This window comes from Cohnella baijiui (assembly GCF_020731285.1).
GTDB lineage: Bacteria > Bacillota > Bacilli > Paenibacillales > Paenibacillaceae > Cohnella.
Window position 1 is genome coordinate 57672 of the sequence record NZ_JAJFOW010000005.1, and the last position, 115343, is coordinate 173014.

General features: G+C 61.2%; 101 protein-coding genes and 3 tRNA genes (1 of these 104 only partly in view). 93 read left to right on the plus strand and 11 right to left on the minus strand.

The window, feature by feature from the left end:
• Positions 1 to 653: 653 nt before the first annotated feature.
• Together LKX83_RS07025 and LKX83_RS07030 are read left to right on the plus strand one after the other, a co-directional pair.
• Positions 654 to 1883: a GTP-binding protein gene (locus LKX83_RS07025; RefSeq protein ID WP_227881465.1), complete on the plus strand. Its 1230-nt coding sequence runs from the start codon at positions 654 to 656 to the stop codon at positions 1881 to 1883.
• A 118-nt stretch (positions 1884 to 2001) separates the two neighbouring features.
• The gene (locus tag LKX83_RS07030; protein ID WP_227881466.1) at positions 2002 to 3234 is read left to right on the plus strand and encodes an aminopeptidase; all 1233 of its coding nucleotides are present in this window, start codon (positions 2002 to 2004) and stop codon (positions 3232 to 3234) included.
• Between the two features lie 76 nt (positions 3235 to 3310).
• On the opposite strand, the gene LKX83_RS07035 is transcribed toward LKX83_RS07030, so the two are convergent.
• The 3 genes from LKX83_RS07035 to LKX83_RS07045 form a co-directional block, all read right to left on the minus strand.
• Positions 3311 to 3763 carry a disulfide oxidoreductase gene (locus tag LKX83_RS07035; protein ID WP_370639046.1) on the minus strand — a complete coding sequence of 151 codons (453 nt, stop codon included), beginning with the start codon at positions 3761 to 3763 and terminating at the stop codon, positions 3311 to 3313.
• A 27-nt stretch (positions 3764 to 3790) separates the two neighbouring features.
• Positions 3791 to 4507, minus strand: a complete 717-nt coding sequence (locus LKX83_RS07040; RefSeq protein ID WP_227881468.1) for a DsbA family protein — start codon at positions 4505 to 4507, stop codon at positions 3791 to 3793.
• Between the two features lie 186 nt (positions 4508 to 4693).
• A complete protein-coding gene (locus LKX83_RS07045) occupies positions 4694 to 6727 on the minus strand; it encodes a S8 family peptidase (RefSeq protein WP_227881469.1) in 2034 nt (677 codons plus the stop codon).
• A gap of 225 nt (positions 6728 to 6952) precedes the next feature.
• Between LKX83_RS07045 and LKX83_RS07050 the strand changes: the two genes are divergently transcribed.
• The 5 genes from LKX83_RS07050 to thiI all read left to right on the plus strand — a co-directional run bounded on the left by LKX83_RS07050 (position 6953) and on the right by thiI (position 11151).
• Positions 6953 to 7447: a DUF3907 family protein gene (locus LKX83_RS07050; RefSeq protein WP_227881470.1), complete on the plus strand. Its 495-nt coding sequence runs from the start codon at positions 6953 to 6955 to the stop codon at positions 7445 to 7447.
• 102 nt (positions 7448 to 7549) lie between these two features.
• On the plus strand, positions 7550 to 7774 hold the full coding sequence (locus tag LKX83_RS07055) for a DUF1540 domain-containing protein (protein WP_227881471.1): 225 nt from the start codon (positions 7550 to 7552) through the stop codon (positions 7772 to 7774).
• Positions 7775 to 7854: 80 nt separating this feature from the next.
• On the plus strand, positions 7855 to 8637 hold the full coding sequence (locus tag LKX83_RS34115; protein ID WP_304518302.1) for a lytic transglycosylase domain-containing protein: 783 nt from the start codon (positions 7855 to 7857) through the stop codon (positions 8635 to 8637).
• A gap of 130 nt (positions 8638 to 8767) precedes the next feature.
• Entirely contained in the window at positions 8768 to 9925 is a 1158-nt protein-coding gene (locus tag LKX83_RS07065; protein ID WP_227881472.1) for a cysteine desulfurase family protein, read from the plus strand.
• 5 nt (positions 9926 to 9930) lie between these two features.
• Positions 9931 to 11151 carry a tRNA uracil 4-sulfurtransferase ThiI gene (gene thiI, locus LKX83_RS07070; protein ID WP_227881473.1) on the plus strand — a complete coding sequence of 407 codons (1221 nt, stop codon included), beginning with the start codon at positions 9931 to 9933 and terminating at the stop codon, positions 11149 to 11151.
• An 801-nt stretch (positions 11152 to 11952) separates the two neighbouring features.
• On the opposite strand, the gene LKX83_RS07075 is transcribed toward thiI, so the two are convergent.
• Positions 11953 to 12663, minus strand: a complete 711-nt coding sequence (locus LKX83_RS07075) for a TerC family protein (RefSeq protein ID WP_227881474.1) — start codon at positions 12661 to 12663, stop codon at positions 11953 to 11955.
• A gap of 132 nt (positions 12664 to 12795) precedes the next feature.
• Here LKX83_RS07075 and LKX83_RS07080 point away from each other — a divergent pair, with 132 nt between their 5' ends.
• The 7 genes from LKX83_RS07080 (at position 12796) to LKX83_RS07110 (ending at position 18258) form a co-directional block, all read left to right on the plus strand.
• The gene (locus LKX83_RS07080) at positions 12796 to 13458 is read left to right on the plus strand and encodes a TerC family protein (RefSeq protein WP_227881475.1); all 663 of its coding nucleotides are present in this window, start codon (positions 12796 to 12798) and stop codon (positions 13456 to 13458) included.
• A gap of 178 nt (positions 13459 to 13636) precedes the next feature.
• The gene (locus LKX83_RS07085; protein WP_227881476.1) at positions 13637 to 14122 is read left to right on the plus strand and encodes a hypothetical protein; all 486 of its coding nucleotides are present in this window, start codon (positions 13637 to 13639) and stop codon (positions 14120 to 14122) included.
• A gap of 195 nt (positions 14123 to 14317) precedes the next feature.
• Positions 14318 to 16159 (plus strand): translational GTPase TypA, encoded by a 1842-nt coding sequence (typA, locus tag LKX83_RS07090; protein WP_227881477.1) that lies wholly within the window; start codon positions 14318 to 14320, stop codon positions 16157 to 16159.
• A gap of 45 nt (positions 16160 to 16204) precedes the next feature.
• On the plus strand, positions 16205 to 16510 hold the full coding sequence (locus tag LKX83_RS07095) for a YlaH-like family protein (protein WP_227881478.1): 306 nt from the start codon (positions 16205 to 16207) through the stop codon (positions 16508 to 16510).
• Positions 16511 to 16544: 34 nt separating this feature from the next.
• The gene (locus tag LKX83_RS07100) at positions 16545 to 16853 is read left to right on the plus strand and encodes a hypothetical protein (RefSeq protein WP_227881479.1); all 309 of its coding nucleotides are present in this window, start codon (positions 16545 to 16547) and stop codon (positions 16851 to 16853) included.
• The gene (locus tag LKX83_RS07105) at positions 16854 to 17963 is read left to right on the plus strand and encodes an LCP family protein (protein ID WP_227881480.1); all 1110 of its coding nucleotides are present in this window, start codon (positions 16854 to 16856) and stop codon (positions 17961 to 17963) included.
• A gap of 142 nt (positions 17964 to 18105) precedes the next feature.
• Positions 18106 to 18258 carry a hypothetical protein gene (locus LKX83_RS07110; protein WP_227881481.1) on the plus strand — a complete coding sequence of 51 codons (153 nt, stop codon included), beginning with the start codon at positions 18106 to 18108 and terminating at the stop codon, positions 18256 to 18258.
• A gap of 58 nt (positions 18259 to 18316) precedes the next feature.
• On the opposite strand, the gene LKX83_RS07115 is transcribed toward LKX83_RS07110, so the two are convergent.
• Positions 18317 to 18907 (minus strand): YhcN/YlaJ family sporulation lipoprotein, encoded by a 591-nt coding sequence (locus LKX83_RS07115; protein WP_227881482.1) that lies wholly within the window; start codon positions 18905 to 18907, stop codon positions 18317 to 18319.
• Between the two features lie 167 nt (positions 18908 to 19074).
• On the opposite strand from LKX83_RS07115, the gene LKX83_RS07120 reads away from it, so the two are divergent.
• Positions 19075 to 20409, plus strand: a complete 1335-nt coding sequence (locus LKX83_RS07120) for a PhoH family protein (protein ID WP_227881483.1) — start codon at positions 19075 to 19077, stop codon at positions 20407 to 20409.
• 27 nt (positions 20410 to 20436) lie between these two features.
• Here the strand turns inward: LKX83_RS07120 and LKX83_RS07125 are convergent, their stop codons facing one another.
• On the minus strand, positions 20437 to 20934 hold the full coding sequence (locus LKX83_RS07125; protein WP_227881484.1) for a hypothetical protein: 498 nt from the start codon (positions 20932 to 20934) through the stop codon (positions 20437 to 20439).
• Between the two features lie 146 nt (positions 20935 to 21080).
• Here LKX83_RS07125 and LKX83_RS07130 point away from each other — a divergent pair, with 146 nt between their 5' ends.
• On the plus strand, positions 21081 to 22403 hold the full coding sequence (locus LKX83_RS07130) for an extracellular solute-binding protein (protein ID WP_227881485.1): 1323 nt from the start codon (positions 21081 to 21083) through the stop codon (positions 22401 to 22403).
• Here the strand turns inward: LKX83_RS07130 and LKX83_RS07135 are convergent.
• Positions 22374 to 23459, minus strand: coding sequence for a coiled-coil domain-containing protein (locus LKX83_RS07135; RefSeq protein ID WP_227881486.1), 1086 nt, complete (start codon positions 23457 to 23459; stop codon positions 22374 to 22376). The two genes, LKX83_RS07130 and LKX83_RS07135, sit on opposite strands and share 30 nt — an antisense overlap.
• 126 nt (positions 23460 to 23585) lie before the next feature.
• On the opposite strand from LKX83_RS07135, the gene LKX83_RS07140 reads away from it, so the two are divergent.
• Positions 23586 to 24755 (plus strand): class I SAM-dependent methyltransferase, encoded by a 1170-nt coding sequence (locus tag LKX83_RS07140; RefSeq protein ID WP_227881487.1) that lies wholly within the window; start codon positions 23586 to 23588, stop codon positions 24753 to 24755.
• A gap of 133 nt (positions 24756 to 24888) precedes the next feature.
• On the opposite strand, the gene LKX83_RS07145 is transcribed toward LKX83_RS07140, so the two are convergent.
• On the minus strand, positions 24889 to 25125 hold the full coding sequence (locus tag LKX83_RS07145) for a DUF2626 domain-containing protein (RefSeq protein WP_227881488.1): 237 nt from the start codon (positions 25123 to 25125) through the stop codon (positions 24889 to 24891).
• Between the two features lie 356 nt (positions 25126 to 25481).
• On the opposite strand from LKX83_RS07145, the gene LKX83_RS07150 reads away from it, so the two are divergent.
• From LKX83_RS07150 to LKX83_RS07320, 35 genes are all read left to right on the plus strand, one after another.
• On the plus strand, positions 25482 to 26132 hold the full coding sequence (locus LKX83_RS07150; protein WP_227881489.1) for an RsfA family transcriptional regulator: 651 nt from the start codon (positions 25482 to 25484) through the stop codon (positions 26130 to 26132).
• Between the two features lie 140 nt (positions 26133 to 26272).
• The gene (locus LKX83_RS07155; protein ID WP_227881490.1) at positions 26273 to 27241 is read left to right on the plus strand and encodes a ketopantoate reductase family protein; all 969 of its coding nucleotides are present in this window, start codon (positions 26273 to 26275) and stop codon (positions 27239 to 27241) included.
• On the plus strand, positions 27242 to 27643 hold the full coding sequence (locus tag LKX83_RS07160; protein ID WP_227881491.1) for a DUF3397 domain-containing protein: 402 nt from the start codon (positions 27242 to 27244) through the stop codon (positions 27641 to 27643).
• A gap of 277 nt (positions 27644 to 27920) precedes the next feature.
• The gene (gene bshC / locus LKX83_RS07165) at positions 27921 to 29573 is read left to right on the plus strand and encodes a bacillithiol biosynthesis cysteine-adding enzyme BshC (RefSeq protein ID WP_227881492.1); all 1653 of its coding nucleotides are present in this window, start codon (positions 27921 to 27923) and stop codon (positions 29571 to 29573) included.
• 42 nt (positions 29574 to 29615) lie between these two features.
• Entirely contained in the window at positions 29616 to 30878 is a 1263-nt protein-coding gene (locus LKX83_RS07170) for an adenosylhomocysteinase (protein ID WP_227881493.1), read from the plus strand.
• A gap of 406 nt (positions 30879 to 31284) precedes the next feature.
• Positions 31285 to 32577 (plus strand): DUF4349 domain-containing protein, encoded by a 1293-nt coding sequence (locus LKX83_RS07175; RefSeq protein ID WP_227881494.1) that lies wholly within the window; start codon positions 31285 to 31287, stop codon positions 32575 to 32577.
• A gap of 126 nt (positions 32578 to 32703) precedes the next feature.
• Complete coding sequence (mraZ, locus tag LKX83_RS07180) at positions 32704 to 33141, plus strand: division/cell wall cluster transcriptional repressor MraZ (RefSeq protein ID WP_227881495.1); 438 nt, start codon at positions 32704 to 32706, stop codon at positions 33139 to 33141.
• A 93-nt stretch (positions 33142 to 33234) separates the two neighbouring features.
• Positions 33235 to 34188, plus strand: coding sequence for a 16S rRNA (cytosine(1402)-N(4))-methyltransferase RsmH (gene rsmH / locus LKX83_RS07185; RefSeq protein ID WP_227881496.1), 954 nt, complete (start codon positions 33235 to 33237; stop codon positions 34186 to 34188).
• A gap of 83 nt (positions 34189 to 34271) precedes the next feature.
• Positions 34272 to 34685: an FtsL-like putative cell division protein gene (locus tag LKX83_RS07190; RefSeq protein ID WP_227881497.1), complete on the plus strand. Its 414-nt coding sequence runs from the start codon at positions 34272 to 34274 to the stop codon at positions 34683 to 34685.
• 23 nt (positions 34686 to 34708) lie between these two features.
• Positions 34709 to 36991, plus strand: coding sequence for a penicillin-binding transpeptidase domain-containing protein (locus tag LKX83_RS07195; RefSeq protein ID WP_227881498.1), 2283 nt, complete (start codon positions 34709 to 34711; stop codon positions 36989 to 36991).
• 124 nt (positions 36992 to 37115) lie between these two features.
• A complete protein-coding gene (locus tag LKX83_RS07200) occupies positions 37116 to 39068 on the plus strand; it encodes a stage V sporulation protein D (RefSeq protein WP_227881499.1) in 1953 nt (650 codons plus the stop codon).
• 196 nt (positions 39069 to 39264) lie between these two features.
• Positions 39265 to 40752, plus strand: coding sequence for a UDP-N-acetylmuramoyl-L-alanyl-D-glutamate--2,6-diaminopimelate ligase (locus LKX83_RS07205; RefSeq protein ID WP_227881500.1), 1488 nt, complete (start codon positions 39265 to 39267; stop codon positions 40750 to 40752).
• Positions 40749 to 42167 (plus strand): UDP-N-acetylmuramoyl-tripeptide--D-alanyl-D-alanine ligase, encoded by a 1419-nt coding sequence (locus LKX83_RS07210; RefSeq protein ID WP_227881501.1) that lies wholly within the window; start codon positions 40749 to 40751, stop codon positions 42165 to 42167. Before LKX83_RS07205 ends, LKX83_RS07210 begins: the two co-directional genes overlap by 4 nt.
• A gap of 1 nt (position 42168) precedes the next feature.
• Positions 42169 to 43131 carry a phospho-N-acetylmuramoyl-pentapeptide-transferase gene (mraY, locus tag LKX83_RS07215; RefSeq protein WP_227881502.1) on the plus strand — a complete coding sequence of 321 codons (963 nt, stop codon included), beginning with the start codon at positions 42169 to 42171 and terminating at the stop codon, positions 43129 to 43131.
• A 3-nt stretch (positions 43132 to 43134) separates the two neighbouring features.
• Complete coding sequence (gene murD, locus LKX83_RS07220) at positions 43135 to 44571, plus strand: UDP-N-acetylmuramoyl-L-alanine--D-glutamate ligase (RefSeq protein WP_227881503.1); 1437 nt, start codon at positions 43135 to 43137, stop codon at positions 44569 to 44571.
• A 45-nt stretch (positions 44572 to 44616) separates the two neighbouring features.
• Entirely contained in the window at positions 44617 to 45714 is a 1098-nt protein-coding gene (gene spoVE, locus LKX83_RS07225; protein ID WP_227881504.1) for a stage V sporulation protein E, read from the plus strand.
• Positions 45715 to 45720: 6 nt separating this feature from the next.
• Positions 45721 to 46830, plus strand: a complete 1110-nt coding sequence (gene murG / locus LKX83_RS07230; protein ID WP_227881505.1) for an undecaprenyldiphospho-muramoylpentapeptide beta-N-acetylglucosaminyltransferase — start codon at positions 45721 to 45723, stop codon at positions 46828 to 46830.
• A 227-nt stretch (positions 46831 to 47057) separates the two neighbouring features.
• The gene (gene murB / locus LKX83_RS07235; protein WP_227881506.1) at positions 47058 to 47963 is read left to right on the plus strand and encodes a UDP-N-acetylmuramate dehydrogenase; all 906 of its coding nucleotides are present in this window, start codon (positions 47058 to 47060) and stop codon (positions 47961 to 47963) included.
• Between the two features lie 17 nt (positions 47964 to 47980).
• Positions 47981 to 49264, plus strand: coding sequence for a UDP-N-acetylglucosamine 1-carboxyvinyltransferase (gene murA, locus LKX83_RS07240; RefSeq protein ID WP_227881507.1), 1284 nt, complete (start codon positions 47981 to 47983; stop codon positions 49262 to 49264).
• 113 nt (positions 49265 to 49377) lie between these two features.
• Positions 49378 to 50121 (plus strand): cell division protein FtsQ/DivIB, encoded by a 744-nt coding sequence (locus tag LKX83_RS07245; RefSeq protein WP_227881508.1) that lies wholly within the window; start codon positions 49378 to 49380, stop codon positions 50119 to 50121.
• 282 nt (positions 50122 to 50403) lie between these two features.
• The gene (gene ftsA / locus LKX83_RS07250) at positions 50404 to 51648 is read left to right on the plus strand and encodes a cell division protein FtsA (protein WP_227881509.1); all 1245 of its coding nucleotides are present in this window, start codon (positions 50404 to 50406) and stop codon (positions 51646 to 51648) included.
• Positions 51649 to 51698: 50 nt separating this feature from the next.
• Positions 51699 to 52838: a cell division protein FtsZ gene (ftsZ, locus tag LKX83_RS07255; RefSeq protein ID WP_227881510.1), complete on the plus strand. Its 1140-nt coding sequence runs from the start codon at positions 51699 to 51701 to the stop codon at positions 52836 to 52838.
• A gap of 199 nt (positions 52839 to 53037) precedes the next feature.
• On the plus strand, positions 53038 to 54447 hold the full coding sequence (locus LKX83_RS07260) for an HD-GYP domain-containing protein (RefSeq protein WP_227881511.1): 1410 nt from the start codon (positions 53038 to 53040) through the stop codon (positions 54445 to 54447).
• 331 nt (positions 54448 to 54778) lie between these two features.
• The gene (gene spoIIGA, locus LKX83_RS07265) at positions 54779 to 55741 is read left to right on the plus strand and encodes a sigma-E processing peptidase SpoIIGA (RefSeq protein ID WP_227881512.1); all 963 of its coding nucleotides are present in this window, start codon (positions 54779 to 54781) and stop codon (positions 55739 to 55741) included.
• Positions 55742 to 55756: 15 nt separating this feature from the next.
• Positions 55757 to 56479 (plus strand): RNA polymerase sporulation sigma factor SigE, encoded by a 723-nt coding sequence (sigE, locus tag LKX83_RS07270; protein WP_227881513.1) that lies wholly within the window; start codon positions 55757 to 55759, stop codon positions 56477 to 56479.
• 87 nt (positions 56480 to 56566) lie between these two features.
• Positions 56567 to 57349 (plus strand): RNA polymerase sporulation sigma factor SigG, encoded by a 783-nt coding sequence (gene sigG / locus LKX83_RS07275; RefSeq protein ID WP_227881514.1) that lies wholly within the window; start codon positions 56567 to 56569, stop codon positions 57347 to 57349.
• Between the two features lie 247 nt (positions 57350 to 57596).
• Entirely contained in the window at positions 57597 to 57872 is a 276-nt protein-coding gene (locus tag LKX83_RS07280; protein ID WP_227881515.1) for a YlmC/YmxH family sporulation protein, read from the plus strand.
• A 106-nt stretch (positions 57873 to 57978) separates the two neighbouring features.
• Positions 57979 to 58818 (plus strand): peptidoglycan editing factor PgeF, encoded by an 840-nt coding sequence (gene pgeF / locus LKX83_RS07285; protein ID WP_227881516.1) that lies wholly within the window; start codon positions 57979 to 57981, stop codon positions 58816 to 58818.
• A 31-nt stretch (positions 58819 to 58849) separates the two neighbouring features.
• On the plus strand, positions 58850 to 59542 hold the full coding sequence (locus LKX83_RS07290; protein WP_255654388.1) for a YggS family pyridoxal phosphate-dependent enzyme: 693 nt from the start codon (positions 58850 to 58852) through the stop codon (positions 59540 to 59542).
• Positions 59539 to 59991 (plus strand): cell division protein SepF, encoded by a 453-nt coding sequence (locus LKX83_RS07295; RefSeq protein ID WP_227881518.1) that lies wholly within the window; start codon positions 59539 to 59541, stop codon positions 59989 to 59991. The genes LKX83_RS07290 and LKX83_RS07295 overlap by 4 nt, the downstream gene beginning before the upstream one ends.
• An 8-nt stretch (positions 59992 to 59999) precedes the next feature.
• Positions 60000 to 60272 (plus strand): YggT family protein, encoded by a 273-nt coding sequence (locus LKX83_RS07300; RefSeq protein WP_227881519.1) that lies wholly within the window; start codon positions 60000 to 60002, stop codon positions 60270 to 60272.
• 18 nt (positions 60273 to 60290) lie between these two features.
• Positions 60291 to 61076 (plus strand): YlmH family RNA-binding protein, encoded by a 786-nt coding sequence (locus LKX83_RS07305; RefSeq protein ID WP_227881520.1) that lies wholly within the window; start codon positions 60291 to 60293, stop codon positions 61074 to 61076.
• 86 nt (positions 61077 to 61162) lie between these two features.
• A complete protein-coding gene (locus LKX83_RS07310; RefSeq protein ID WP_227881521.1) occupies positions 61163 to 61651 on the plus strand; it encodes a DivIVA domain-containing protein in 489 nt (162 codons plus the stop codon).
• Between the two features lie 445 nt (positions 61652 to 62096).
• Positions 62097 to 65186, plus strand: a complete 3090-nt coding sequence (gene ileS, locus LKX83_RS07315) for an isoleucine--tRNA ligase (RefSeq protein WP_227881522.1) — start codon at positions 62097 to 62099, stop codon at positions 65184 to 65186.
• A 161-nt stretch (positions 65187 to 65347) separates the two neighbouring features.
• Complete coding sequence (locus LKX83_RS07320; protein WP_370639040.1) at positions 65348 to 65722, plus strand: DUF5665 domain-containing protein; 375 nt, start codon at positions 65348 to 65350, stop codon at positions 65720 to 65722.
• A 6-nt stretch (positions 65723 to 65728) separates the two neighbouring features.
• On the opposite strand, the gene LKX83_RS07325 is transcribed toward LKX83_RS07320, so the two are convergent.
• Positions 65729 to 66460 carry a TraR/DksA C4-type zinc finger protein gene (locus LKX83_RS07325; RefSeq protein ID WP_227881523.1) on the minus strand — a complete coding sequence of 244 codons (732 nt, stop codon included), beginning with the start codon at positions 66458 to 66460 and terminating at the stop codon, positions 65729 to 65731.
• Positions 66461 to 66685: 225 nt separating this feature from the next.
• On the opposite strand from LKX83_RS07325, the gene lspA reads away from it, so the two are divergent.
• The 20 genes from lspA to LKX83_RS07425 all read left to right on the plus strand — a co-directional run bounded on the left by lspA (position 66686) and on the right by LKX83_RS07425 (position 88931).
• A complete protein-coding gene (gene lspA, locus LKX83_RS07330) occupies positions 66686 to 67213 on the plus strand; it encodes a signal peptidase II (RefSeq protein WP_227881524.1) in 528 nt (175 codons plus the stop codon).
• Positions 67197 to 68189: an RluA family pseudouridine synthase gene (locus tag LKX83_RS07335; protein ID WP_370639047.1), complete on the plus strand. Its 993-nt coding sequence runs from the start codon at positions 67197 to 67199 to the stop codon at positions 68187 to 68189. The genes lspA and LKX83_RS07335 overlap by 17 nt, the downstream gene beginning before the upstream one ends.
• Positions 68190 to 68432: 243 nt before the next feature.
• Positions 68433 to 69686: an LL-diaminopimelate aminotransferase gene (locus LKX83_RS07340; RefSeq protein WP_227881526.1), complete on the plus strand. Its 1254-nt coding sequence runs from the start codon at positions 68433 to 68435 to the stop codon at positions 69684 to 69686.
• A gap of 254 nt (positions 69687 to 69940) precedes the next feature.
• Complete coding sequence (gene pyrR, locus LKX83_RS07345; protein WP_227881527.1) at positions 69941 to 70516, plus strand: bifunctional pyr operon transcriptional regulator/uracil phosphoribosyltransferase PyrR; 576 nt, start codon at positions 69941 to 69943, stop codon at positions 70514 to 70516.
• Positions 70517 to 70579: 63 nt separating this feature from the next.
• The gene (locus LKX83_RS07350; RefSeq protein WP_227881528.1) at positions 70580 to 71881 is read left to right on the plus strand and encodes a dihydroorotase; all 1302 of its coding nucleotides are present in this window, start codon (positions 70580 to 70582) and stop codon (positions 71879 to 71881) included.
• A 19-nt stretch (positions 71882 to 71900) separates the two neighbouring features.
• Positions 71901 to 73046 (plus strand): carbamoyl phosphate synthase small subunit, encoded by a 1146-nt coding sequence (locus LKX83_RS07355; protein ID WP_227881529.1) that lies wholly within the window; start codon positions 71901 to 71903, stop codon positions 73044 to 73046.
• Positions 73033 to 76254 carry a carbamoyl-phosphate synthase large subunit gene (gene carB / locus LKX83_RS07360; protein ID WP_227881530.1) on the plus strand — a complete coding sequence of 1074 codons (3222 nt, stop codon included), beginning with the start codon at positions 73033 to 73035 and terminating at the stop codon, positions 76252 to 76254. Before LKX83_RS07355 ends, carB begins: the two co-directional genes overlap by 14 nt.
• A gap of 96 nt (positions 76255 to 76350) precedes the next feature.
• Positions 76351 to 77088 (plus strand): orotidine-5'-phosphate decarboxylase, encoded by a 738-nt coding sequence (gene pyrF, locus LKX83_RS07365; RefSeq protein WP_227881531.1) that lies wholly within the window; start codon positions 76351 to 76353, stop codon positions 77086 to 77088.
• Positions 77085 to 77732 (plus strand): orotate phosphoribosyltransferase, encoded by a 648-nt coding sequence (gene pyrE / locus LKX83_RS07370; protein ID WP_304518303.1) that lies wholly within the window; start codon positions 77085 to 77087, stop codon positions 77730 to 77732. Before pyrF ends, pyrE begins: the two co-directional genes overlap by 4 nt.
• Before the next feature lie 154 nt (positions 77733 to 77886).
• A complete protein-coding gene (locus tag LKX83_RS07375) occupies positions 77887 to 78132 on the plus strand; it encodes a hypothetical protein (RefSeq protein ID WP_227881532.1) in 246 nt (81 codons plus the stop codon).
• Positions 78133 to 78393: 261 nt separating this feature from the next.
• On the plus strand, positions 78394 to 79401 hold the full coding sequence (locus tag LKX83_RS07380) for an ABC transporter ATP-binding protein (protein WP_227881533.1): 1008 nt from the start codon (positions 78394 to 78396) through the stop codon (positions 79399 to 79401).
• Entirely contained in the window at positions 79398 to 80225 is an 828-nt protein-coding gene (locus LKX83_RS07385; RefSeq protein ID WP_227881534.1) for an ABC transporter permease, read from the plus strand. Before LKX83_RS07380 ends, LKX83_RS07385 begins: the two co-directional genes overlap by 4 nt.
• On the plus strand, positions 80209 to 81015 hold the full coding sequence (locus LKX83_RS07390) for an ABC transporter permease (protein ID WP_227881535.1): 807 nt from the start codon (positions 80209 to 80211) through the stop codon (positions 81013 to 81015). The genes LKX83_RS07385 and LKX83_RS07390 overlap by 17 nt, the downstream gene beginning before the upstream one ends.
• A 688-nt stretch (positions 81016 to 81703) precedes the next feature.
• Complete coding sequence (locus tag LKX83_RS07395; protein ID WP_227881536.1) at positions 81704 to 82378, plus strand: response regulator transcription factor; 675 nt, start codon at positions 81704 to 81706, stop codon at positions 82376 to 82378.
• Positions 82375 to 84201, plus strand: coding sequence for a sensor histidine kinase (locus tag LKX83_RS07400; RefSeq protein WP_227881537.1), 1827 nt, complete (start codon positions 82375 to 82377; stop codon positions 84199 to 84201). Before LKX83_RS07395 ends, LKX83_RS07400 begins: the two co-directional genes overlap by 4 nt.
• 176 nt (positions 84202 to 84377) lie before the next feature.
• The gene (locus tag LKX83_RS07405) at positions 84378 to 85139 is read left to right on the plus strand and encodes an N-acetylmuramoyl-L-alanine amidase family protein (protein WP_227881538.1); all 762 of its coding nucleotides are present in this window, start codon (positions 84378 to 84380) and stop codon (positions 85137 to 85139) included.
• A gap of 15 nt (positions 85140 to 85154) precedes the next feature.
• The gene (locus LKX83_RS07410) at positions 85155 to 85814 is read left to right on the plus strand and encodes a GDSL-type esterase/lipase family protein (RefSeq protein WP_370639041.1); all 660 of its coding nucleotides are present in this window, start codon (positions 85155 to 85157) and stop codon (positions 85812 to 85814) included.
• A 34-nt stretch (positions 85815 to 85848) separates the two neighbouring features.
• The gene (locus tag LKX83_RS07415; protein ID WP_227881540.1) at positions 85849 to 87255 is read left to right on the plus strand and encodes an MBOAT family O-acyltransferase; all 1407 of its coding nucleotides are present in this window, start codon (positions 85849 to 85851) and stop codon (positions 87253 to 87255) included.
• Positions 87256 to 87270: 15 nt separating this feature from the next.
• Positions 87271 to 88464, plus strand: a complete 1194-nt coding sequence (locus LKX83_RS07420) for a DHHW family protein (RefSeq protein WP_227881541.1) — start codon at positions 87271 to 87273, stop codon at positions 88462 to 88464.
• The gene (locus LKX83_RS07425; protein ID WP_227881542.1) at positions 88443 to 88931 is read left to right on the plus strand and encodes a DUF4358 domain-containing protein; all 489 of its coding nucleotides are present in this window, start codon (positions 88443 to 88445) and stop codon (positions 88929 to 88931) included. Before LKX83_RS07420 ends, LKX83_RS07425 begins: the two co-directional genes overlap by 22 nt.
• Positions 88932 to 89011: 80 nt before the next feature.
• Here the strand turns inward: LKX83_RS07425 and nagZ are convergent, their stop codons facing one another.
• Both nagZ and LKX83_RS07435 read right to left on the minus strand, forming a co-directional pair.
• Entirely contained in the window at positions 89012 to 90358 is a 1347-nt protein-coding gene (gene nagZ, locus LKX83_RS07430; RefSeq protein WP_227881543.1) for a beta-N-acetylhexosaminidase, read from the minus strand.
• Between the two features lie 107 nt (positions 90359 to 90465).
• A complete protein-coding gene (locus tag LKX83_RS07435) occupies positions 90466 to 92163 on the minus strand; it encodes a glutamine--tRNA ligase/YqeY domain fusion protein (RefSeq protein ID WP_227881544.1) in 1698 nt (565 codons plus the stop codon).
• Positions 92164 to 92377: 214 nt separating this feature from the next.
• Between LKX83_RS07435 and LKX83_RS07440 the strand changes: the two genes are divergently transcribed.
• The 21 genes from LKX83_RS07440 to LKX83_RS07540 form a co-directional block, all read left to right on the plus strand.
• Positions 92378 to 93070, plus strand: a complete 693-nt coding sequence (locus tag LKX83_RS07440) for an ABC transporter ATP-binding protein (protein ID WP_227881545.1) — start codon at positions 92378 to 92380, stop codon at positions 93068 to 93070.
• Entirely contained in the window at positions 93030 to 94136 is a 1107-nt protein-coding gene (locus LKX83_RS07445) for an efflux RND transporter periplasmic adaptor subunit (protein ID WP_227881546.1), read from the plus strand. Before LKX83_RS07440 ends, LKX83_RS07445 begins: the two co-directional genes overlap by 41 nt.
• A gap of 4 nt (positions 94137 to 94140) precedes the next feature.
• A complete protein-coding gene (locus tag LKX83_RS07450; RefSeq protein ID WP_227881547.1) occupies positions 94141 to 97008 on the plus strand; it encodes an ABC transporter permease in 2868 nt (955 codons plus the stop codon).
• A 4-nt stretch (positions 97009 to 97012) separates the two neighbouring features.
• Positions 97013 to 97900 carry an ABC transporter ATP-binding protein gene (locus tag LKX83_RS07455; protein WP_227881548.1) on the plus strand — a complete coding sequence of 296 codons (888 nt, stop codon included), beginning with the start codon at positions 97013 to 97015 and terminating at the stop codon, positions 97898 to 97900.
• Positions 97897 to 99444: an ABC transporter substrate-binding protein gene (locus LKX83_RS07460; RefSeq protein ID WP_227881549.1), complete on the plus strand. Its 1548-nt coding sequence runs from the start codon at positions 97897 to 97899 to the stop codon at positions 99442 to 99444. The genes LKX83_RS07455 and LKX83_RS07460 overlap by 4 nt, the downstream gene beginning before the upstream one ends.
• 131 nt (positions 99445 to 99575) lie before the next feature.
• Positions 99576 to 101126: an ABC transporter substrate-binding protein gene (locus tag LKX83_RS07465; RefSeq protein ID WP_227881550.1), complete on the plus strand. Its 1551-nt coding sequence runs from the start codon at positions 99576 to 99578 to the stop codon at positions 101124 to 101126.
• Positions 101127 to 101177: 51 nt separating this feature from the next.
• Positions 101178 to 102728: an ABC transporter substrate-binding protein gene (locus tag LKX83_RS07470; RefSeq protein WP_227881551.1), complete on the plus strand. Its 1551-nt coding sequence runs from the start codon at positions 101178 to 101180 to the stop codon at positions 102726 to 102728.
• A gap of 72 nt (positions 102729 to 102800) precedes the next feature.
• On the plus strand, positions 102801 to 102965 hold the full coding sequence (locus LKX83_RS07475; RefSeq protein ID WP_227881552.1) for a hypothetical protein: 165 nt from the start codon (positions 102801 to 102803) through the stop codon (positions 102963 to 102965).
• 105 nt (positions 102966 to 103070) lie between these two features.
• A complete protein-coding gene (locus LKX83_RS07480) occupies positions 103071 to 103259 on the plus strand; it encodes a YycC family protein (protein WP_227881553.1) in 189 nt (62 codons plus the stop codon).
• Between the two features lie 93 nt (positions 103260 to 103352).
• A tRNA-Met gene (locus tag LKX83_RS07485) sits at positions 103353 to 103429 on the plus strand.
• 28 nt (positions 103430 to 103457) lie between these two features.
• Positions 103458 to 103534: transfer RNA gene (locus LKX83_RS07490), tRNA-Ile, on the plus strand.
• A gap of 253 nt (positions 103535 to 103787) precedes the next feature.
• Positions 103788 to 103870 (plus strand) — tRNA-Leu (locus LKX83_RS07495).
• 151 nt (positions 103871 to 104021) lie between these two features.
• On the plus strand, positions 104022 to 105848 hold the full coding sequence (locus LKX83_RS07500; RefSeq protein ID WP_227881554.1) for a sensor histidine kinase: 1827 nt from the start codon (positions 104022 to 104024) through the stop codon (positions 105846 to 105848).
• Positions 105845 to 106981 (plus strand): response regulator transcription factor, encoded by a 1137-nt coding sequence (locus LKX83_RS07505; protein WP_227881555.1) that lies wholly within the window; start codon positions 105845 to 105847, stop codon positions 106979 to 106981. Before LKX83_RS07500 ends, LKX83_RS07505 begins: the two co-directional genes overlap by 4 nt.
• Positions 106982 to 107180: 199 nt before the next feature.
• Positions 107181 to 108257, plus strand: coding sequence for an S-layer homology domain-containing protein (locus tag LKX83_RS07510; RefSeq protein WP_227881556.1), 1077 nt, complete (start codon positions 107181 to 107183; stop codon positions 108255 to 108257).
• Between the two features lie 28 nt (positions 108258 to 108285).
• A complete protein-coding gene (locus tag LKX83_RS07515) occupies positions 108286 to 110673 on the plus strand; it encodes a hypothetical protein (protein WP_227881557.1) in 2388 nt (795 codons plus the stop codon).
• A 34-nt stretch (positions 110674 to 110707) separates the two neighbouring features.
• Entirely contained in the window at positions 110708 to 112039 is a 1332-nt protein-coding gene (locus LKX83_RS07520; protein WP_227881558.1) for an ABC transporter substrate-binding protein, read from the plus strand.
• A 72-nt stretch (positions 112040 to 112111) separates the two neighbouring features.
• A complete protein-coding gene (locus LKX83_RS07525; protein ID WP_227881559.1) occupies positions 112112 to 112984 on the plus strand; it encodes a carbohydrate ABC transporter permease in 873 nt (290 codons plus the stop codon).
• Positions 112985 to 112999: 15 nt separating this feature from the next.
• The gene (locus LKX83_RS07530) at positions 113000 to 113830 is read left to right on the plus strand and encodes a carbohydrate ABC transporter permease (RefSeq protein ID WP_227881560.1); all 831 of its coding nucleotides are present in this window, start codon (positions 113000 to 113002) and stop codon (positions 113828 to 113830) included.
• Positions 113831 to 113845: 15 nt separating this feature from the next.
• Positions 113846 to 115069, plus strand: coding sequence for a Gfo/Idh/MocA family protein (locus LKX83_RS07535; RefSeq protein ID WP_227881561.1), 1224 nt, complete (start codon positions 113846 to 113848; stop codon positions 115067 to 115069).
• A protein-coding gene (locus LKX83_RS07540) for a GNAT family N-acetyltransferase (RefSeq protein WP_227881562.1) crosses the window boundary here: on the plus strand, positions 115066 to 115343 show its 5' portion. Its footprint extends 1105 nt past the window's final position; the window shows 278 of its 1383 coding nt (coding positions 1-278); it begins with the start codon at positions 115066 to 115068; its stop codon lies beyond the right edge, outside the window. The genes LKX83_RS07535 and LKX83_RS07540 overlap by 4 nt, the downstream gene beginning before the upstream one ends.

Below are 115343 nucleotides of genomic sequence, written 5' to 3' on the forward strand. Positions count from 1 at the left end.
ATTAGTTGCATTCGTACATCTATTTAGGGTCATTTCGGGAGGGTGGAGCGGTTTACTTGTAAAAGTACATCTAAATTTAGCGTAAATCCGCCCTATACACAGAAAACGACGATTTAGTTGTACTTTTGCAACTAAGTGACCGTTAAGCAGGGAATATAGCAAAATTAGATGTACATTTGCTTCTAATCGTTGGATGCGGGATAGGCAACTCGGAAAGCGGATTCCGGCGTTTGCTGCTTCGCGTCTTGCCGAAGGTAAGCTTGGAGGTCGGATGGCTTTCGCTTGCCCATCATTTGTTGAAGAAGGAAGCAGTGGATCGAAAGCGAGAAACGGCGGTGCGGTTTTAGCCCAATCCTTTCCGTATGACCTCCGATAAAAACGTGCCGCCATCTTCCTTGAAGACGGCGGAGCCGGGTTTACTTGTGGGTGTTGACGCGGTGGGGCATTCCTTGCTATGATCACAAATAGTAATAATTACGGATTGGATGATTGGTTTGGACGTGCCTCTCTTCCCTTCGGGAGGCGGATGCGCTTCCGCACGAATTTATATAGTAATTATTACAATTAAAATCCCTCGTTACGTACCGAACGGACGAATCGGACCCCCATTCCGATCATCGGACCGGGTGCCCCAACGGGAAGGAGCCAACGACATGTCGACGAACAAACTGCCTGTGACCGTCCTGAGCGGCTATCTCGGCGCGGGAAAAACCACGATTTTGAAACACGTCTTGAACAACCGAAGCGGCTTGAGGGTCGCCGTTATCGTCAACGATCTGAGCGAAGTGAACATCGATGCGACGCTCGTCCGGGAAGGCAGCGAGCTGTCGCGCACGAACGAGCAGCTCGTGGAAATGTCGAACGGCTGTATTTGCTGCACGCTGCGGGAGGATCTGCTCCGCGAGGTGGAGCGGCTGGCCAAGGAAGACCGGTTCGATTATCTGCTCATCGAATCGACCGGCATCGGCGAGCCCATGCCGGTCGCCCAGACGTTCAGCTATATCGACCAAACGCTCGATATCGACCTGACGCGCTACTGTCGCCTGGATACGATGGTGACCGTCGTGGACGCCTACCGCTTTTGGCACGACTATGCGTCTGGCGAAACGCTGCTCGAGCGCAGCCAGGCGGTCGGGGAGGACGATACGCGGCACGTCGTCGACCTGCTCGTCGATCAGATCGAATGCTGCGACGTGCTCGTGCTGAATAAATGCGACCTGGTCGACGCGGAAAGCCTCGACGAGCTCGAGCGGGTCCTTCGCACGCTGCAGCCCGCCGCGCGCTTCATCCGTACGGAGCGCGGAGAGATCGATCCGGCCGCCATTTTGAACACGGGACTGTTCGACTTCGAGCGGGCGAGCAGCTCCGCCGGCTGGCAGCGGGAGCTTGAGAAGGACGCGCACACGCCGGAGACGGAGGAATACGGCATCTCCTCGTTCGTATACCGGCGGGCACGTCCGTTCCACCCGTCCCGGCTCATGGCCTGGATGTCCGACTGGCCGGCCGAAGTCGTTCGCGCCAAAGGCTTCCTCTGGCTCGCGACCCGGCAGCGGACGGCGGTGAGCGTCAGCCAGGCCGGTCCATCGATCCAGATGGGACCCGCGGGTCTCTGGGCGGCGGCGCTTCCAGAAGCGGAGCGGGAGGCGCTCCTTAGGGAGGAGCCGGAATGGCTGCAAACGTGGCATCCGATCTATGGCGACCGCCAAAACCAGCTCGTCCTGATCGGCATAGAGATGGATCGGCGGCGGCTCGAAGCCGAGCTGGACGCCTGCCTGCTATCGGATGTCGAGCTGGCCGGAGACTGGGACGATCTGGACGATTCGTTCCCCGGGGCCGAGTTCGAGCACGATGCGTTCGTGCAGGAAGCCGGCGCCGATCGCTAAGGCCAGAGGCAGGGCGAACCGCGGCATCGAGGCGGGCTCCACCCCCAGAATGAGGACATCCGGGCCCGGATACGCTACAATGGGTAATGGACTGTCTAGAGAGGTGGAGCGTGTTGAAATGAGCGTATCCGAACAACAATTGCAGCGTTACGCAAAGCTGATCGTGCAGGTGGGCGTTAACGTCCAATCCGGGCAGGAAGTGTTCCTCAGCTGCCAGATCGAAAATGCGCCGCTGGGCCGCGCAATCGTCGCGGAAGCTTATGCGGCCGGAGCGTCGAACGTACACGTCGATTGGCTGGACGATGCCGTGACGCGCTTAAGATACGAGCGGGCGGCGGACGATGTGTTCAAGTCGTTCCCGGCGTGGGAGACGGCCAAGCGCAATGCGTTCGTCGAAAAGGAAGCGTGCTTTATTTCGGTCGTGTCCTCGAATCCGGATCTGCTAAAAGGCATCGATCCGACCCGGATCGGCAACAACCAGAAGTCGGCCGGCGCCGGGCTCGCGGAATTCCGCAGAGCGACCCAAGCCGACCAGGTGAGCTGGTCGGTCGTCGCAGCACCGTCCCAGGCTTGGGCCGCCAAGGTGTTCCCGGACGTCCCGGTGGACGAAGCGGTGGATCGGCTTTGGCAGGCGATCTTCGACGCGGTGCGGCTGCAAGCGGAGGATCCGGTCGAGGCGTGGGGCCGGCACAACGATGCGCTGCATGCCAAGGTCAAGCTGTTGAACGGCAAGCGATTCAAGCAGCTCCGGTACCGGGCGCCGGGCACGGATCTGACGATCGGGCTGAACGAGAAGCACGTCTGGGTCGGCGCCTCCAGCGAGCGGCCGAACGGACTCCCGTTCCTGGCGAACCTGCCCACCGAGGAAGTGTTCACGGTGCCGCAGAAGGACGCCGTGGACGGCTACGTTTCGAGCACGAAGCCGCTCAGCTACGGCGGCAATCTGATCGACGGCTTCAAGATCACGTTCGAAAAAGGCCGGATCGTCCGGGTCGAAGCCCGGCAAGGGCAGGAGATTCTGGAGCAGCTCGTCCAAGTCGACGAGGGCGCGCGGTATTTGGGCGAAGTCGCGCTCGTTCCGCACGAATCGCCGATATCCCGGTCGAACATCTTGTTCTACCATACGCTGTTCGACGAGAACGCTTCGAATCATCTGGCCATCGGCAGCGGCTACGCCTTTAACATCGAAGGCGGCAAGACGATGTCTCGCGAGGAACTCGGGGCGCACGGGGTCAACGAAAGCGTCACTCACGTCGACTTTATGATCGGATCCGCCGACATGGACATCGATGGGATCGCACAAGACGGATCCGTCGTGCCGATTTTCCGCCAAGGCAACTGGGCGGTCTGAGCCCCTTCTAAAAAACGCCGCCGTCCCCGAAGGGGCGGCGGCGTTTTTTTGGCTTTAATGCGGTATCGGCGGGCGATCAGTCCTCGATCACCCCGGCCGGCGCTGCCTGGCTCCAGCGGCGGCCGAAGATCAGCAACAGCGAGATTAGCACGAAGGCGACCAACGCCAGGAGCGGAATCGTGACGACGCCGAACCAGTCCAGGTAATCCTCGTTGCAGGGAACCCCGACGGTGCACGGCAGGAGATTGGCCATTCCCGGCACCTTCTGTTCGCCGTAATGGTACAGCGAGAACAAGCCGCCGATGACGGCCAGCGGAAGCGCGTAGCCGACAATGCCGCGGTCGTCCTTGATCGCGGCGCGACCGAGCAGCAGCACGAGCGGGTACATGAAGATCCGCTGCAGCCAGCACAGCTTGCAGGGCGCATAGTTCATCACTTCGCTCAGGAACAAACTGCCGCCGGTGGCGACCAGCGAAACGACCCAAGCGAGATAGAGATAGTTGGAGCGAATGAAAACACGCACGCGAATTCCTCCGTCAGCGGATGGGATCGAATTCTACTTGGCCTCGTTCAGCGCTTTTTCGATTTCTTTTTTCAAGTTGTCGTATTTCAGCGCCTGGTCGTCCGTCAGCTTCTTGCCGTTGATAAAGACGCTCGGCGTGCCGTTCAGCTTCAGCTTGTTCAGCGCCAGCTTGTACTGCGCGTCGACTTCGTCCTTGTACGTCTGATTGTCGATGTCCTGCTTCATTTTGTCGAAGTCGAGCTTCAAGCCTTTGTCCTTGGCGAGCTGGACCAGATAGTCGGAGGTCGCCCAAGGGACCTTTTCGTCGCCTTGATTCGCATAAACGGCTTCGTAGAACTTCCAGAACTCGTCGTTATTTTGATGATAGACGGCTTGTCCTGCCAATGCGGCCGTATAGGAGTCCGGCGCGATGATCGTGAAGTTCATAAACGAGAGAGAGGCTTTTCCCGTATCGATAAAGTCTTTTTTGAGCTGCGGCTCGATCTGCTGGGCGAAAAATTGGCATGTCGTGCACTTGTAGTCTCCGAACTCGACGATCTTGACCTTCGCTTCGGTGTTGCCCTGCGTCGGCAGGCGATCGTACTCGAAGGAGACGGGCTTCGCCTCGGGTTTGAAAATGACGACCAGCACGATGAGGGCGATGAAGGCGACGACGGTCGACCACACCCAGATCCGCGTCTGTTTCTGCTTGCGCTGCGCCGCGGCTTGTTTTTTGATTCGTTCTTCGGTTTTTCGGTGCGATTTTTGCAAGGCCTTTGTTCCCCCTGATTCTCTAAGGAATGCGCTGCGCTTTCGGTTTGTTGCGCTTTCAACTCTCTAACTATTGTAAAGGGAATAAAGAAAAATTGCATGGGATTCCAGGCGGAAATGGTGACAAAAAACCAAAATAGCCTCCGGAAGCCCGTTCCGGAGGCCATGATCCTAATATGCGCGACGTCAGCGCCGGCCGAAAAAAGAGGTGAGCAGCTGCTGCAAGCGGTCGAGCAGCCGTTCGGTGAGCACCAGCGTTCCGGTGCCGGCGGACGTATTCGTCTCCGGCGCCGCGGGCGAAGCCGCGGCCGGCGATCCGCTCTGTCCGCCGACTGCGGCGACGGCGGCCAGCACATCGATCTGCCCGTAGCCGAAATCGTTGTCCTTGCCCGCGGCTCCCAGATCCTTGGCTGTCTTCCGCATCACGTCCACGACGTCGGCATTGCTCATTTGCGGATTCGCAGCCCGGATGAGGGAGACGAGCGCCGACACGTGGGGGCTCGCCATCGACGTGCCCGACAGCGCCGCATACCGGCTGCCGGGATACGTACTGGCGATTTGCGTTCCCGGGGCCGTGACGTCGATGTAGTCCCCGTAGTTGGAATAGCTGGCCCGCCGCTCGTCCGGATCGGTCGCGCCGACGGCGATCACTTCGGGATAGGCGGCGGGATATCCCGGCCGGTCGGTGTTGTCGTTGCCGCTGGCCGCGACGACGACGACGCCTTTGTCGTACGCGTACTTGATCGCGTCGTGAAGAAACTGCGCCTGGGCGTAGTTGCCGAGGCTGAGATTGATGACTTGCGCGCCATGGTCGGCCGCCCAGATGATGCCTTCGGCCACGGAGTAGGTCGTGCCCGCGCCGGTGCTGTCCAGCGCCTTGACGGGCATGATCTTCGTGTACCACGTCATGCCGGCCACGCCTTCGTGGTTATTCACCTCGGCCGCGATAATGCCCGCCACGTGCGTACCGTGGCCGACGTCGTCTTCCGGCGGAGCGGACGGATCGACGATGTTCGTTCCGTTGACGAGCCTTCCCTTCAAGTCGGGGTGATCGAGCTGCACGCCGGTATCGACGACGGCCACGACGATGTCGCGGTTTCCTTTCGTGAAGCGCCAGCCCTGCTCTGTGGCGATCTCGGGCAGGTTCCACTGGTATTTGCTGTACAGCGTATCGTTCGGGATCAGATCGGCGGGCACGCTCGCCGCAGCTTGCGTGCGGGGGGCGGCCGCCGGCTTCGAGTCGTTGGTCAAGTACAGATAGTGCGGCTCCGCGAACACCGGCTTCCATTTGTTGCGGAAGTAGACAATCAGCTGTTCCGTCTTGTACCGCTTGGAGCGGAACAAGTAGGTGTTGCCGCGGTGCTTGCGGACGACGGTCAGCTGAAGCTCTTTGCGCAGCCGCAGCAGCTCGCTCGGCGTGAGCGACCGCCGGAATTTGACGACGACTTCGTCGATCGCGTAATGGCTGGCATCGCCGTTGTCCTCGCCGCGGGAGACGGTCGTGTCCTGCAGCGTGTTCGGCCGAACCGACTCGATGCGGTAGCGGCCTTCGGCGGGATAGGGCACCAGGCGCAAATTGCGCAGCTGATGCTTCTCGACCTGGCGGACGATGTCCTCGCGAATGAGCGCGGCGATCCCTTCGCCGGGCCGGTCGCCCGGCTCGGCCAGGACGAAGACACGCTCTCCGCCGAGCTCGAATGACGGGGATTCGTAGCGGTCGCCCCGCTTCAGCGCTTCGCGCCCCTGCGCCCAAGCGCCGCCGGCTTTTGCTCTCAAGGCTGAAGGCACCGCGCCGGCCGAGACCGTGCGGTTGCCCTCGCGCCATTCCAGCGCCTGAAAATGAGGGTGCTCCCGCACCATTTGCCGCAGCGTCCGGCTCCGCTCGTCGTTCCCCGACGCGGACAGTTGGTGCGCCTTTGATACGAGCTCGCCGATGTCGCGCTTGCATTCGATTCGGCATAGCTGGGCGGTCGCCTCCATGTCGCCTTTCAAGCGGAGCCGTTTGCCGCGCTCCTCGTGTTCGGCGGACATCGCGCGAGGCGCCGGCGCTCCCGGTTCCAGCGCACCAGGCGCGGGCATACCGGGAGCGGGCACTCCCGGCGCGGCGAACGGGGCGGGCGCGGCTTGCGGCGCCCGCCTGGATTGCGGAACGATCAGCGGAAAGACCATCAACGTAACGGCAATGGTAAATACCAGTCCTATCAGCGCATATCGGCGCATAGCGGATTCGGCCTCCTTCAGTCGTCGGTTAATACGGGACGATCGTCTTCATTAGGGTGAGGCGCGGAGGGAAAATTATACGGAAGAAATGCCCCGGTGCCAGTACCGTTTCCAGCCGTTTTATGGTACGATGGGTCTGTCGCGTACCTATGGCCAAGTGTCGCCAGCCGCGCCTAGAGCCGGGGACGCATATGTATGTGTACAAGGGAAAGGGGAAAGCCACCGATGCCATCCGCCAACGTGAAGGCGCTAGCCGAGTCCAGCCGCGAGAAGCTCAAAGCGGCGATCGACGAACTCGAAACATTCCTGAACGGACACGCGCTACCGCAGTTGGTTGACGAGAACAACACCGATTCCGCACCGTTTTACGCCGGACTGCTGTCCGACCTTCGCCAGCTGCTCGTGTTCTCCGAAGTATCCTACGAGAAGCTGGGCGCGCTGCTCCGCCGTCCGAACCTCGACGCTGATGCGGCCGAACGCAAGCTGTACGAAGTGTACCATCATTGCGTGAACGCGTTCTTCTATCCGAAGAACGAAGGCTACTCCGAAGACGGACGCTACGCCTACACGGGACAGGATGCGATCCGCTTCCGCGCGAAACCCGTTCGCGCCGTGCGCGACCTCGTGCTTCAGATTTCGCGCATCTACGAGGAACTGCGCGACGACCTCTCCTACTACGAGAGCGAGTACCTGACGCAGCGCCGCATGCAATCCAGATAAAAAATCGACGGGGACGGCTCGCCGCTCCCTGCAACCTCCACCCCCCGATTCGTATAGGCGCTTCCCCGAGGCGCACACTACGAACGGGGGGTGATTTGCTTTATGCCAAGCGGTGTCGCATGCAGCGTGAGCAACTGCGCGTTCTGGGGCGAAGGCAACCGGTGCGCGGCACAAGAGATCGCCATCGAGATCGATGCCCACGCCCGAACGAACCTGAACGAGGAGTTCGCGGAGGAAACGTTCGAGTCCCATCAGGACCGGGCGGCCAACTCCAAAGGAACGTGCTGCCTGACGTTCCGGCCGAAAGATCAAGCTACTTCGACTTGAATCGGGCGGGACTGGTCGAAAGATCGGACATGGTGTACAATGGAGCTATTCATGTACAACTTTCCAGGAGCGATCAGCCCATGACAGCGATTCAACCGACTGCAGCGTCAGCCGTCGATCCCCGGATAATGAAGCAATTGCTGCTCGCGCAGTGGACGAGCGGCGCGAACCCGCTCGCGTCCGATGCATCGTCGGTCTCCTCCGCCGGAGGCACGGAAGACAATTTGTTCAGCATGATGCTCTCGCAATACTTGCAATCCGATCTTTCGTCCTTTACCGATGTCGATTCGGAAACGACGGCGGGCGACGGGGGGCTCGGCGCTTTGGGCGGCTTGACCGGTCTGGCCGGACAAGCCGGTCTCGGATCCGGGCTGTCGGCATGGAGCGCCCTGTCTCCCTTGTCTCTCAGCTCGTCATCCGCCGCCAGCGGCTATCCGTCGGCATCGGCCTACGACGGCCTGATCTTGGCAGCCGCCTCCCGGTACGGCATCGATCCCGCCTTGATCAAGGGCGTCATTCAGACGGAGTCCGGCTTCCGGCCGGACGCCGGATCTTCCGCCGGCGCCAAAGGCTTGATGCAGCTGATGGACGCCACCGCCCGGGGCCTGGGCGTCACGGACTCGTTCGACCCGCAGCAGAACGTCGACGGAGGCAGCCGGTATTTGTCTTATTTGTTGAGGAAGTACGACGGCAACGAAATGACCGCTCTCGCCGCGTACAATGCCGGCCCCGGCAGAGTGGACGGTTTGGGGCTTCGGACGAACGAAGACGTAGCCGCCCGGTTGTCGGAGCTTCCTGCGGAGACGCAGAACTACATCCGCAAGGTGCTCACCGCCCGCAGCCATTGGGCAGGCGCGCTGTAACACTCCCCGAAGGGGCGATATGTAGAAAGCATGGGGATCAAGACGGGCGAAGTCGGCCCGTCTTTGATCTCTTTCTTTTGGTCTTGCAGGTTCGGCCGCGGTCTCTGATAGAAGAAGGGAGAAATCGAATTTGAATCCATTGTACTTCGACCATTGCGCCTCCACGCCGCCGCTCGCCTCGGTCGTCCGTACGGTCAGCGAGCTGATGACGCTCCATTACGCCAATTCCGGCGCGCTCCATCGGTCCGGCGCCGAAGCGCTTAAGCTCGTGGAGCGGGCGCGAACCGTCGTGGCGAACGCCTTGGGAGCCAGGCCCGGCGAGGTCGTCTTCACGTCCGGCGGGACGGAGAGCAACAATCTCGCGCTCAAAGGCACGGTGGCGAAAAGCCGCAAAGCGTCGAAGCATATCGTCACAACCGCGATCGAGCATGCTTCCGTCTTCGCCTGCGCGCAGCAGCTCGAGGCTGCTGGCGTGCGGGCGACGTATTTGCCGGTCGACGAGCGGGGAATCGTATCGGTTCGCGACGTGGAAGCCGCGATCGCGGACGATACCGCGCTCGTCAGCGTCATGCACGTTAACAACGAGACGGGCGCCATCCAGCCGATCGAGGAGATCGGCCGGCTGCTTGAAGGCTATCCGCAGGTGCGATTCCATGTGGACGGCGTGCAAGCGATCGGCAAGATGCCGGTCCGGTGGCGGGAATGGGGCGTCGATCTGTACGCCGCCTCGGCTCATAAGTTTCAAGGACCCAAAGGCGTCGGCTTTCTCCTCGTGCGGGAAGGGGTCGAGCTCGACCCGCTGCTAATCGGCGGCGGGCAAGAGGACGGCCTGCGCAGCGGCACGCATAACTTGCCGGGCATCGTCGCCGGCGCGCAGGCGCTGCGCCTCGCGGTCGAGTCGACGGAGGCGCGCCGCGAGCGGATGTATGCGCTGCGCCGCCGGTTGATCGGCCATCTGCGCGACATTCCCGAGCTTCATTTGAACGGATCCGAATCGGAAACGGCATCGGCGCCGCAGGTGGTGAACGTCTCGTACCCGGGCATGCGGCCGGAAGTGATCGTCCACATGCTGGAGCAGCACGGCGTGCTCGTCTCGACGCAGTCGGCCTGCTCTTCCAAAAGCCTCAAGCCGAGCCGGGTGCTGCTGGCGATGGGAATGGATGCCCATCGCGCTTCGGGCAGCATCCGCATCAGCTTCGGGGACGAGCACGGGACAGACGAGATCGATGCGCTTGCGGAACGGCTCAAGACGGCCGTCGCCAAGCTCAAGCCACTGGAGAGGACCTGAATGAGATGAATTACGATTATATGCTAGTCCGGTTGGGCGAGCTCACGATCAAGGGCCGCAACCGCGGCAAATTCGAGCTGCTCATGCTGAACAAAATCAAACAGGCGCTGACGCCTTACGAGAAGCTCGCTTACGAGCAGTCGTTCGGCCGGGTGTATATCCGACTGAACGGCGAAGATGCCGAAGCCGTTGCGAACGCGTTGAAGGACGTGTTCGGGATCGGGTCCTTCAGTCCCGCGCAGCGGGCGGAAAACGAGCTCGGCGCCATCCGGGCCGCGGCGCTTGCGGTCATGGACGCGCATAAGCCGGTCCCCGCCACGTTCAAGATGACGGTGCGGCGGGCGTGGAAGGCGTTCCCCCACGATTCGCAGGAAATGAACCATCTCGTCGGCGCCCACGTACTGCGCAACACGCCCGCGCTCAAGGTCGATATTCGGAATCCGGACGTCGAACTGAAGGTGGATATTCAGCCGCAAGGCACGTTCGTTTATTGCACGGTCGTGCCGGGCGCCGGGGGCTTCCCGCTCGGCATGAACGGCAAAGCGATGCTTCTGCTCTCGGGCGGAATCGACAGCCCGGTGGCAGGCTGGATGGCGATGCGCAAAGGGCTCGAAATCGAAGCGATCCATTTCCACAGCTACCCGTTTACGAGCGAGCAGGCGACGGAGAAGGTCGTCTCCCTCACGCAGCGGCTCGCTCATTACGGCGGCCGGATCAAGCTGCATCTCGTTCCGTTCACCGAGCTCCAGACGCGGCTCGCGCAGAGCAAGCAGGACCATCTGATCATCACGCTGATGCGCCGCTCGATGCTCCGAATCGCCGAGAAGCTGGCCGAAAAACGGGGCGCGCTCGCCCTCGTGACGGGCGACAGCCTCGGCCAGGTCGCCAGCCAGACGCTCGGCAGCATGAACGTGATCGGCCGGGATGTTCGCCTGCCGCTGCTTCGGCCGCTCGTCATGATGGACAAGCAGGAGATCATCCGCTATGCCGAGCGGATCGGCACATACGAGACTTCCATTTTGCCCTACGAGGATTGCTGCACGCTGTTCGTGCCGAAATCGCCGGCGACCAATCCGAATTTGCGGGTCGTAGAGGGCGTGGAGCGCGAGCTCGGCGACGAGCTCGACCGGCTGATCGATGAAGCGGTGGCCGGGACCGAGCTTGTCGTCATGACCGCCGAAGGGCGTGAAGGCAAGCGCAGCGCCGTGGAGGACAGCTGGTTCTGACCGCCGCCTCGGGCGATCGAAAAGAGAATCAAACCTCCCTTAAGAAACCAGCGCCTCCTACGAAACGAGGGCTGTCCCAAAGCCAATTGGAACATTTTGCTCCAATTGGCGGCGTCGCCGGTTCAGCGGGATCCGTTCGGCCCAGTTCAATTTGGGGGCTATGGGGAGCGGCAGGAGCGGGGGACACGGAGGAATAAGGAACATTTAGTTCCCTATTTCGTCGGAGTGGCGGGAGTATGGGGGAATAAGGAACAATTTGTTCCCTATTTCGGCGGAGTGGCGGGGACGTGGAGGAATAAGGAACAATTTGTTCCCTATTTCAGCGGAGTGGCGGGGGAGCGGGGAAATAAGGAACATTTTTGTTCCCTATTTCGGCGGATAGGCGGAAGTGCGGGGGAGTGGCGAGGGCGCGCGACTCGTCCTAATAGGAGCATATCGCTCCATCTGACGGACCCATAGTCCTCCTGACCGCCCTGGTTGGAGCATATCGCTCCATCTGGCGGACCCATAGTCCTCCTAACTGCCCTAGTTGAAGCATTTTGCTTCATCTGGCGGACCCAGAGCCTCCTGACCGTCCTGGTTGGAGCGTTTTGCTCCAACTGGCGGCGGCTCGGACTCCACATGGCAGGGGGGAACATCGCAACGTTCAAACAAAAGGGACCTCAATTTCCACGATAAGTGGAGTCGAGGTCCCTTTTTCTCGATGAAAATCGGTACTGCGCGGGGCTCAAAGGGGGTTGGCCCCTTTTGCTTGTCCGTTTTTCTTTCGTCGCTTACGGCGTGTCGTTTATCTTTCGCCGCTTACGGCGTGTTCGGCGTTTTCATGCCGGCTTTGCGCTTTTTGACTGCATTCGTCCAAACGCCGGCGACGATGACGATGGCCATCATCACCGCGATGAACGGCCAGTTAACGAGAGGGGTGTCGAACAGCTCCGCGAATTTTTTCTCGTGCGTGATCATTTTGGCGGCCGTGTATGCCAGCACTGCTGAGCCGATATAGACGATCCAGGGGAAGCGTTGGATCAGCGTGACGAACAGCGTGCTGCCCCAGACGACGATCGGGATGCTGATCAGCAGGCCGAGGACGACAAGCAGCGTGCTGTGTCCCTCGGATCCGCCTCGCGCCGCGCCGGCGACGGCGATGACGTTGTCGAGGCCCATGGCGGCATCCGCGACGACGATCGTGCGGATCGCGGACCACAGGTTCGCGCCTGCCCGGATGTCGCCGTGGCTGTCTTCCTGCACGAGCAGCTTGAAGGCGATCCACAGCAGCACGACGCCTCCGACGGCGAGCAGGAACGGAATCTTGAGCAGGTACACGATGAGCAGCGTCGCCGCGACCCGGATCAGCACGGCGCCGGCGGTGCCCCAGAAGATCGCTTTGCGCTGGCTCTCTTTCGGCAGATTACGGGCCGCGAGGCCGATAACGATCGCGTTGTCGCCTGCCAGCATCAGATCGATGAAGACAATGGTGACAAGCGCGGTGAAAAATTCGGCGTTCATGAAGTCCATGATCGATTCCCCTTTCCGGATATACAACCTCTATTACGGCGCGGACGGAAATAGGATTCATAAAGTTATTCGCCCCTTGCCGCTCTCATATCCGGAGAGGCATGTACATACATCTTTTAAAGGGGGTGCGCTATGGAATTCTGGGAAAATACCGTCGTGTTCGCGCAAATCGTCTTGATCAATCTGCTGCTGAGCGGCGACAACGCCATCGTCATCGCGTTGGCCGGCCGACGCCTTCCGCCCGGACAGCGCCAGGCCGCCGTCTGGTGGGGAGCGGCTGCGGCCGTCGTCCTGCGCTGCGCGCTCACGATCGTCGCCGTGGCGCTGCTCAACATCCCATACTTGCAAACCGCGGGCGCCTTCCTGCTGCTCGGCATCGCGCTCAAGCTGCTGCTCGACCAAAAGGGGGGGCACGAGACGCGGGCGGCTTCTACGTTGGCGGGCGCCGTATGGACGATCGTCGTCGCCGACTTCGTCATGAGCCTGGACAACGTGCTCGCCGTGGCGGCCGTCGCCGACGGAGACATCGTGCTGCTCGTCATCGGAATCGCCATGAGCATTCCCATTATTATCTGGGGAAGCTCGTTCATTATGCGGCTGCTGGACCGGTTCCCTTTTCTCGTTTATATCGGCGGCGCGCTGCTCGCATACGCGGCCGGAGAGATGCTGCTGAAGGACCGCGGACTCGCACCGCTGTTGGAACGGCTGAACGCCGACGCGCACCGGGCGCTGCCCTTCGCCGTCGTTGCGCTGCTGCTGGCGCTGGCGCTATGGATGCGCCGCAGCAAACACTAGCCCGAGAGCGGACAAGCGTCCGGCTTTGTGACTTTTTGGTGGATTTTTAAAGCGTCGAACTGGTTTTTTACCCCAACTTCCGATACACTATAGGGCAAAAGGTGTCGCGGAACGGCATCGCAAGAGTACAGCCTGTCCGAACGATCATAGTCAGATTGGAAGAAGTGGGGGAGCCGTCGTGAACAAGCAATCCGCCGCAGTCGGCGTTTTGGTGTTGGCCGCGGGTTTGATTATTTTGCTCGGTAAGCTGGGCGTCTTCACCGTGATCGGGGTCGTGTTTTGGCCGCTCGCGGTGCTGGTGACCGGGATATTGCTGCATGTGCTATACTTCGGCCGGGTACTGCCGGCCATCACGCTGGTCCCGGCCGGCATCCTGACGGCCGTGTCGATCCTGCTCATGATCGGCAATTGGTTCGGATGGGGAACGATGAAATACATGTGGCCGCTGTTCCTGCTGGCGGTCGCGATCGGACTGTACGAATATTACGTCTTCGGCTTCGTTCGCAACCGGGCGGTATGGACGGCGGCGATGGGGCTCGCGGGCATCTCCGTGCTGCTGTTCCTCATGACGCTGCTGTGGACGTGGGGCGTTTACCTGATCGCTCTGCTGCTGATCGGCTTCGGCATCTGGCTCGTCATGCGGCGCCCGAGACGCCTGCGCTGAGGCGGCGTCCCTATTTTGGATGCTTGGCAATTGCTTATGCTTAGCGTATAATACAAGGGATGTAGAGAAACGTCGGCCTCGCGTCGACGTTTTCTGTTGATGCACGAACGTTAACCGTCGGAGCCGGCCGCCCATATTGCGGAAGGCGCCGCGGATGATGCCCTATACAGAGAAGAACCCATAAGGAGTGGAATTATGCATCAAAGAGACCGCATTCGCAATATCGCCATCATCGCGCACGTAGACCACGGCAAGACGACCCTCGTCGACCAGCTGCTGCGCCAATCCGGCACGTTCCGGGACAACGAGCAAGTGCAGGAGCGCGCCATGGACTCCAACGATCTGGAGCGGGAGCGCGGCATTACGATTCTCGCGAAAAACACGGCAGTCCACTATAAAGACTGCCTGATCAACATCGTCGACACCCCGGGACACGCCGACTTCGGCGGCGAAGTCGAACGGATCATGAAGATGGTCGACGGCGTTCTGCTTGTGGTCGACGCCTTCGAAGGCTGCATGCCGCAGACGAAGTTCGTGCTCCGCAAGGCGCTGGAAGCCGGCCTTACCCCGATCGTCGTCGTCAACAAAATCGACCGCCCGGCCGCCCGGCCGGCAGAGGTCATCGACGAAGTGCTCGAGCTGTTCATCGAGCTCGAAGCGAACGACGAGCAGCTTGATTTCCCGGTCGTCTACGCTTCCGGCCTGAACGGCATCGCAAGCTTGGACGCCGGTCAGCTCGGTACGACGATGGAGCCGCTGTACGAAACGATCATCGAGAAGATCCCCGCGCCGACGGAGGACACCGAGCAGCCGCTTCAGTTCCTTGTGACGCTGCTCGACTACAATGAATACCTGGGCCGCATCCCGATCGGCCGCGTCAACCGCGGCAAGATCCGCCAAGGCCAGCCGGTCGTCGTACTGGATCGCGAAGGCAAATCCCGCCAGGCCCGGATCGAGAAGCTGTTCGGCTTTCAAGGGCTGAAGCGCGTCGAGATGGAGGAAGCGGCGGCCGGCGATATCATCGCGATCGCGGGCATCAAGGATATCAATATCGGCGAGACGATCGCCGACCCGGCGAATCCGGAGGCGCTGCCGGTCCTGAAGATCGACGAGCCGACGCTGCAGATGCGCTTCCTCGTCAACAACAGCCCGTTCGCGGGCCGCGAAGGCAAATTCGTTACTTCCCGCAAGTTGCGTGAGCGCCTCTTCAAGGAGCTGGAGACGGACGTCTCCCTCCGCGTGGACGAGACCGACAGCCCGGACGCCTTCGTCGTCAGCGGCCGCGGGGAGCTGCACCTCGGCATTCTGATCGAGAACATGCGCCGCGAAGGCTATGAGCTGCAAGTGTCAAAGCCGGAAGTCATCATCCGCGACATCGACGGCGTCAAGTCCGAGCCGATCGAGCGTCTCCTGATCGACGTGCCCGAAGAGAGCATGGGCAACGTCATGGAGAGCCTCGGCACGCGCAAGGCCGAGATGGTCAACATGATCAACAACGGCAACGGCCAAGTTCGGCTGGAGTTTCTCATTCCGGCGCGCGGCCTCATCGGCTACCGTACGAACTTCCTGACCCTGACGCGCGGATACGGCGTCATGAACCACGCGTTCGACAGCTACGGACCGGTAGTCGGCGGCCAAGTCGGCGGACGCCACCAAGGCGTTCTAGTCGCGAGCGAGACGGGCACGACGACGGTATACGGCATGATGGGCGTCGAAGACCGTGGCATTATGTTCATGGAGCCGGGGACGGAAATCTATGAAGGAATGGTCGTCGGCGAGCATACGCGCGACAACGACATCATCGTCAACATCTGCAAGGAAAAAGCGCTGAACAACATCCGGACGGCGAACAAGGAAGAGACCGTCAAGCTGAAGGCGCCCCGCCTGATGTCGATGGAGGAAGCGCTGGAATACTTGAACGACGACGAGCTTTGCGAGATTACGCCGAAGTCGATTCGCCTGCGCAAGAAGATCCTGAACAAAAGCGAACGCGATCGCGCGGAAAAACAACGGAAAATGGCGGAAGCCGGCGTCTGACGCCGGCGTTTCGCGCCGTTTCCGCAGGCGCGGAGGAGGGGTAGCATGCAGCATTGGTTTCACGAGCATCCCATCGTTTCCTATCTGCTGATTCTCGCGTTTACGATCTATATTTTTAACGCCGTCTTTCGAATGGGCCGCTTGCCGATCCTGAAGGAAGTCATCGTCCACGTCATCATGGCGCTCGGCTGCCTTATCCTTCTGCTCCTGCAGCTGGACAAGCTGCCGATCATCCAGTGCATGGCCGTCGCCGTCGTCATGATGCTCATGCTGCGCGGGCGCCAAATGTACGACAAATGGAGAGCCAAGCGCGGAGGAGACGCCGTCAAGCAATCCGAATCGCCGCGTTGACGACGACCGCCGATCCCGGCGGGAGGGGGAAGCCGTGATGCGTTTGATGGATGCGTTGTTTTATTGGCTGCAGTTGAAATGGATGACCCTCGCCCGGCCGGACGATCAAGCCGCCCGGGATTCTCTTTCTTTTTTCGCGCAGATTTTGTCGGAAGACCACGAACTGGCGTCGTTCGAAATTACGGGCGAAGAGCGGGGCAAGATCTACGTGACGTATACGTCCCCGTCCGAGCCGGGCAAGACCGTCTGGTTCGATCGGGAGGCTGTCGAACAGCTGGAGAACGACATGCCCGGAGACTCTCGGGACTCCGAGGAAGACGAAGACGACAGCGAGGTGACTTGATTGAGCTACGATTCTTCGCTGCCGCCGCGAACGCGGCCGAGCGGACAACCGCAGCGGCCGCCCAAGTCGCGGCAGCCCAAGCCGAAGCCGCGCAAAAAACGGCGTTTGGCCAAGTTCTTATTCGGATTTTTCCTCATGATCATTCTCGGCCTTGGCGCGTATGCGGTCTATCTCTATACCGAGCTGGACGGCGCGCTGAAAGAGTCGTCCTCGGGGGCGACTTCGCAGACGGTGCCGTCCGCCGAACGCGCCCAGGTCAAGCCGATCGCCATCGTGCTGCTCGGCATGGATTATCGGCCGAAGATCGGCGGCATGAATACCGACGTCATGATGGTGGCGGCATTTAATCCCCATTCGAAAACGGCCACGGTCGTCTCGATTCCGCGGGATTCGGAGCTCGGAATGAAAGGCTACGTCGAACAAAAGGTGAATCAGTTCTACGCCGGCTTCCATCGCACGGCGCGGACGAAGGAAGGCCTGAAGGACGCTGCAGCCGACGCTTACGCGCGGGACAAAACCCGTGAGATGCTGGGAAAGTACTTCGGCATCGACATCGACTACACGGCCGTGTTGAACTTTCAAGGCTTCGTCGACGTCATCGACAAGCTCGGGGGCGTCAATGTCACGGTCGACAAAAATATGAAATACGTCGATAACGCGGACGGCACGAACATCGATTTGAAAGCCGGCGAGCAAACGCTGAACGGCGAAGACGCGCTCGGTTTTGTCCGCTACCGCAAGTCGAACCGCGGAACGGCGCCTTCGAGCGACTTCGAGCGCAACGAAAGGCAGAGCCAGGTGCTCGGCGCGATCGTCGACAAGATGAAATCGGTAGGCGGGGCGATCAAATTGGGCGGCGTCATCGACGTCGCGGGCAAAAATCTCATTACCGACATCCCGCAAGCCCAAATCATGAATATCTTGAAAACGTACTACGACATCAATCGCGAGGACACCCGCTTCCTGCCGCTGACCGGCGACTGGAAAAGTCCGTACGTGTATTTGGATGCCAAGTCGGTCGAAGCCGCCAAGCAGGCGCTGGCCGAAGAGCTGTCGAGCGAAGGACGGCCCAAGACGTCGGACTCCGCTTCGCCTTCCGTTACGAAATGACCCGCCGAAGAAGGCTTCCTCCTTTTCCGTTCAGGCACATGGCGATTGGAACCCGAATCGGCCATATGCTATACTGAGGACAGATCGGTATGGCAGGCAGGCCGCTTCACTTCGGATCATTTCGGACGAGGGAGGGTTGCGCATGGCGGAGATGTTAACGTTGGACAGCCGCGCCGTCGCACGATGCCCGGCCAGACGTCCGGCCTCGCCCGGTCGCAATCGCTTTTACCTGCAATCGCCTATGTCATTCCTGCGCCAGACGGACAAGTCGTCCGCGCGCGTGAAAGCCCAGTGAGCTGATCACTGGGCTTTTTGCGTCTTCCGGGGCGTTGCGGCCGCCCCGCGTAGCCGGGCTACTTGACGGCGTGAGGCGGCGTATGGAGATGCTTGGCACTGACGCCTCCGCCGACGTTGTCCGGCGAAGCCGGGGGGACGATGCTGCGCGGAAGCTGGGGCACGAGGCGGCCGACGATGTCGGCCAGCTCTTCGGTGAAGCCCGCGATCGGGCGCCCCCGCTTCGTATCGGCCCGGATCTCCCGGACCCGCTGGGCCAGATCCACGTCGGCCGTGACGAGCGCGTCGATGCCGTACGGGTCTTTGCGGAACGCTTCGGCTACCGCGTATTTGACGGTGCCGACGCGCGACCGCTCCATCGTCGGATCCACGTCGATGCCCACGATGGCGTATTTGCCGAAGACGACGCAGTTGGCGCCCCGCACGCCTTTGACGCCGCGGGCCAGCTGTTCGAGATGCGCCGCCACCGCCTTCGGATCGCGAATCGGACTGCGGCCGTCTTCGCCGGGCGTCGTGCTCTGCACCTTGACGCGCGGATCGTTCGTCGTAGAAGGGGAGGCGTGCTTGTTCGCGCAGCCGGTAGCCGCGAGCAGGACCGACGCGGCAAGCAGGCATACCGCACCGCCGCGCGTATTCAACTTCCAATTCATTTTCCGTTCACCGTCCTTAGGGTAAATGCTGTGAAGGAGGGATGCCCGGAAAGCGCGGCAAGCGCCGCCGCTGCTTTCGAGATCGCCCGTATCTGTCCTTATTGTTCCCCGTCGCCCGTCGGCTATGTAATTTCGCCAAAATCCGTCGAACCCGGGAGGGACCGCCGTTGAAGAAAATTTACGTACTCGATACGAACGTGCTGCTTCACGATCCGCTCGCGATGTTCTCTTTCGACGAGAACGAAGTCGTCATTCCTTCGGTCGTGCTCGAGGAGATCGATTCCAAGAAGCGTCTGGCCGACGAGATCGGGCGCAACGCCCGGTTCGTCTCCCGCGAATTGGACCGCATGCGGACGTTGGGGCATCTGCACAACGGGGTCGCTTTGGAAAACGGAGGCATCCTGAAGGTTGAGATGAACCACCGCCGTTTCGTCCGCGTTCAGGAATTGTTCGGGGAGATGACCAACGACAACCGCATCCTCGCGGTGGCGTTGAATTATCATATGGAGGAGCAGGATCAGCCGGAGTCCGCGCGGCCCGTTATCCTGGTCAGCAAGGACGTTCTCGTCCGCGTCAAGGCCGACGTGCTCGGCATTACGGCGGAGGATTATTTGTCGGACCGGATCGTTTCGCCGTCCGATCATTATACGGGGCACTTGACGCTTCACGTTCACCCGTCGCTCATCGACGAATTTTATACGTACCGGTTTCTCGGCGTGAACCAAATGCACCTGGGCCAGCGCCTGCACCCGAACGAGTTCGTCATCTTGCGGGATGAGCTCGGCACGTCCAAGTCCGCGCTGCTGAAGGTGAGCCAGGACGGACAGCGGCTCGAGCCGCTTCATCTGAGCAACGAACCGGCCTGGGGCATCACGGCCCGCAACGCGCAGCAGCGGATGGCGCTCGAGCTGCTGCTGAACGACGATATTCCGCTCGTTACGCTGACGGGGCGCGCCGGTACGGGCAAGACGCTCATCACGCTTGCCGCCGGCTTGCTGAAGGTGGAGGACGAACACAAGTACAAAAAACTGCTGATCGCCCGTCCGGTCGTGCCGATGGGCAAGGATATCGGCTATTTGCCGGGCGAGAAGGAGGAGAAGCTGCGGCCGTGGATGCAGCCGATCTACGATAACCTGGAATACTTGTTCGATACGAAGAAATCGGGGGATCTGGACAAAATTCTGATGGGACTCGGCAGCATCCAGGTGGAGGCGCTGACCTACATCCGGGGGCGGTCGATCCCGGGGCAGTTCATCATAATCGACGAAGCGCAAAACTTGAGCAAGCATGAGGTCAAGACGATCGTCTCCCGCGTCGGCGAGAACAGCAAAATCGTCCTGCTCGGCGATCCCGAGCAGATCGATCATCCCTATCTCGACGCGCAGAGCAACGGGCTAACCTACTTGGTGGAGAGCTTCAAGGCGGAAGGCATCAGCGGCCACGTGACGCTGGAAAAGGGGGAACGCTCCAAGCTGGCGCAGCTCGCCGCCGAGAAGCTCTGAGCCCGGCGGGGATGCCGGGCGGCGAAGTTAGTCCGCGAGCCACACGGCCTCGCAGCCGTAGATTCGCGCGACCCGATCGGCGAGTTCGGTCAGGGGCCGAGGGAGGGCGTGCCACTCGTCGCCGTCGTCTCCCGCCATAGACACGATGAGATGCTCGTCGAGCTGGAGAAGGGCCGGGGCGGGTTCCGCCGCCGGCCCTTGCCGCGCGAGGCGGAAGAGAGCGGCTTGTCCCAGATCGAGGTAGACGCGGCCTTCGGAAGTTTCGATCGCGTAGTCCGCGTAATCCGGTCCCGGACGGACGCCGGCAGCCGGCAGCAGCAGGAGCGGGACGGGATCGGCCGGAACGCGGTAATGCGCCAGCAAATCCGTGACGCCGGGGACGGACGCCGGATCGTCCAGAACGAGCAGCTCCTTGCGGCGGTCGAACAGAACGGTCCGCTCCGCAATGCCTTTGACGATTTGGGCGTAGTAGCCGGGGAGCTTACCCTCCGGCAGACGCATCTCGATGCCGTGCAAGCGTCGCACGCGATTTCCTCCTTCGGGGTTTCATTCTCGCCCACGCTAGTATACCACGATAAAGCGGTTGCAAAAAAAGCGCGACTTTCGCATACGTACCTGCTATCATGAAAGGATATACGAAGCTTCGCGGACGAGCGGGAAGGGAGGCCGTCGTGGCACGACGCAAGACAGTCTTGATCATCCTGGCGTTGGGATTGATGGTTCTGCTGGTTTCGCCGTGGGCGTCCGCCCCTTCGTCGAAGACGCCGCCCGCCGCGCTGCCCGCGAACGGCGCCGAGGCGACGCCGCCCGCGCCGGCCGAAGCGGAGGAAGCGGCCGATCTGCGCGCGGTGGCGGTGGCGGACGAAGCGGATTTCGCAACGCTGGAGAAGCAGAACGCGAAATTCGCCTTGCGTTACCCGGACATTCGCGTGACGCTGACGCGCGTCGATCCGAAGGTGGCCGGACCCTTGCTCGACAGCCGACTGGACGACGGGCGCGCGGCCGATCTCGCTCTTGTGCCCGGCGAATGGGTGAAGACGCTGGCCGTCTCCGGCGCGATTCTGCCTGCCGACGCGGCTTTCGTCGGGGAGGCGCTGTCCGACCAGTTCAACGCCGTTGCCGCACCGCTCAAATGGAACGACTACACCTGGGGCGTCCCGCGCAGCATGGACCCGTACGTGCTCGTCTGGAACCGGAACGTGCTGGGCTCCTTGCGCCGCGAGGACGGCAGTCCCCTGGATCGTCCGCAACGCGCGGAGGATTGGGAGGCGCTGCCCAAGCGCTTGCGGGATGCGGGCAGCGGCGCCGCCTGGCTGGCGCTCGACGCGAGCGATCCGTTCGCGGTGATGAGCTGGCTCGGCGCGGCCGCCGGCGAACGCGCCGACGTTCTTCCGGGCGATCAAGGCAAGGCCTGGACCGGACAAGCGCTGGAAGGGCTGCTCGCGATGCCGCCGGAAGACCGGCTCGGCATTCGCGCAGAGGCGCCGGACGCCGCCTTCTGGGCGTCGTTCGCTGCTGGCGGGACGCTCGCGGCAGTCGTCCGCCATTCGGTCGCGACCGCCGGGATCGCGGCGCTGCCGAAGTCCGACGCCGAGGCGCTCGAGATCGACCGCACGGCCTGGCAGCGGCCCTTCATCTGGACGGCCGGCGAGAGTTTTGTCCTGTCCGCCCGCACACTCCACGAAGAGGCCGCGCGAACCTGGATGGCGTACATGACCGATGCCGCCCATCAGCTCGAAAATTACGAGGAGACGGGCCGGCTTCCCGCGTATCCTTCGCTATATACGGCCCGCAACGGCGTCTCTCCCAATCTCGCGAACGTGTCCTTGTCGTCGTTTCCGAATCAGGCCCCGTCCGCGACGGGGCCCGAGGTCCCGATCCGCCTGAGGCGGCTTACGGGGTTATGGGAGGAATGGCTGGACGGCCGGATCGGCGTCGAGGCGTGGAAGCAGCGCTGGCCCGCTTCATTTGCCGAGTTTGAGGCGAATGGTTAGCTTGCCATCCTCGACGCTGACGCTGTCCGCCTTGACGAACTTGATTAAGTCCTGCGGATAAAAGCCGAGGTCGAACTCGCGGACGAGGTCGTCACGGGTCGCGTCCGGCAGGGCCAGGCCGTTGAACACCAGCCGATCCATATGGAAGAGGATGGCGTTTTTCGGTTCGTTCTCGACCGTGTAGCGACCTACGACTTCGACCTGCAGGCTGCCGCTGCTGCCTTGGAGCGACACTTTGCCGTCCCGGAAAGAAATCGCGAATTCCTTCAGCAGGTCGTCCTGCGTCCGCAGAAACGCGTTGAGCTGTTCGTCGGTAATCGTGAGCGTCGTCTTCAAGCCGCTCGTCACGAGCGACTCGGGATGATCCTTGACCCAGTCGGGGAGCTTGTTCATCGCTTGAGCGAGCGCGCGGAAGTGGCGCTTCACCTCGTATAGGCCGACGCTTTGCCAGTAGCGCTGCATCTCCTCCATCTGCTTGCGGAGCAGTTCGGGGTTGCTGCTGCTGGCGATCGCCTGCTCGACTTCGCGCTGGAGGGCGGCGACCCGCTCCCGCTGCTCACGCAGATCGGCCTCCACCCGGGCGAGCTCGGCTTTGTCGCGGTCCAACTTATCGCGATTGTCTCTTAGGCGGTCGTACTCTCGGCCGTATTCCCGGAGCGTGTCGTGATCGCTCTGGAACAAGAGGTCCATCATCTCCCACGTGCGAAGAAACTCTGGCAGCGATCGGAAGTTCAGCAGAGCCCCCCAGAGGGCTTCTTTTTGTCCCATATAATAAGAGCGCAGCACGCGCCCGGCTTTTTCGCGTTGAACGGCGATGGCCATTTCCTGCTTGGCGAGCCGGCTCTCATTGGTCGCGATTTCTTGTTGGGTCTCGACACGGAGGCCTGCGATCCGATCGATTTCGCGATCGATCTCGACGACGCTGAGCCCCTTCTCGAGCAGCTGTCTCGTTTCGTCCGTCATCGGCTCGGCGAAGACGGGGAGGCGCGCGCCCGCGCGCGGCAATAAAAGATAGACGATCAATACGGTCAGGCCGATCCAGAACCAGCGGCGCATCGGGGCCTCCTTCCTCCGGCGTGGACGGGCGTGGCGGTAGTCCAAGCATATGCGGCGGGAAGTCGTCTTTATGACCCGCCGCCGTACTATTATATAATAGGATCACTTTCGCGAGGAGGATCAAGATTGGGCAGCGAATCGAACTCAAATGCCGTGAAAGCTAGCGGCATGGCCGCCTACCTCGCCGGCGCCATCGCACAAAGTCCGCATCGCAGCGCGGAGGATGCCGGCGTTCCTTGCCTTTCCTTCCGCGATTATATGGCGGCCTGCCTCTACCATCCCCGATATGGCTACTACCGCGCCGAGACGGTTCGGACGGGACGGCAGGGGGATTTTTACACGAGCGCCTACGTCGGAGACGTCTTGGGCGAACTGCTGGCCGACCGGATCGACTCGCTCGCGGATGAATGGTTCGGGCCGGGAACCGGACCGATCGACGTCATCGATTGGGGCGGCGGCGCCGGACGCCTGTCCGCGCAGATGCTGCGGAGATGGCGGGAACGGGGGCGGTCGCCCGACCGATTCGTTCTCACGCTGATCGACGGACATCCCGGCCATCTGCGCCTCGCCCTGGAGGCGCTGGCCGAAGCGGCGGCATCCGGCACGGCCCGCATCCTCGCAGAAGCCGAAGCGGAGGCGAACGTGTGGCGGGAGCGGCCCGCCGTCGTAGTCGGCAACGAGCTGCTCGATGCGATGCCGGTGCATCGCGTCGTCCGGCGGGACGGCCGGCTGCGGGAGTGGGGCGTCCGGTGGGACGCGGCAGTAGCGGCTCCCCGACCGTGTCTGATGGCGCAGACCGATCCTGCGCTAACCGCCTGGATGGAGCGGGACGGAATCGCGCTTGCCGAGGGGCAGAGCGCGGAGCTGCACCTCGATGCGGGCGCCTGGCTCCGGGCCTTGTCCGGGCGGCTCGGGCGGGCGCTGCTCGTCTTTCTCGACTACGGCGACGAGACGGAGGAGCTGACCGCGCCCCATCGGATGGACGGTACGCTGCTCTGCTACGCCCGGCACGCCGCCCATGCCGATCCGTACGCGCAGCCGGGCGAGCACGACCTGACGGCGCACGTCAATTTCACTTCGATCCGCCATGCCGCGCGGGAGGCTGGCTGGACCGAAGCGAGCTATGCGACCCAAAAGGAATTTCTCGTCTCCGCCGGCATCCTCGACCGACTCGCGGAAAACGCCGGGACCGATCCGTTCGGTTCGGTCGCCCGCCGCAATCGCGCCATCCGCCAGCTGCTGCTGAGCGACGGCATGAGCGAGCTGTTCAAGGTTCAGGTCTTCGCTCGCGTCTAGCCGGCGCAACGGCGCCAAACGCTCGCGTACGCATTCATCAACGCATTAAACAAGGCCGGAGCGAAACGCTCCGGCCTTGTTGCTCACAGGTTAGGTATAGGGAAGAGCTTCGCCCCGTCCCGTCGGGATGGCTTTAGAACGGCAAGCTCATCTCGAATACGGACCAGTAGGTGAATCCCAGGAACGCGATGACCATGTATCCCCAGAACATGAAGATATAGGTGCGTTCGGTGAATTTCAAGTAACCCAGCAAGAAGAAAGCGGCTGTCTGGATAAAGAAGAGAAGCGACATCTCGTACATATCGCCTGCGAACGACATCAGCGCGATCGCCAGCGTCCAGAAGCCCAGCACCCGGAACATGCGTGCCACGTTTGATCCCCCCTCTGCACAACGTCCTCACGAATTCTACAGCATATTATACCTTTATCGCCAATCGAGTGTAAACCGGAAGAAGTGACGAAATGGCAAACTTTTCGTACAAGGCTCCCCGTTCGCCGCGATCGCTTACATCGTTCCACCGGATTGGCTCCATTATACATTTCCATCGTTCGTCTTCACCCGTGCGCGATCGACAGGACACGTCTCGCCGCCGGCCGAAGGTATACCGTTCGAAAAAATGGATATACCTAGAAGTATCCGATAGATTCTATGAATTCTACCATGGGCATAAAGATGAATGAAGAAGATCATGAAACCTATGCGTAGACAAGGAGGGACTGAACCCCATGGCGGCTGTCAGACAAGACGCATGGAGTGCGGATGACGACCTGATCCTCGCGGAAGTCACGCTGCGCCACATTAGAGAAGGAAGTACCCAGCTCGCTGCATTTGAAGAAGTTGGGCAAAGAATCGCCCGAACGTCCGCGGCCTGCGGGTTCCGCTGGAACAGCTGCGTGCGCAAGCGCTACGATGAGGCGATCTCGATCGCCAAGCAGCAGCGTCAAAAGCGGAATTATCTCAAGAAGCAAGGCATTTCCGGATTGACCCAGCCGGAGCGGCTGCCGTCTTCCGGCGACGAAGCCGAATCTGCGAAAACCGAACTGCTGTCTGCGGACTCCTTATCTATGGAGGCGGTTATCCGATATTTGCGGCAATGGAAGAATACGGTCCAGGATCTCACCCGGCAAGTCCGGACGCTCGACAAAGAGTTGAAAGAAAAAGAAGACCTGCTAAGCTCGCTGCGCCAGTCGAACGACAAGCTCTCCAAAGAAGTGAACGAGGTGCAGACCGACTATCAAGTCGTAAACGACGATTACAAGGCGCTGATTCGCATCATGGACCGGGCGCGCCGGCTCGCCTTTCTCGCGGAAGATCAGGAAGACGAAAAGGCCCGCTTCAAAATGGATGCCAACGGCAACCTCGAGCGCATCGAATAGGCAAGTCGATTTCCAGAGAGCCACCCGTTTCGCTTTTCGGCGAACGAGGTGGCTTTCGTCCGTCGATCCGGCTATCATGAAGGCAATGAGAGGAAGGCGGGGAACGCCTTTTCTGGATCTGGACGCGGGAGGGACGAAGGATGGCGACCATGGCGGTGCTAGGCGGGGGCTCGATCGGCTTGCTGCTGGCGGGGAAAATGGCGCTGGCGGGCTTGCCTGTCACGGTGTGGACCCGGGGAGAGGCACAGGCGCGGGCGCTCGCGGAGAGGGGCATCGCCGTCCGCGGGGCGGCGGGCGAGCCGATCGGCTCGGCAAAGGTGTCGGCGGCGCCGCTGGACCGGGCGGGCGAAGCGCCGGCGGAGCTCGTGCTGCTCACTGTCAAACAACCCGCGCTGACGCCGGAGCTGCTCGCGCGGCTGGCCGAGGCGGCGCCGCCGGGCGCCGCGGTCGCGGCGTTTTGCAACGGCATCGGCCATACGGACCGGCTGGCGGCGGCGCTGCCGGGCCGGCATTTGATCGCGGCCGTGACGACGGAGGGGGCGACGCGCGTCGATCCGGTCACCGTCCGGCATACGGGAGCCGGGACGACTTGGCTGGGAGACGCGCCGTTATTCGAGACGGATGCCCCCCGCCGGGAGGCCGAGGTCGGCGGAGACGGGCTCCGGCTTGCAGAAAAGGTGTTGAAACAGGCAGGATTTACCGCCTTCCTGTCGAATGATATGACGGAGAGAATGTTGCGGAAATTGCTAAGTAACGCCGTGATCAATCCGCTGACCGCCCTGCTGCGCATTCCGAACGGGCAGCTCCCTGCGACGGATGTCCGGCTTGCGCTGATGCGGACGCTGTTCGACGAGACGGTTCCCGTTCTTCGCCGCTACGGCTTGCGGGACGATCCTGGGCTGTGGGACGAGCTGCTGGATATCTGCGCGCGCACGGCCGCCAACCGCTCCTCCATGCTGCAGGACGCGGAAGCCGGCCGCCCGACGGAGATCGGCGCCATCAACGGGGCGGTCGCCCGGCTCGCGCGGCAGGCGGGACTGCCGGCTCCGTGGAACGGCAAGCTGACGGCGCTCATCGAAGCGATTCCAGGCGACGGAGGAGACGTGTGAATGGGTTCGTTGTGGGAAGCTTTGGTATCCGCATACGCCTTTCTGGCCATCGTGCCGGTCCTGCCTTTCCTGCTCGTGTTCGTGGTCGCCGCCGCCCGCGGCGGGGATCGGCAGCGGGCGATCCGGCTGGCGATGGACATTACGACGGCCTTCCTGCTCGGCATCGTCGCTTCGCTGCTGAACAAGCTGCTAGGCAATCAGTTCGGGCCTTATCTCATTCTGCTCTTCATGCTGCTTGGCGCCGGCCTGATCGGCAATGCGCAGTACCGGCTGCGCGGCAAGGTGAACAGCATGCGGCTGTTCCGGGCGATATGGCGGCTGTCCTTTTTCGCCATGAGCGTCCTCTATATTTTGCTCATGCTCGTTGAGCTCGTCCGCAGCGCGCTAGGCCATTCGGTTTAGCCGTCCGGTTCGCCGGCGCCGGCATCGGCGCGCCTCGGACGTCCGCCCAGGGGCTGTCCCGTCCGTCCGCAAGGATCGGCGGGGCAGCCCCTGGCGCATGCCGGGCGGCAACCGCCGCCCGCGCACGGGTCCGAGAACGAGGCGTCGCGCGGGCGGGCGCGAGGGAGCAAATGCCCGCTTCGGGCGCCGAGACGAGCTTTGACGCCTTTTGACCGCCTCGTGTACAATCGGATTTGATATGGTAATCTGACGCATTCTGACGGGAGGACCCTCTAAAATGAACGTATATCCCCTCCAAGGCTTGTCTGCCCCGTCCTTGGCGGAACAATACAGATCGGGCGATACCGGCACGCGCCGTCTTTTTGGCGCCCATCCCGGCGAAATCGCCGACTGGCGGCGGCGCGCGGAGGACCTGGACGGCCTTGCGGACCGCAGGGCGGACCGCAAGGCGCTCGGCGCCGCTTTGCGGACTTACCAGGCGCTGCTGTCCCCGCACGACCGCGCGCTCGAATCGATCTCGCTGCTGGAGCGGGACGGTACGCTGGCCGTCGTTGGCGGCCAGCAAGCCGGCCTGTTCGGCGGCGCCCTGCTCATCGTTTACAAGGCGCTGACCGTCGTTCAGACCGCCCGGCACGCCGAGCGGCTGCTTGGCCGTCCGGTCGTGCCCGTCTTCTGGATCGCGGGCGAGGACCACGACTTCGACGAAGCCAACCATGTGTACGTCGAAGGCAATCCGATTTTTGCCGGCGAGGCGGATGGCCAATCGATGCGTCTCCGGCTCGACCGGCCGGAAGGTCCGCGCCACGCGGTCAGCCGCACGTCGCTGTCGGCCTCCGATTGGGACGTTGCCGTTAGCGCACTCGCCCGGGCGCTGCCGGACACCGAATTCAAGCCTGCGCTGCTGCGACAGATTTCGCGTCATCTTGAAGACGCGCCGACGCTGACGCTGGCGTTTGCCCGCCTGCTGTCCGATTGGTTCGGCCGCGACGGCCTCATCCTGCTCGACTCGGACGATCCGGCGCTTCGCCGCCTGGAGAGTCCGATGTTCCGGGAGATGGTCGACCGGAACGAAGCGATCAGCGCGGCTATCGCCGAAGGCGAAGAGCGGGTGAAGGCGCTCGGCTACCCGCTTCAGGCGGAGTCTTCGCCCGAGATCGCGAACCTGTTTCTCCACCTTGAACAAGGACGCACGCTGCTGTATCGACGGGAAGAAGGCTTCCAGGACCGGCGAGGGGAAGTCTCGATCGACCGCGACGAGCTGCTCCGCTGGACGGAGGAGTCGCCGGAGCGATTCAGCAACAATGCGCTGACCCGCCCGCTCATGCAGGAGTACCTCCTGCCGGTGCTGGCCACCGTTCTCGGCCCTGCGGAGATCGCCTATTGGGGCGTCCTCGGACCGTCGTTCGAGCTGTTCGGGCTGCGGCTGCCGCTGCTCGTCCCCCGCCAATCGTTCACCTATCTCGAGCCTTCGATCGCCAAGCTGCTCGCCAAGTACAAGCTGACGGCGGAGGAGCTGATCCTGCAGGGCGATGCGCGCAAGGCCGAGTGGCTGGCCGCGCAGGACCGCTGGGATCTGGAGGCGAAGTTCGCTTCCGTCCGCGAAGCGTTCGACCGGCTGTACGCGCCGCTGCTCGAGACCGTCTCCGCCGTGCAACCGGGGATGGACCGTCTGGGCGAGCGCAATCGCAGCAAAATTTTGGAGCAGATCGCCTATTTGGAGCAGCAAACCACCGGCGCCCTGGCCAAGCGGCACGAAGACGCGCTGCGTCAATGGGACCGCATGATGGGCTCGCTCTGGCCGCAAGGCAAGCCGCAGGAGCGGGTGCTGGGCGGCATTCATTTCGCAAATCGCTACGGGCCGGGCTGGCTCGATTCGCTGAGGGAAGTTCCATTCGACGTTACGGGTGGACACCGATTGCTCGAAGGCTAGTCTCCCGCATACAATGTCAATCTAGGAGGTCGTTCACAAACCATGAAAACGACGTTGAACAGCATTATTCGGGATCCGTCCCTGGCGCCGGAAGGCCGGCTGAAAATCGATTGGGTGCAGGCGCACATGCCGGTGCTGAACCGCATCCGCGAGCAGTTCGAGCGCGACCAGCCGTTCAAAGGGCTGAAGGTCGCCATTTCGCTTCATCTCGAAGCAAAAACCGCTTATCTGGCGAAGGTGGTGCAAGCGGGCGGCGCGGAAGTCGCGATTACCGGCAGCAACCCGCTGTCCACGCAGGACGACGTCTGCGCGGCGCTCGTGGAGGACGGCATCGCGGTGTACGCCAAGTACAACCCGGATCCGCAGGAATATCACGACCTCATGGTCAAAGCGCTCGAGACGAAGCCGGACCTGATCATCGACGACGGGGGCGACCTCGTGACAATTCTGCACACGGAGCGCAAAGACTTGCTCGCGAACGTGCGCGGAGGCGCGGAGGAGACGACGACGGGCATTCTGCGGCTCAAAGCGATGGAAAAGGACGGCTCGCTGCAGTTTCCGATGGTCGCCGTCAACGACGCCTACTGCAAATATTTGTTCGATAACCGCTACGGCACCGGCCAATCCGTCTGGGACGGCATCAACCGGACGACGAACCTCGTCGTGGCCGGCAAGACGGTCGTCGTAAACGGCTACGGCTGGTGCGGCAAAGGCGTGGCGATGCGGGCCAAGGGGCTTGGCGCCAACGTCGTCGTCACCGAGGTGGACGCGATCAAGGCGGTAGAAGCCTACATGGACGGCTTTGCGGTGCTGTCGATCGCGGAAGCGGCCAAGGTAGGCGATTTCTTCGTCACGGTTACCGGGAACAAAGACGTCATCCGGGGCGAGCACATCGCGAACATGAAGGACGGCGCCATTCTGTCGAACGCAGGCCATTTCGACGTCGAGGTGAACCTCGTCGAGCTGGCGGCGCAATCGGTCTCGAAGCGCGTCGTGCGCCGCAACATCGAGGAATATTTGCTGAAGGACGGACGCCGCATCTACGTGCTGGCCGAGGGTCGCCTCGTGAATCTGGCGGCCGGCGACGGACACCCGGCCGAAATCATGGACATGACCTTCGCGCTGCAGGCGTTGTCGCTCCGCTACGTGAACGAGCAATACGAATCGATCGGCAAGCAAGTCGTGAACGTGCCCTACGAGCTCGACGAGCAAGTCGCGCGGACGAAGCTCGAGTCGCTGGGCATTTCGATCGACCGGCTGAGCGACGAGCAGCGCGCTTACCTGGCCAGCTGGACGGCGCACTGATTCAGCGAGGGGAGAGCCTGGACCGAGCCTCGGCGGGGAACGCAGCGGGGATTGAGGGAGATAACCCGATTTTCGGGTTAACTCGTTCCGGGCGGAGCCGAAAGTGGGGATCGCTGCTTGCTGTAGGGAGCGGACCGCTCCCCGCCGTGTTTTCGAGATCAAGACGAAAAAGAAACGCCTTTCCAACCGACGATGTCGGCGGAGAGGCGTTTCTTTGCGCTTGGATGAAGGATCACACTGGGCGCTAGGGGGCGCGCAATGGCGAGACCGTCGAAAATGTGGACGACCGTCTGCGGAAACGGGGTCCTCATCGCCGACACCGGGATGAATCATTTGGGCGTTTTTGCAACCATTTCCATATCCTTCGCGTCTAGAGGGCAGTCTGACCAGACAAGGGGGATGCCAAATGGCGCAGGTGGGACAATGGCGGATGCGGAAGGTGCGACAATCGCGGATGCAGATGAGTCGACAACCGCGGGAAGCGAAACAGCGACAACTGCAGGTGATGGCTCCACAACGGCAGGGAAGGAAGCGGAAACGATTGCTGAAGGAGACGAATCGACAAGGGGCCGATAGGCGGAGACGGGCGATGGGCGCGCTGCTTGCCCTCTGGACGGCGGTCGTGCTGGCGCTGCTCGCCGGGTGCAGCAGCTCGGACCGCGACAGCGAATCCATCTCGGCCGTCCAACCCGCGCCGCAAGCGCTGGCGAAGAGCGAGTCGGCGGCCGTCGAGGCGAAAACGAGCATGGCGGACGCGGCCGAGGGGGGTGCGGGCGCTTCGAAGGGCACCGCTGCGGCCTTGCCCGACCTCCCGTCGACCAACGGGACGGATGCGGGAACCGCGCTGGGGCCGATCGCGGATGCGGCCGCCGGCTTCAATCGCAAGATGGTCTACAATGCCGACGTCGTCCTGAAGGTGGAACGCTTCGCCGCGGGCGAACGCCAGGTCAGCGATCTGATTTTTCAAAGCGGAGGTTATATCGTCCAATTCGCGGATTCGCGCAACGGCGACTATGCCGGATCCACGTACACCATCAAGATCCCGTCCGCCGGGTTCAGCAACTTCCTGGGGCAGCTGGGCGAGATTCCGCACACCGGGTTCGAGCGGCAGATCAAGGGCAACGACGTCACGGAAGAGTACGTCGATCTCGAAGCTCGGCTGAAGGCGAAGCGTCTGGTAGAGACGCGGCTGCTCGCCTTCATGGACAAAGCGACGAAGTCCGACGATCTGGTCCGCTTCTCGAACGAGGTGGGCAACGTGCAGCAAGAGATCGAGCAAATCCAAGGCCGCATCCGGTATCTGGATCAGAATGTCGCTTATTCGACGGTTAATTTGCGCCTGTACGAAGGTCCTGCCGAGGAGCCGACGGATGGGAATGTCGGAAGGATCGGGCTGGGCGCCCGGCTCGGCAATGCCATGTCGGGCAGCACGGGCCTCCTGCAAACATTCGGGGAAGGCGTCTTGACCGCGCTCGCCGCCCTGCTGCCGATCCTGGCTGTTGCAGCCATCATCGGGGTGCCGCTCTGGCTGCTCGTTCGGCGGGGCCGGCGCGCGCGCCGCGAAGCCGCAGCGGAACGTCGTTCGCGCTTGAACGCGTCGGTTCCGACGAATCCGACGGCAACCGCCGCGTCGCCGGCGGATGCGGTCGAGGAAGCGCCGGACGGAGAAGGTTCTGACGAATCGAGGGAGATTCGTTAATCCCCTAAAATATTTTTATGAAATCCTGCTCATTTAGGCAGGATTTCTTTTTTTAGACGCGAATAGTGATCATAGTGGTTCAAAGTGGGGCAAAGTGGTGGAAGATGGAGGAGGTGTGGGGGACGCATGTTTTTAGGGGAATACCAGCATTCGATCGACGACAAAGGCCGAATCATCATTCCCGCTAAATTCCGCGAAGTCCTCGGCACCGATTTTATCGTCACCCGCGGCCTCGACAACTGCTTGTTCGTCTACCCCCGCGAGGAATGGAACCTCCTGGAGCAGAAGATGAAGTCGCTGCCTTCGATGGCGGCGAACGCGCGGGCGTTCTCCCGTCTGCTCTTCTCCGGCGCGTCCGAATGCGAGTGGGACAAACAGGGAAGGGTAAACGTGCCGAATCACTTGCGAGAGTATGCCAAGCTAGACAAAGATTGCACCATTATCGGCGTCTCCACCCGCGTGGAGATTTGGGACAGGACCACATGGGAAGCGTACAGCAGGATGTCCCAGGATTCGTTTAACGAGATCGCCGAGAAGCTGGTCGATTTCGACTTCAACTTCTAATGAAGCGTCGGATCGCCTGAAGATCGTTCACACATTCCTGTTACATAGACAAAAATTCAGAAAGACCCCGAGAGGTTGCCGGGAGGTAGAAGCGTGTTTCACCACATTACCGTGCTCAAAGAGGAAGCGGTCGACGGACTCAACATCAAGGAAGACGGCATCTATGTCGATTGTACGCTCGGCGGGGCCGGCCACAGCGAAGCGATTGCGTCGCGGCTCGGCCCGAGCGGCAGGCTCATCGGACTGGATCAGGACGATACGGCCCTCGCTCATGCCCGGGAGCGGCTGTCGTCCTACGGCGCGGTCGTGACGCTGGTGAAGAGCAACTTCCGGCGCCTTTCCGAGGCGCTCCGCGAAGCCGGCGTCGCCGGCCCGGACGGAACGCCGCAGGTGAACGGGGTGCTGTTCGACCTGGGCGTGTCCAGCCCGCAGCTCGACGAGGCCGATCGCGGCTTCAGCTATCAGCACGACGCCGAGCTGGACATGCGGATGGACCAGAGCCAGCGCCTCACCGCCAGAGAGATCGTGAACGAATGGGACGAGCAGGAGCTCGCCCGCATCCTCCGCGATTACGGGGAAGAGAAGTTCGCCCGCAAGATCGCCCGCCAGATCGTCGCAGCCAGACAGAAGGCGCCGATCGAGAAAACCGGGGAGCTCGCGGAGCTGGTCAAAGCCGCCATCCCGGCGGCCGTCCGGCGCACCGGGGGCCATCCGGCCAAACGGACGTTCCAGGCGATCCGCATCGCCGTCAACGACGAGCTCGGCGCGTTTCAGGACGCGCTGAACCAAGCGATCGAGGTCGTCCGTCCGGGCGGCCGCATCGCCGTCATCACGTTTCATTCGCTCGAGGATCGCATCTGCAAGACGACGTTCGCGAAGGAAGTCGCCACCTGCCGCTGCCCGCCGGACTTTCCGGTGTGCGTCTGCGGCGGCGGAGACGGGCGGCTGCGGCTCACGCCGCGCAAGCCGATCCTGCCTTCCGAGCGAGAGCTCGCGGACAACAACCGAGCCCGCTCCGCCAAGCTGCGTGTCGCGGAGAAGATCTGACCCGGCATCGTGCCGGCAAGTCCTACGATCGTCAAGAAGCAACCGTCGCATAGAACCATCCAATCAAGGGGGAGAGAGCGTACATGGCTTACTATGGAAATCTCGCGATCCGCGAGGAGCGCAAGCCGGAGCTGCCGCAGCAGAAAGGACCCGCTCCTTCCCGGCAGTCTCCTTCGCAACAGCCTCGCCGCCGCCAATTGCCGGTCGGGGAGAAGCTGCTTTATCTGTTCACGGTGGCGTTGTTCGTCGCCGTGACCGGCCTCGTTATCTATCGATCAGCCGGACTCTACGAGATGAATCGCGAGATTCAGAAGACGACGAACGAATATCAGCAGGCGACTTCCCAGACCCGCGAGCTTCAACGCGAAGTCGACAGGCTCATGGATCCCGCGGAGATCGCGAAAAAGGCGCAGAAGCTGGGGCTGCAAAAGCTGGACCAGCAACCGATTACGTTGTCGGCCGACAAAGATCAAGCGGCTTCGCAAACGAAGCCCTAACATCCGACAGAAGGTGATGGGGGATGACCAAGAGAATCAAACTGCGCACGCTGTTCTTGGGAGGGTTCCTGACCCTCCTTTTTCTCGGTTTATGGGGACGCATCTATTGGGTTCAGGTGGCTAACGCAGCCTTCTGGGAGAAGCAGGCGCGCACGACCTGGATGACGTCCAAGAAGCTTCCGCAGCAGCGGGGGACGATCACGGACCGGTCCGGCAACGTCTTGGCCGCGGCCGCCTCCGCCTATACGCTGGCGGTCAACCCGAAGCTCATTCACGAGATCGACCAGAAGCACCCCGAGTGGAAGCTCGGAGACCAGATCGTCTCCAAAATCCATAACATTCTCGGGAAAGACGAAAGCGAGATCCGGGCCAATCTCGAAGCGAAAAAAGAGACCGGCGAGTATTTGACGCAGCGGGAAATCCGTCCGGAAGGCTGGAAGATGGACAAAGCGGTCGCCGACCGCTTCAAGGCGTTCGTCAAATCGCTGCAGGAGCAGACGAAGCTCAAAAATGTCGGCATCATCCTAAGCGAGGAGCAGAAGCGGTACTATCCGAACGGCTCTCTCGCCTCGCAAATTCTCGGATACGAGAACAAGGACAACGAGGCGATCATGGGGCTCGAGCGTTCGCTCAACGACGAGCTCGAAGGCACGCCGGGCAAAATCAAGTACGAGAAGGACGGGAAAAGCACGCAGCTGCCGGACGGCAAGGTCGAAGCGACGCAGCCGGTCGACGGCAAAAACGTCAAGCTGACGATCGACAAAGACATCCAGTATTACATGGAGCAGGCGATGCGGGAAGGCTATGAGAAATACCGGCCGGTCAGCATGACGGCGATCGCCGCCGATCCGAAGACGATGGAAATATTGGGCATGGTCAGCCTGCCCGACTTCAATCCGAACCAATACTGGCAGTTCAAGGACCAATCCGCCTTCAAGAACAACGCCGTCCAATCGGTATACGAACCCGGCTCCACGTTCAAGATCGTCACGCTGGCGGCGGCCGTGGAAGAAGGGTTGTTCGATCCGAACGACAAATACATGTCGGGCAGCATTTCGATCTCGAACAAGGACAAGCCGATCCGCGACTCCAAACGGGACGGCTGGGGCAAAATCTCTTACCTGGAAGGGCTCAAGCATTCGAGTAATGTCGCGTTCGTCAAGCTGGGCTACGAGAAGCTCGGCAAAGACAAGTTCCGCCAGTACATCACCAACTTCGGGTTTTCCCAGAAGACAGGCGTCGATCTGCCCGGCGAGGTGCTCGGCAATACGAGAATGAGCGCCAATCGGGACATCGCCTCAGCCACGTTCGGCCAGGCCGTCACCGTGACGCCGATCCAGCAAGTCGCGGCCGTGGCGGCGGTGGCCAACGGCGGCAAGCTCATGGTGCCGCACCTCGTCAAGGAAATCAGCGACCCGAACACGGGCGAAAAAGTCGAGATCCAGCCGAAGACGGTCCGCCAGGTCATCTCCCCGGAGACGTCCCGCAAAGTAGGCGAATATCTCGAACAGGTCGTCAGCGACCAGAAGATCGGGACCGGCAAAAACGCCTACATTCCGGGCTACCGGATCGCCGGCAAGACGGGGACGGCCCAGACCGTCGTCGGCAAGGATTATTCGACCGACCGGTACGTCGTCTCCTTCATCGGCTATGCGCCGGTGGAGGATCCGCAGATCGTGCTGTACGTGCTCGTGGACCAGCCGCAGGACGATCTTGCGGCGGGCGGCCGGATCGCCGCTCCGATCTTCAAGCAGATTATGGAGCAATCGCTGAAACACTTGGGCATCCTGCCCAAGTTGACGGACGACGAAGCGAAGGCGCTCGAAGAGGAGACGAAATCCGATGCGCCGGTGACGGCAAAGGTGCCGAACGTGGAGGGCGAGTCGACGGCGAACGCCAAAACGAAGCTGCAAAGCGCCGGCTTCGAGACGGTCGTGCTCGGCAAAGGCGACAAAGTGCTCGGACAGTTGCCGGACGCGGGCGGCCTTCTCCCGATGCAGCAGCAGGTATATCTGCTGACGGAGAAAACGCTGGACAACGTCCCGAGCCTCAAAGGACTTGCGATGCGCGACGCGCTCGAGATGTGCAAGCTGCTCGGCGGCGTCTGCTCCGTGAAAGGCGAAGGTTATGTCGTGGCCCAGCAGGCGGCGCGGACGGAAGGCAAGCTCACGATCGCGCTGACGTTGGCGCCGCCGACAGAGGATGGCACCGCGTCCACGCCGCCGCCGGAGACGAGCGGCACGCCGCCGCCGGAAGGCACGCCACCCCCGGAGGGCACACCTCCGCCGGACAAGAAGACCGACTGACGCGCGCGGCGACCCGTTCGCGGCGCGGGCGGCGAGACGTACAACCCCAGGCTTGTTCTAACCCCCTCCATCCCGGAATAGTTTGGGAGTAATACTCCGACGTTCCGGGGGAGGGGGTTGTCTCGTGAAAATCTCGCAAGTCACCGTGCGCAGGCGGCTGTTTATCGCCCTTGTCGCGGTGTTCGTCGCTTTTCTCGCGCTCGTATTCAGGCTGGCCTACGTCCAGTTGTACAAAGGCGGAGATCTCGCCAAGCAAGCGGAGGATTCCTGGCGCCGCAACATTCCCTTCGAGGCCAACCGCGGCACGATCACCGACCGCAACGGCGTGAAGCTGGCTTACAATATTAGCTCCCCGACGGTTTACGCGGTGCCGGCCCAAGTCAAGGACAAGGCCGATGCCGCGCGCCGGCTTGCCCCTTTGCTCGGCATGACCGAGGAAAAGCTCAACACCCTCTTGAGCAAAAGGGAAAGCAGCGTGAAGCTCTGGCCCGGCGGACGCAAGATCACGGCCGAGCTCGCTCAGCAGATCGTCGATCTGGCGCTGCCCGGCATCTACGTGGCCGGCGATAACAAACGTTACTATCCGTTCGGCGAAATGGCCGCCCAGGTGCTCGGCATTACCGGCTACGACGGCGGCCTGACCGGCGTCGAGAAAAAGTACGACAGCCAGCTGTCCGGCGTGCCGGGGAGCCTGTCGTTCCTGACGGACGCGGCAGGAAGGCAAATGCCGAATTCGAACGAAGCGTACCAGCCGCCCAAGGACGGCCTGACGCTGCAGCTCACGATCGATCAGACCGTCCAATCGATCGTGGAACGCGAGCTCGACCAGGCGATGCTCAAATATCAGCCTGACCATGTCATCGCAATCGCGATGGACCCGAGCTCGGGCGAAATTCTCGCGATGGGCAGCCGCCCGACGTTTCAGCCCGACAAGTACCAGGAAGTCGATCCGCAGGTGTACAACCGCAATCTGCCGATCTGGATGACGTACGAACCGGGGTCCACGTTCAAGATCATCACGCTGTCCGCCGCGCTGCAGGAAGGCAAGGTGGATTTGAAAAACGAGCGTTTCTACGATCCGGGCTACGTCGACGTAGCGGGGGCCAAGCTTCGCTGTTGGAAAAGAGGCGGACACGGCAGCCAAACGTTCCTCGAAGTTGTGGAAAACTCCTGCAACCCGGGCTTCGTCGCGCTCGGACAGCGGCTCGGCAAGGAGAAGCTGTTCGACTATATCAAAGGGTTCGGCTTCGGCAAGCGGACCGGCATCGATCTCGAAGGCGAAGAGAACGGCATTCTGTTCAAGCCGGCCAACGTCGGCCCCGTCGAACTGGCGACGACGGCGTTCGGCCAAGGGGTGTCGGTCACGCCGATCCAGCAGATTACCGCCGTCGCTGCCGCGATCAACGGGGGCAAGCTGTTCAAGCCCCACGTCGCCAAGGCATGGATTCAGCCGGAAACCGGCGAGGTGCGGGAAGAAGTGCAGCCCGAGCTGGTCCGCCAGGTCATCTCGCCGGAGACGTCGAAACAGGTGCGCGAAGCGCTCGAAAGCGTCGTCGCCCAAGGCACAGGGGGCAACGCGTTCCTCGACGGCTACCGCGTCGGGGGCAAGACGGGGACCGCGCAGAAAGTCGTGAACGGCGTCTACTCCGCGAGCGAGCACATCGTTTCGTTCATCGGCTTCGCCCCGGCGGACGATCCGAAAATCGTCGTGTACGTGGCGGTGGACAATCCGAAGGGCATCCAGTTCGGCGGTGTCGTCGCCGCTCCGATCGTTCGCAACATTATGGCCGACGCGCTGCCGCATCTCGGCGTCGCGCCGCGCGAAAAGCAGCTGAACAAGGAGTACAAATACGGCGAGGTGCCGATGGTGACGGTGCCGAACATCGTCGGCAAGACGGCGACGGACCTGTACGAGGACATGAACATGAACTTCAACCTGTCGGCTTCGGGCAAAGGGCGGACAGTCCTCCGCCAGGCGCCGGCCGCAGGACAGCGGGTGCCGAAAGGGTCGACCATCCGCATCTATCTCGGCGACGAGGACAACGGCAAAGGCGGCGCGGCGCCCGGCAGCCATTGACGGAGGGGGAGGAGATCGGGCGCGGAGCGGCTGGCAAGCCGCTTCGCGCGGCCGTCCTCCTGACAGGTATGGCAGGATGTGGCGGGCCGACCAATTCGCACATTAGCATTTTCAAAGAAACGGACCCTTTCTCTTGTAAGGGGCATGACGTTGGTCGATAATGGAGAGGAAGTTGTCGAAGGGGGCCCAGAATACGATGCAGTTACATACGCTATGCGAACATTTGCTGGTCTATCGAACGATCGGCGATACCCATAAGGAGTTGACGGGCCTCGAAGCGGATTCCCGTGCTGTTGCGCCCGGGCAGCTGTTTTTTTGCCTGCCCGGCCACACCGTCGACGGACACGACTTCGCGCCGCAAGCGGCGGAGCGGGGCGCCGCGGCGCTCGTCACGAACCGCGAGCTGCCGCTGCCCGTCGCGCAGATCGTCGTGCCCGACGTCCGCCACGCGCTCGCCGTGCTGGCGGACGCCTACTACGGCCAGCCGTCGCACCGACTGCGGCCGATCGGCGTCACCGGGACGAACGGCAAGACGACGACGACCTATCTCGTCGAGCGGATTCTCGCGGACGCGGGCGTGTCGCCCGGCGTGATCGGCACGATCGAAGCCCGGTTCGCCGGGCAGTCGGTGCCCATGTCCGGCACCACGCCGGACGTGCTCGGCCTGCAACGGCTGTTCGCCCGAATGGTCGAAGCGGGGACGGAGCGGGCCGTCATCGAGGTCAGCTCGCACGCGCTGGAGCAGGGGAGGGTGAAGGGCACCCGGTTCCGCACCGCGATCTTCACCAATCTGACGCAGGACCATCTGGACTACCACGGCACGATGGAGGCGTACGCCGCTGCGAAGGGACTTTTCTTCTCGCGGCTCGGCAACGCCTACGCCGCGGATCCGGCGCAGCGGACGTACGCGGTGCTGAACGCGGACGACGAGGCGTCGGCTCAATACGCCAAGCTGACCGCCGCGGAGGTCGTCACCTATGGCGTCGAGCGCGAGGCGCACGTCCGCGCGAAGAACGTCCGCATCACGTCCCGGGGCACGTCCTTCCGGGTCGAGACATTCAAGGGCAGCCGGGACGTCCAGTTGCGGCTCGTCGGCAAGTTCAACGTCTATAACGCGCTGGCCGCCCTAGCCGCCGCGCTCTGCGAAGGCATCGCGCTGGGCGCCGCGGTCCACAGCCTCGAAGAAACGCCGGTCGTGCCCGGCCGGGTCGAGGCGGTCGACGTGGGGCAGCCCTATGCCGTTATCGTCGACTACGCGCATACGCCGGACGGGTTGGACAACGTGCTGCGCACCGTGCGGGAAATCGCCGAAGGACGCGTCATCTGCGTTTTCGGCTGCGGCGGGGACCGCGACCGGACGAAGCGGCCGATCATGGGGAGGATCGCCGCCGAATGGGCGGACTACCTGATTGTGACGAGCGACAATCCGCGCACCGAGGATCCGGAGGCGATCCTGCGGGACATCGAGGCGGGGCTGCGCGAGGCGAACACGCCGGCGGACGGCTATTCCCTCGTGCCCGACCGGCGCGAGGCGATCCAAAAAGCGGTTGAAATGGCAAGCCCGGGGGATGTAGTATTGATAGCGGGAAAAGGCCATGAAACCTATCAAGACATCGGCGGCGTCAAGCACGACTTCGACGACCGCCTCGAGGCGCGAGCCGCCATAAGGAGACGGGTGCAGTGATTCAAGCGACGCTAAACGAAGTTGCCGCCTGGTGCGGAGCCGCCGGGATTTCGGCGCGGGACGCGGATGCCGCGGGCGTGCGGCGGATCGCCGGCGCGTCGACCGATTCGCGGTCGACCGCGGCCGGCCAGCTGTTCGTGCCGCTCGCGGGCGACCGCTTCGACGGGCATGACTATCTGGCGGAGGCGGAGGCGGCCGGAGCGGCCGCCGCGCTCTGGCAGGCGGACCGGCCGGCCCCGGAGACGGCGCTGCCGCTCGTCCGCGTGCCGGATACGCTCGCCGCGCTGCAGGCGCTGGCGGCCCGCTATCTCGCTTCCTGGAATCCCCGCGTCGTCGGGGTGACCGGCAGCAACGGCAAGACGACGACCAAAGACTTGATCGCCTCGGTCCTCGCGACGACGTACCAAGTCGTGAAAACCGAAAGCAACTTCAATAATCATATCGGACTTCCGCTCACGATCCTGCGGGCGGACCCCGCCGCGGAAGTGCTCGTGCTCGAGATGGGCATGAGCGCGCGGGGCGAGATTGCGCTGCTCGCCGGCATCGCGCCGCCGGATGCGGCCGTCATCACGAACGTCGGCGAGTCGCACCTGCTGCAGCTCGGCTCGCGGCGCAACATCGCCCGCGCCAAGCTGGAAATCGCCGAAGGGCTGAAGCCGGGCGGCACGCTCGTCTATTACGGCGACGAGCCGCTGCTCCGGGAAGAGCTCGCTGCGTTGAACCTGCCGGCCGGGCGGCTGCGCGCCGTCACCTTCGGAGAGGACGCGGGGGACGACCTGCGCGCGGCGCGGATCGACGTCCGTCCGGACGGCGTGACGTTCGCCCTGGCGGGGGATGAAGCACGCGAGCCCTTCGAGCTGTCGATCCCCGGACGCCACAACGCGATCAACGCGCTCGCCGCCATCGCGGTCGGCCGTCTGTTCGGCGTGCCCGAGGCGCAAATCGCAGACGGACTTCGGTCGGCGGCGTTGACCGGCATGCGCATCGAGCGGACGGCGGCCTGGAACGGCGCGCTCGTGTTGAACGACGCCTACAATGCCAGTCCCACCTCGATGCGGGCGGCGATCGATCTCGTCGCCCGGCTCGGGGGCTTCCGCCGAAAATGGCTCGTCCTCGGCGACATGCTGGAGCTCGGCCCCGACGAGGCCGAGTTCCACGCGGGCATCGGCCGTGAGCTGTCTTCGGACCGCGTGGACGGACTGTTCGCCTTCGGGCCGCTGTCCGCGCATACGGCCGACGCCGCGAAGGCGCGGTTGCCGGAAGGCGCCGTGCGCCATTTCGCCGACAAGGGCGAGCTGGCGGACGCGGTGCTTCAGGCGCTCGCGCCCGACGATCTCGTGCTCGTGAAGGCTTCGCGCGGCATGCGACTCGAGGAAGTCGTCCGGCGCCTGCGGCAAGGAACGGGGGGGAACTGAGTTGGACTACGCTTCGACATTATGGACGCTCGGCGTCTCCTTCGTGCTGGCCGCGCTGCTCGGCCCGCTGTTCATTCCGCTGCTGCGCCGGCTCAAGTTCGGCCAGCAGGTGCGGGTCGAAGGGCCGCAATCGCATCTCAAGAAGACCGGAACGCCGACGATGGGCGGCATCATCATCCTGCTCGCCCTGACGCTCGCGTTTCTGAAATTTTCCGACCGGGGACTCGCCTTCTGGTCGCTGCTCGTCGCGAGTCTCGGATTCGGTCTCGTCGGCTTCCTCGACGACTATATCAAGATCGCGCTGAAGCGCTCGCTCGGCCTGACCGCCAAGCAGAAGCTGTTCGGCCAGCTGCTCTTCTCCGTCCTGTTCTGCTTTCTGCTGTACCGGATGGGCCACGGTACGACGATCGGGATGCCCGGCACGAGCTGGTCGATCGATCTCGGCTGGGGCTACTATTTGTTCGTCATCGTCATTTTCTTCGCTTCGAGCAATGCGGTGAATTTTACCGACGGATTGGACGGCCTTCTGTCCGGGACAAGCGCCCTGGCATTTGGCGCGTTCGCGTTCATCGCGCTCGAAGCGACGCAACAGCAGTCCGCGATTTTCTCTGCGGCGATGATCGGCGCGGTGCTGGGCTTCCTCGTCTACAACGCGCATCCCGCGAAGGTGTTCATGGGCGACGCGGGGTCGCTCGGCATTGGCGGGGGGCTCGCGGCCGTCGCGATCCTGACGAAGACGGAGCTGCTGCTCATCGTCATCGGCGGCGTGTTCGTCATCGAAATGCTGTCGGTCATCATTCAGGTCGCCTCGTTTAAGACGAGAGGCAAGCGGGTATTCAAAATGAGTCCGATCCACCATCACTTCGAATTGACGGGCTGGTCCGAATGGCGCGTCGTAACCACATTCTGGCTGGCGGGCCTGGTGCTCGCGGGCGTGGGCCTGATCTTGTATAAGGGGATATAGCGCATGAAGCCACTTCAAGACTATCGAAATCGGCGCGTCGTCGTCCTGGGCCTCGCCCGGAGCGGCGTCGCCGCCGCCAAGCTGTTCCATGCCGCCGGCGCGCACGTCGTCGCGAACGATCGCAAATCGCGGGAGGAGTGTCCCGAAGCCTCGGAGCTCGAGGCTTTGGGCATTTCTGTTGTATGCGGCGGTCACCCGGACGACCTTGTGACGGAAGAGACGGCGCTGCTGATCAAAAATCCGGGCATCCCGTATGCCGCGCCTCCGATCGTTCAAGCGGAGCGGCTCGGCGTGGAGATCGTCACCGAGGTGGAGGCGGCCGGACGAATCTCGTCGGCCCCGATTGTCGGCATCACCGGCTCCAACGGCAAGACGACGACGACGACCTGGACGGGCGAGCTGCTGGCGGCCGCGGGACTGTCCCCGCTCGTAGCCGGCAATATTGGCCGCCCGCTGTGCGAAGCGGCGCAGGAGGTGTCGCCGGAAGGATGGCTCGTCGCCGAGCTGTCCAGCTTCCAGCTGAAAGGAACCCGCGACTTTCACCCGCGCATCGCATGCTTGCTCAACATCGCCGAGACGCATCTGGACTACCACGGCACGATGGACGATTACGTCGACGCCAAGGCGAAGCTGTTCGCGAACCTGACGCCGGAGGATACGGCCGTCTACAACGCCGACGACGGCGCGTGCGTCCGCATCGCCGAGTCGTCCTCCGCCGAACTGCGGCCGTTCTCGCTGACGCGGCGGCTGGCGGCCGGCGTCTGCGTCGAGCCGCCCTTCCCGGCGGCGGGCGAAGCGGACGAAGCGGGGGAGAAGGGCGAACGCTGGATCGTCTCGCGGACCGGCGACGGCGGCGAGACGCGCATCGCGCGGACGGACCGGCTCGGCATTCCGGGCCGGCACAACTGCGCGAACGCGCTGGCGGCGATCGCCATCGCGCTGGCGGCGGGCGCGTCTCCGGCCTCGCTCGTTCGTCCGCTGGAGCAGTTCCGCGGCGTGGAGCACCGGCTAGAGTTCGTCGGCACGTTCCGCGGCGCGCGGTACTACAACGATTCGAAGGCGACCAACCCGACGGCGACCGCCATGTCGGTCGCTTCGCTGCCGTCGCCGCTCGTGCTCATCGCGGGCGGGCTGGACCGCGGCTCCGACTATATGGAGCTGCTGCCCACGTTCCGGGAGCGGCTGAAGGCGGTCGTCGCCCTCGGCCAGACGCGCGACAAGATTCGCCGCGTAGCGGAAGCGGCCGGTTTAACCGACGTGATAATCGTCGAACCTGAGGGGGATGCCGCCGTTACGCTGCGCCGGGCCGTGGAAGAAGCCGCCGCGCTTGCCGAGCCGGGAGACACCGTGCTCCTGTCGCCGGCCTGCGCGAGCTGGGACATGTTTCCCTCCTACGAGGACCGGGGCCGCATTTTTAAGGAATCGGCGCATACGTTGTAAGAAGGGGGCCTGTCCCCACTTCTTCGCACGCGAGGTGTCCGGTTCATGGCCAAATCCCGTTCCGCTCCCGATATCTGGATGATCGTCGCGACGATCGGCATTCTGGCGATCGGCGTGATCATGGTATACAGCGCCAGCGCCGTCGCCGCGTTCCACGATTACGGCGACAAGTTCTACTACGTCAAGCGGCAGCTGCTGTTCGCCGTGCTCGGCGTCGCCGCGATGTTCGTCACGATGAACGTGGACTACGCGCGCTTGCGCAAGTGGGCGCTGCCCGGGCTGCTGATCTGCTTCGGCCTGCTGCTTCTCGTTCTCATCCCCGGCATCGGCAACGTCCGGGGCGGGGCGCGCAGCTGGCTCGGCATCGGAAGCTTCGGCATCCAGCCGTCCGAATTCATGAAGCTGGCGATGATCCTGTTCCTCGCCCGCTACTTGACCGAACGGCAGGAGAAGCTCGTTTCCTTCACGTCGGGGCTTCTCCCGCCGCTCGCCATCCTCGGGGGCGCGTTCGGCCTCATCATGCTCCAGCCGGACCTCGGCACGGGTGCCGTCATGCTGGGCGCTTCGCTGCTCGTCATTTACGTCGCGGGCGCCAGACTTACGCATCTCGGCGGTCTGGGGCTGCTCGGACTGGCCGGCTTCGTCGGCTTGATCGCCGCCGCGCCGTACCGGCTGCTGCGGATCACGACCTTCCTCGACCCATGGAAGGATCCGCTCGGCGCCGGCTACCAGTCGATCCAGTCGCTGTACGCGATCGGGCCGGGGGGACTCGTGGGGCTTGGTCTCGGCATGAGCCGGCAAAAATACAACTATCTGCCCGAACCGCAGACGGACTTTATTTTTTCGATCCTGGCGGAGGAGCTCGGCTTTATCGGCGGCACGCTGCTGCTGCTGCTGTTTCTCCTGCTGATCTGGCGGGGGATGCGCGTCGCCATCACGATTTCCGATCCGTTCGGAAGCTTTCTCGCGGCGGGGATCGTCGGCATCGTCGCGGTTCAGGTTTTGATCAATATCGGCGTCGTCATCGGCCTGATGCCCGTCACGGGCATCACGCTGCCGCTCGTCAGCTACGGCGGTTCGTCGCTGACGCTGCTGCTGACGGCGCTGGGCATTTTATTGAATTTATCCCGTTATTCGAGGTGACTTAGGATGCGCATTGTGTTGACAGGCGGCGGTACCGGCGGGCACATCTACCCCGCGCTCGCCATCGGGCGGGAGGCGGAGCGCCGGCAGCCGGACAGCACGCTGCTGTACATAGGCACAAAGCGCGGTCTGGAAAGCAAGATCGTGCCCCAGCAGGGGGTGCGGTTCGAGAGCATCGACATTACCGGCTTCCGCCGGTCGCTGTCCATGGAAAACGTAAAGACCGTCGTGCGCTTCGTGCAGGGCGTGCGCCGGTCGAAGGCGCTGCTCAAGGCGTTTCGCCCCGACGCGGTCGTCGGGACGGGCGGCTACGTCTGCGGTCCGGTCGTCTACGCGGCCGCCAAGCTCGGCATCCCGACGCTCATTCACGAGCAAAACGTCGTTCCCGGCTTGACGAACAAGTTTCTGAGCCGGTACGCGGACGGAATCGCCGTCAGCTTCGCGGATTCCAAGCCGCATTTCGCGCGCGCGCGCAACGTCTTCCACGCCGGCAATCCGTGCGCGAGCGCCGTCGTCGGCGCCGACCCGGCCAAGGGCTACGCCTCGCTGGGTCTGCGTCCCGGCGCGAAATTCGTGCTGGCCGTCGGCGGCAGCCGCGGCGCGAAGGCGCTGAACGACGCGATCGCGGACATGGCGCCGCGGCTGTCGGGCTTGCCGGACGTCCACTTCGTGTTCGTCTCCGGCGAGCGCTATTACGAGGAGGCCAAGGCGCGGATGCAGAAGCTCCCGGCCGCGGACGCGGGCCGGATTCAGGTCGTCCCGTACGTGCACAACATGCCCGAGGTGCTGGCGGCGGCTTCGCTCGTCGTGAGCCGGGCGGGCGCCTCGTCGCTCGCCGAGATCACCGCGCTCGGCGTCCCGGCCATTCTCGTGCCTTCGCCGAACGTCACGAACAACCATCAGCAGCCGAACGCGGAAAGCCTCGCGGCCGGCGGCGGCGGCGAAATGATCCTTGAGCGCGAGCTCACGGGCGACCTGCTGTACGCCCGGATCGCCGCGATCATGGGCGACGACGTACGCCGCCGTGCGATGGCGGAGGCGTCCCGGCGTCTCGGCATGCCGGAGGCCGCCGGCGCCATCTGCGATCAGCTCGAAGCGCTGATCCGGCGGCGTTGAGCCGGGCGGGCCCGGAACGCGCGGACCCGCAGAACGTATATATTTCAAACGCGGGCGGCGCGGCATTATTCCGCTGACGCCGCCGCCCGATTCAAGCTTGGCTGCTGGGCGTCTGTCACCACGCCTGCGGACGCGACATAAGATACTACGTGATCGCGACGGACGAACGGGCGCACGGCGTCATGAGGCCCCGCAACCAGGAAAGAGAAGGGTAAGGAGGAACATCCATGCAGCAATTGATCGCGGACCTGGAACGCAGTCCGGTCGAAAGCGTAACGTACGGCGAGCCGCTCGCCAAGCATACGACTTGGAAAATCGGCGGGCCCGCGGACGTATTCATCGTTCCGAATACCCGGGAGGAGCTCGCGGCAGCGCTGCAGGCGCTGCACCGGCACGGCATCCCTTGGACGGTGCTGGGGCGCGGCTCCAATACCCTCGTCTCCGACAAAGGCGTGCGCGGAGCCGTCATCAAGCTCGGCGCCGGCTTCGACGAGGTCCGCTTCGACGGCGGGCTCGTCGCGGCGGGCGCATCCTACTCCTTCATCAAGCTTTCGGTGGTGACGGGCAAGGAGGGGCTCACCGGCCTGGAATTCGCGGGAGGCATTCCGGGAACGGTGGGCGGAGCGGTCTACATGAACGCCGGCGCCCATGGTTCGGACGTATCGCGTATCTTCAAGTCAGCCGACATCGTCTGGGAAGACGGCACGAGCGGCACCTACGGGAAGGAACAGATGAACTTCGGCTACCGACACTCGGTGCTGCACGAACGCAGGGGCATTGTCACGGGCGCCTCGTTCGAGCTGGTGCCCGGCGACCGCAAGGAGATCGCGGCGATGCTCGCTTCCTACAAGGATCGGAGGCTGCGGACGCAGCCGCTGCAGATGGCGTGCGCCGGCAGCGTGTTTCGCAATCCGCCGGGCGATCACGCGGCCCGGCTCATCGAAGCCGCCGGTCTCAAGGGCGCCCGCGAAGGCGGGGCCGAAGTTTCCCTCTTGCATGCCAACTTCATCGTCAACCAGGGCGATGCGACGGCCGAGGACGTGCTCGCGCTCATGCGTCGGGTTCAGCGAACCGTAGAGGACCAGTTCAACATCCGATTGGTGCCGGAGGTTCTCCTGATGGGTGAGCGGTAATCCGGAGGTGAAACCCCTTGGACAAATTGGTGATTGAAGGCGGAAAGCCGCTTTCGGGCACCATACGCATCCACGGAGCCAAAAACGCCGCATTGCCGATTCTCGCCGCCAGCCTGCTGGCGGACGGAACGGTAACGATCCGCAACGTACCGGAACTGCTCGATATCGAAGTGATGCTAGACATTTTAAGCGATCTCGGCTGCCGCACGCACCATGGCTTCGGCGTCGTGACCGTCGACAGCAAGGTCGCCTCGTCTTCGCACGTGCCGGAAAGCCTCATGCGGCTCATGCGCTCGTCCGTCTTTCTGATGGGCCCGCTGCTCGCTCGTTTCGGCGAAGTGCACGTCTATCAGCCGGGGGGCTGCGCGATCGGCGAACGCAAGATCGATCTGCATTTGCGCGGACTCGCCGCGCTCGGCGCGGAGATCGAGGAGATGGGCAGCCGCATCGTCTGCCGCGCGCGCCAGCTGAAGGGAGCCGAGATCATCCTCGACTTCCCGAGCGTCGGCGCGACGGAAAATATCATGATGGCCGCCGTAAAGGCCCAGGGCCGCACGACGATCGTCGGGGCGGCGCGCGAGCCGGAGATTCAGGATCTGCAGTCGTTCCTGAACCGGATGGGCGCGCAGGTGCGCGGAGCGGGGACCGACACGATCACGGTCGACGGGGTGAATTCGCTCTCCGGATGCGACTACGAAATCATCCCGGATCGGATCGTGACGGGCACGGTGATGGTGGCCGCGGCCGCCACGCGCGGCGAGGTGACGCTCGAGGGCTCCGAGCCGGCGCACCTGACTTCGCTGATCCACGTGCTGCGGCGGGCCGGTGTTCAAATCGAGGTAAGTAATGGTATAATGAAAGTTGGCGCAACCGCGCGTCCTCGCGCGGTGGATCGGGTCGTGACCTCGCCGTACCCGGCATTTCCGACCGATTTGCAGGCGCAGCTGATGATTCTGCTGTCGCTGGCCGACGGCGTCAGCGTCATCAAGGAAACGGTATTCGAAGGCCGCTTCAAGCATGTGGAAGAATTGTGCCGCATGGGGGCGGATATCCGCATCGATCTCAACACCGCGTTCGTGCGCGGCGTTCCGAGGCTGTACGGCACGACGGTGGAAGCGACCGACCTGCGGGCGGGCGCGGCGCTCGTCATCGCCGGCCTCGCGGCGCAGGGGCGCACGACCGTCGAGCAGGTGCACCATATCGACCGGGGCTATGACCGGATCGAGCAGATGTTCAGTCGGTTGGGCGGCCAGATCTGGCGCCGCGCCGAAGACCGGACCGTATCGGGCAAGATCAGGTAAAGCCCATCCCCGTGGCAGCGGCCGTTACCCGCAGCGGGGACCTTTTTTGCGCCGCGCGCGGACAAGCCTCTCTCGATCAAGTTTACTAGGGACATAGAAAAGAGGTGGACGGAATGAATGAGCGGATTCCCGCGATTCCGCGGGAGCCGGCGGAACGGCGCCGCAGAAGCAAGTTGCTGTGGATCGTCGTCGCGCTGTTCGTCATCTTGCTCGTCGTGCTCTTTTTCCGCTCCTCCCTGTCCCGCGTCACCTCGATCGAAGTGACCGGAAACTACTACGTCTCGCAGGCGGAGATCGCCCAGGCGCTGAATGTGCAGATCGGCGATTCGTTTTTCGCGCCGGGCTCGAAGACGCTCGAGCGGCGGGTCGGGCAACTGCCGGCCGTCAACGCCGTTCAAGCGAAAAAGCGGTTCCCCGGCAAGCTGACGATCGTCGTCAAGGAGTACCAGCCGGTCGCCGTCGAGCTGGGCGCGGACGGGAAGCTCGGCCTTGTGCTGGAGAGCGGCCTCGTTCTTCCGTCCAAGGAAGGGACGGCTCTCCCGAACAAGCCGGTGCTGGCCGGCTGGAGTGCCGACGATCCGCAGCGCCTCGAGCTGTGCCGGGTGCTCGCGAAGATCCAGGATGCGCAGCTCGGCGATTTGTCGCAAATTTCGCCGGATCCGTCGAAGGCGTACCCCGACCGGATCAAGCTTTATACCCGATCGCGGTTCGAGGTCATTACGACCGTCGGCAAGCTGGCCGACAAGATCGACATTTTGAACGAGCTGGTAGAGAACCGGGAGCCCGGACAGGTCGTCATGCTGGATTCGGACACCTATCGGCCTTATTCAGCACAAACTGCCTCGTCGAGCGGCTAGAAGCGCTGTAAACATAAGGAAAAGGACTCTACTCAAGCCGTACAAAGCATGCTAGAATTTGGCTTACCGGTCGCGATGGCCGGCGCTTCGCCAACCGATTTTCGGACAAGCTTTCGGGCGCGTCCCGCATTTGTTTTTGACGCGGTTTCGTGGAAATTATTACAATGCCCGAGACGTCAAAAATTTTGTAGAAAAAAGAGGGAAAAGCACGCAGATGTTGAATATGTAGAGGAAGCATCCCTTTTCGCAGATTTTTCATCGACCAATGGGAGGTGCCACCGGTTGAGTAGCAGTGATCTCATCGTCAGCCTAGACATCGGAACCTCTAAGGTTCGGGTGATCATCGGGGAAATGAGCAACGGAGCCATGAATATCATCGGCGTCGGATCGGCGGATTCCGATGGCATCCGCAAAGGCGCCATTGTCGATATCGATCAGACCGTTCAATCCATTCGCAACGCCGTGGATCATGCCGAACGGATGGTCGGCATTTCGATCGGCGAGGTATACGTCGGCATCGCCGGCAACCATATTTCGCTCCAGAGCAATCATGGCGTCGTCGCCGTCTCCAACGAAGACCGGGAGATCGGCGAGGAAGATATCGAACGTGTGCTGCAGGCCGCCAAGGTCGTCGCCCTGCCGCCCGAACGCGAGATCATCGGGCTTTTGCCCAAGCAGTTTCTCGTGGACGGGCTGTCCGGCATCCAAGACCCGCGCGGGATGATCGGCGTCCGCCTCGAGGTGGAATGCACGATCATCACCGGCACGAAGGCCGCCGTACATAATTTGATGCGCTGCGTCGAAAAGGCGGGCCTGCGCATATCCGGCATCGTGCTGATGTCGCTGGCTTCGGGCATGATGGCGCTCACGAAGGACGAGAAGCAAATGGGCACGGTGCTCGCCGATATCGGCGCGGGGTCCACGACGCTCGCGATCTTCGAGGGCGGCAGTCTCGTCGCCGTTTCGACGCTGCCGATCGGCGGCGATTACGTGACGAGCGACATCTGCTACGGCTTGAAGACGCAGACGGAGCACGCCGAAAAGATCAAGCTGAAGTACGGCTGCGCCCGCGTGGACGAAGCGGCGGACGATCTGAAGTTCAAGGTGATGCGCGTCGGCAGCAACGTGGAGAAGGAATTCTCCCAGCTCGAGCTGGCGAACATCATCGAGCCTCGCATGCAAGAGATCTTCCATATGATCAGGCAAGAAGTCAAGCGGCTGGGGTACCTGGACAAGCTGAACGGCTACGTCCTGACGGGCGGATCCGTCTCGATGCCAAGCGTCCTGTCGCTGGCGCAAATCGAGCTCGAATCGAACGTGAGGATCGCGGTGCCCGACTTCATCGGCGTGAGGGATCCGTCCTTCAGCAGCGGGGTCGGCATGATCCAGTACGTCACCAAATACGTTCGAACCCGCGGCGCGCCCGTTTCCAAGCGTCCGGCGAAGAGCAAAGCGGCTTCCGGCGCGGCGCCGTCCAAACCGGGCGTCATGGAGTGGTTTAAGAACATGTTCAAAGAGTTCATTTAAGCCGCTGCTGACGACGAGCCACCCAGCGAAGCGAGGAGGAGTATTGAGATATGTTGGAATTTGATTTTGAAATGGAACCGCTCGCGAAAATCAAAGTCATCGGAGTCGGTGGCGGCGGCAGCAACGCGGTAAACCGCATGATCGAGAACGGCGTGAAAGGCGTCGAATTCATCACCGTCAACACCGACGCCCAGGCGCTGCAGCTGACGAAGTCGGAGCAGAAGCTCCAGATCGGGGACAAGCTGACGCGCGGTCTCGGCGCCGGCGCGAACCCGGACGTCGGCAAGAAGGCCGCCGAGGAATCCCGCGAAGGCATCATGAACTCGCTGAAGGGCGCGGACATGGTGTTCGTCACCGCAGGGATGGGCGGCGGCACGGGGACGGGCGCGGCGCCGGTCATCGCCGAGCTCGCCAAGGAATGCGGCGCCCTCACGGTGGGCGTCGTTACGCGTCCCTTCACGTTCGAAGGACGCAAGCGCTCCAGCCAGGCCGAGCTGGGCATCGAGGCGCTGAAGGAGAAGGTCGACACCCTCATCGTCATTCCGAATGACCGCCTGCTCGAAATCGTCGACAAGAAAACCCCGATGATGGAGGCGTTCCGCGAAGCGGACAACGTCCTCCGCCAGGCCGTTCAGGGCATCTCCGACCTGATCGCGGTGCCGGGTCTGATCAACCTCGACTTCGCGGACGTGAAGACGATCATGACGGAGCGCGGGTCCGCGCTGATGGGCATCGGCGTCGCGTCCGGCGAGAACCGCGCGATGGACGCTGCCCGCAAGGCGATCATGAGCCCCCTGCTCGAGACGTCGATCGAGGGCGCGCGAGGCATCATCATGAACATCACGGGCGGCTCGAACCTGAGCTTGTTCGAGGTGAACGAGGCGGCCGAGATCGTCATCTCCGCGTCCGATCCCGAAGTGAACATGATCTTCGGCGCAAGCATCGACGACAGCATGAAGGATGACATCAAAGTCACCGTCATCGCGACCGGCTTCGAGCATAAGGCGCCGACCCGTCGTCCGATGTCGCCTCAGGCCCAGAATTCCAGCCAGGCGCAAACGCAGGCAGAGCACCAGCCTGAACCGCGTTCGGCCGGCGGCAATCTGCGTCCTTTCGGCAGCAACACGCCGTCCAGCGATCAACTGGACATTCCCGCGTTCCTGCGCAATCGCCCGCGCGGCGACCGCTGACGGCCAGCCGCGATGCGGCTTCCGGGCCGATCCGCGGACCGTACCGGATCCGAACGCACCACCGCGACCGTCCAGGCTTCCCGCCTGACGGTCTTTTTTTGGTTCGCCGGCGGTCCGGGGCGAAGGAAATCGCTCCGGCGTGTCGAAAGCAATCTGCCATAAGAAGCACGATTCATCGGCCTGCTGCCAGAGGTGCAACATGTCCAAGTTGTCCAACCCGTATCGTTCCTTCACTTTGCTGCTGGCCGGCTTTGTCGTCATCTTCGGCATCGCACTGTCTTACGCGGCCTACGTCCTCATCTCCCAGCAGATCGTCCGCGATACGAGCGATGTGACGCGAAGCGCGGTCGAACGGCACTTCTCCGTTCTCCCGCAGCTGAGCGGCATCTTCGGCTCCGGTGCCGCGCCGGACGGCGGCGGCACCTCGATGGATGGGGGACAGGCGAAGTCCGGCGAGCATGCAGCACATCACGGCAGGGACGACGGTTCGTCGGCGAGCGACGGCCGCACGGCGAAGGGTGCCGCGACGGATGCGGACCACGAAGCGCTGAAGCAGATCGTCCGCATGCATTTCGATCTGTATCAGATTCACGAGGTGCAGATGTACGATCGCAGCGGGATCGTCCAATTCAGCTACGATCGTGCCCTGCTCCATTCGGAGGTCGATGCTGCCGACCGTTCCGCCTTCGAGCGGGCGCTCGCTCGAGACGAACTGATTTCGGAAAAGCAAGGCGATTATCTCAAGCTTTGGATTCCGATCGCCGGCGGAGACGGACGGGTCGTCGGGATCGTCGAGGCATCGCGAGACTGGACGGCCCAGCAAGCGAACATCCTGCGCATCAGCATGACGATGGCAGCTTTGACGGCGGCGGGGATGCTCGCGCTGTTTTTCGGCCTCCGCCAGCTGTTCGTCCGTTCCTCCCGCACGATCGGACGCCAGCACCGGGAGCGCGGCGATCTGCTCGAGCGCATTAGCCGAACCTACGACGAGTCCCTGCACGCGCTCAGCAGCGCGCTCGACAGCCGGGACAACGAGACGCAAGGCCATTCCTACCGGGTCACCGCCTACTCGTGGCTGCTCGGCCGGGAGCTCGGCATGAACAGCGAACAGCTCGAGACGCTGATTCGCGGAGCGCTGCTGCATGACGTCGGCAAGATCGGCATCCCGGACGCCATCCTGCGCAAAGAAGGGCCGCTAGACGACATGGAATGGGCGATCATGCGTACGCACGTCAGCATGGGCGTCCACATGCTGGAGCACATCGATTTTCTGAAGCCGGCGCTGGAGATCGTCCGCTATCACCACGAGCGCTGGGACGGCCGCGGGTATCCGGCCGGCATCGGCGGCGAGTCGATTCCCCTCAAGGCACGCATTTTCGCCATTTGCGATTCTTATGACGCGATGACGTCGGACCGGCCGTACCGGTCCGCGCGCACGCACGAGGAGGCCATCGCAGAGCTGCGCCGATGCGCGGGCACGCAGTTTTGCCCAACTTGCATCGAGGCGTTCGAGCGGCTGCCCAAGGAAAAGCTCGAGAAAGTGCGGCATTTATCCCAACAGGACATGCGGAACGTCTCGATCGAGCAATTTTTGCCCCAAGTGGGGTAGCCGGGAAAGCCCATTTCATATCTCGCCATGCCGCAGTGCGACAAAGCCGCCGGGACGTCCCGGCGGCTTTGTCGTATGCTGGCGCGCTCCGCCCAAAGTCCCTGTTCGGCGCCAGGCGGGCTCGACAAAAAAACTATCGGAAGGCCGGCAAGTTTAGACAGACTCCGAAAATCAAACGGATTATACTGGGTTCAATCCATTCCGGGAGCGTCAGAACAGCCGGCGGAGCCGCCCTCGGCGGCGCTGTCGGCTCGATCGGAGACGATCGGAGAGGAAGCGCGAACGAGGGAACCCGGCCCGCCGCGTTTCGAGGCGGAAGGAAGCGATCGGCATGACGGTGTACGTGGATTTGGTGTTCCTGTCCAACTTGGCGATGGACGCCGCGGTGCTGCTGGCGACCGCCAAGGTGCGCAGGCTTCGGCCGGCGAAGCGGCGTATCGCCGCGTCGGCGACGCTCGGAGCGGTCTACGCGGCGGCCATGTTCGTGGCCGAAGTGCCGTACCTCTATTCGCTCGGCGCCAAGATGGCCGTCTCCGTTGCGATGGTGCTTCTGGCCTTCGGCTACGGCGGCCCGCTTCGTTTCGCCCGCCATCTGGGCTCCTTTTATTTGGCGAGCTTCGCGGCGCTGGGCGGGGTGATCGGCCTTTCCTCGCTGCTGAAGTACGCGGGCTCCCCTTGGACGCTCATGGAGGCGACGAGCGGAGGCGGCATCGCGGTTTCCTTTCAGATGTCCGCGGCGCTGTTCGCCGTCACCGCGGCGATGGCGATCTGGCTCTATCGGGGCGAGCAGACAAGCGTCCAAAGCCAGGAACGGCTGGAGGCGCTGCTCGCGGAAGTCGCCGTGCGCATTGACGGACAAGTTTGGCACTGCAAGGGGCTTGTGGATACCGGCAACCGTCTCTACGATCCGCTGACGCGCATACCCGTCATGATTGTGGAGGCGGCCGTCTGGCGGGAGCAGCTGCCGCCCGGATGGGCCGACCGGCTGCGGGAGGAGCCGGCGGACCGGCTCGTCTCCGAGCTGGACCCGTCGGCGCCGGGCGGCTTCGCCTGGAGCGATCGGCTTCGCCTTGTGCCTTATCGCGGGGTAAACGGCACGACAAAGCTGATGCTGGCCGTCAAGCCGGACGCGGTGGAGATCGCCGTTTCGGGCGGCGATCCCTTGACCCACCGACGGGTGCTGATCGGCCTGGACGGCGGGACGCTTTCCGCCGAAGGCGCTTACCGCGCCATCGTGCACGCCGATTTGACCTTTGCCGGCGAACAGGCGTCGGCGCCATCCCAGACCGCATGACAGGAGGTTGTCGAATTGCTCGTAAAATGGAAGCTGATGTACCAGCTGACGCTCTATCGCCTGCTGTTCTGGTTTGGATGGAAGAGCGAGGAAGTGTACTACATCGGGGGCAGCGAGGCGCTGCCGCCCCCGCTCACGCGCGAGGAAGAGGAGTATCTGCTCGAACGGCTGCCCTCCGGGGACTCGGCGATCCGGGCGATGCTCATCGAGCGCAATCTGCGGCTGGTCGTCTACATTGCCCGAAAGTTCGAGAATACCGGCATCCATATCGAAGATTTGGTCTCGATCGGCGCGATCGGCTTGATCAAAGCCGTCAATACGTTCGATCCGGAGAAAAAAATCAAGCTGGCGACGTATGCTTCCAGGTGCATCGAGAACGAGATTCTCATGTATTTGCGCCGCAACAGCAAAACCCGCACCGAAGTGAGCTTCGACGAGCCGCTCAACATCGATTGGGACGGTAACGAGCTGCTGCTCTCCGATGTGCTCGGCACGGAAAACGATACGATCTACCGCAACATCGAGGAGCAAGTGGATCGCAAGCTGCTGCACAAGGCGCTCGACAAGCTGACCGACCGCGAGCGGACGATCATGGAGCTGCGGTTCGGCCTGGCCGACGGCGAAGAGAAAACCCAAAAGGACGTTGCAGACCTGCTGGGCATTTCCCAATCGTACATTTCTCGTCTGGAGAAGCGGATCATCAAGCGACTTCGGAAAGAGTTCAATAAAATGGTTTGATCGGCAACGGGAGTTCAGACCGGAATAAAAACCCCTCCCCCGGAGATACTTTACATTAACGCTGCTCCCCGGGAGGGAAAATACACCTTGACCCGCAACAAAGTGGAGATTTGTGGAGTGGACACCTCAAAGCTGCCCGTCCTCACCAACGCCGAAATGAGGGAATTGTTCCTCGCTCTGCAAACCCGCGGTGAACTCGAAGCCCGGGAAAAACTCGTGAATGGCAACCTGCGCCTCGTGCTCAGCGTGATCCAGCGGTTCAACAACCGCGGAGAGTATGTTGACGACCTGTTCCAGGTCGGATGCATCGGCCTTATGAAAGCCATCGACAATTTCGATCTGGGTCAGAACGTTCGTTTCTCCACGTACGCGGTGCCGATGATCATCGGGGAGATTCGCCGCTATTTGCGGGACAACAATCCGATCCGCGTCTCGCGCAGCCTGCGGGACATCGCGTACAAGGCGCTGCAGGTGCGCGACCAGCTGACGAACCAGCATTCCCGCGAGCCGACGATCCTCGAGATCTCCCAGGTGCTGAACGTGCCCAAGGAGGACATCGTGTTCGCGCTCGACGCGATCCAGGATCCCGTGTCGCTGTTCGAGCCGATCTATCACGACGGAGGCGACCCGATCTACGTGATGGATCAGATCAGCGACGAGCGGAACAAAGACATCCAATGGATCGAGGAAATCGCGCTTCGCGAGGCGATGCGCAAGCTGAACGACCGCGAGAAGATGATTCTGTCCATGCGCTTCTTCGAAGGCAAGACGCAGATGGAGGTCGCCGACGAGATCGGCATCTCCCAAGCCCAGGTGTCCCGGCTCGAGAAGTCGGCCATCCAGCAGATGCAAAAGCACGTGAAGACATAGCCGCCCGCGGGCGGCGGGTGACAGGCCGGGAGCGATCCCGGCCTGTTTTGGCGCGTCCGGCGAAGGAAACCCGGGTCGGGATCGATGCCGGGCCTTCGGCACCGGGAAAGGCGGGGGAGCGATAGGCTTGGCGGACGCGGAAGACAAGGGCGCGGGCAACTTTTGAAGGCATGGCTCATATAGTGAAGTAACGGCATGTTGGGCGATCGTACCGACCGCCGACTGCGGAAAGGCGGGGGCGCCGATCATGAAAATATCCGATTTTCAAACGAAGGACGTCATCAATATCGTCGATGGCAAAAAGCTTGGGCAGGTGAGCGATCTGGAGCTCGATTTGCGGCAAGGGAGAATCGACTCGATCGTCGTGCCGACGGTCGGGCGGCTGTTCGGCATGTTCGGCGGGGGAACGGACGTCGTCATCCCGTGGCGCAATATCGTCAAGATCGGCGCGGACGTAGTGCTCGTCCGGCTGGACGACGCCAGGGTTTACCGGACGGAAGACGCGGAAGGGGCGTCCCGCTAGGGAAGGGCCGCCGATTCCGGCGCAGGGTCCGCGAGCGAGAAAACGGGCGAGAGGCCGCTTTCCCGCCGGCAGCGGGCGTGATACACTGGGGGGCGGAGGTGGAACGATGGAACCATTCGCACCGCAAACCCCGATGCCCCCGGCATCCGGCCAAGCCGGACTGCTGCATCTTGCCCCCTGGGCTTCGTTCGCCGGCCTGACCGCCGGCTTTACATCCCGCCATGGCGGCTTTAGCGAAGCGCCCTGGCGGAGCCTGAACACGGCGCTGCACGTCGGCGACGCCGACGACGCCGTCGTTCGCAACCGCCGCCTGGTGGCGGAAACGCTCGGCTGGACATTCGAGGCTTGGACTTGCGCCGAGCAGGTGCACGGGGCGCGCGTTCACGTCGTCCGTGAGACCGACCGCGGCGCGGGCAAGATGAGCCGCGACGCGGCGATCCGGGACGCCGACGCGCTCGTGACCGACGAGCCGGACGTCCTGCTCGCGATGTTTTTCGCCGATTGCGTGCCGCTCTATTTTTACGATCCGCGCCGCGGCGCGCTGGGTCTTGCCCACGCGGGCTGGAAAGGCACCGTGAAGGACGTCGCCGGCGAGACCGTCCGGACGATGGCCGCCGTGTACGGCACCGATCCGGCCGATCTGCACGCGGCAATCGGACCCTCGATCGGCGCATGCTGCTACGAAGTGGACGAAGCGGTCCTGACGCACGTTCGGCAGATCGCGGCGGATGGCGACGGACGCTTCTATACCGGGCGCGACGAAGGCAAGGCGAACCTCGACTTGAAAGAAATCAACCGACATCTTATGATAAAAGCAGGAATTTTGCCGAGTCGCATCGAAATGTCAACTTGGTGCACGAGCTGTCGAACCGACTTGTTTTTCTCCCACCGCAAGGAACGGGGACAAGCCGGTCGAATGATGAGCTGGCTGGGTAAGAGAAATTGAGGTGAGCGTTGCCGTGACATTGGCGGAACGGATGCAAGACGTGGAACGAAGGCTGGACGCCGCCTGCGCGCGAGCGGGCCGCCGCCGAGAGGACGTGAAGATTGTCGCCGTCACGAAGTACGTGTCGGCGGCGATCGCGCGCCGGGTCGTCGAGGCGGGCTGCCGGCATATCGGAGAGAACCGATGGCCCGCCGCCGAGGCCAAGTGGCGTCTCCTGGAGGGACAAGCCGTCTTTCACTATATCGGATCGCTGCAGACGAACAAGGTCAAGGAAGTGGTCGGGCGGTTCGATTACATCCATTCGGTCGACCGATGGTCGCTGGCGACGGAGATACATAAACGCGCGGCGGCGCTCGGGATCGTCGTTCCCGTCTTCTTCCAGGTGAACGTGTCCGGGGAGGACTCGAAGCACGGGCTGCCTCCCGCGGAGCTGGCCGCCTTCGCGGAGGAGGCGCGCGGCCTGACCGGCATCCGTCCGGTGGGGCTGATGACAATGGCGCCCTTCGAAGCGCAGGCGGAGGACACGCGGCCGGTTTTCCGCGAGCTTCGACGCCTCCGGGACGAGCTGAACGGCCGGGCGATCTTGCCGCAGCCGCTGACGGAGCTGTCGATGGGCATGTCGAACGATTTCGAGGTCGCCGTCGAAGAAGGCGCGACTTGGATACGTCTAGGAACGGTGTTAGTCGGGAAAGAAGATAACGGGTCATCGGAGGGATTGAGATGAGCGTCATGAACCGATTTCTGAACTACCTGGGGCTCCAGGAAGAGGAAGAAGCGAATCGCCGCGAGCCGATGGGCATCGAGGACGAACCGGAAGTTGAAACCACTCCGTTCGAAGCGCGTAAACCTATGGGAAAGAATAATATCGTGAGCATTCATTCGCAGAAAAACGCCCGCGTTGTACTGACCGAGCCGAAAACGTACGACAACGAGGCGCAGGAGATCGCGGACCACCTGAAGTCGCGCCGCTCGGTCGTCGTCAATTTGCAGCGCGTCCGCCGCGACCAGGCGATCCGCATGGTCGATTTTCTGAGCGGGACGGTTTACGCCCTTGGCGGCCATATCTCCAAGCTGGGCCCGAACATTTTTCTTTGTACCCCGGACTCCGTTGAAATTTCGGGCTCGATATCGGAACTGTTAGCGGAGGAAGCCGAATATCCGAAGATGAGGTGACTTTCGCATTGGCACAAGTAATTCAATATCTCTGGTACGTAGAGACCGTGTACAACTGGCTTATCATTATCTACATTCTCATGTCTTGGCTGCCGAACGTCCGAGAGAGCTTCGTCGGCGAGCTGCTGGGCAAGCTGGTCGAACCGTATCTGAGGCCGTTCCGCCGCCTGATCCCGCCGATCGGAGGCATTCTGGACATCTCCCCGATCATCGCGCTGTTCGCGCTGTTTTACGTGTTCAAGGGGATCGAGACCGTGCTGCTCTTTTTCGCGGACATGTGACCACCGAAAGGAACGACTATGGCACGCAACGATATTTACGCGCATTTCCATCCCGACGAAAAATCTTTCGTGGACCGCGCCTGGGAATGGGTCGAGCGGGCCGCCGAGCTGCACGAGCTTCGGCGGACCGACTTTCTCGATCCGCGCCAGGCGCATATTTTGTTTAGCCTCGCGAATCGTCATCCCGACGCCGCCATCCGGCTGGACGGCGGATACGCGGTCGCGGAGCGGAAGCGGGCGCTCGTGGCGCCGGACTACCGGCCGCTGGAGGAGGAAGACCTCGGCATCGCCGTCCTCGAGATCGCCTCGGACGACCGCCGGATCTCCGAACTGGATCACGGCGACTACCTGGGCGCGCTGCTGGGGCTCGGCATCAAGCGCGACAAGATCGGCGACCTGCACGTGAGCGAGAGCGGCTGCCACGTGCTGATCGCCGAGGACATCGGAAGCTTCCTGAACGCCCATCTGCGCCAGGCCCACCGGATTGAGGTGACGGCCGCGGTACGGCCGCTGTCCGAGCTGCGGGAGGTGCCTGTCCGGCTCGAGGAGTCGACGATCTCGGTCGCCTCCATGCGGCTGGACGGCATCGCGAGCGACGTGCTCCGGGTCAGCCGGGCGAAGATCATGGATCCGATCCGCGCCGGCCGCTGCCGGGTCAATTGGAAGACGGTGGAGGATCCGTCCGTCTCGCTCCGCGCGGGCGACGTCGTTTCGTTCAAGGGCTTCGGCCGCTTTCGGGTGATCGAGGCCGAAGGGGTGTCGAAAAGCGGCAGAATCCGTCTGAAGATTGGCAAATATGTGTAGACGCCGAGAAGGAATTCCGCATCTTTCGTCGAAATGAGTGAGGGAGCAGCCTTACATACGGACTCTATGCCACAGGAGGTAACCCAATGCCACTCACGCCATTGGACATCCATAACAAGGAATTCGGAAGACGTCTGCGCGGATACGACGAAGACGAAGTGAACGAATTTCTCGACCAAATCATCAAAGACTACGAAGCGATGATCCGCGAGAACAAGGATCTGCAAAACCAGCTCCAGGCGATGCAGGAGAAGCTGGGGCACTTCGCCAATATCGAAGAGACGCTGAGCAAGACGATCATCGTCGCCCAGGAAGCGGCCGACGAGCTGAAAGGCAACGCGAAAAAGGAAGCCCAGCTCATCGTCAAGGAAGCGGAGAAAAACGCCGACCGCATCATCAACGAGTCGCTCTCCAAGTCCCGCAAAATCGCGCTCGAGGTCGAAGAGCTGAAGAAGCAGGCGTCGATCTACCGCGCCCGCTTCCGCACGCTGGTGGAGACGCAGCTCGATCTGCTGAACCAGGACGGCTGGGAAAAGCTCGAGACGGCCGCCGTCGGCGCCCGCGAGCTCGAATAGCGTCGCATGATCGGCCGCAACCCGGCGGGGGAGCCGGCGGCGGCCGCGGCGTCCATTTGACAAAAAGGCCGCCAACCCGTATAACTGGAATATATGCGCATCAAGTCGAAGACGGGAACCCGGAGCGGGTGGTTCCATCCCAGAGAGTTGGCGGCCGCTGCGAGCCAACGTTGGACCCCGCCGAGCATCGTCCCCGAGACGCTCTCCGAACGCCCCGTGCCCCAGCGGCCCAAGGGTGAGTAGGCCGAGCCGGTCCGTTCCCCCGTTACGGGAACCTCGAAGGATGTCCAGCTGCTTCGCAGCCCGGCATCGTTCGTCTTGAGCGCCAACGTCCTCCGTCGAGGAGCCGTGGGCGGAACAAGGGTGGTACCGCGAGCGAGTCTCGCCCCTTTTGGGGGCGGGCTTTTTTTATTTTCACGAGAGAGACCGAAAGGATGAGGATCATATGCGTCGCGTCGACGTCAAAGAGAAGGCGCGCAGCCGCGAGCTGCGGGTGCTGGAGCAATGGAAGAAGGAGGATACGTTCAAGCGGTCGATCGACAACCGCGCCGGACGGCCAAGCTTCGTCTTTTACGAAGGGCCGCCTACGGCGAATGGCAAGCCGCACATCGGGCACGTTCTCGGCCGGGTCATCAAGGATTTCGTCAGCCGCTACAAGACGATGTCGGGCTACCAAGTCATCCGCAAGGCCGGCTGGGACACGCACGGCTTGCCGGTCGAGCTCGGGGTCGAAAAGCAGCTTGGCATCTCGGGCAAGCAGGAGATCGAAAAGTACGGCGTCGAGCCGTTCGTCCGCAAGTGCAAGGAGAGCGTCTTCGAATACGAGCGGCAGTGGCGTGAGCTGACCGAAGCGATCGCTTACTGGACCGATCTGGACGATCCGTACATCACGCTCGACAACCGCTATATCGAGAGCGTCTGGAACATCCTCGCGACGATCCACGACAAAGGGCTGCTCTACCGCGGCCACCGGGTCAGCCCATACTGCCCGGACTGCCAGACGACGCTCAGCTCGCACGAGGTGGCTCAAGGCTACGAAGACGTGAAGGATCTGACCGCTACGGCGAAGTTCAAGCTGACGGACAGCGGCGAGTACGTGCTCGCCTGGACGACGACGCCTTGGACGCTGCCGGCGAACGTGGCGCTTGCGGTCCATCCGGACATCGACTACATCCGGGCGCGCCAGAACGGCGAGACGTACATCGTCGCCGGCACGCTGGCGGATCAGGTGCTGAAGGGCGAGTACGAGAAGCTGGGCACGGTTAAGGGCCGCGACCTCGTCGGCCTCACGTACGAACCGGTGCTCCCGTATGTCCGCGTCGAAGGCGCCTACCGCGTCATCGACGCCGATTACGTCAGCGACGCGAGCGGGACGGGCATCGTCCACATCGCGCCGGCGCACGGCGAAGACGACTACCGCGTCTCGCGCCAGCACGGCATCCCGATGCTGATGGTCGTGAACAACGCCGGCCGCTACGTCGACGAGGTCACGGATCTCGCCGGACGCTTCGTCAAGGACTGCGACGTCGACATCGTCAAGATGCTGTCCGAGCGCGGCCTGCTGTACCACAAGGAACGGCACGAGCACAGCTATCCGTTCTGCTGGCGCTGCAAAACGCCGCTGCTCTACTATGCGACGGAGAGCTGGTTCATCGAGACGACGGCGGTCAAGGATCAGCTGATCGCGAACAACAAGACGGTGGCATGGTATCCGGAGCATCTGCGCGACGGCCGCTTCGGCAAATTCCTCGAAGACCTGGTGGACTGGAACATCAGCCGCAACCGCTACTGGGGCACGCCGCTGAACGTGTGGGTGTGCGAAGACTGCGGCACGCAGAAGGCGCCGCACAGCCACGCGGAGATGCGGGCGCTCGCGGTGGGCGACGTGCCGGAGGATCTCGAGCTGCACAAGCCGTACGTGGACGACGTGAAGCTGCGCTGCGGCTGCGGCGGCATCATGAACCGCACGTCCGAGGTGATCGACGTCTGGTTCGACAGCGGATCGATGCCGTTCGCCCAGTATCATTATCCGTTCGGCGACAAGGCGAAGTTCGAAGCGCAATATCCGGCCGACTTCATCTGCGAAGGCGTCGACCAGACGCGCGGCTGGTTCTACAGCCTGCTGGCCGTCTCGACGCTGTTCAACGGCAAAGCGCCCTACAAGTCGGTCATCTCGACGGGCCACGTGCTTGACGAGAACGGGCAGAAGATGAGCAAATCCAAGGGCAACGTCATCGATCCGTGGGACATCATCGAGGAGTTCGGCACGGACGCGTTCCGCTGGGCGCTGCTTTCGGACAGCGCGCCGTGGAACAGCAAACGCTTCTCGAAGGGCATCGTCGGCGAAGCGAAGTCCAAAGTCGTCGATACGCTCGTCAACTCTCACGCGTTCTACGCGCTGTACGCTTCGATCGACGGGTTCGACCCGGCGGCGCATCCGGCGGCAGACGCGGCCGGCAAGCTGGACCGGTGGATCCTGTCGCGGCTGAATTCGCTCGTCGCGGACGTCGTTCGCGGCCTCGACGCGAACGACTTCCTCAATCCGGCCAAGGCGATCGAGACGTTCGTCGACGAGCTGTCGAACTGGTACGTCCGCCGTTCGCGCGACCGCTTCTGGGGAAGCGGGCTGACGGACGACAAGATCGCGGCCTATCACACGCTGCGCGAAGTGCTGCTCACGCTGTCCCGCCTGATCGCGCCGTATTTGCCGCTGCTCGCCGAGGACATTTACGGCAATTTGGGCGGCGAAGGCAGCGTACATCTGACGGATTATCCGAAGGCCGACGCGGGCGCGATCGACGCCGCCCTCGAGCGTGACATGGAGACGGCGCGCAATATCGTCGAGCTCGCCCGCAACGTGCGCAACGAAACCGGCATCAAGACGCGCCAACCGCTTTCCGAGCTGCTCGTCTCGCTCGGCGGCGAATTCGCGGCGGCCGATTACGAGGACATCATTAAGGAGGAGCTGAACGTGAAGCGGATCACGCTCGTCACCGAGGACAGCGACTTCGTCGACTATACGCTGAAGCTAAACCTGAAGCTCGCGGGGAAAAAGTACGGCAAGCACGTCGGTCCGATCCAGGGCGCGCTGAAGGGTCTGACGGCCGAGCAAGCGAACCGCGTCGTCGGCGAAGGCGTCTTCGCCGTCGCGGCGGCGGACGGCGAGTCGCTGCAAATCCCGCTGGACGAACTGCTGGTCGAGAAGCAGGCCAAGCCGGGCTTCGCGTCGGCTTCCGGCAGCGGCGTGACGGTGGCGCTCAACACGGAAATCACGCCCGAGCTCGAGCAGGAGGGGCTCGTCAGAGAAGTGATCCGGGCCGTTCAGGACACGCGCAAAAAGCTCGATCTGCCGATCGAGCGACGGGTGGATCTCGTGCTGGACGTCGACGCCGAGACGGAAGCCGCGCTGCGCGCGTTCGACGACGTGCTGCGCGAGAACGTGCTCGTCAAGGACGTCTCGTTCGGCCGGACCGAACGCACCGAGTCGGTCCAGGCCGGCGACAAGACGATCGGCCTCGCCATCGTCGCGGACTGAGCGCGGCAAGACTGCGGCCCGGCCGGAAGGCATAATGTGGCCGCGTTCGGAGCAAACCAATAAGAGCAAGCAGGAGCAAACGAGTCTGGTCCTGGAGGAACGCCGCGATGCGGCGCCCGCCTGCGGCAGGCTCGTTTTGCATCTGAACGGAGGGCGAGCGGATGAGCGAACGAGACGATGCGGGCGAACGGGCGCCCAAGCCGGCGACGCGCGCCAGCCTCGCGGCGGAAGCGAGCGCCATGCGGCGCACGCTGGACGTCCTGACCGCGAGGCTGGAGCGGCTGGCGAAGGAGATGGAGAAGGCGCAATTGAGAGACTATGTCAACCTGATGAACCGGCCTTTGCAGCTCATCTGGCGCAACGTGCTGGCCGGGCTGTCGCGAGGCATCGGCATCGCGCTCGGCTTTACTTTTTTCGCGGCGACGATCGTGTGGCTGCTGCAGCTGCTCGGCGCCTTGAACTTGCCCGTCGTCGGCGACTATATCGCCGATATCGTTCGGATTGTCCAGCGGCAGCTGGAAATCAACCCATACTGAATCTGCTCAGTCATCGGTCCACTCGTCGGGCTCGAGAAGCGGATCCCCTTCGCGGTGGGACAGGTAGCGATGGTAAGCGCGGTTGCGGACGACGCTGACGTCGTGGCCCGTAATGTCGGTGGCCAGGAAACTCTCGATGGGCTCGACGAACCCTTCGTTCTCGTCGGCCTCGACCGACAGATTGCCGTAATCGTCGATGTCGTTGCCTTCCGCCATCGCCGGCGTGACGGAGTTGCCCCAAGACTCGACGATCTGCCAGGCATCCTCGCCGTCGAAGCCGTTTTGATCGTCCCGTTCGTCCAGGCTCGTGCGCCCGAACGGCGGATTCAGAAATTCCTCCTCGATCGGCCGGCTGCGCGTTTCCTCCTGCATCGGCTCGTGTTCCCGGCAGTAGATGGCCGTAGGCATCGCCTCGAGCCGCTCGGCCGGGATGAAGCTGCCGCAAGCCGCGCAGCGACCGTATTCGCCGGACGCCATGCGTGCCAGCGCCGCTTCGATCCGCTCCAAGCGGAACGCTTCGCGCTCCAACAGGGCAAGGTCTTTGCTCCGCTCGTACATCTCGGTGCCGGCGTCGCCCGGATGATTGTCGATCGCGGACAGGTCGCCCGTCTCGTCGCGGTAGCTGTTCGCCAGCCCGTAGTGATCGTTGTCCTGCGTACGCCGCTCGAGCTCGTGCTTTTCCGCCAGCAGGCGGTTGCGCAACGCTTCGATTCGTTGATCGGTCAAGGGGAGGGTCATCGCGTCCGCTCCTTTGCAAAGGTGGTGGCATCCCGCGCGCCTTGGGAGCGCGCGTCCGCGCCAATGTACATAGTGTACGCCGGGAGGGGGCGTTTTACGTAGGCAGGAAGTCGGGCAAGTCTGGCCGGTTTGTCGATTTCTGGTGCGTTTAGGTTGGACGCCCCGCGAACCGTTATGTTAAAATCATCAAGCAGGATTATTCGGGGAAAGGGCGGCATGCCTTCCATGCAACGACGTCGAATCGGAATTTGGGTCTACTATGCGATCGCGGCCATCGTCTTTGCGATCGATTATGTCACGAAGAAGATCATCGAGCACAATCTGGAGCTCTACGAGCAGATCAAGGTGATCGGCAATTTCTTCCTCATTACGTATATCCACAATCGGGGCGCGGCCTTCGGCATTTTGCAAGAGCAGCGTTTATTTTTCCTGCTGATCACGGTTATCGTCGTCTCGGGCATCATCTGGTACATGCAGCGATCCTACCGCAAAGGGAAAGGCTTGGTGCTGATCGCGCTCGGGCTCGTGCTGGGCGGGGCGCTGGGCAACTTCCTGGACCGGGCGATTTACGGCCAAGTGGTCGACTTCATGCAATTTAACTTCGGCAGCTACATGTTCCCGATTTTCAACGCCGCGGATTCCGCCATCGTGGTGGGCGTCGCGTTGATTATTCTGGATTCGCTGTTCGATTCGAAACGGGAGAATAAGCATCATGACCAAGAACAAGATCGACGAGATGAACAGCTTGCCTGAAGCGGACAAGCTGACCGCCATCGCGGCCGAGGAGGCGGACGATCCGGCAGAGGAGGAGACGCTGTCGTGGACGGTGGCCGAAGAGCAGACCGGACAGCGCGTCGACAAGTTCGTGACGGAGCGGGCGGCGGACGCGGCTTCGTCTCGATCGCAGATCCAAGATTGGATTCGCGACGGCTACGTCACCGTGAACGGCCAGTCGGTGAAGCCGAACGCCAAGCTGCAGGCCGGGATGACCGTCGAAGTGCGCGTCCCGGAGCCCGAGCCGGTCGAGGCGCAGCCGGAGAACATCCCGCTCGACATCGTCTACGAGGACAGCGACGTCATCGTCATCAACAAGCCGCGAGGGCTCGTCGTCCATCCGGCGGCGGGGCATGCGCGCGGCACGGTGGTGAACGCGCTGTTGTATCATTGCCGGGATCTGTCCGGCATCAACGGCGTCCTCCGTCCTGGCATCGTGCACCGGATCGACAAGGACACGTCCGGCCTGTTGATGGCCGCCAAGAACGACCTGGCGCACGCCTCGCTGGCCGAGCAGCTCAAGGCGCACACCGTCACCCGGCGCTATTTGGCCCTCGTCTACGGCAACGTACCCCACGACCGGGGGACGATCGACGCGCCGATCGGGCGGGATTCGAACGACCGCAAGCTGTTTACCGTCACCGACAAAGGGAGCAAACGGGCCGTCACCCACTTCTCGGTCGTCGAGCGGTTCGGCGATTACACGCTCGTCGAGCTGAAGCTCGAGACCGGCCGGACGCACCAGATCCGCGTCCACATGAAGTACATCGGGCATACGCTCGTGGGCGATCCGTTCTACGGCGGACGCAGCGGCAGAACGCTCGGCATGGCGGGGCAGGCGCTCCATGCGGGCGTGCTCGGCTTCGATCATCCGCGCTCGGGAGAGCGGCTGGAATTCGGCGCCCCGCTGCCGGCGGACATGAAGCATGCGCTTTATATGCTCCGTTCGCGATAAGGGATTTGGCTTCGGAAGGCTCTTCGGATCATGCGATCCGAGGAGCCTTTTTGCCGTTCGGACGGGTGCTGCTTGTTTCTGCAAATGTTCGGCGGAATAGTCCATGGCGGCGATTTCGCGCTTGAGGCATAGTAAGAGCGTGAACCCGTGTCGGTTTGTCCGGCGTCAACCGGAACCGCACGGCATGGCTTTTCGCGACCGGCTTTCCCCAAGCCCAATCCCCTACCCAAGGAGTGTCAAACCGTGAGCGTCGAACAATATCAAAACACCTTCATTCAACAGCAATTCGCGAACCGCATCGGCGGCGCGAACTATGGCAAGGATACGAATATTTACAAATTCGAAAAAATCAAGCGCGCCAAAGCGGCGGCCCGTGCCGCCTTCCCGGACATCGAACTGATCGATCTCGGCGTAGGCGAGCCCGACGAGATGGCCGACGCCGGCATCGTCGCCAAGCTGGCCGAAGAAGCGGCCAAGCCGGAAAACCGGGGCTATGCGGACAACGGCATCGCCGAGTTCAAAACAGCCGCCGCGCAGTACCTGAAGGATGTCTTCTCCGTCGACGGCATCGACCCGACGATCGAGATCGTGCATTCCATCGGCTCCAAGCCGGCGCTCGCCATGATGCCGACGGCGTTCATCAACCCGGGCGACGTGACGATCATGACCGTGCCGGGCTACCCGATCATGGGGACGCACACGAAATACCTCGGCGGCGAAGTGTACAACGTCAAGCTGACGAAGGAAAACGACTTCCTGCCGGATATTGCCTCGATCCCGGAGGACATCGCGAAGCGCGCTAAGCTGCTCTACCTGAACTACCCGAACAACCCGACCGGTGCCGCCGCGACCGTCGCCTTCTTCGCGGAAGTCGTCGAATGGGCGAAAAAATACGAAGTCGTCGTCGTTCATGACGCGCCATATGCCGCGCTGACCTACGACGGCGTAAAGCCGCTGAGCTTTTTGTCCGTGCCGGGCGCGAAGGACGTGGGGGTCGAACTCCACTCGCTGTCCAAGTCGTACAACATGACCGGCTGGCGGATCGGCTTCGTCGCCGGCAATCCGCTGATCGTCAAAGCGTTCAGCGACGTGAAGGACAACAACGACTCCGGCCAGTTCATCGCCATCCAGAAGGCGGCTGCCTACGGCTTGGCGAATCCGGCCATCACGGAAGCGATCGCGGCCAAATACTCCCGCCGCCACGACATGCTCGTCGCCGCGCTGAACGAGATCGGCTTCAAGGCCGAGAAGCCGAAAGGCTCGTTCTTCCTGTACGTCGAAGCGCCGAAGGGCATCAAGGGTGGACTGCGGTTCAACTCCGGCGAGGATTTCTCGCAGTTCCTGATCCGCGAAAAGCTGATCTCCTCCGTGCCGTGGGACGACGCCGGCTCGTTCGTCCGCTTCTCCGTGACGTTTATCGCCGCGGGCGAAGCCGAAGAGCGCCGCGTCATCGACGAGATCAAGCGCCGCCTGACCGACGTCGAATTCGAATTTTAAACTCGCGCGCCCTTATTGACAGGGCATGTCGAAAGTGCGATAATTTCAATTAATGAACTGGTTACCTTTAATTCAGTCCCGTGAGACTGTCAAGGTGGCGCGTATCGTACGACCCGGTTCAGCCCTGCCCGGCGGCACGTCTGTTTGACGACGCCAGGTTGTCCGGCTGTGCGGGTATCGGAGCGACTATGACCTCCTTGCGTCTGACGCAAGGAGGTTTTTTGATGCCGTCTTTCGGAACAGGAGGGGTCGGTATGCAGGAATCCGGCAACATCATTATGGACGAATCGGCGATCCGACGGGCGCTGACGCGCATCGCGCACGAGATCGTCGAGAAGAACAAAGGAATCGAAGGCTGCGCGATCGTCGGCATCCGCACGCGAGGCATTTACCTCGCCCGCCGGATCGCGGACCGTATCCGCGACATCGAGGGCAAGCCCATCCGGGCCTGCGAGCTCGATATCACCCGCTACCGCGACGATCGTCCCATCGACGAACGGTCGCTCGAAGGCATCGTGTGCAGCGACGGAGAGGGCTCGTTCGACGTTCGGGACAAGCGCATCATCCTGTTCGACGACGTGCTCTATACGGGTCGGACGATCCGCGCCGCCATGGACGCGCTGATGGACTGCGGCAGGCCGCAGTCGATCCAGCTCGCCGTGCTGGTCGACCGGGGGCATCGGGAGCTGCCGATCCGCCCGGACTACGTCGGCAAAAACGTGCCCACCTCGAGGCACGAGCAGATCGAAGTTTCGCTCCGCGAGATCGACGAGGCGGACTGCGTGACGATTCTCCACCCGCGCGAAGCGGAAGTGGAAGTGGAAGTATAACCTTCAGGCCAAGACAACCAGGAGCTGCGGCATTTGACGGAACAAGAGGAGGAACAATCGCCCGTGACAACATGGATACTGAACGGCCTGACGGTCAACCCCGAATCCGGGGAGACGGAGAAAAAACATCTGCGTATCGAAAACGGCGCGGTGGCGGAATGGACGGACGGTGCGGTCCTGCCCGATACGGCAGGCGCGCAGGTGATCGACGCCGCCGGCAAGCTCGTATCGGCCGGCCTCATCGACATGCACGTCCATTTGCGCGAACCGGGCTTCGAACATAAGGAAACGATCGCGACCGGTACGCAATCGGCGGCCAAAGGCGGCTTCACCACGATCGCCTGCATGCCGAACACCCGGCCGGTCATCGATACGCCGGACACGGTGAAGCTGGTGCTGGACAAGGCCGCCGCCGAAGGCGCGGTGCGCGTCCTCCCGTATGCGGCGATTACGAAAAACGAGCTCGGCCGCGAGCTGACCGACTTCGCCGCGCTGAAGGAAGCGGGGGCGATCGGCTTCACGGACGACGGCGTCGGCGTGCAGAACGCGCAGATGATGAAAAACGCGATGGCGCTGGCCCACTCGCTCGGCATGCCGGTCATCGCGCACTGCGAGGACGACTCGCTGGTCGAAGGCGCCGCCGTGACCGACGGAGCGTTCGCCCGCAAACACGGGCTGAAGGGCATCCCGAACGAGTCGGAGGCGATCCACGTCGGCCGCGACATCCTGCTGTCCGAGGCGACGGGCGTGCACTACCACGTCTGCCACGTCAGCACGGAGCAGTCGATCCGCCTGATCCGGCTCGGCAAGTCGATCGGCGTCAACGTCACCTCCGAAGTGTGTCCGCACCACCTGCTGCTGTCGGACGAGGACATCCCCGATTCGATGGACGCCAACTGGAAAATGAACCCGCCCCTGCGCGCGCCCCGCGACGTAGAGGCTTGCATCCGGGCGCTGGAGGAAGGGACGATCGACATCATCGTCACCGACCACGCGCCGCACAGCGAAGAAGAGAAGGCCCGCGGCATGGAGCGTGCGCCCTTCGGTATCGTCGGCTTCGAGACGGCGTTTCCGCTGCTCTACACGAAGTTCGTCAAGACCGGCCGCTGGACGCTCGATTTCCTCCTTCGCCGCATGACGAGCGACCCCGCCCGCGTATTCGGCCTGCCGACCGGCAAGCTGACGCCCGGCGCGCCCGCAGACATCGTCCTGATCGATCTGGAGCGCGAGCGGGAAGTAACGCCCGAGACATTCCTGACCAAAGGCCGCAACACCCCGTTCGCCGGCTGGAAGCTGTTCGGGTGGCCCGCGCTGACGATGGTCGGCGGCAAGGTCGTCTGGACCGAAGAGAACGGCATCAACTAACGACTGAGGAGTGATTCGGATGCAAGCGAGACTTTTACTGGAAGACGGCACGCTGTTCACGGGCCGGTCCTTCGGCGCGGACGGCGCGTCGATCGGCGAGGTCGTGTTCAATACCGGGATCACCGGATACCAAGAGGTGCTTTCCGATCCGTCCTACTGCGGACAGATCGTTACGATGACATTCCCGCTCATCGGCAATTACGGCATTAACCGCGACGACTTCGAAGCCGTTCGCCCCTATATCCACGGATTTGTGGTACGCCGCCACGAGGAAGTGCCGAGCAACTGGAGAGCGCAATATACGCTGGACCATCTGTTGAAGGAGTTCGGCATCCTCGGCATCAGCGAGATCGATACGCGCATGCTGACCCGGATTTTGCGCCAGCACGGCACGATGAAAGGCGTCCTGACGACGGGCAACGAGCTCGTCGAAGAGCTGCAGGAGCGCCTCGGCGCGACCCCGCTGCTGCGCGACCAAGTGGCTCGCACGTCGACGAAGAGCGTCTTCTCGAGCCCGGGCGCCAAAGAGCGCATCGTGCTGATCGACTACGGCGCGAAAAGCGGCATCCTGCGCGAGCTGACGCAGCGCGGCTGCGACGTCGTCGTCGTCCCGCAGGACACGACGGCCGACGAGATTCGCCGGCTGCATCCGGACGGCATCCAGCTTTCCAACGGCCCTGGCGACCCCAAGGACGTGCCTCACGCCGTCGAGACGATCCGCCAGCTGCTCGGCGAGTATCCGATTTTCGGCATCTGCCTCGGACACCAGTTGTTCGCCCTCGCCTGCGGCGCAGACACGGATAAGCTGAAGTTCGGCCACCGCGGCGGCAACCATCCGGTCAAGGAGCTCGAAACCGGCCGTTGCTACATCACATCGCAGAACCACGGCTACACGGTGAAGGAAGACTCGATCAAGGGGACCGACCTGACCGTCACCCACATCAACAACAACGACAAAACGATCGAAGGCCTGAAACATAACAAATACCCGGCTTTCACGGTCCAATACCATCCGGAAGCGGCGCCGGGCCCGTTCGACAACAGCTATCTGTTCGACCGGTTCCTGGAGATGATCCGCGAGCACAAGCTGGCGAATCCCGGACGTCCGCGCCAAGCCCAACTGTCGGAGACGCTGAGAGGAGAGCTGCAGTATGCCCAGAAATAAAGACCTCAAAAAAATTCTCGTCATCGGCTCCGGCCCGATCGTCATCGGCCAAGCGGCGGAATTCGACTACGCCGGCACGCAAGCTTGCCAAGCCCTGAAGGAAGAGGGCCTTGAAGTCGTCCTGATCAACAGCAACCCGGCCACCATCATGACGGATACGAACATGGCCGACAAAGTGTATATCGAGCCGATCAACCTTGAGTTCGTCTCCCAGATCATCCGCCAGGAGCGTCCGGACGGACTGCTGCCGACGCTGGGCGGCCAGACCGGCCTGAACATGGCCGTCGAGCTGGCGCGCGCCGGCGTGCTGGAGGCCGAAGGCGTCAAGCTGCTCGGCACCCAGCTGACGGCGATCGAGAAGGCGGAAGACCGTGACCTGTTCCGCGATTTGATGCGGGAGCTGGAGCAGCCGGTGCCGGAGAGCGTCATCGTCACGACGGTGCAGGAATCCGTCGACTTCGCGAGCGAGATCGGATACCCGGTCATCGTACGCCCGGCGTACACGCTGGGCGGCACGGGCGGCGGCATCGCGGGCAGCGAAGAGGAGCTGCGCGAGATCGTGGCCAACGGCCTGCGCTACAGTCCGATCGGCCAGTGCCTGATCGAAAAGTCGATCGCCGGCATGAAGGAAGTCGAATATGAAGTGATGCGCGACGCGAACGACAACTGCATCGTCGTCTGCAACATGGAGAACTTCGACCCGGTCGGCGTCCATACCGGCGACAGCATCGTCGTGGCGCCCAGCCAGACGCTGTCCGACCGCGAGTACCAGATGCTGCGCTCGGCGTCGCTGAAGATCATCCGCGCGCTGAACATCGAAGGCGGCTGCAACGTGCAGTTCGCGCTCGATCCGCAAAGCTATCAATATTACGTCATCGAAGTTAACCCGCGGGTAAGCCGCTCTTCGGCGCTCGCTTCCAAGGCGACGGGTTATCCGATCGCGAAGATGGCGGCCAAAATCGCCATCGGCTATACGCTTGACGAGATCGTTAACCCGGTAACGGGACAAACCTACGCTTGCTTCGAGCCGACGCTGGACTACATCGTCTCGAAGAGCCCGCGCTGGCCGTTCGACAAGTTCACCGACGCGAACCGGAAGCTCGGCACGCAGATGAAGGCGACCGGCGAAGTGATGGCGATCGGACGGACGTTCGAGGAGTCGATCCACAAAGCGGTTCGTTCGCTCGAGATCGGCTTGCATCGCCTGCTTCTGAAGGGCGCGGAAGAACTGGACGACGAGACGCTGACCAGCCGCCTGGCAAAAGCCGACGACGAGCGGCTGTTCCTGATCGCCGAAGCGTTCCGCCGCGGTTGGACGCTGCAGCACATCCAGGATACGACGAGCATCGACTGGTGGTTCCTGGACAAGATCGAGCGGATCGTCCGCTTCGAGGACGTCATCCGGCGCGAACCCGGCCTGACGCAAGAGACGCTGTACCAGGCCAAGCGCATGGGCTTCACCGACCGCGCGATCGCCGAGCTTCGCCGCGAAGGCCAGGGCGCGAGCGCCGCGCTGACGATCGAGGGCGACGTGCGCAAATACCGTCTGGACCAAGGCTTGAAGCCGGTCTACAAGATGGTCGACACGTGCGCGGCCGAGTTCGAGGCGACGACCCCTTATTACTACTCGACGTACGAGACGGAAAACGAAGTGCTCCCGAGCAAGAAGGAGAAAATCATCGTGCTCGGCTCCGGTCCGATCCGCATCGGCCAGGGCATCGAGTTCGATTACTCCACGGTGCACGCCGTCTGGGCGCTTCGCAACGCCGGCTACGAAGCCGTCATCATCAACAACAATCCGGAGACGGTATCGACCGACTTCAACACGTCGGACCGCCTCTACTTCGAACCGCTCTTCTTCGAAGACGTCATGAACGTCATCGAGCAGGAGCAGCCGCTCGGCGTCATCGTGCAATTCGGCGGGCAGACGGCGATCAACCTGGCGGGACCGCTGGCGCGTGCCGGCGTCCGCATCCTGGGCACTTCGCTCGAGAGCATCGACGAAGCCGAGGACCGCAAAAAGTTCGAAGCGCTGCTGCGCAAGCTGAACATTCCGCAGCCGAAAGGCAGCACGGTAACGTCCGTCGAGGAAGCGGTCGGCACGGCCCAATCGCTCGGCTATCCGGTGCTCGTCCGTCCTTCGTACGTCCTCGGCGGCCGCGCGATGGAGATCGTGTACTCCGACGAAGAGCTGCTCGCCTACATGCAGGTGGCCGTGAAGATCAACCCGGAGCATCCGGTGCTGATCGACCGCTACATGCTCGGCAAGGAGATCGAAGTCGATGCGATCTGCGACGGGGAAACGGTGCTCATCCCGGGCATCATGGAGCACGTCGAGCGCGCCGGGGTCCACTCGGGCGACTCGATCGCGGTTTATCCGCCGCAATCGCTGTCGGGCGACGTGAAGCAGCAGGCGATCGACATCACCGTCCGCATCGCCAAGGAGCTGAAGACGATCGGCCTCGTGAACATCCAGTTCGTCGTCTGGCAGGATCAAGTGTACGTCATCGAAGTCAACCCGCGCTCTTCGCGTACGGTGCCGTTCCTGTCCAAGGTTACGAACATTCCGATGGCGAATCTGGCGACCCAGGCGATCCTCGGCGTCAAGCTGGCGGATCTGGGCTATCAGGACGGCCTGTGGCCGGAGGACGAGTACGTCTCCGTCAAGGTGCCGGTCTTCTCCTTCGCCAAGCTGCGCCGCGTCGATCCGACGCTGACCCCGGAGATGAAGTCGACGGGCGAGGTCATGGGCCGCGACCGCCACTTCGCCAAGGCGCTGTTCAAGGGCCTCATCGGCTCCGGCATGAAGATTCCGCAGTCCGGCGCGATCATCGCGACGGTCGCCGACAAGGACAAGGCCGAAGCGATCGAAATTCTCAAAGGCTTCTACAATTTGGGCTACAAGCTCATCGCCACCGGCGGCACCGCGGACGCCATCGAGCAAGCGGGCATGCGCGTCAAGCGGGTGAACAAGCTGAGCGAGGGCTCGCCCAACATCGTCGACCTGATCCGGACCGGCAAAGCCCAATTCGTCGTCAACACGCTGACGAAGGGCAAGACGCCGGAGCGGGACGGCTTCCGCATCCGCCGCGAAGCGGTCGAGAACGGCGTCGTCTGCCTGACGTCGCTCGACACGGTCAGCGCGCTGCTGCACATGCTGCAGGCGCTCCGGTTCTCCAGCGAGCCGATGCCGGCATTCCAAGCGTAAGGCGTATATGGCCCGGTCCTTCCGTCGAACGGCTGACGGAGGATCGGGCTTCTATATGAACAGGCAAGATGCCATAAAAGCCAGGAGGACAGGACCATGACGTTGACACGAAAGGATGCCGCTTCGAAGGTAATGGTGGCGCTGGACAAGCCGGATGCCGAAGAAGCGCTGCGGCTCGCGTCCGAATTGCAGGGGGCCGGATGCTGGATGAAAGTGGGGATGGAGCTGTTCTACGCAGCTGGCCCGTCCGTCGTTCGCGAGCTGAAGTCCCGCGGCTTTCGGGTGTTCCTGGACGTGAAGATGCACGACATCCCGAATACGGTGCGCGGCGGGGCGCGAAGCATTGCGCGCCTCGGCGTCGACATGTTCAACGTCCACGCGGCCGGCGGACTCGCGATGATGCGCGGAGCGCTGGAAGGCGTGCAAGAAGCCATCCAGGCGGGCGACGCGTCCCAAACGCCGCTCGTCATCGCCGTTACGCAGCTTACGAGCACAAGCCAGGCAACGATGAACGACGAGATCGGCATTCCCGGCTCCGTCGAGGAGGCGGTCGTTCGCTATGCCCGCCTGGCGAAGGCGGCCGGCCTGCACGGCGTCGTGGCTTCGCCGCTCGAGGTCGCCGCGATCAAGTCCGTCTGCGGCGACGGCTTTTACACCGTGACGCCGGGCATTCGGCCGGCCGGTTCCGACGTAGGCGACCAATCGCGCGTCACGACGCCGCGCGACGCCGTCTCCGGCGGCACCGACTTCCTGGTAATCGGCCGTCCGATCTCCGCCGTACCGAATCCGGCCGAAGCGCTCGACCTTATTTTAAAGGAGATGACCGAAGCATGAGCGATTTGAATCTGTCCGAACTGCCCGCCAAGATCGCGGGACACCTGCTCGAGATCGGCGCCGTCAGCCTGCGCCCCCAAAACCCGTTCACCTGGACGTCCGGCATCGTCTCGCCGATCTATTGCGACAACCGCCTGACGATGTCGTATCCGAACATCCGCGACACGATCGCCGAAGGCTTCGCGTCCGTCATCCGCGACAAGTATCCCGACTGCGAGGCGGTCGCGGGCATCGCCACCGGCGGCATTCCGCACGCGGCCTGGGTCGCGGACAAGCTCGGCCTGCCGATGCTCTACGTGCGCGACAAGGCCAAGGGACACGGCAAGACGAACCAGATCGAAGGCCACTTCCGTCCGGGCCAGAAGGTCGTCCTGATCGAGGATCTCATCTCCACGGGCGGCAGCTCGCTCAAAGCGGCAGTCGCGGTTCGCGACGCCGGCTGCGACGTGCAAGGCGTGGTCGCGATCTTCACCTACCAGTTCCAGAACGCGCTGGACGCTTTCGCGGCGGAGGGCGTGCCGCTCGACACGCTGTCCAACTACTCCGCACTGATCGAGACGGCGCTTGCCGCCGGCCTGATCCGCGAGGAGGACGTAGCGCTGCTGCAATCGTGGCGGGAAAACCCGCAAGCGTTTGGCAAGTAAGCTTCGATCTCTCGAAGCGCATCCAAAGGCCTGTTCTAGGCCTGCGGATGCGCTTTTTTTGATTCAATCGGCAGGGTTCCGGGTTATAAAAAGAATAACGAAGCATATACTGGATGAAATGCCGATAGAATTCGAGAATGAGAGGTAGATTCAGATGAACACGAACACCTTCCAACAATTGCTGGCCGAAACGGGCGACCTGTTGTACCGCGTGCGCATGTATGACCGGGAGTTGATCCATGGCGACGAAATTTTGGAGATGGACCGTACCTACGAGATGCTGAACAACATGCGCTGGATGGACAACAGCGAGCTGCTCCGCAGCATCGCGGCGGATAAACTTCTGCGCATGCGCAGGCGTCTGCTGACGTTGATGGAGGATTTGCTATTCAGCGCTTGACGCGCGGGCGCATCGGAATTTGGCGGTTAGGTATTGCCAACCGTCCAATGGGCTGGTAATATGTAACATCAAACGGAAGGGTTTCTAGGGATCCGACGCGGCGATCGCCGCGGGCGAACCGAGCGAGACCGTTCGGAGCGATCGCTCCGCCACACCGTAGGGATAAAAGACCTTCGGCAAGTTCCGCCACGCTGGCGGCACGTGCCGAAGGTCTTTTTTGCTTTACCGAGGCAGAGCGCTGATAAGGGGAGGAGATGCCGCATGCGCGCGTTGACGACGCACGGCCTGAGCAAGACGTTTAAGGTCAAGCGGAAGCCGGAGGGATTAAGCGGGAGCGTACGCGCTTTGTTTAAGCCCGAATGGAAAGACAAGATCGCGGTCCATTCGATCGACCTGGCCATCGAGCAAGGAGAGACCGTCGCCTTTTTGGGGCCGAACGGGGCGGGTAAGTCGACGACGATCAAGATGCTGACCGGCATCCTGCATCCCACGTCCGGGGAGGCGGAGGTCGCCGGGTTTGTGCCCTGGCGGGATCGGACGAAGCTGGCGTTTCGAATCGGCACGGTTTTCGGCCAGAAATCGCAGCTTTGGTACCATCTTCCGCCGATCGATACGTTCGAGCTGATCAGCCGGGTGTACGAATTGACGCGAGCGGACTATGCCGCCCGCCAGCGCGACTTGATCGAACGCTTCGAGCTGGGCCCTTATCTGCATACGCCCGTCCGCAAGCTGTCGCTAGGCGAGCGCATGCGCTGCGAAATCGCGGCGTCCTTTTTGCATCGCCCCCAGCTGCTCTTCCTCGACGAGCCGACGATCGGACTCGACGTCGTCGTCAAGCAGCGCATCCGCGAGCTGATCCGCGAGCGCAACCGGCGGGAAGAGACCACCGTCTTCCTGACGTCGCACGACGCCGGAGACGTCGAAGAGCTGTGCTCGCGGGTCATCGTCATCCATCATGGCGGCGTGCTGCTCGACGAGCCGGTCGAGCGGGTCAAGCGCGACGTGCTGAGTCGCAAGACCGTACGGCTGACGTTGGCGGAAGAGGCCGACCTGTCCGGCATGCCGGAGACGGCGGGGGTGGACATTCGCGAGAGCGAGCCCGGACGCCTTGTCTTCTCGGTAGACTTGAAGCGGATCGGCATCGAGGAGGCGCTGAACGCCTTTCTGGGCAAGGTGCGCATCGCCGATCTTACGGTCGAGGATCCGCCGCTCGAAGAAATCATCAAGCACATTTATGGCTCGCAAGCCCGGGAGGAGGTGCGGTCATGATGAGCTTCAGAGGCCGGATGGCGCGCTATGCCGCTTCCGGGTCCAAAGGCATAGCGGTTGGCCGCATCGCCTGGCGCCAGCAGCTGGCGTACAAGACGGATCTCTTGCTTCGCGCCTCGTTTCTGCTCCTCATTCTGTTCGTCTTCGAGCAGCTCTGGTCGGCCGCTTACGGCGGCGACACGAGCAAGGTCATCGGCGGCTTCACGCTGAAGCAGATCGTCTGGTATCTCGTTTTCACAGAGGCGCTGACGTTGGCGGTTCCGCCGCTCGCCGCTCGCATCGAAGAGGAGGTCAAGAACGGGGAGATCGCCGTTCGGCTCACACGTCCGATGTCCTATGTAGGCTATCACTATGCCTCCTATATGGCGGAAGCGGCGTTTCGCTTTTTCGTGCATTTGGCGGTCGGCGGTTTGATCGCTTGGGCGCTGGTGGGGGCGCCAGCGTTCGGCGCAGGCTGGGCCGACTTGCTGTTGTTAAGCGCGGGGGCGCTGTCGATTCTCTTTTTGCTTCATGCGATCGTAGCTTTGTCCGCGTTTTGGGTGGAGGAGACGTCGGGGATGAGCTTTGTGCTGAACAAGCTGCAGTTTACGGTAGGCGGCATGCTTCTGCCGCTCGATTTGATGCCGGAATGGCTGCAGCGCATTTGCGCCTGGCTGCCCTTTCAAGCGGCGCTGTACTTTCCGGCACGGGCCGGGGTGCAGGCGCACAGCGCCGATGTGCTGCGCGACCTGGCGATTCAGATCGGCTGGCTGATCGCTTTGGCGGCCATCGTAACGTGGATTTACCGGAGAGGGGTGGGCAAGCTGCATGTCAACGGAGGCTAACCGCGTAGGCGGTATCTGGCGTTTTTTGCTCGCATGCTGGAAGGCGAACTTCGCTTCGGCACTGGAGTACCGGCTGAGCTTCTTTTTGCTGGCGGGCATGATGCTGCTGAACAATTTGATTTGGGTCTTTTTCTGGCAGCTGTTCTTCTCCCGTTTCCCTGTCGTGCAGGGTTGGGAGCTCCGCGACGTCATGATCCTCTGGGCGCTGAGCGCCGGCGGCTTCGGGTGGGCGAGCGTCCTGTTCGGCAATTACGGCCGGATCGCGAACATCGTCTCCTCCGGTCAGCTCGACGTCTATCTCTCCCAACCGAAACCGGTGCTGCTGCACGTCCTGGCCAGCCGGATGTCGGTCACGGCGGCGGGGGATTTCCTGTTCGGCTGGCTGATCTTCGCCTGGGTCGGCGACCATACGATCCGCGGCTTCCTGCTCTTCGTCGCCGGCCTGCTGCTGACGGGGCTGCTGTTCATGGGGCTCATGATCGTCGTCGGGTGCATCGCCTTCTGGTATGGCAACTCGGAAGGCATCGCCGGACAGGTTTTCAACAGCTTTATTACGCTGACCACCTATCCTTCGGACATCTTCCGCGGGGTGGCGCGTACGCTGCTGTTCACCGTCGTCCCCGCGGGCTTTATCAGCTATTTGCCGATCGGGCTGATACGGTCGATCGATCCCGCATTCTTGATCGCAGCCGTATCGGTCACCTTCGGCCTCATGGCGGCGGGGTGCACGCTTTTCGCTCTCGGTCTGCGCCGCTATGCGTCGGGCAACGCCATTACCGTGCGGCAATAGGCGCGACGCCCGCTATTGCTCGATATCCCTTTCGCTCAGGGTGATTGGCAGTCTCCTAGCGGCATTTGCACGATATCCCTTTCGCTCAGGGTGATTGGCAGTCTCCTAGCGGCATTTGCACGATATCCCCTTCGCTCAGGGGGATTGGCAGTCTCCTAGCGGCATTTGCACGATATCCCTTTCGCTCAGGGTGATTGGCAGTCTCCTAGCGGCATTTGCACGATATCCCCTTCGCTCAGGGTGATTGGCTCAGAAGCAGCTCTTCTAATCCCGCTATGCTCTAGCACCTGAAGGAAAGGGATAATGCCGCAAAGGATTAAAAAGCACTGGTACTTCAGCACCTGAAGGAAAGGGATAATGCCGCAAAGGATAAAAAAACACTGATGCTTCAGCACCTGAAGGAAAGGGATAATGCCCAAACGGAAAAAAGGTAGGCCTGCATGATGCCTTGTCCTCATCTTCTCGCCAGCGATCGGCCCGACCGTTTTAGGCTTGATTGTTGACGGGGTTCCGTGGCGCTGGACGTCACCAAGCCGCGGGTGAGCCTGTTACCTATGGAGTGTCGACGCGTCTTCAGCGGGATTGTCTTCTGGTTGAGCAAGCTAGTGAATACGTATACCAAGTCCTTGATTTAAATCTACCCGAAGTGAGATACTTATGGCATTATGCAAATTCGAGGGTGTACGACATGCCGAAATCGATCTTGATCGTGGAAGACCAACAAGTATTGCGGGAAATCATGAAGGAGTATTTGTTGGATGAAGGCTACCGGGTGCTGGAAGCGAGCGGTGGAAGCCGGGCTTTGGCGTTATTTCAGGAGCATGAAATCGACCTGATCATTCTGGACATCATGCTGCCGGAATTGGACGGGTGGTCCGTCTGCCGGCGGATTCGCAAGAAGTCGAACGTCCCGATTTTGATGTTGACATCCCGGTCGGACGAGGACGACACGCTGCTAGGATTTGAGTTGGGTGCGGACGATTACGTTGTCAAACCCTGCAGCCCTCCCATTCTATTGGCGCGGACGAGGCGGCTGCTGGAAAGCAGGCATAGCCGTGATTCGGGGGACACGCTGTCCGGCGGCGCGATCAAACTCCATCTTCCTTCCCGAACCATCACGCTGGACGGAAAGCCTTGCAGCGTGACGCATACGGAATTCGAAATTTTGGCCTATCTACTGAATAACAAAGGGATCATCATCTCAAGAGAGCAACTCATCACGAAAATCTGGGGCTACGATTTCGACGGTGACGATCGTACGCTCAGTAGTCATATTCGCAATCTTCGTTCCAAGCTGGGCGAGTATGCGAACCGGATCGTCACCGTCGTTCGCTCGGGTTACAAATTCGAGGATCAGCCATGAGAAAGAGCATCGTTTTCAAGCTGTTTTTGCTCACTACAGGCTTATGTGCGTTCGTGATTGCAAGTCTCTTTGTCGGACAGACCGTGTTTTTCAAACAATTTTACGTGCATCAGAAGGTAGAGAACGTCGAATCCGCCCTTCATACCGCTTCTCAAGACGATTGGAGGAATACGGGGGATGCCCGAACCGCGTTTCGGAACGAACAACAATTCTATCAGAAATATAACACCTGGATCGCCCAACTGGATGCCGCGGGCAATCTGAAATATACGAACGACTTCGAAGCGGAGGTGCGATTGGAGAACTCGGCGGACGCTCCTGCCCTATCCGGCCAAACCATCACCATCCCGCTCTACACCGTTATGAATGTGGAAGAATTGAGCGCGGACAATCCGCTTCGGGATTTTATCTTCGTCAATCCGGGGGAACGAATCGCCATCGAAGGCATCCTATTTGACGATCGGCTGTTCCCACAGCGGATCGGCAGAGACTCCTCCAATATGCATGAGGAAAACCGTCTGGAAAACGGCCAGCTCGTCCGCAAGGAATACGAAGTCGTCCAGAGGTTCAAGAGCCCGACCGAATATCGCGAACGTTACCCGAGCGGTCTGGTATACGGTACCGTCGTGCAAGTCCGGACGCCGGAGGGGGCTGATCAACCGCGGTATACGAACCATTTGTTTCTGGAAAGGGTAAAGGCTTTTCAAGCCGATCTGCTCTACGGAGATTTCAGCGGAAAAACCGACACCGTCAGCGATTACGAGGAAAACAGCGTCCCCTACAAAATATTCGTGAAGCGTTTGACCGATCGGTCTGGAAACACCGAATACCTGTTTGCCATGACATCGCTTCAGCCCGTGAATGAAGCCGCAGGAGTGATGCGCCATTATTACGGCTATATCGGATTAGGCGCTTTTCTGCTCGTCCTGCTGGCCTCCTTTTATTATGCCCGCCGCATTGCCCGTCCGATGCTACGCATGAACGAAGCGACGCAGAGAATGGCAAATCTGGACTTCTCAGTCCGAATTCCGATTGCGACCGAGGACGAGATCGGCAACTTGTCCCGCAGCATCAACGAGCTTTCAGGCTTGCTGCATGATCATATCGTCCGTCTGGAGCAGGATATCGAGCAAGAAAAGCGACTGGAGCAGACGCGAAAAGAGTTCATTGCAGGCGTATCTCACGAATTGAAAACCCCGCTCAGCGTCATCGAAAGCTGTCTGTATATTCTAAAAGACAAGCCCGAAAGTGAGAAGCGAGCGTATTACTTCACTGCCATGGAAGACGAAGTGAAGAAGATGAACCTGCTGATTACGGACATGCTGGAGCTTGCGAAATACGAATCTGGCACGTACAAAATGGAGATGGCTCCGTTCCGAATCGACGCTGTCCTGGAGCGAGTTTGCGCGAAGCTGGCTCCGGATATCGCCGACAAACGGCTGCAGCTGCACATCCACGTCGTCCCTGTCGAAGTCGAAGCGAACGAGCTGCGCATCGAACAGGTCGTCGTGAACTTCATGACGAACGCGATCCGCTACACGCCGGAAGGCGAGAACATCATCGTTACGATAGGCGAAGAACGGGAAACGGTAAAGGTAATCTTCGAAAACAAAGGCGCCCGCATTCCCGAAGATCAGATGGAGAAAATATGGGACCGTTTCTACCGCGTCGAACGCTCCCGTCATCGTTCGACCGGCGGCACCGGGCTCGGTCTTGCGATCTCCAAGCAAATTTTGGAGCTGCACGAGGCACGTTACGGAGCAACCAATACCGTAGACGGTGTGCTGTTCTATTTTGAAATGAACAAGAAGAGGAAAACGTAGAACTTCCGTTCTGCGTTTTTCTTTTTGAATTGACGTTTATTTCATAGCCACAGCGAGGCACTGAATCAGATGGAAGAAGGAGCTGTCCCGAGGGTCCATGAGGATCTCGGTTGGACGGCTCCTTTTTATCTATCCTTACAGCCCGAATCTATAAATCAATTTGATATCATCTGCACTTGATCTTGATCTCGCGCAATTATTCTATTTTCGGAAGGAGGAGAGAGAGTATGAGAAGAGCCGTACTGTCCGTTGCAATGTTGTTGTCCCTGGTGTTGTTTGTATTGTTGTACGGCACCCTTTCGGGAGAGGGGGCAGCAAGCAGCAAGACCGATCGAAACGATCCGGTGATGAATCCGCTGAACGAAAACAAAACAGCATCTCATCCATCGGGGACGCCGTTTAAAGTCGTGATCGACCCCGGGCACGGCGGCAAAGATCGCGGCGCGACAGGGGCCAGCGGAAATTTTGAAAAGGAATTTACGCTGCAGCTTGCGCGCAAGGTGGAGGAATTGGCGAAGCAAGAACCGCGAATCCAGGTGTATATGACCCGGACGGACGACCGGTTTATATCCTCGGTGGACCGGGAAAGGCCGAAATTCGCCAACGATCTGGATGCGGATTTGTTTATATCCATTCACGGCAATACGTACGAGGACCCTGGCGTGTCGGGCACGGAAACGTACTATTACCATAAGAATTCGTTATCCTTGGCCGATATCATGCAACGACAAGTCGTTCAGGCAAGTGGGTTTCGGGACCGGGGAGCGAAGAAACAAGATTATTTTGTCCTAAAGGATACGGACATGCCGGCCGTCTTGATCGAGACGGGATATGCAACGAATCCGCAGGAAGAGAAAGCCATGCTGACAGAAGAGGTTCAAAGCCGTATAGCGGCCTCCATTCTGGAGGGCATAAAGGAGTACCTCAAATTAAAATAAGTGAGGATCATGTTCATGTTTAAAAAAATCATTTCAACGCTATTTATAGGCAGCATCGCACTCACCTTTGCGGCATGCGGGAATGGGCAAAATCCGCAAAGCGTGACGTCTCAGGCACAAGTCAATGAAACAGCCTATAAAACGATTTTTCAATACAGCGTATTTCTGGGGGATTCGATTACTGAGGCGCTATCCTACCATGACATTTTGGAGGAGTTCAATGTAGTGGCAGGTGCCGGAACGACTACCGAGCTATCTCTGGAGGGTGGAGATGTCGATAAGCTGGCAGAGCGGAATCCGCAGCATGTATTCATCATGTTGGGATCCGATGATATCCTATTGCCGCCCCAAATTACCGATAACCCCAAGCAGTATTCGCTGAAGTTCTACGCCAAATTGATCGACAGCATCAAGGAGAAGCTTCCGAAGGCATCCATCACGGTTTTACCGGTTACTCCGGTTACGCCGGAAGCTGAAAAGCTGGAACCGCGCTACAAAAATATCAACGATTACAACCAAGGATTAAAAGAACTGGCGAACAAGGAGCAGGTCGGATTTGTCGATTTATCTTCTATATTTACGGACAGCCAGGATCTGTACAGCGCGGACGGCGTTCATTTTAAACCAAAGTTTTATACACGTATGCTGGATTTGCTGAAAGATCGGGTGAAATAACATGCAAATAGGTCAACAATGGAGGTGACGGGGTTTGGTCTTTAGTAGTCTCCTATTTCTATTCCTCTTCCTGCCGGTCACAATTCTGATCTACTATATTTCGCCCAATAGGCTTAGAAATGCCATTCTGCTCGTCGCAAGCCTGGTCTTCTATGCATGGGGCGAGCCTGTCTATATTTTCATCATGATCTTCTCGACGGTATTCGACTATGTGAACGGGATCCTGATCGAGAAATACAGGCATCGTAAGGCGATTGCACGGGGAGTTTTGATCGTATCCTTAATGGGAAGCCTGGGCATTCTGGGCTTCTTTAAATACGCAGGTTTCGTCTTCGACAATATCAATTCGTTGTTTAACCTGCACTTACAGGCAGTTGATCTTCCGCTTCCGGTGGGAATCTCCTTCTATACGTTCCAAACGATGTCTTACGTAATTGACGTTTATCGGGGAAAGGTGACGGCTCAGAAGAACCTGATCTCTTTCGGTGCCTACGTTTCGATGTTCCCGCAGCTTGTAGCGGGACCGATCGTTAAATACGGAGATATTGCGGCGCAGCTTGTTAACCGCAAAGTGACGTTGGATCGTTTTGGTGAAGGAGCAGAGCTGTTTATCAGAGGACTTGCTAAAAAAGTGCTGCTTGCCAACAATATCGGTTTGCTGTGGGCAAGCGTCAAAGCAGTGCCCGCGGAGGAGCTATCGGTTCTTTCCGCGTGGCTCGGCATTGTCGCTTTCACGTTTCAAATCTATTTCGATTTCAGCGGGTACTCGGATATGGCACGGGGTTTAGGTAAAATGATCGGGTTCGATTTTATGGAGAACTTTAACTATCCTTATATTTCCAGGAGTATTACGGAATTTTGGCGGAGGTGGCATATTTCGCTCGGCGCCTGGTTCCGCGAGTATATCTACATCCCGCTCGGCGGCAACCGGGAGGGTCATCTGAAACAGCTGAGAAACTTGGCGGTTGTATGGTTTATTACCGGATTGTGGCATGGAGCGAGCTGGAATTTTATCATTTGGGGCTTGTATTTCGGTTTTTTTGTCACGTTCGAAAAGTGGTTTCTCTTGAAATGGCTTCAACGCTTGCCAGCCTTTGTAAGCCATGTTTACACCTTGATGATCGTGATCATCGGCTGGGTATTTTTCGAATTTGAACATCTGCCGGCAGCCCTGACATTTATCGGAACGATGTTTGGCGCTGGAGCACATGGATTCGTGGACAACCGGTCCCTATACGATCTATCGACGAATGCCCTGCTGCTGTTGGTCATGGCGCTTTGTGCCACGCCATTTCCCCGCAGAGCACTGAGAAACGTCAGATCCAAGTTCGCCCGATTCGGATCGATTGCCGCTTCCGCCGTCTATTTCATCTTTATGGTGGCGTCAACAGCTTATCTGGTCAATGCAACGTACAATCCATTCTTATACTTTCGTTTTTAATGGAGGTGATTTTATTTGAAGAAGTACGACCAAGTATATGATCGCGCACTCGCCATTTTACTGCTGATGTTTACCGGAGCGGTATTGATTGTCAATGTTCTGACTCCGAGTAAAGTATTTTCCGAATCAGAGAACCGAATGCTGCAGCAACTCCCGACATTCTCGCTGCAAGCATTGGAATCAGGGAAGTTTACTTCAGCATTTGAATCGTATTTATCGGATCAGTTTATGGCGAGGGACTTTTGGATTGGACTAAAATCCGATGCGGACCGGGGAATGGGGAAAAAAGAGAGCAATGGGGTTTACATCGGCAAGGACGGGTACCTGATTCAAACATTTTCTCCTCCCGAAAAAGGAGATTTGGAAGACAAGGTGAAAGCCATTCAAGCATTTGATCAGGCTACGCCTGGTCTACGCAAATATATGATGTTGGTGCCGACGGCCGCTGCCGTGCTTGAGGATAAATTGCCGCCTTATGCTTCCGGTGGTGATGAGATGGTCTATTGGGAAAAGATAAAGGATTCTCATCTCGGGGACATTCGATGGATCGATGTTTCCCCCGCGCTAGAGGCGAACAGGGAGCAACCGATCTATTACAAAACAGACCATCACTGGACGACCAAGGGCGCTTATCTTGCCTATCGGGAACTGGGCGCGCCAATGGGTTTTACACCCAAGAACGAAGATGATTTCAACATTCGTCAAGTCACCAGTCAGTTCTATGGATCATTGTATTCGAAAAGCGGGTTTAGGCACATACAGCCGGATTCTATTGAGCTTTATGATCCAAAAACACCGGGGACCATTTCCGTGGATTATGTAGACGAACAGCAAAGTGCGGATTCGATGTACGTCATGGGGAATCTCGCCAAGAAAGATAAATACACTGTATTTTTTAATGGGAATCATGGCTTGATCCGAATAACAACCGACAATACGGAAGGGAGAAGGCTGCTTGTTGTCAAAGATTCGTATGCAAACAGCTTGGTCCCATTTTTAACGTCGCATTTTAGCGAAATCGATGTGATAGACCTCAGATATTATGATGGGGATGTACGGAAGCTTACGGAAGATCGGCAAATCCGCGACATGTTGATCTTGTATAATATCGCGACTTTTTTTGAAGATCCATCCATTCAAAACTTAGCGGATTCCGTCGAATCAATCGGAAAGGGAGATCATAAACGATGCTTGCCGGAAAGAAGATGAAATCCTTATTTGTCCTGTCTACCGTCCTGATCTTATGCGGCATTTTGATTGGTTGTTCCCAGAAGAACGAAGGCGCCAAGGACATTCCCGTCCCTGCCATTGAGGAACGCATCAAGCAAGTGGCTTCTTTGGAAGAGATGGAAAAAGGAGATATGAACAAGCTGAAGAAGCTATATCGCATGGATGCGGACGAAGTTCAGGATTTTGTGCTGTATACGGCAGAATCGAACGTGGAAGCGAATGAACTGGCCGTCATCAAAGTGAAACAAGAGAATCAAGCGGAAGTCGTGAAGGAAAAAATCATGAAAAGAATTGAGGCGCAAGAGGTCAAGTTGAAAGACTACCGTCCCGAGCAATTTGATCTCGTCGAAAAGCATGTATTAAAGGTCAAAGGTCTATATATTTTATTTACGGTCTCCAAGGATGCCGAGCAAATCGAAAGGGCGTTTGACGAAGCTCTTACATAAGAGGAGCGTAAAAAAGGAACGGCGCCAACCGTCTTGCGACGGGCGGGCCGTTCCTTTTTTTGAGGCGGGACGATGGCTCTTTACTTCGCAGCAGCGGTAACGGCGGATTTCCAGGCGCGGATGCGATCGTTCAAGTCAGCGACCTTGGGGACCGGGACGGACCGATCGGTCATCTTGTACTTGTCTTTGAGCGACAGGATGCGGTAGACGCTCTCGTCGATGCGCTGCTCGGTCAGATCGCCGTTCTGGACGGCGTGGAGGAGCGCCTGGCGGACGGTCTTCTCCGTGTCGTAGCCGTGCCCGGCCAGCAGGATATCGCTGCCCGCTTGGACGGTGTCGACGACGACCTTCGCGAGATCGTAATGCTTGGCGATGGCGCCCATCGTCAGGTCGTCCGTGATGACGACGCCGTCGTAGCCGAGCGTGCCGCGCAGCTGCTCCCCGATGATCGTCTTGGAGAAGGAGGCGGGGGCGTCCGGATCGATCAGCGGGAACAGGATATGCGCCACCATGACGGCGTCCGCGTGCTGCTTCACGGCTTCCTCGAACGGAATCCATTCCAGGCGGCGCAACTGGTCGGTCGTCTTCTTCAGCACCGGCAGATCCAGGTGGGAATCCACGCCGGTATCGCCGTGTCCGGGGAAATGCTTCACGACCGAAACGATGCCCGCATCGCGCATGCCTTTCATCTCGGCCATCCCCAGCTTGGTGACGAGATCGGCGGTCGCCCCGAAGGAGCGGTTGCCGATGACGGGGTTGTTCGGATTGCTGTTGATGTCGAGCACGGGCGCGAAGTCCACGTTAAAGCCGAGCGCCTTAATCTCCTCCGCCAGCAGACTGCCCATTTCTTCGGCCAGTTTGGCGCTTTTCGTCCGGCCGACGGTTGCGTTCGGCGGGAACGAGACGAGCTCGTCCTTGGGCATGCGGCTGACCTTCCCGCCCTCTTGGTCGACGCTCACGAAAAGCGGGGCCGGGTTGGCGGCATTCGCCTTCTTCAGCTTGTTGATGAGCGAGACGGTGCCCTTGATATCCGACACGTTCGGCGCATAGAGGATCACCCCGCCGACGTGGTCCTGCTGGATCATGCGCAGCGTCTCGGCATCCAACGTTTGTTTGCCTTCAAAGCCGACGAGAATCATCTGGCCGACTTTCTCCTCGAGCGTCATGCCTGCGATCTTGTCGCGAAGGGGGTCGCCGCTAGTCTCGCTAGGCGTGGGGGAGGAGGCGGGCGGCGAAGATTCGGCGGAGCCGGGAGACGGGGTAGCCGGTATCGTCCCGGACGGCGCGGAAGGCGCCGCGGAAGATGGCCCTTGCGCGCTCGGATTCGCCGACGGGGAAGCGCCGCCGCCGGATCCGCAGCCGGACAAGACGGCGATCGCGGCTGCGGCGATCAACAGATGATGGAGCCGTTTTCGATATGGATACATGGATCGCACCTCTTTCGATTTGAAAAGGAAAGCCCCATCCCCCGAACGATTCCGAGGGAAGGAGCCGAATTCAGCTATCGTATTGGACGATGCGGCGGACAAAAAGGTTACTTGGCGCTGGACGGGTCGAACGAGCTTTTGAGCGAGACGATCCGGTTAAACACCGGCCGGCCCGGCTCGCTGACTTTCGGATCGACGTTAAAGTAGCCGTGGCGGAAAAACTGGAACTTTTCTTGTCCCGTCACGTCCTTCAAGCCGGGCTCGACGAAGCCTTGCAGCGTCTCGAGCGAGTTCGGGTTCACATGGTCGAGGAACGTCCCCTCGTCGTCTTCTTCGGCTTCGTCCGTAATGAGCGGTTCGTACAGCCGGAATTCGGCGGACACGGCGGAGGATGCTTCGACCCAATGGATCGTGCCTTTGACCTTGCGGCCCGTGAACCCGGAACCGCTCTTCGTCTCGGGGTCGTACGTGCAGCGGAGCTCGACGACTTCGCCGGCGTCGTTCTTCACGACATCCTCGCACTTGATGAAGTAGGCGTGCTTGAGACGCACTTCATTGCCGGGGAAGAGGCGGAAATATTTGCTCGGCGGATTTTCCATGAAGTCGTCCTGCTCGATGTAGATCTCGCGAGAGAACGGAATTTGCCGATTGCCCATCTCCGGGTTTTCCGCGTTGTTCTCCGCTTCGAGCCATTCGGTTTCGCCTTCCGGGTAGTTGGTGATGACGACCTTCAGCGGCCGGAGTACGGCCATCGTCCGCAGCGCCTTCAGCTTAAGATCCTCGCGGATGAAGTGCTCCAGCTGGCGCTCGTCGACGACGCCGTAGCTTTTGCCGACACCGACGTCGCGGCAGAACGCGCGAATCGCCTCCGGCGTGTACCCTTTGCGGCGCATGCCCGAAATCGTCGGCATCCGCGGGTCGTCCCAGCCGTCCACGATCTGCTCCACGACGAGCTGCTTCAGCTTGCGCTTGCTCATCACGGTGTTGGTCACGTTCAGGCGGTTGAACTCGTACTGGCGCGGCTTGGCCGGCGTCTCGCATTCCTCGATCACCCAGTCGTAAAACGGACGCTGATCTTCGAATTCGAGCGTGCAGATGGAGTGGGTCACGCCTTCGATCGCATCCTCGATCGGGTGGGCGTACGCGTACATCGGGTAGATGCACCAGGCGTCTCCCGTTTGGTGGTGGACGGCATGGGAGATCCGGTAGATGACGGGATCCCGCAGATTGATATTCGGCGATGCCATATTGATTTTGGCGCGCAGCGTCTTGGAGCCGTCGGGGAATTCGCCTTTGCGCATCCGCTCGAACAGGTCTAAGTTCTCTTCGACGGAGCGGTCGCGGTACGGGCTGTTCCGTCCCGGCTCGGTCAGCGTGCCGCGCTGCTCGCGGATCTCGTCGGCCGTCAGGTCGCAGACGAACGCCCTGCCTTTGCGGATCAGGCGGACGGCGTAGTCGTACATTTGCCCGAAGTACTCGGAGGCGTAGTGGAGCTCGTCCCACTCGAAGCCCAGCCAGCGCACGTCTTCCTTGATCGCTTTGACGAACTCGAGGTCTTCCTTGAGCGGATTCGTATCGTCGAATCGCAGGTTCGTCCGTCCGTTGAATTCGTCCGCCAGCTCGAAGTTCAGGCAGATGGACTTGGCGTGGCCGATGTGCAGGTAGCCGTTCGGCTCCGGGGGAAACCGCGTGACGACCTCGGTCACGCGTCCGGCCTCGAGGTCTTCGATGACGATATTTTTAATGAAGTTCGTTGACGAGGGCGATTTGTTTTCCAAAGCGATCAACCTTTCCTGCGGAAACATGTTATTCCTTCATCATACACAATTTTACCTGCGCTTATAAAGAGGTTGGCGAAAAATCCGGCCCGGGAAACGAGCTTCGGAGAACTTGTCGAAAAAAAGGGACAAAAGTCTTCTCATCTTTCTCATAAAAAAATGCTAAAGGCGTAACTTTTTGCTGGAGCGCATCGTTATAATGGATGAAAATAGATATTGGTAGAGAGAGGGAGGAAAGGCAATGGAAGCGGCCGACCGGCAACCGCTGCTCAGCGTCCGCGGCGTAGAGCGCTCGTTCGACGTGGGCAGTCAAAAGCTGCGGGTGCTCAAGGGGATCAACCTCGAGCTGCAAACCCATCAACTCATCATGCTGAAGGGGCGTTCCGGCTCCGGCAAGACGACGCTGATGAACTTGATGGGGGGTCTCGATACGCCGACCAAAGGGGAGATTCACTTTCGCGGACAGCCGTTTCACCAATGGAACGACGACCGGCGCACGGAGGTGCGCCGCAAGGATATCGGCTTTATTTTCCAAGCGTACGCGTTGCTGCCCTTGTTGTCCGCCTATGAAAATGTCGAACTCTCGCTCCGCATGGCGAAAACCCCTCGCGGCGAATGGAAGAAGCGCATCACGACCTGCTTGGACATGGTAGGGCTCGCGAAGCGCATGCATCACCGGCCGTTCGAGCTGTCGGGGGGCGAACAGCAGCGCGTCGCCATCGCCAAGGCGATCGCCCATCGGCCAAGCCTGCTGCTCGCCGACGAGCCGACGGCGGAGCTCGACTCGCAGATGGCCGCGCAGATCATGACGGTATTCCGCGAAATCGTCCGGTCGGAGAACGTCACGATCTGCATGACCACGCACGATACCACGATTATGGAGGTTGCAGACCATGTTTACGAAATGGTGGACGGCGTATTCGTCGCAGGATAATCAAAAGGGCCGTTCGCGCAAGGCGACAGGACTGCTCGCGGCCATGGCGCTGTCCGTCGCGCTGACGGGCTGTTCGCTGCTTCCGAACGAACCGGCCGAAGAGGATCTGTCGAACATCCAGCTTCCGGAAGTGTCGAAGAAGCCGGAATACGAGGTGACGACGAAAACGCTGGAGACGACGGTGTCGGGCTCGGGCAAAATCCTGTCGACGCAGGAGAAGACGCTCTATTTCACGTCGACGACGCTGAACGGCAAAATGCTGAAGAAAATATACATACAACCCGGCGACAAGGTGCAGGCCGGACAGACGATCGCCGAGCTCGACGTAGAGGACATCAAAAAGACGCTCCGCAGTCAAAAGCTTCAATTCCGCCAGCAAGAGCTGGATATGAAAAACACGCTCCGCCAAAAAGACGAGATGGACCCGCTCGATTTCGAGCAGAAGCAGATCGCCTTCGAGGAGGCGCGTCAGCAGCTGGCCGACATGGAGGCTGACATCGGCAACGCCGTGCTGACGGCCCCGTTCTCGGGGACGGTCGTCTCGTTGAACGTGCAGGAGGGCGCTTCCGTCAAAGCCTACGACCCGATCTGCGTCGTCGCCGATCCGAGCAAGCTGATCGTCGCCGCCGAGATGTCGAAGGACGACCTGGCCAAGGTCGCGATCGGCATGGAGGCGAAGGTCGACATCAACAGCGCCGGCTCAATCAAGGGCACGATCAAGGCGCTGCCGCAGCCGAAGGACGACAGCAACAACGGCGGCAACCCGCCGAACCAAGGCCCGAAGGTGACGAACCTCGGCGACTACCTCTTGATCGAAGTCAAGGATCTGCCGAAGTCGGCCACGCGGGGCACGCCGCTCACGGCGTCCGTCGTCGTCAACCGCAAGGAAAACGCCGTCGTCATCCCGCTGTCGGCGTTGCGCACGGTCGGCGCGCGGACGTACGTGCAGGTCGCCGAAGCCAACGGCAGCAAGCGCGAGGTGGACATCGAGATCGGACAGCAGACGGCGACCGACGCGGAAGTGCTGCAAGGGCTGACGCCGGGACAGAAAGTCGTAGGCAGGTAAACCGATGGCGCTGATCCGGTTTCTATTTCGCAAAATGTGGAATACCCGCTGGCTCACCCTAAGCACGCTCGCAGGGCTGCTGGTGGCCGTGGCGTTCACGACCAGCATCCCGATGTACGCGGACGGGGCGCTGAAGCGGGTCGTCGCCAATTCGCTCAAGGAGAACAGCCAGGGGATGCCGGCCGGATCGCTCCTGATCCGCTATCAGCCGAGCACCGGGAAGACCGATCCCGAAGCGTTCGCCAAAGTCAACGACTACATCACCAAGGACGTGGCCGACAACATCGGCTTTCCGACGGAAGCGACCCAGCGCAGCTTGACGCTCCGCAGCGCCGAGGTGCAGCCGGAGGACCCGACCAAAGTCGACGCCAGCCGGACGCGCAAAATGACGCTCGCCGCCTTCGGCGGTCTCAAGGAGCAATCCGAGCAAGTCGGCGGCAGCTGGTATGACGACCGGGCGGCCTCCGACGGCACGCTGAAGGCGGTCATGATGGAGGAGGCGCTGTTCCGCAACGACCTCCACGTCGGGGACGTTCTGTACTATCCGATTTACGGCGGCCTGAACCTTTCGCTCCGGGTCGAGATCGTCGGCTCCTTCAAGCCGAAGGCCGACTCGACCAAGTACTGGTACCAAGGCATCGACAACCAGATGAGCACGCTGTTCATCGCGGAGCCGGCGATGCTGGAGGACCTGGTCAAAGCGCAAAAGATTCCGCTGCAGACGGCCAGCTGGTATAGCGCGTTCGATCTTCGGGAGATCAAGACGAGCCAGCTTACGCCGTTGTCCCATACGCTGAGCCGCACGGACATCGAAGTGAACAAGCGCCTCCCGGACACGCACGTCGAGATCTCGTTCGCGGAGATGCTGAGCCAATTCCGCCGCGACAGCATCCAGCTCCAGACGATGCTGTTCACGCTGGCCGCGCCGATGATCGCGATGGTCTTCTACTTCATCACGATGAACGCGCAGCAGTCGCTCGAGAAGCAGCGGTCCGACATCGCCGTGCTGCGAAGCCGGGGAGCCGCGACGTGGCAGATTTTCCTGCTATTCCTGCTCGAGGGCGCCTTGCTCGGCGTCGTGTCGCTGCTCACCGGGCCGTTTATCGGCTGGTTCATGGCAAAGAGCATCGGTTCGGCGAACGGGTTCCTCGAATTCGTCAACCGCAAGTCGATCCCGGTCGGCTTCTCGACGGACAGCGTGCTGGCCGGTTCGGTCGCCGTGTTCGTCGCGATCGCGGCGGCCGTCATCCCGGCGATGGTATTCACCCGTACGTCGATCGTCGACTACAAGCGCAAGGTCGCGCGCGGCAACCGTCCGCCGGTCTGGCAGCGCTGGTTCCTCGACGTCGTGCTCGTCGGCGTCGCCGGCTACGGCTGGTACCTGTTTAACGAGCGTCAGATGATTTCGTTCAAAACGGGCATGACGACGGACCAGCTGAACGTGCAGCCGTTCCTGTTCTTCGTGCCGGCGATCAGCATCTTCGCGGCGGGACTCGTCTTCCTGCGGCTGTTCCCGCTGCTGCTCAAGCTGCTGGGGTGGCTCGGGCGGTCCATCCTGCCGGTGCCGCTGTACTTGACGCTGACGCAGCTTTCCCGCTCGTCCAAGTCTTATTACCCGCTTATGATCCTGCTGATTCTGACGCTCGGTCTCGGAGTGTACAACGCTTCGGCCGCGCGCACGATCGGGCTCAACTCGGAAGAACGCATCCTTTACAAGCACGGAGCGGACGTCGTCATCTCCGCCGCCTGGGAGGGCTCCACCGAGACGAGGCCATCCGGCGGCGGCTCCGGCGGAGGAGGCGGTTCGGGAGGAGGCGGCTCCGGCGGAGGTTCGGGCGGCGGCGGCCAAGGCCAGCGCCCGACACCGGGCAAGACGATCTTCAACGAGCCGCCGTTCGAAGTGTTCCGCACGCTGCCCGGCGTCGAACATGCGGCCCGCGTGCTCCAGACGAAGGCCAGCTTGACGGTGGCGGAGCGCACGGCCGGCCAAGGGATGGTCGTCGGCATCGACAACGTCGATTTCGCCCGGGTCGCCTGGTTCCGCGACGATCTGTACCCGGCCGGCTTCTACAAGTACTTGTCCGTACTCGGAAAGTCGCCGGGCTACGCGCTCGTGTCGTCCAACCTGGCGAAGAAGTACAACCTGAAGGCCGGCGACTCGATCAGGGCCGTCATCCAGGACCAATCCGTCGAATTCATCGTCGCGACGACGCTGCCTTATTGGCCTTCGCAGTATCCGGACACGATGCCGTTTATCGTCGCCAATCTGGACTATATCTACGACAACGCGCCGCTGATACCCTACGACGTCTGGCTGAAGATGGAGCCGGAGGCGCTGACGGCGCCGCTCATCCCGGCGCTGCAGGCCAAGGGCATCGAGATCGCCAGCATCCAGGATACGCGCAGCGAGCTGGTCGTACAGAGCAAGCACCCGGCCCGCGGCGGCGTGTTCGGCATTCTGAGCCTCGGCTTCCTCGTCTCGATTATCGTCTCCTTGTCGGGCTACGTGCTGTATTGGTTCTTCAACCTGTCGGGACGGATCGTGCAGATCGGCATCCTGCGGGCGATGGGCCTCTCCCGCAAGCAGCTGACGGGCATGCTGCTCCTCGAGCAGGTGTTCACGGCAGGACTGTCCATCGGCCTCGGCATCGGGATCGGCAAGCTCGCGAGCGTGCTGTTCCTCCCGTTCCTGCAAACGTCGGAAAACACGGCCGGGCAGGTGCCGCCGTTCCGCGTCGTCTTCCAGGCGACGGACACGTATCGCCTGTATATCGTCGTAGGCGTCATGATGGCGATCGGCGTCGCCATCCTGGTCACCCACATCCGCCGCTTGCGGGTGCATCAAGCCGTCAAGCTGGGAGAGGAGCGTTAACCCGATGATTCAATGCGAAGGCCTGGTCAAAATCTACAAGGCCGACGATCTCGAGGTCGTTGCCCTGCAGGGACTGAACCTGTCGGTGAAGCCCGGCGAGATGATGGCGATCATCGGCAACAGCGGCAGCGGCAAGTCGACGCTGCTGAACATTCTCGGCGGACTGGATCGCCCGTCCGCCGGCCAAGTCCGCGTCGGTCCCTGGGACCTGCTCAAGGTGAGCGACGACGACCTGGTGAAATACAAGCGCGAAACGGTCGGCTTCATCTGGCAGAACAACGCACGCAACCTGGTCCCGTATTTGTCGGCGATCGAGAATGTGGAGATGCCGATGATGTTTTCCGGCAAAGTCGACCGCGCCTACGCAAAGCAGCTGCTCGAGTGGGTCGGCCTCAAGGACCGGATGCACAACAAGCTCACCCAGCTGTCGGGCGGCGAACAGCAGCGGGTCGCCATCGCGATCTCGCTCTCCAACCGGCCGCAGCTGCTGCTCGCCGACGAACCGACCGGCTCGGTCGACACGCGGACGTCCGACATGATCATGGACATCTTCCGCAAGTTCAACAAAGAGCTCGGCGTCACGATCGTCATCGTCACCCACGACCTGTCGCTCGCCGGCAAGGTGGACCGGGTCGTCGCCATCCGCGACGGCCTGACGAGCACCGAATTCATCAAGCGCAATCCGAATCTCGACGGCGCGCCGCCGCTCAGCGGCGTAAACGCGATCGACGAGGTGCATGAAGCCTACGTGGTCGTCGACCGGGTCGGCCGCCTGCAGGTGCCCAAGGAGTATTTGCAGCAGCTCGAAATCGGCGACAAGGCTACGATGGAGTTCGACGGAGAGAAAATCGTCATACGCGCACCGAAACCATTGGAGGGGGAAACTGCATGACACCGAACAACAAGAAAATCCGCCGGATCGCAGCCGGCGGCATGGCGCTGACGATGCTTGTGCCGCTGCTCGCGGCCTGCAACAGCGGCGACGACAAGAACGATCCGAAAAACCGCCACACGCTGCGCATCGGCACGATGTACGGCAGCTCGCAGGACGAATACTGGTTCCGCCAGCAGTACACCGATCTGTTCGAATTCTCGCACAGCAACATCGACATCGAGATCGTCCCGGCCATCGACTATACCGAAACGCAGTTCGAAGAGCCGGAGAAGCAGCAGCAGCCGGTCGATCAGCTCGCCAAGGTCAAAGCGATCATGACGGGCGCCAATCCGGTCGACGTCATGATCATCGATCAGCCCAGCCTGCTGACCCAGCTCGTGCAGGAAAACCTCGTGAAGCCGCTTGATCCGATGATTAAGGAAGACAAGATCGATACGACGGCGTTCGTGCCGACGGTCATCGACGGCATCAAGGAGCTGGGCGGAGACGAGCAGCTTTATGCGTTGACCCCGACCTTCATGCCTTCCGCGCTGTTCTACAACAAGACGCTGTTCCAAAAAGCGGGCGTGGAGCTGCCGACGGACGGCATGAGCTGGGACGACGTATTCAACATGGCCAAACGCCTCGCCTCGGGCAAAGGCGGCAAAGACGGCACCTACGGCTTCACGTTTAACCAATGGGGCGGCAGCGACCCGTATTCCGACGTACAGTCCTACGTCGCTCCTCTGAAAATGCGTCTGTACGACGAAAAAGCCGAGAAGATGACCGTCAACACCCCGCAATGGGCGAACGCGTGGACGAAGATTGCCGACCTGTACAAAAACCACGTCGTGCCGAACCAGGAAGACATGCAGGCGATCTACAGCAGCCAGCAGCCATACGACGGCAAGCAAATCTACAATCCTTATCAGAACCAATTGTTCTACATGGGCAAGTCCGCCATGATGATCGGCCAGTACAGCCTGCTGAACGAGCTCGAAACGTTCGGCAAAAATTACGAGAAGCTGAAAATGCAAAAGCTCGATTGGGACGTCGTCACGGTACCGCAATTCACGAACGAAGCGCCGGGCATCGGGATCAACATCAACCTCAGCACCCTGTCGGCGATCAACGCCAAAGCGGCCAACCCGGACGACGCTTGGGAATTCATCAAGTTCATGAGCGGCGAAGAGTGGGCGAAATTCAAATCCCGCAGCAGCTACGAGATGCCGTCCCGCAAAGACTTTATCAAAGTACGCGACGGCATGAGCTACAACCTCGACGCCTTCACGAAGCTGAAGCCGGTACCGCAATTGTCGATGTCGGATTTGAAGCTGCAGCAGGAGCGCACGAACCTGAGCTATATCGACCAACTCGGCCGTACCGAGTTCAACAAAGTCATGCAGGGTCAGATGACGGTGCAGGAGGCGTTGAAGGAATTCGAAGAAAAGGGCAACGATCTGCTGCAAAAGATCAAGTTGAATCCGAAGGGCCCCATGGAAGGCGTAGGCGGAGACGTCTACGGAGGCGGTGTCGGCGGAGGAGCAGTCATTTATAAATAACTTAATCATCCTCTCTTTCTTAGCAGCCAGTCACCGCGCGATCAGTCATCCAGGATGCTGATTCGCGCGGTTTTTCATGGCCCTACGAACCGGAAAAAGGTGGAAACCGCAAGACCGAAAGGAGCTTTCTTTTGATCAAACGAACCGGCAAACGCTATCGGACCTGGATGGCGGGCTGCGCTGCGGTGCTTGCGATCGTCCCGATCGCAAGCGCGTGCAGCTTCGGCGCGAAGGACGACGCGAACGAGCGGCGGACGCTGCGAATCGGCATGTCCTACGGCAGCAAAAACAGCGAAATGTACGTTCGCCAAGAGTTGACCGACATGTTCGAGCTCTCGCATAAAAACATCGATATCGAATACGTCAACGCGATCGATTACTCGGATCGGCAGTTCACGTCGGAAGAGGAATACAAAAAGCTTCAGCAAATCGACCCGTACGAAAAGCTGAAGGAAATCATGACGGGCGACAATCCGGTGGATGTCGTCTTTACGGACTTGAATCAGCTGCACAAGCTGGTGCAGGACAACCTGATCAAGCCCCTCGACCCGATGATCAAGGAAGACAAGATGGACCTATCCGACTTTCTTCCGGCTGTCCTGGACACGATCCGCGAACAGGGCAACGGTCAGCTGTACGGCTTGTCCTCGACCTTTTCGAACTCGGCGCTGTTCTACAACAAAAAGCTGTTCGCCAAAGCGGGGATCAACCCGCCGACGGACGGCATGACGTGGGACGAGGTGTTCGCCCTGGCCCGGTCCATGAAGTCCGGGACGGGCAAGGACGCCGTTTACGGGTTCAACACGGGCAGCTACGGCGGCGGTCTGAACTTTTACGATCTTTATTACTCCTACGTCGAGCCCTTGAATTTGCGCATGTTCGATGCGGCGGGCGAGAAGATGACGGTTGACACGGATCTCTGGAAAAAAGCGTTCGGCAAGCCGTTCGATCTGTACAAGGACCATGTCATCCCGCATCCGGAGGATCTGCAGGCCAATCAGCCGCAAAACGGCAGGTACAATCCGTATCAAGGCCGACCGTTCATCCAAGGCCAAGTCGCCATGGAGATCGGCGGGTACTACCAGGTGAACGACCTCATCAGCTACAACAAAAATGTAGACAAAATGAAAGGCGCCGAAAAGCTGGATTGGGACGTCGTCACGCTGCCGACGCACCCCGAAGCGCAGAACGGCGGCGTTGGCATCGGGCTTGGCAACCTTGCGGTGATCAATGCAAAGGCGGCCAATCCGAAGGACGCCTGGGCGCTGATCAAGCATCTGAACAGCGACGAAGTGGCCAAATTCAAGGCGCGCAGCATGTCGGATCTCAGCGTTCGCCAAACGTACCTCAAGCCGAAGGAAGGCGAGACGTACCGGATCGAGGCGTTTACCAACTTCAAGCCCGGCGTGTACATGCAGAGCGACGCGGACGAGAAGCTGTACCGCGAACGGCCGAATTTGAATTTGATCATGCAGGTCGGCCAGCTCTACGTGACGCAAGCGATCAACGGCAAGCTGACGCTGGACGAGGCGCTCAAGAGTTGGCAAACGAAGGGCAACGACCTGCTGCAAAAGATCAAGCTGAATCCGACCGGCGATCTGAACGGGGAAATTCAAGCGATTCAGGAAGCGACCTGGGGTGGCTCGGCCGAAGAGAAGCTCTGGATGGCCGCAGGCGGTTAAGAAATCTCGCAAACATGCAATCGAACGACCGAAAGGGGAGCGTCACTACAAATGAAGATGATATCGAAGTTCGCCAAAAGCTGGATCGCGGGAGGTGTCGTCCTGATGGCGGCGCTGCCGCTCATGAGCGCTTGCAGCCTCGGCTCCAAGGATGATCCGAACGAGCGCCGCACGCTGCGGATCGGCCTCGCCTACGGCAGCAAAGACAATGAAGAATGGATTCGCCGGGATTTGACCGACATGTTCGAATTGACCCACCGGAACATCGACATCGAGTTCGTAAACGGCATCGACTACTCCGATATGCAATTCGCCACGGAGGAGGACCGGAGGAAGTACCAGCAGCAAGATCCGATCGAGAAGATGAAAGAAATCATGGGCGGAGACAATCCGGTGGACGTCGTCGTTACCGACCTCTATTCGTTGGGCAAGCTCGCGGAAGAAAATCTGCTGAAGCCGCTGGACCCGCTGATCAAGGGAGACAAGCTCGATATGTCCGATTACCTCCCTAACGTGATGGACGCGATCCGCGAGCAAGGCAACGGACAGCTCTACGGCCTGTCCCCGACCTTTTATAGCAGCGCGCTTTTCTACAATAAAAAGCTGTTCGAAAAGGCGGGCGTCAATCCGCCGACGGACGGGATGACGTGGGACGAAGTATTCAACCTTGCCCGTCAGTTGAAGTCGGGATCTGGCAAGGACGCCGTGTTCGGGTTCAACATGAGCTCCTACGGCGGGGGATTTAATTATTATGAAATGCAGTATCAGTACGCCCAGCCGATGAAGCTGCGCATGTTCGACGCCGCCGGGGAAAAGATGACGGTCAATACGGAGCAGTGGCGGCAGCTGTGGAACAAGCCGTTTGGTCTGTACAAAGATCACGTCATGCCGCATCCGGAGGATATGCAAAACGAAGACCAACAAAACGGCCGCTACAATCCTTATCAAAACCGTCCGTTCTTCAAGGGCCGCGTCGCGATGGAAATCAGCAGTTATTATACCGTAAACGATCTGATTACCTACAATAAAAACGTCGACAAGATGAAAGGGGCCGAGCGGCTGGACTGGGACGTGGTTACGATGCCTTCGCATCCCGGCGGGGACGGTACCGGCAGCATCAGCCTCGGGAACGTGCTGGCGATCAACGCGAAGGGGCACAACCCGGACGACGCGTGGACCTTCATCAAGCATTACAACAGCGAAGAAGTGGCGAAGTTCAAGGCCCGCAGCAACTCGGAGCTGAGCGTGCGCAAAAAGTACGTCCAGCCGAAGGAAGGGGAAACGTATCACGTGGAGGCGTTCACGAGTACGAAGCCGACGACGAACGCGCAGAGCGACGCCGACATGAAACTGCTCCGCGAGCGGCCGAATCTGAATCTTGTCTCGGAACTGGGACAGATCTACATCCAGCAGGCCGCGGACGGCAAGATCACGTTGGACGAGGCGCTGAAACAGTGGGAGGCCAAGGGCAACGAACTGCTGCAGAAGATCAAGCTGAACCCGACCGGCGACCTGTATTCCGAGATCGAGAAGCTTCGGCAAGAAACGATGGGCGGCCCGTCCTCATTCGGATCCGGCACTGCAATCGCCGTCCCGCGTTGATCGCCGGCGAGTAAGCGGGCGCCCTCGCGTATATCCTAATGGAAGTACCACCATGTTCCGGAGGGATATGCGATGAAATGGGTTTACTGGTCCCGCCTGTACGACAGCAAGTTCCAAGCGGGATGCCTCGTACGCCGGATGGAGCACGACGGCTGGCTGTTCGGCGTCGACATGCCGCGTGAGATCGAGGTTTACCGGTCGCGCAAAGGCAAATATGGCGTGCGCTACGTCCCTTGAGTCGCGGGGGCCTTCCGCGTATGGCAGGTTTGGGGCCGGCTGCGGCATCTTGCAGCCGGCCCTGCCCTATGGTAAGGTCGAGGAGACGAGGAGGGGGAGGCGCGCATGCGAAGAATGCCCTTATCGGCGGAGACGGCTCAGAAGCTGGCCGCTCACCTGAAGGTGCCGCTCGAGCATCTCATGCATATGCCGCAGCACATCCTGCTGCAAAAGCTGGCGGAAATGGCCCAGGCCGACGCCGCCGGGGCTGCCGGAGCGTCCGATTCGGAAGGGAAGAAGGACGGAGCGCGATAAAAATACGCTCCGTCTCATTTTTTTCTTGACGAATGCATAGAAGATGATGTATATTAATTCTTGTCGCCGTTATTGGCCGCTTGGTACTCACGACGCGGGGTGGAGCAGCCCGGTAGCTCGTCGGGCTCATAACCCGAAGGCCGCAGGTTCAAATCCTGCCCCCGCAACCAAATTATCCTCGTAGGATCATGACGACGAGGGCCCTTAGCTCAGTTGGTTAGAGCTGTCGGCTCATAACCGATTGGTCGGGGGTTCGAGTCCCTCAGGGCCCACCACAGAGGATTCGGATTCACCCATTCCCATTCGACACAGGCGCCTCCGCTTTGGCCGTCGTCCCTCCGGACGCATGCGCGAGCGGAGGTTTTTTCATGGGCGACAAGGGTTTCGGATCGCGCGACAGACCGCGAATCGTTTGGAATTCACCCTGCCGCTTCTTGTGTTGACGCGGCTGGCAGGCCATGGTATTATGTTCCTCGTTGGTCGTTCAAGCGGCTGTAGATTCGCGCCCGATGAACTTTTTTTCGTTTTGCCGGAGTGGTGGAATGGCAGACACAGCAGACTTAAAATCTGCCGGGAGCAATCCCGTACCGGTTCGAGTCCGGTCTTCGGCATTCATAAAGAACGTTCGTCGCCCGGCATCCATGAGGATGGATGCCGGGCGATTTTTTTTGCGCCGTCACAGGGGGAAATACGAACGATAATATTCGGATAATAATACAAGCTTATAATAGGTCTCCATCCTGAAAGACGGGAGACAACGCGATGAAATGGCGATTCGGATGGGCTTCCACGTTTGCGAGCTGGAAGCTCCTTATGTTTGTTCTTATCTCTTTGACGGTGCTGATGCTGATCTCTTCGCAGGGCTTTCTCGTCGGCCGGCAATCGACCCGGACGATCGAGGGGCAATACGCCCGGATGATCGCCGAAAACATGGATTCGCTGTCCGTCAACCTCTCGAATTATTTGACCGCCATCGACGATTTCGCCCGCACGCTCTCGAACGATCCGGATCTGATCGCCATCCTGGCCGGCCAAGACGGCGGCAACGGCCGGAAGCAGGCGGTCGAGCGGGAGCTGCGTCTGTTCTCGGAATACTATCATCTGCGGCTCCCTGTTCATCTTCAAGTGTTCGGCCCTCGCGGGGAAATGTACGCCTACCCGTCCATCCACGCGGAGGAGGAGCGGAGCTTGGCGAGCGTCGTGTCGACCTTTCCCTGGTTCGCCCAACGGGTCGCCCTGGACAACGATTTTCTCCACTGGAACGTCAACCCCGATTTTCACGTCCGCGTTTCCTCCAACGCGCTTTACGTCAGCAAAAACATCACTCGCCAAAACCGCTCGTTCGGCTTGCTGGTCATTCAACTAAATGGCTCGCAAATCGAGCGCATGCTGAACCGCGCCCAAATCGACGAGCGCAATCCCGTCTTGCTGTTCTCCGGGGATTTGAAGACCCTCTTCCACAACGAATGGCTGCCCGCCGATTTCAGCCCGGACGCCGAAGCAGGCTTGAACGACGTCTACCGCGCGATCAAATCGAGAAACGCCGACGAAGGCGCGCTGGATATCCGGCTCGCCGGGCGCGATTACCGCCTGATGTTCAAGCAGATCGCCGCGACGCCCTGGACGATGGCATCGCTGATTCCGCCCGATCTGCTGCACGCGGACAGCGTAAGCGTCTGGCGGATGACGGCGATCACGATGGGCGTCTCCGTCGCCGTCGTCGCGTTGTTTTTCGGCGTTTTGCACGCCAAGGTGACGAGACCGGTCCGACGCCTGTCCCGCATGGTCCGGACGTATGGAGAGGGGCGCATGCCGGCGCCTTACGCTTACCGGGGGTTTCGCGAAATCGAGACGCTTAGCGAGGGGATGTACCGGTTTCTCGTCGAAATCCGAGATCAGTTCCGGACGATCAAACGGGGCGAGGAAGAGAAGAGAAGCCTGGAATTGCAGCGGCTGCAGGAGCAGATGCGCCCGCATTTCTGGCATAATTCCCTGAATGCCCTGCGGTTCATGGCCTTGCTGCACGGCGACCCCACGATGGCGGAAGCGATTCTTTCCCTCACGAAAATGCTGGACTATACGCTCCGCAACACGGACGTCCGGTTCAGCACGGTGGAAGAGGAGACCGCCTATGCCATGAACTATGTCCGGTTCCAGGAGGTCCGCACGATGAAGCGGATCCGGATCGAGCTGGAGCTGGACCCGCTCGCCCGGCAAGCGCTCGTGCCGAAGTTCACGATCCAGCCGCTCGTCGAAAACGCGATCGTTCACGGATTCGCTCCGCCTTATTCGGGAGAACCGGAGGTGCGGATCCGCGCGAAGCTGGCGGAAGGGGCTCTCGTCGTCGAAGTGGAAGACAACGGGGCGGGGCTCGATCCCGAGCGGGTCGGCCAAATGCTGCAGCCCCGACGACAACCGCCCGGCGCGGCCGGCGGCCTGAGCTTGCGGAATTTGCAGCAGCGCTTCAAGCTCGAATACGGCGAACCCTACGGCCTCGCGGCGGAAAGCCGTCCGAACGCCTTTACGCGCATCCGGCTCCGTCTCCCTTACGAACCCGGAATTCAAACGAAAGAAGGAACAAATCCATGAAAGCGATGATCGTCGAAGACGAAATATTGGTCCGGCTCGGGCTGCGCAAAGCAATCCCCTGGTCCTCCCTCGGTTTGGAGCTCGTCTGCGAAGCCCAGGACGGAGACGAGGCATGGGACTTGTTCCGGCGGTTTCAGCCCGATATCATGCTGGTGGATATCGAGATGCCGAAGTCGAACGGGCTTCAGTTCATCCGCCGGGCGAAGACGGAGCGCGCCGACACGCGGTTTATCGTGCTGACGTGCCATCAGGACATGAAATATATGCGGGAAGCGATCCAGCTGCAGGTGAACGACTTTATGCTTAAGTCCACGCTGGACATGGACGAGCTGTGCGAGATGCTCCGCAGCCTCTCCTCCGATCTGGCGCGGGAGCGCGGCGGGGCCGGAACGGCCGGTCGTCCGGACGAGGCGCCGTCCGTCGGGGCGGCGGTGGAGCGGATCTATTACGCGCTAGAGGAAGGAACGACGACGCAGCTGCGGGACGTGCTGTCCGATCCCGAGCAGCGGCTCCGGAAGGAGCTGTTCGAGCGGCTGGAGTCTCTCCGTTTCGCCGCCGCCAAGATGAAGCTGCGCGAGCTTCGCGAGGCGCTGAACCGTCCCCCGCTGCTGCAGCCGCAAGTCGTCAAAAACACGATGACGGAGTTTTTGTTCCGCGCCTGGTCCGCTTGCGAAGCGCTTGCGGAAGGCAAGCCGGCGGCTCATCACCGGCTTGTTGACCGAATCTACGCGGCGACGAGTCTGGACGAGACCGTCGCTTTGCTGGAGGAGGAGATGGACCGTCTCGAAGGATGGCTCGCGCTGACGAACACGGGCGAAGACAAGACGAAGGTCGTCTTGATGATCAAACAGTATATCAAAACGCACCTGGATCAGGAAATCTCGCTGCAGGATATTGCGAGCGCCTTCTACTTGAACAGCAGCTACCTGAGCAGGCTCTTTAAGGAAGTCAGCCGGATGAGCTTCACCGAATACGTGCTGCACGAAAAGACGGAGCTCGCCATCGTTATGATGAAGAGCGGCAAGACGCTGACGGAAATATCCGAGAAGCTAGGCTATTTAAATTTAAGCTCCTTTACCCGCATGTTCAAAAAAGTCCGCGGAAGCTCCCCTTCGAAGTTTGCGGGCGGATAAACGAAAAGTCATATCCGGCTAAAGACTTCTTCCCCGTTTACACCCCCTTTACAGCGGCCGTACATCGCGATGACAACCTCGCGGATCGGCCGCGCGATGATAAACGATCGGTCATGCGCTGTAGTCCCCCGCGCGTCCAATTCTTCCTATCATGAAGGTAGTCAGGCCTATCAACGATCGCTAGCGGGAGGAATGGAACATGAAAGTCGGCAAAGGATGCGCGCCGTCGGTCAAGCGGGCCGCCGCGGCCGCGCTCGCAACCGTCCTGATCGGAACGGGTTCGGCGGGCGCTTCGTTCGCGGCCGCAGGGCAGCCGTCGTCGGACATTCAAGGCCATTGGGCCGAAAGCACGCTGCAGCGCTGGTCGCAGTCCGGGCTGCTGAAAGGCGGCGCGAACGGCCGAATCGAGCCGAATCGGCCGCTGACCCGCTCGGAATGGGCGGCGCTCGCCAACCGGGCGTTCGGCTACGCCGAAGCGGGAGAGGTGAAGTTTAAAGATCTGCCGGCAACGAGCTGGGCATATGACGACATTCGCAAGGCCGTCAAAGCGGGCTACCTCGTCGGCTTCGAGGACGGCACGATCCGCCTTGCGAGCCCCGTCAGCCGGCAGGAAGCGGCGGTCATGCTGGCGCGCATGCTCCATCTCGATGCGCAGCCGGAAGCGGCCGGCGCGGCGACGTTCGCGGACGAGACGGCGATCCCCGCCTGGAGCCGCCCGGCCGTGCACGCCCTCGCCGGAGAGCATCTGCTTATCGGCTACCGCGACGGCTCCTTCAAGCCGCGGGCGAACATCACCCGGGCCGAGGCGATCGTCCTGCTGGACAAGGCCGTGAACAGGCAGCCCCCTTCGGAGGGCGGCACGACGCCCGGCGGAGGCGGCACGACACCGGGCGATGGAGGCACGACGCCGGGGGAAGGGACGAGCCCGGTCGCGTTTTTTGCGACGGACGACCCGGCGGTGCCGCAGGCGCTCCGCGATTATGCGCTCGTGTTGGCCGGCCGAAAGACGGTCGACTACACCTATCCGTTCCAAACGTCCGCGCTGGCCATCGTCGGAAAGAAGGGCGACGCGAACGTCGTCGACGGCGCCGGCTGGATGTGGGCGGCCTCCGGGACGACGCTGAAGCGGTTCGATCCGTACGCCGCCGATCCGGACGCGGTCAAAACCTTCGGGGACGGCACCGATTTTCAAGGGACGATCCGGGCGCTGCTGACGGACAACCGCCACGTCTGGGTGCTGACCGATCGGAACGTTTCCCGCATTCGCTATTCCTAATGCCCGAGGCCCAAGGAGGACGGACCACATGAACCTGAACAAGCACGCGAAACGTCTGCGGCTCGCGCCGCTCGCCCTGCTCCTGGCCGCGAGCGCGCCGCTACCCGCGCTGGCGGGCGGCAACCCTCTGCCGAACGCCGCCTATACGGCGGCCGCGATTGGAAAGACGTACCAGAAAGCGATGGACTACTACAGCAACGAGGAGTTTGCCCGGACGCCCGACCTGACGGACGAACGTCGATCGAAGATCCTGGCCGGACTGGAGGCTTCGCGGGACGTTCCGACGCAGCTTGAGATCGTGAAGACGATCGGCACGGAGCAGGTAACGGCTTTCGCGCGAGAGGGCGACACGTTGTGGATCGGCACGGTCAAGGGGCTGCAGCGCCTCAACGTCAAGGAAGACGATCCGCGGAACGTCTCTCAGTTCTTCGCCGGGCCCCGCTATTTGTACAACGGGGACGACCGCGTGACCGGCTTGTTCGCCGACGGCGAACACGGCGTCTGGGTCCGCAACGGCGGCGGCATCGTCCATATCCGGATGACGCTGCGTTCGCTGAAGGAGAAGGCCGATACGTTCGAGCGGCTGACCAAGGCGGTCAACGACCGCAACGGCATGATCGGCGAGGACGTTCCGTATACCCGCAGCGGAGAGACGTATGCCGGCAGGCTGTCGACGAACGACAACGACGGCCTGTGGACGAGCGAATACGCGATCGGCGAAATCTTCCGCTACTTGACGGCCAAGCGGGAGGGCGACGCCGCAGAGACGTCCGCAGCCAAGGCAGATGCGACCCGCGCCGCGAAAGCCGTCATGCTGCTCGCCCAAATATCGGGACGCGGCGACGGCTTCGTAGCCCGCTCCTACATCATGGAAGGAGACCCGCAGCCGAACGGCCTTTGGTTCCGCAAGCAGATAGCGGAAACGGTCGACGGCAACGGTTCCGTGACGTCCTCCGCGTATGGCGTGGCGGTGGACACGTCCGACGCGCGGAAGAAGGAAGAACTGCAGATCACCGACCCCGAGCTGGTGGCCGAAGCCGAGCGCGCGTACGAAGCGGCGACGGGGCATCCTTACGCCGAAGATTACGGAGACAAGGGAATCTTCCCCGTACTCAAGGACATGAACGGGCAGGTCGTCTGGCAGCTGAAGTCGCCGATCGTCGAAGATGTCGACCCTATGCTGGCCGAGCTGTACGGGGGCAACGGCAACGACTACAAAATCATTTATAAGGCGGATACCTCCTCCGACGAAGTGAACGGCCAGATGGCGCTCCTGTACTTTGCAGCCAACGATTTGTTCGACGGGACAGGGCCGGAAGACGCCCATTTGCGGTCGCTCGCCATTCGCTTCGCCGACCGGATCGTCAAGGGCATCGTCACGAACGGCTTTACGATGATGGACGCGACCCGCCGTCCGACGACGTGGGCGAGATGGAACGCCGGCTATTTCGCGCCGCAAATCGACGACACCCTTAATACGGAGGGCATCCCTCCCGGCGAATACGAGGGCGGTTACGAGAGCGACGTCAACGCGGACGAAATCGTTAGCTTTGTCAAGACGGCCATCTATTTGACCTCGCTGGAGCCGGAGCTGTACGCCGAGGACAACGCCTTGTTCCGGGACGCGTACGACAAGCTATGGACGCCGCGAGCGGATGGCGGCCGCTACGACAACAACGACGACAGCTATACCGCCGCGACCGACGGCATCGGTTACATCGAGATCATGGAGCAGTACATTCAGCGCAAGAAGGATGTCCTGTCGAGCGACTTCGACGATTACCCGGACATCAACAGCGCCATTCACGCGACGGGCAATTGGCGGCTTGCCATCAACTTTTCCGACGAAAACCTATTCGCGGTGGCGTTCCTCCCGCTGATCGACATCGAGATGAACGAAAACCCGAACTCCGAGCGGGTCGCCAAGCTGCGCGGCGTGTTCGACCAGTGGTGGGCCAACATGAAGGACGAGAACAACCCGTTCTACATCTATCTGTACCAAAAGACATATCCCGAGCGGACGGACGCCGACCTGAACGCGGCCGCGTGGGCCTTGTCCCGATCTCCGCAGTACCGGGTCCTTTTCCCTGTCAATAACAGCATGCGGGACGACGCGCTGCTCGTGCGGTACTTCAATTACCGCGACTACGCCAAAATCAACGGAGATCGCAAAGGCGTCGTGTCGACCAGCCGCCCGCTGCCGCCGGACGAGGTGGACATTCACAAGTTCAATTCCAGCCCGTTCACGGCTTTGTCGGGCTTCGCCAACGCGACGGTAAAGGACGGCGATTACGTCGACTATACCCAAACGAAGTACAACGCCGTCAGCTATGCCGCGGGCTCGATGGAGAGCGGCACATGGTACCTGCTGCCTTACTGGATGGGACGCTACTACGGCATGTTGAAAGAACGATAATCAGACTCGAAACCGGATAGGAGAGACAAGAGAGATGAATGCCATGCAAAAGGGAACCAAGCTCCTGCTGATCGGGAGCCTCGCCTTGCTGGCGGCTTGCGGCAGCGGAGGCGGCTCGCCGTCCGCTTCTTCCGCGGCCGGCGGAGACGCGGCGGGAACAAAGGTCAAGCTCGTGTTTTGGAACACATCTTACCCGACGATTGACGAGAACGACAAGACGAAGAAAAAAGAAGATTTCTACATTTACAAAGCGATCTCCCGATACGAAGCAGCCCATCCAGGCGTCACGATCGAGATCCAGGACGTGCCCGACGGCGCGAACGCGATGACGAAATTCCAGACGGCGGGCATCGCGGGCAACGGCCCGGACGTCACGAACCTGTGGTCGGGCAACTATACGATGGATTTGAAATCGTTCATCCAACCGCTCAACGCGTATTTGAAGCCGTCGGACATCGAGGCGATGACGGGGTGGAACGCGGTGACCGAGAACTTCGCGGACGAAGGCACGATCTACGGCATCCCCGACGGCAGCGACGGCACGATCGGCATCCTGTACAACAAGAAGCTGTTCGCCGCGGCCGGCATCGATCCCGTCCAGCAACCGCCCCGCACCTACGGCGACTTCACCGCCATGCTGAAGAAGCTGAAGGAAAGCGGCGTAACGCCCGTCGGCACCGGCGAGGACGGCGACTTCGTCTACTTCCTGGACTACTGGTTCGCGCAGATGGTCGGCACGTCCGGCATCAACGATATCGTGAACGGCAAGATGAACTTCCGCAACGACAAGCTGGCCGACGTCATGCAGCGGTATCTGAAAATTTACAAGGACGGCTATGTGAAAACGGACCAGCACGAGACGCAGTTCTACAACGGCAAAGTGGCCCTTATCTTCGGCGGCTACAACCTGCTGGCCGACGCTAGCGCTGCGCTCGGAGACGACCTCGGCATGATGAAAATTCCGAATTTCAGCGAGGCCGCCCTGGTCAAGGACGGCGGCATCGGCGGCACCGGCGCGGACTTTGTCGTCTCCAAATCGTCCGCGCACCCGGAGGAGGCGGTCAAGTTCATCCTCTTTCTGATGAGCAAGGAGGAGCAGATCGCGCGGTTCAAGGACGGCTACGGCAAGCTGCTGAACTTGAAGGACGTCGACGCCGCCCAGTTCACCGACAATCCGCTCGTCATCGAGCAGCAGAAGTGGGCGAGCGAGCCTTCCACGATCTTTTGGCCGGACAACATCTATCCGTCCGAGCTGTCCGACTACATCGGCTCGCTCAATTCGCTCGTCATCAAGAGCCAGCTCGACGCCGGAGACTTCTTCGCCAAGCTGGACCAGAAGCGGGACGAAATTCTCGCCCAGAAGTAAGCGAAAACGGATCTTCCCCGCGAGGCGATCGCGGGGAAGATCCGAACCTTTCCGCAAAGAGAGGCTTGTCCCATGCATTACCGAACGAAAGAAGCCATGACCGGCTATCTCTCGCTGCTGCCGGCGTTTCTCGCCTTGGGCGCGATCGTGTTTTATCCGATGGCGAACACGATCTATCACAGCTTCACGAAATGGAACGGCGCCGAAGCCGAATGGATCGGCCTCCGCAATTACGCGTTCATTTTCTCCAACGGAGAGCTGTGGACGATGCTGCGCAACAACGTCATTTTCCTGCTGTCGATTCCCGGCATCCTCCTGCTGTCCCTCGTCGTCTCGGTGCTGTTGTTCGAGGAAGTCCGCGGCTGGCGGGTGTTCCGTTCGCTCTATTATATTCCGACCATTCTCTCCCCGGTCGTCGTCGGCCTGCTGATGAAGATGATGTTCGCCCAGTCGGGCGTCGTCAACCGGTTCCTGCACGCGATCGGCCTGACCGACGGCCAGACGGAGTGGCTCTCCCGGGCGCCGACGGCGTTTCTGGTGCTCCTCTTCTGCTTCTACTGGCAGACGCTCGGGCAGGGCGCGCTCATCTTCCTGTCCGGCCTGTCGTCGGTCCCGCCCGACATGTACGAGGCGGCCAGCATCGACGGAGCGGGCTGGTGGCAGCGGCTGCTGCGCATCACCATGCCTTCGCTCGTCCCCACAATCGTCTACTTTACCGTCACCAACGCCATCTACTGCTTCATCGGCCTTTTCTCGCTCGTCTACGCGGTGACCCAAGGCGGGCCGGGGAGAGAGACGACGCCGATCGATTACATGATCTATATCAAAGCGTTCCAGTCGCCCGGCCAGCTCGGCTACGCCAGCGCGCTGTCGGTGCTGCTGTTTGCCATCGTACTGCTCGTTTCCTGGGCGCAAATCCGGCTGTCCAATCGCTTCGAACCCTAGGGAGTCGAATTCGCCATGACCAACCGAAAAACATTATCCGTTCGCTTGATCATCACCTTCGCCCTCGTCGCCATCGCGGTCGTCGATGTTTATCCGATCGTCTACATGGCGGTCAACAGCTCGCGAACCGCGGTCGACTTTTTCCAACGGCCGGGCGGTCTGCCGTCGCCCTGGAACTTCGACAATTTCAAGGCGCTGTATTACCGCTTCGACGTCCTGCGCCTTTTCGGCAACACGCTGATCGGATCCGCCGCGGCCTTTGCGCTCGCGATGGCGCTGTCCGTGCCGGCGGCCTTCGCTTTCGCGAAGATCCGGTTTCCGCTGCGCCAAAGTTTGTATATGACGGTTATCGCAACGATGACCATCCCCGGCATCACATTCGTCGTGCCGAACTTCCTGCTTTTTTCGCGGCTCGGACTCGTCGATCGTCTGGTCTCCGTGATTGTTCTGTGGGCGATCACCAGCGTTCCTTCGAACATCTTTTTGCTCGCCGCGATCATGCGGGGCATCCCGAACGAATTGCTGGAAGCGGGCAAGGTCGACGGCATCGGCTACGTCCGGACGCTTCTCCGGCTCGTCGTCCCTCTGTCCGCGCCCGGCATGCTCACGCTCGCCATCTTCAACGCGACGGGCTGGTGGAACGACCTGTTCACGCCGTTGATCTTCCTGCAATCGGACGAGCTGAAGACGATGACCGTCGCCGTGGCGACCATTCTCAAACGGTTCGATACCGACTATCCGCTCCTGCTGGCGGGGCTGTTCATGACGTCGATTCCGCCGATCGCGATTTACGTCGCGCTGCAAAAATATATGAAAAAAGGACTTGTCATCGGGTCCGTCAAATAAGTGGAGGTGCCGAAAATGACGCAATCGCCCCTTCGGCTGGGCATCGTGGGCGGCAATCGGGGCGGCCGGTTCAGACGGCTTCTGTCCGGAGCCGACGAGCGGATTCGCCTCGCGGCGATCTGCGACCTGCGGGAAGCGGTCGTCGCCGAATGGCAGGCGGCATACCCCGGCCTGGCCGGCTATACCGATTACGACCGTCTGCTCGAGGACCCGTCGATCGACGCCGTCCTGCTGGCGAGTCCGATGCTGCTGCACGCCAGCCAAGCGATCCGCGCGCTCCGCGCCGGCAAGCACGTGCTGAGCGAGGTCATCGCCGCCCATACGCTGGAAGAAACGTGGGAGCTGGTCGAGACCGTGGAGCAGACCGGGCTGGTCTACATGCTCGCGGAAAATTACTGTTACGAACGCGAGAGCCTCGTCGTTCGGCGAATGGCGGAGCAAGGACTGTTCGGGGAATTGACCTACCTCGAAGGAGGCTACATTCACGATCTGCGCCATGCCGTCCACGCGCCCGACGGCTCGCTTACGTGGCGGGGCGAGCTGCATCGCGATTACGACGGGCTGAATTATCCGACCCATTCGATCGGCCCGATCGCCAAGTGGCTGGGGCTGGGGAAGCCCGGCGGGGACCGGCTGGCGACGATTTCCGCCTTTACCTCGCCGTCGCGTTCGCTTCAGCGCTACTACCGGGACAAGTTCGGCGCGGGGCACCCGGCCGCGCGGGACGGGTATTGGCGCCAGGGCGATTCGGCCGTGGCCCAGCTCGTCACGGAGCGCGGCGTGCTCGTCACGCTGCGGGTCGACTGGACGTCCGCGAGGCCGCACAATATGCATCAGTACGCGCTGCAAGGAACGGAGGGCGCTTACGTCTCGCGCAGGCACGACGGCGAATCGGATCTCGTCTGGATTCACGGACGATCGCCGATGGAGCCGCCTCCCTGGGGCGGCGAACCGGAAGGGCGGTGGGAGCCGCTCGAAAAGTACCGGGAGCGGTATGACTCGCCCTTGTGGCGACGGTTGGAGGAAGAAGCGGGGGAGGGCGGGCACGGCGGGTCCAACCGGCTCGTGGTCGAAGAATTCGCTGCCGCGATCCGGGATCGGCGCGCGCCTGCCATCGACGTGTACGACGCGGCCGAGTGGAGCTGTATTTTTCCGCTGTCGGTCGTCTCGCGCGAACAGGGCGGCGCACCGGTCGCCGTGCCCGATTTTCGCAGGAAGGACAGGAGGGACGAAGAATGACCGAAGAAAGACTGCTGCCCCAATTGGTCATGCGAAGAACGCTGGCGCAGCTGCCGGAATACGAATGGCCGGCCGGCTACTCGTTGCGCAGCTTCCGGCCGGGGGACGAAGTTCACTGGGAGCGGCTCGTGGAGCGGGCGTTCGGCTGGAGCCGCGGCTTTCGCCAGGAGATCCAGTCCCACTATGCCTATCACCCGAAAAACGTGCTATTCGTCTGCGCGGGCGAACAGCCGGTGGCTACCGCTTGCGCGTGGCAGGAGCCGCAATGGGAGGA

Excerpts from the sequence above, each read along its gene's own strand:
- LKX83_RS07480 (WP_227881553.1), top strand. The coding sequence starts at position 103,071 with ATGCGAAGAATGCCCTTATCGGCGGAGACGGCTCAGAAGCTGGCCGCT.
- LKX83_RS07080 (WP_227881475.1), top strand. The coding sequence starts at position 12,796 with ATGGAATTCTGGGAAAATACCGTCGTGTTCGCGCAAATCGTCTTGATC.
- lspA (WP_227881524.1), top strand. The coding sequence starts at position 66,686 with ATGCAACGACGTCGAATCGGAATTTGGGTCTACTATGCGATCGCGGCC.
- LKX83_RS07380 (WP_227881533.1), top strand. The coding sequence starts at position 78,394 with ATGCGCGCGTTGACGACGCACGGCCTGAGCAAGACGTTTAAGGTCAAG.
- LKX83_RS07170 (WP_227881493.1), top strand. The coding sequence starts at position 29,616 with ATGAAAACGACGTTGAACAGCATTATTCGGGATCCGTCCCTGGCGCCG.
- pgeF (WP_227881516.1), top strand. The coding sequence starts at position 57,979 with ATGGAACCATTCGCACCGCAAACCCCGATGCCCCCGGCATCCGGCCAA.
- ftsZ (WP_227881510.1), top strand. The coding sequence starts at position 51,699 with ATGTTGGAATTTGATTTTGAAATGGAACCGCTCGCGAAAATCAAAGTC.
- LKX83_RS07175 (WP_227881494.1), top strand. The coding sequence starts at position 31,285 with ATGGCGCAGGTGGGACAATGGCGGATGCGGAAGGTGCGACAATCGCGG.
- LKX83_RS07375 (WP_227881532.1), top strand. The coding sequence starts at position 77,887 with ATGAACACGAACACCTTCCAACAATTGCTGGCCGAAACGGGCGACCTG.
- LKX83_RS07500 (WP_227881554.1), top strand. The coding sequence starts at position 104,022 with ATGAAATGGCGATTCGGATGGGCTTCCACGTTTGCGAGCTGGAAGCTC.
- LKX83_RS07045 (WP_227881469.1), bottom strand. The coding sequence starts at position 6,727 with ATGCGCCGATATGCGCTGATAGGACTGGTATTTACCATTGCCGTTACG.
- spoIIGA (WP_227881512.1), top strand. The coding sequence starts at position 54,779 with ATGACGGTGTACGTGGATTTGGTGTTCCTGTCCAACTTGGCGATGGAC.
- LKX83_RS07450 (WP_227881547.1), top strand. The coding sequence starts at position 94,141 with ATGGCGCTGATCCGGTTTCTATTTCGCAAAATGTGGAATACCCGCTGG.
- LKX83_RS07455 (WP_227881548.1), top strand. The coding sequence starts at position 97,013 with ATGATTCAATGCGAAGGCCTGGTCAAAATCTACAAGGCCGACGATCTC.
- LKX83_RS07160 (WP_227881491.1), top strand. The coding sequence starts at position 27,242 with ATGGGTTCGTTGTGGGAAGCTTTGGTATCCGCATACGCCTTTCTGGCC.
- LKX83_RS07115 (WP_227881482.1), bottom strand. The coding sequence starts at position 18,907 with ATGAATTGGAAGTTGAATACGCGCGGCGGTGCGGTATGCCTGCTTGCC.
- LKX83_RS07280 (WP_227881515.1), top strand. The coding sequence starts at position 57,597 with ATGAAAATATCCGATTTTCAAACGAAGGACGTCATCAATATCGTCGAT.
- LKX83_RS07245 (WP_227881508.1), top strand. The coding sequence starts at position 49,378 with ATGAATGAGCGGATTCCCGCGATTCCGCGGGAGCCGGCGGAACGGCGC.
- LKX83_RS07520 (WP_227881558.1), top strand. The coding sequence starts at position 110,708 with ATGAATGCCATGCAAAAGGGAACCAAGCTCCTGCTGATCGGGAGCCTC.
- LKX83_RS07445 (WP_227881546.1), top strand. The coding sequence starts at position 93,030 with ATGTTTACGAAATGGTGGACGGCGTATTCGTCGCAGGATAATCAAAAG.
- murD (WP_227881503.1), top strand. The coding sequence starts at position 43,135 with ATGAAGCCACTTCAAGACTATCGAAATCGGCGCGTCGTCGTCCTGGGC.
- LKX83_RS07195 (WP_227881498.1), top strand. The coding sequence starts at position 34,709 with ATGACCAAGAGAATCAAACTGCGCACGCTGTTCTTGGGAGGGTTCCTG.
- LKX83_RS07530 (WP_227881560.1), top strand. The coding sequence starts at position 113,000 with ATGACCAACCGAAAAACATTATCCGTTCGCTTGATCATCACCTTCGCC.
- LKX83_RS07095 (WP_227881478.1), top strand. The coding sequence starts at position 16,205 with ATGCAGCATTGGTTTCACGAGCATCCCATCGTTTCCTATCTGCTGATT.
- LKX83_RS07460 (WP_227881549.1), top strand. The coding sequence starts at position 97,897 with ATGACACCGAACAACAAGAAAATCCGCCGGATCGCAGCCGGCGGCATG.
- LKX83_RS07305 (WP_227881520.1), top strand. The coding sequence starts at position 60,291 with ATGGCACGCAACGATATTTACGCGCATTTCCATCCCGACGAAAAATCT.
- LKX83_RS07135 (WP_227881486.1), bottom strand. The coding sequence starts at position 23,459 with ATGCGCCGCTGGTTCTGGATCGGCCTGACCGTATTGATCGTCTATCTT.
- LKX83_RS07425 (WP_227881542.1), top strand. The coding sequence starts at position 88,443 with ATGCTTGCCGGAAAGAAGATGAAATCCTTATTTGTCCTGTCTACCGTC.
- LKX83_RS07335 (WP_370639047.1), top strand. The coding sequence starts at position 67,197 with ATGAACAGCTTGCCTGAAGCGGACAAGCTGACCGCCATCGCGGCCGAG.
- ileS (WP_227881522.1), top strand. The coding sequence starts at position 62,097 with ATGCGTCGCGTCGACGTCAAAGAGAAGGCGCGCAGCCGCGAGCTGCGG.
- LKX83_RS07295 (WP_227881518.1), top strand. The coding sequence starts at position 59,539 with ATGAGCGTCATGAACCGATTTCTGAACTACCTGGGGCTCCAGGAAGAG.
- carB (WP_227881530.1), top strand. The coding sequence starts at position 73,033 with ATGCCCAGAAATAAAGACCTCAAAAAAATTCTCGTCATCGGCTCCGGC.
- pyrF (WP_227881531.1), top strand. The coding sequence starts at position 76,351 with ATGACGTTGACACGAAAGGATGCCGCTTCGAAGGTAATGGTGGCGCTG.
- pyrR (WP_227881527.1), top strand. The coding sequence starts at position 69,941 with ATGCAGGAATCCGGCAACATCATTATGGACGAATCGGCGATCCGACGG.
- LKX83_RS07435 (WP_227881544.1), bottom strand. The coding sequence starts at position 92,163 with ATGTTTCCGCAGGAAAGGTTGATCGCTTTGGAAAACAAATCGCCCTCG.
- LKX83_RS07260 (WP_227881511.1), top strand. The coding sequence starts at position 53,038 with ATGTCCAAGTTGTCCAACCCGTATCGTTCCTTCACTTTGCTGCTGGCC.
- LKX83_RS07110 (WP_227881481.1), top strand. The coding sequence starts at position 18,106 with ATGGCGGAGATGTTAACGTTGGACAGCCGCGCCGTCGCACGATGCCCG.
- LKX83_RS07410 (WP_370639041.1), top strand. The coding sequence starts at position 85,155 with ATGTTTAAAAAAATCATTTCAACGCTATTTATAGGCAGCATCGCACTC.
- LKX83_RS07470 (WP_227881551.1), top strand. The coding sequence starts at position 101,178 with ATGAAGATGATATCGAAGTTCGCCAAAAGCTGGATCGCGGGAGGTGTC.
- LKX83_RS07385 (WP_227881534.1), top strand. The coding sequence starts at position 79,398 with ATGATGAGCTTCAGAGGCCGGATGGCGCGCTATGCCGCTTCCGGGTCC.
- LKX83_RS07190 (WP_227881497.1), top strand. The coding sequence starts at position 34,272 with ATGGCTTACTATGGAAATCTCGCGATCCGCGAGGAGCGCAAGCCGGAG.
- LKX83_RS07390 (WP_227881535.1), top strand. The coding sequence starts at position 80,209 with ATGTCAACGGAGGCTAACCGCGTAGGCGGTATCTGGCGTTTTTTGCTC.
- typA (WP_227881477.1), top strand. The coding sequence starts at position 14,318 with ATGCATCAAAGAGACCGCATTCGCAATATCGCCATCATCGCGCACGTA.
- LKX83_RS07440 (WP_227881545.1), top strand. The coding sequence starts at position 92,378 with ATGGAAGCGGCCGACCGGCAACCGCTGCTCAGCGTCCGCGGCGTAGAG.
- thiI (WP_227881473.1), top strand. The coding sequence starts at position 9,931 with ATGAATTACGATTATATGCTAGTCCGGTTGGGCGAGCTCACGATCAAG.
- LKX83_RS07310 (WP_227881521.1), top strand. The coding sequence starts at position 61,163 with ATGCCACTCACGCCATTGGACATCCATAACAAGGAATTCGGAAGACGT.
- LKX83_RS07515 (WP_227881557.1), top strand. The coding sequence starts at position 108,286 with ATGAACCTGAACAAGCACGCGAAACGTCTGCGGCTCGCGCCGCTCGCC.
- LKX83_RS07150 (WP_227881489.1), top strand. The coding sequence starts at position 25,482 with ATGGCGGCTGTCAGACAAGACGCATGGAGTGCGGATGACGACCTGATC.
- LKX83_RS07355 (WP_227881529.1), top strand. The coding sequence starts at position 71,901 with ATGCAAGCGAGACTTTTACTGGAAGACGGCACGCTGTTCACGGGCCGG.
- LKX83_RS07030 (WP_227881466.1), top strand. The coding sequence starts at position 2,002 with ATGAGCGTATCCGAACAACAATTGCAGCGTTACGCAAAGCTGATCGTG.
- LKX83_RS07475 (WP_227881552.1), top strand. The coding sequence starts at position 102,801 with ATGAAATGGGTTTACTGGTCCCGCCTGTACGACAGCAAGTTCCAAGCG.
- LKX83_RS07050 (WP_227881470.1), top strand. The coding sequence starts at position 6,953 with ATGCCATCCGCCAACGTGAAGGCGCTAGCCGAGTCCAGCCGCGAGAAG.
- pyrE (WP_304518303.1), top strand. The coding sequence starts at position 77,085 with ATGAGCGATTTGAATCTGTCCGAACTGCCCGCCAAGATCGCGGGACAC.
- LKX83_RS07510 (WP_227881556.1), top strand. The coding sequence starts at position 107,181 with ATGAAAGTCGGCAAAGGATGCGCGCCGTCGGTCAAGCGGGCCGCCGCG.
- nagZ (WP_227881543.1), bottom strand. The coding sequence starts at position 90,358 with ATGTATCCATATCGAAAACGGCTCCATCATCTGTTGATCGCCGCAGCC.
- LKX83_RS07155 (WP_227881490.1), top strand. The coding sequence starts at position 26,273 with ATGGCGACCATGGCGGTGCTAGGCGGGGGCTCGATCGGCTTGCTGCTG.
- LKX83_RS07525 (WP_227881559.1), top strand. The coding sequence starts at position 112,112 with ATGCATTACCGAACGAAAGAAGCCATGACCGGCTATCTCTCGCTGCTG.
- LKX83_RS07400 (WP_227881537.1), top strand. The coding sequence starts at position 82,375 with ATGAGAAAGAGCATCGTTTTCAAGCTGTTTTTGCTCACTACAGGCTTA.
- LKX83_RS07325 (WP_227881523.1), bottom strand. The coding sequence starts at position 66,460 with ATGACCCTCCCCTTGACCGATCAACGAATCGAAGCGTTGCGCAACCGC.
- LKX83_RS07075 (WP_227881474.1), bottom strand. The coding sequence starts at position 12,663 with ATGGACTTCATGAACGCCGAATTTTTCACCGCGCTTGTCACCATTGTC.
- LKX83_RS07025 (WP_227881465.1), top strand. The coding sequence starts at position 654 with ATGTCGACGAACAAACTGCCTGTGACCGTCCTGAGCGGCTATCTCGGC.
- LKX83_RS07055 (WP_227881471.1), top strand. The coding sequence starts at position 7,550 with ATGCCAAGCGGTGTCGCATGCAGCGTGAGCAACTGCGCGTTCTGGGGC.
- LKX83_RS34115 (WP_304518302.1), top strand. The coding sequence starts at position 7,855 with ATGACAGCGATTCAACCGACTGCAGCGTCAGCCGTCGATCCCCGGATA.
- LKX83_RS07505 (WP_227881555.1), top strand. The coding sequence starts at position 105,845 with ATGAAAGCGATGATCGTCGAAGACGAAATATTGGTCCGGCTCGGGCTG.
- murG (WP_227881505.1), top strand. The coding sequence starts at position 45,721 with ATGCGCATTGTGTTGACAGGCGGCGGTACCGGCGGGCACATCTACCCC.
- LKX83_RS07320 (WP_370639040.1), top strand. The coding sequence starts at position 65,348 with ATGAGCGAACGAGACGATGCGGGCGAACGGGCGCCCAAGCCGGCGACG.
- mraZ (WP_227881495.1), top strand. The coding sequence starts at position 32,704 with ATGTTTTTAGGGGAATACCAGCATTCGATCGACGACAAAGGCCGAATC.
- LKX83_RS07535 (WP_227881561.1), top strand. The coding sequence starts at position 113,846 with ATGACGCAATCGCCCCTTCGGCTGGGCATCGTGGGCGGCAATCGGGGC.
- LKX83_RS07290 (WP_255654388.1), top strand. The coding sequence starts at position 58,850 with ATGCAAGACGTGGAACGAAGGCTGGACGCCGCCTGCGCGCGAGCGGGC.
- LKX83_RS07395 (WP_227881536.1), top strand. The coding sequence starts at position 81,704 with ATGCCGAAATCGATCTTGATCGTGGAAGACCAACAAGTATTGCGGGAA.
- bshC (WP_227881492.1), top strand. The coding sequence starts at position 27,921 with ATGAACGTATATCCCCTCCAAGGCTTGTCTGCCCCGTCCTTGGCGGAA.
- LKX83_RS07205 (WP_227881500.1), top strand. The coding sequence starts at position 39,265 with ATGCAGTTACATACGCTATGCGAACATTTGCTGGTCTATCGAACGATC.
- spoVE (WP_227881504.1), top strand. The coding sequence starts at position 44,617 with ATGGCCAAATCCCGTTCCGCTCCCGATATCTGGATGATCGTCGCGACG.
- murB (WP_227881506.1), top strand. The coding sequence starts at position 47,058 with ATGCAGCAATTGATCGCGGACCTGGAACGCAGTCCGGTCGAAAGCGTA.